This is a genomic window from uncultured Pseudoramibacter sp. (assembly GCF_903789625.1).
GTDB lineage: Bacteria > Bacillota > Clostridia > Eubacteriales > Eubacteriaceae > Pseudoramibacter > Pseudoramibacter fermentans.
This window is the reverse complement of the sequence record NZ_CAIFFF010000004.1, coordinates 57672-173014: the sequence shown is the minus strand read 5'-3', so window position 1 is coordinate 173014 and position 115343 is coordinate 57672. Positions and strand designations below refer to the sequence as shown.

Sequence of the window (115343 nt, the reverse complement as noted above, 5' to 3'; positions counted from 1 at the left end):
AATCAGCACGTCCCATTCGACAATTATTACGCTTTTGTCACCTACGAAGGCTCGTCTATTGCGCCAAAAACCCTGGTTGACAACGTCATCCAGCTGCATCAGGCCATTTACGGAACTGAAAAATCCTACACGCCATCCGACACCGTCAATGAAATCAGCGACGGCATTGTCCGAAGAACTGGCGTCGGTACGCTGACCGGTACCACAAGTGCCGATTCCTCTACGGGTTCTTCATCGACCTCAACTTATTCGTCTGGCTCGTCATCATCGACAAGCAGTCGATCAACCCGCTCATATTCGAGTAATTACAGCACAAAACGTACGACCACCACAACCTCGCCCTCGACAAGCAGCAGCACAAATTCAACGTCCCCGACTACCACACCGAGTGAGAATTCTCCTCAAACTACTCCAAAATCATCTGAAAGCTCGCCTTCAACAGGAACAACAACAGAATAAAATCTTGAAGACACAAAAAAGGGACAGCCCGCAATGGACCGTCCCTTTTAAATTGCCACCGATTATTATTTAATACTCTATCGGATCCTGCACCGCTTCGATAATGACATCCCGGAACGCCTTGACCGCGATGTCGCACTGCGCTTCACGGCCAGTTAAAATCGCGCCGCTCATATTCGATTCGGTCGGACTGCTCCAGAAACGCACGACGTCGACATTTGCCTGCGTCAGCGCTTCATCGATGCCGATCGCCCCCTGCATCGCCGGCGCGATTAAATACGCGATGGACGACCCTTCCGGTAGATTGTAAGCCTTTGAAAAATAACGGCCGATTCTCGGAACGCACTGCGCGTAAATCAGCGTCGAATCATCGTCCGAAATGCTGTAAAGCGTCGACTGCTGTTCGGTAAAGGCCCGCACGTAGCGCAGACCCCGTTCGACGTCCGACACCTTCGGCCCGGAAATGACTCCGAAAACCTGCCCGTCGTTGAATTTGCCGCAGCCGCCGTAGGTGGTGTAAATCTTCGGCACTTCCACGTTCGCCTTTTTCGTCGCGTCGTCTGCCGCGACATACCCCACGCCGTCACACGCCGTTGTGAACAAACCGATATCGATATGGCCTTCCGGCAGTTCGTATTGTTCGAGCATGCAGTCTTCTACATCCGTCAACAGACGGTTAGATACGAATTTGCCTCGTAATAGATCTCCGATCATCAGCTTCTCTCCTATTCTAAAACATATGATTGTAATTTATTTTATCATCATTTTTAATGAGATTCAATGTCATTATTGGCGCCCTTTTGATACAGAATATTCGAAAGCCTGCAAAAATCTTCCCCGTCGATCTGTTCCGCCCGCTTTTTCGGGTCAATCCCGGCCTCATTCAGCGCGTCGAGCAGCACGTCTTTCGGATAAGCCGTATTGTTTGAAAGGCTGTTGATCAGCGTTTTGCGTCTCGTCTGAAAGGCAGCCTTCACCACCTTAAAAAACTGATTTTTATCACAGGGTTCAAAGGCCATCTGCGTTCTTTTCTGAAGGCTGATCACGATGGAGTCAACCTTCGGCCTCGGCATAAAGACCGACGCCGGTACGGTAAACATCACGTTCGGGTCGGCGTAATACTGCACGATCACACTGAAGGCGCCATAGCTTTTGCTGCCAGGCTCGGCACAGATGCGCTCGCCCACTTCCTTTTGAACCAGAAAGGTCATCCGCGACAAGTCAATGCCGTCCGGCCAGGGTGTTTCCAACAGTTTCATGATAATCGGCGTCGTGATGTAGTAAGGCAGATTCGCGACGACCTTCAGCGGTGTCGGCGCCTGAATCAAATCGAGCACGTCCGTTTTCAGAAAATCCTGATTGACAAGCGCAATGTTGTCAAATTCTCCGAGGGTTTCTTCGAGAACTGGAATCAATTTTTTGTCGATTTCAACGGTCACGACTTGATGCGCGCGCGCCGCCATTTCCTGAGTCATCGAGCCAATACCCGGTCCAATTTCGAGCACCGTATCCGCTTCTGTGATTTGTCCGGCATCGACAATTTTTTCGAGAATGTTTTGATCGATCAGAAAATTCTGACCGAATTGCTTGTTGAAATGAAGCTGATGGGCCGCCATCAGCTCAGAAATCACCGACGGTGAGGTTAAATTCATTCTGATTGTTTCCCTTCGTTTTTGTTTTCCTGATCGCGCCAAGCTTTGGCACGTTCGAGCAGCGCCTCGCGCTGGTTCTGTTTGGGCGACTGATAAACCCATCTCAGTAGACGCGCCAGCACATTGCCGATCTGCCTGCCGTGAAAGCCGAGGGCTTTGAGATCCCTGCCGCCAATCGCCAAATCGGATGGCACAATTGGCTCGTGGTCGTTCACAATTTTTAAAAATACCGCACGATTCTGCGCGTTATCGCTTTTTACCTTCTGCAGCGCCAATGCTTTTCCAAAAAGCGGCGCTCCCATCTGGCGCAGGGATGTCTTAAATCCGGCAATATCTCTGCAGTCGACCGTAGAAAAATCCAACAGTGCTGTCACTTCACTGACGATTTGGTTGCTGAAGCGCAGCCCTTTCAAGAAGGCGCGCGCTCGATCAGCTGGCCCATCCTGAAGCAGCCAGGCTAAACGCATCGCAAGATCAGGCGGCACCTCATTGATTTTTTCCGTCACAGGCTCAGGCAGATCTTCAGACGCCGACCGCCGGAGCAGATCAGCCCAAAGCCCGGTGGCTTTCAGCTCGTGCACAGCAAAGGCGGCATCTGGGCCTGTCAGCATTTTCGAAAATTCGATTTGAATGCGCTCCACACTCACCCCATCTGTCGTCGGCGCTTCAATAATGGCCTCGCGGGTGTGATTTTCGATTTGCCCGCCGATCTGAGCGGCAAAACGCACGCACCGCCATTTCCTGAGCCGGTCCTCGTCAAACCGCTCGTCGGCCTGGCCGATACACCGTATTTTTTTCTGTTTTAAATCTGGGAAGCCGCCAACCGCGTCAAAAATTGCGCCGTGACGGTCCATCCACAGCCCATTGACCGTGAAATCCCGGCGGCGCACATCCTCGAAAATCGACGCCTGAAAAGCGACCTCCTCGGGATGCCGCCCATCGGTGTAGCCTTCCTCTTTTCTAAAGGCCGTGATTTCAAAACTCACGTCCTCGTCCGCATCAGACAGGTCGATGCCGATCATTCCAAAGCGCTTACCCTTTAAAATTAAGTTGTGTCCAGGGAAAGCCTCGGCCAAAATAGCCGCAATCTTGTCCGGCTCCGCGCTCGAGGTGAAGTCCCAGTCACCTGGACGTTTGCCGAGGAGCAGATCACGGACTGCCCCGCCCACAAGGTAAACTTCCTCGCCCTGTTGTGCAAAGGCCTCAAATAATACGTCGAAGGGCCAGTCTTCCAAAAAGTTGTGATTCATCGGCATCTGTCAGTTCGTCCGCTGCTGTTTTTTCCGCATCCGTCTGATATAGCGGCGAGCCTTTTCCGGCCCCGCCTCTTGATTGCGGTTGCGGTAAGCCACGATTTGAACGAGGGTCGCCATGTCCGACACCTCGTAGGTCGGGCCGCATTTAGCGAGCGCCTGCTTGGTATTGTAGCCCCAGTCCACCGCCGCTACATCGATACCTGCTTCTTTACACGCCCGAACATCTCGGGTTTCATCCCCTACGTAGAGCATTTGTGTGGGGGAAATGCGCAGCTTTCGGCAAAGTTTCAGAAGTTTTTTCTTTTTCGAGAAAAGCGCGGCTCCTTCTACAAAATCGATATATGGCGTCAGCTGATGCGTCCACAAAAAATTGCGGACTGTGTCTTCAGAATTAGACGTCAGGATGCCGCAATAATCTGTCAACTTCGCGATTACCGCAAAAGCCTCCGGCAGATTTTCCTGAATGGCGACAATATCCTCCTGCTGGTTGCGCATGTGTTTGCGCCCTTCGTACATCAAACGAAAGACCTGATAAAAGGGCAGGTTCATATGACGCAGAATGTCCCGGGCTGACATTTCCTTGACGCGGTCGCGCTGACTGGCATCGATCGGCGCGTAGTGGTATTTTTTCGCGAGCTCATTGAAGATCCGGAAAACCATGCCTTCCGTATCTGCCAGCGTACCGTCGAAATCAAAGCATACACAGCGATATGACACCTTTATCCCTTCTTTCTCATCGTTTTTCTGATACGTTTATTGTCCCCCATTGAAAATAAATTTTCAATGATTAAAATCCAATTTATGATAAAATAAATTTTATTCGAATCACGTCTACCTCAAATTATCGGAATTTGCGGTTGACTTTATTTAAGTGAAGTGCTATGATCTGTCTATACTTTCTTACGTTACAGTATAACAGTAAACTGCAGACTCAGGAGGCAAAATGCTTACAACCTATACCATTGAAGGCTTCGAAAATATCCAATACCAGGGATTTCAAGCTTTATCTCAAATCGAACGCAGCTTAACCGATCTGTACACCGGGTACGGATACCATCAGGTCGCTATTCCGACCTTTGAAACCTACGACAGCTTCATCGGCAACGACGCCATTTCGGCCAATGAATTGTTCAAATTCATCAGCCGGAAAGGGCGGGTGCTGGCGCTGAAGCCAGACGCGACCCTTTCCGTCGCGCGGATGGCCGCCATCAATCACCACGACCCGAACGAAATTATCAAGCTCTTTTATCAGACCAACATCTACCGACACTTTTCGAGTCCCGGCGACGTCCGCAAAGAAATCACGCAGATGGGCGTCGAGTTTTTCGGCGACAATTCCCCAGAATGCGACGGCGAAGTCATCTCGCTGGCCATTCAGTCGCTGAAGGCCAACGGTGTAGACGACGTTCAGATCGACCTCGGTCACGTGGGCTTTATCAACTGTCTGCTCGACGAGCTGACGATCTCCAAGACAGACCGCGCCGAATTATTCGAGCTCATCGAAAATAAAAACATCGGCGACATTCAGGAATTCCTCTCGAGCCGGCATTACGACCCGAAGATTTCGGATATTATCCTCGAGCTGCCGATGCTCTACGGCGATCCCACCGACGTTTTTGCCCGCATGACCAAGCTCTGCATCAACCAAAAGATGCAGGATGTCGTCAAAAATCTGAGCGCGCTGTTTGAACACCTCAGATCTGTCGGGCTCGACCAATACGTCACCTTCGATTTAGGTTTCACCAGCTCGATGAATTACTACACCGACTTGATCTTCAAGGTCTACGCCGGAAACTGGGGCGCACCGATCATCGACGGCGGCCGATACAACAAGCTGAGCCAGCAGTTCGGCATCGACCGGCCGGCCTGCGGTTTCGCGGTTAATCTCCTCAGTCTGATGGATTACCTCGAAGAACACGATTTGATCCACGTCGAATCGCCCAAACACATCGTATTGCTGTACCGGGAAAGCGAAAAAAAAGGCGTCTTTGACATCGCAAACTGCCTGCGTGCTCAGGGCTGCATGACCGAGGTCTTCGTTATCAATTCTCTGCCGACGGCGATGATTGAACGGCTCCAGGTTCAAAGACTTTATCAGGATGCCGATTTCTACGTCTTTGAAAGAGACGGCGTCTTTAAATGGGAAGCGTCCTCGCTGAATCCCGTCACTGCGATCGAATCCGTCGCGGTCGCTTCAGAATCGGAATAGGAGAACATCATGTCTTTACAGAAAAATAAAATTAAAATGGCGCTGGCCAAAGGGCGGGTCGCCAATAAAACCATTGGCCGTCTGAAGGAAATCGGCTACGTTTTTCCCGATTATTCGAAGGAAAGCCGCAAGCTGATCTTCACCGACACCACAGATACCCTCGAATTTTTCCTCGTCAAATCGCCGGATGTCGGCACCTACGTCGAGAAGGGCGCTGCGGATATCGGTATTGTCGGCCGGGACGTCCTTCTGGAACACCCGGCTGACGTCTACGAGCTGCTCAACCTAAAAATCGGCCAGTGCCGCATGTGCGTGGCCGGCTTTAAGGATACGCAGATTCAGTACAACCGCAAGCTGACCGTCGGGACCAAATATCCCCACATCGCTAAAAATTATTTTACGCAGATCGATCAGCCTGTGGATTTGATCACGATCAACGGCTCTGTCGAGCTCGGCCCGATTCTCGGCCTCTGCGACTGCATCGTCGACATCGTCGAAAGCGGCAACACGCTGCGGGAAAACGGGCTGGTCGTCCTGCGCAGCATCCTCGATATCAGCTCGAGACTCATTGTCAATCACGTCAGCTTGAAGACCAAGCGGGAACAGATTGACCCCATCGTCGAAAAATTCAAGGAATTGGCTTTTTAACAGATTACACGCAATTGGAGGCAATATGAAAAAATACACGTACAGCGCTGATGTCAAACAGCAACTTGACATCATCCTCAAGCGCAGCGAATCCGACCATCAGGATGTCCGCGCGACAGTCCTCGATATCATCGACCGCGTCAAATCCGAAGGCGACAGTGCACTGAAAGATTACGAAGCAAAATTTGACCACTGCAAACTCGACAGCCTGAAGGTGACCCCAGAAGAAATCGAACGCGCCTTTGCCGAAACCGATCCGGCACTGATCGAAACGATCAAGCGCTCGGCCGAAAACATCCGGGCTTTCCACGAACACCAGAAGGAAACGACTTGGACGATCCATCCGAAGGCCGGCATCACCTTGGGCCAGCACATCACCCCGATCGACCGGGTCGGCGTCTACGTCCCCGGCGGCAAGGCAGCCTACCCGTCTACCGTGCTGATGGATACGATTCCTGCTGTCGTCGCGGGTGTCGGCACCATCGCGATGGTCACCCCGCCTGACGCCTCGGGCAATATCAACCAGAACATTCTCTGCGCTGCGAAAATCGCCGGCGTCACCGAAATTTACAAGGTCGGCGGCGCTCAGGCTATCGCGGCCCTGGCCTACGGAACTGAAACCATCGCGCCAGTGAATAAAATCGTCGGCCCTGGCAATATTTTCGTCGCCACCGCAAAAAAAGAAGTGTTCGGCAAAGTCGCCATCGACATGATCGCCGGACCCAGCGAAGTCTGCGTCATCGCTGATGCCACAGCGAACCCAGTCTACATCGCGGCTGACCTGCTGTCCCAGGCAGAACACGACGAAATGGCCATGCCGGTGCTCGTGACGACCGATGACGCTTTGGCCGATCAGGTTATCGCCGAAATTGACCGCCAGATCGACACGGATCTGCGCCGCAAGGCCATCGCCAAGGCCTCCGTTACCGATCACGGCTTCGTCTTCGTCTGTGAAACTTTAGATGACGCCTTCGAGCTGACGAACCAGATCGCGCCGGAACACCTCGAACTCGCCATTGACAACGCCGAAAAATATCTGGACTGTGTCCGCAACGCCGGCGCGATTTTCCTCGGCATGTACTCGCCAGAACCCCTCGGCGATTATTTCGCCGGTCCGAACCACACGCTGCCGACCTCTGGCACGGCGAAGTTCTCGTCGCCTCTCGGGGTCTACGATTTCATCAAAAGGTCCAGCATCATTCAGTACGACCGTGACAATTTAAAAGCGGCTGCCGACGACATCACCGCCTTCGCTTATTCGGAAGGCCTCGATGCCCACGCGAAGTCCATTGAAAGGAGATTTTCCAATGACGCCTGATTTCACCCGCCCCTGTGTAAAAGACCTGGAGGCCTACAAAGTCGTTCCGCCCAATTACAACATCATCGTCAACGCCAACGAAAACCCGTTCGATTTTCCAGACGCCCTTAAAAAGGAATTGAACGACGAAATTATGCGCATGCCGCTGAACCGCTACCCGGATCCGTCGGCCACAGCGCTCCGCGAACAGCTTGCCGATTACGTCGGTGTCGACGCGGATCAAATTATCTGCGGCTGCGGCTCCGACGAAATCATGTCCATGCTCAACCAGACCTTCATCAATCCCGGCGATGTCGTCATTTCCCATGCGCCGAGCTTTTCGATGTATCAGATCTGGAGCGTCATCGGCGGTGCCGACTTCATCTGGGTGCCCGACAACGACGACCTCTACCCCGATGTCGAAAACATCATCAACACGGCCAAGCTCAAAAACGCGAAGCTGATTTATCTCTGCTCGCCCAACAATCCGACGGGCTCACTGCTGCCGCGCCACGACGTCATCGACATCCTCGAAGAAACCAACGCGCTGGTCATCCTCGACGAAGCCTACATCGAATTTAAAAAGGAAGGCGACCTCACCGACATCGTCAATGAATACAACAATGTCATCGTGCTGCGCACCCTGTCCAAGGCCTTCGGCCTCGCCGGCATCCGCTGCGGCTACGCGGTCGGTCCCAAACCTTTAATCGACATGATGTACAAGGTCAAATCGCCGTACAACCTGAACAAGCTGACTCAGGCCGCCGCGGTCATCGCTTTAAAACATGGGGATATGCTCTTAAAAAACGTCGAAATTCTCAACAGCGAAAGACAGCGTCTGTACGAATTCCTCAAGGGCTTAAAGGGCGTGACCCGGGTTTATCCGACCGCGTCCAACTTCATTTACTTCGAAGTGCCGGACGGCGCGCCCCTCTACGACGCTTTACTTGACGAAGGCATTTTGGTAAAATATTTAAAACACGATGTATCCGATGACGTCGACCACATCCGTTTAACCGTCGGTTCGCCGGAGGAAAATGACGCCGTCATCAAGGTCTTGAAAAGGAGTTTATCTTGAGCCGAAAAGTAACCCTCGCGCGAAAAACCGCCGAAACGGACGTCAACGTCACCCTCGATCTCGACGGGAGCGGACGCTCAAATATCGATACCTCCGTCGCATTTTTCGATCACATGATGACCCTTTTTGCGGCCCACGGCCATTTCGATTTGACGATCGCCGCAAAGGGCGACGGCGTCGACACCCACCACGTGCTCGAAGACCTCGGCATTGTCCTCGGGCAGGCCTTTGCGAAGGCTCTTGGCGACAAGGCCGGCATCACCCGCTACGCGACGGTCTTTCTGCCGATGGACGAATCCCTCTGCCGAATCAACGTCGACATCAGCGGCCGCCCCTACCTCGTCTGGAACGTCGAGCTGACGCGGGAATACATCGGCGATTTTGAAACAGAAATGCTCCGGGAATTTTTTATCGCCTTCACGTCCCATTCCGGGATGACCATCCATGTGGCAAGCCTTTACGGCGTGAACAACCACCACATCGTGGAAGGCATTTTCAAGGGATTTGGGCGGGCGCTCAAGGCAGCGGTCGCCATCGATCCCTATATTCACGGCATTCCAAGCACGAAAGGAGTGATTGAATGACAGTTGCAATTATCGATTACGACGTCGGCAACCTTAAAAATGTCGAAACAGCTCTGAAGTCCCTCGACATGGACTGCATCATTACGCGGGACTCCAAAACCATCAATAACGCCTCAGCGATCGTCCTGCCAGGGGTCGGCGCCTTTGCTGACGCGATGAACAATCTGGACAAATTCGATTTGTACGACGTCCTCGTCAAAAACGTCAAAGACGGCAAATACCTGCTGGGCATCTGTTTAGGCATGCAGCTCTTATTTGACGAAAGTTCAGAAGACGGACAGTGGAAGGGCCTGGGCTTTGTCCCCGGCAAGGTCGTCCGCTTTGAAGACACGAAGAAGACCGGCCTGAAGGTGCCGCACATGGGCTGGAACAACCTGAACATCCATCAGCCGGACGATCCGATCGCCAAAACCTTGAGCGCCAAGGACTACGTCTACTTTGTCCACTCTTATTACGCCGTACCGGACAATTTCGACCGCGACGTCGTCGCCTACGCCAAATACGGCGTGAAGGTTCCCGCCATTGTCCGCAGGGAAAACGTCATCGGCATGCAGTTTCACCCTGAAAAGAGCGCGGCGGTCGGCAATCAGCTGCTGATCAACTGGAAGGAGCTCATTTCATGATCATTTTACCTGCAATCGACATTAAGGGCGGCCAATGCGTGCGTCTCCGCCAAGGGGAAAAGGACGACGAAACCGTCTATTTCAAAGATCCGGTAAAAGTCGCCAAGCAGTTCGAATCCTGGGGCGCTGAATACCTGCACATCGTCGATTTAGACGGCGCCTTCGACGGCAAGCCAAAAAATTTCGACATCATTAAAAAGATTCTGGCCGCAATCGATATTCCCGTCGAACTCGGCGGCGGCATCCGCAACGCGGAAATCGCCAAGACCTACATCGACGCGGGCATTTCCCGCATCATCATCGGCACCCAGGCCATCAAGGATTTCAACTTCATTGAACACCTGATCTACGATTACGATGACAAAATCTGCGTGTCCATCGACGCCCGGGACGGCATCGTCCGCACCGAAGGATGGACCGAAGACAGCGACGTCGAAGCCTTGGAGCTGGCCACCTCCCTTGAAAAAATCGGCTTATCGACACTGGTCTACACCGATATTTCGAAGGACGGCATGATGTCCGGCCCGAATTTCAATATGCTCGACGTTTTAAATCAAAACCTCAATATCGACATCATCGCCTCCGGCGGTGTCGCCAGCGCGGCACATTTGGACCGTCTGCGCGATATGGGTCTCTACGGTGCGATTACCGGAAAGGCGATTTACGAAGGGGCCATCGATTTGAAACAATATCTGGCTGAACACCGGAATTCCTGAAAGGATCAATCTCATGCTGACAAAAAGAATCATTCCCTGTCTCGATGTGGACCACGGCCGCGTCGTCAAGGGCAAAAAATTTAAAAACATTCAAGATGTCGCCGATCCTGTGGAGCTGGGCCGGTACTATTCGGAACAGGGCGCTGACGAGCTGGTCTTCTACGACATCACGGCCAGCTACGAAAAGCGGGACATTTTCATCAACGTCGTCGAAAAGGTCGCCGAAGCAGTGCGCATTCCGTTCACCATCGGCGGCGGCATCCGCACCACCGACGATTTCAGACAAGTTCTGATGGCCGGAGCCGACAAGGTCTCCGTGAACTCCGCCGCGGTCAACAACCCGCAGCTGATCATGGATGCGGCGCTGCGCTTCGGCAACCAATGCGTCGTGCTTTCCATCGACGCCAAACGCAACGACAAGGGCTCCTGGGATGTGTTCACCGACGGCGGCCGGAACAACACCGGTATTGACGCCATCGAATGGGCGAAAAAAGGAGAATCCCTCGGCGCCGGCGAAATCTGCATCAACTCCATCGACACCGACGGCGTTAAACAGGGCTACGATATCGAGCTCAACAAAAAGTTATCCGAAACCCTGACAATCCCGGTCATCGCTTCTGGCGGCGCCGGGAAAATGGCGGACTTCTCCGAAGTGCTGAAGGCTGGCGCAGACGCCGCGCTCGCCGCCTCTGTTTTCCACTACAAGGAAATCCTGATTCCAGATCTGAAAAAATACCTGTCTGACGAAGGGCTCCCAATGCGCCTCGTCTGACTCTGCATCAACGAAAGGAAATTATGTCTCAAACTCTGCAAGTGATCACAGCGCCCGATGACGCTGCGATTCAATTCAACGATCAGGGGCTCGTCCCAGCTATTCTCCAAGATTATCACACCCGTCAGGTTCTGATGATGGCCTGGATGAACGCCGAATCGATTCAAATCACACTGGACACCGGCAAGGCGACCTTCTACAGCCGCTCGCGGCAGGCCCTTTGGACGAAGGGCGAAACCTCCGGCCATTTCCAGCACGTGGTGACCTTCTACTACGACTGTGACGCCGACACACTGCTGCTCGAAGTGATTCCGGACGGCCCGGCCTGCCACACCGGCCACACTTCCTGCTTCTACAGAGAGCTGGCCGAAAACGCCGAGCTCGACAGGGGCAACAGTTCGATTTTAAAGACCTTGAACGACCAAATTGAAGACCGCAAGGCCCACCCGGTTGAAGGCTCGTACACCAATTATTTGTTCAACGAAGGCCTCGACAAAATCTTAAAGAAGGTCGGAGAAGAATCGACTGAAACGGTCATTGCCGCGAAAAACGGCGATCCCGACGAATTGATTTCGGAAACCTCTGACCTGATCTATCACCTCGCAGTGCTGCTCAATTATCAGGGCGTCTCCTTCGACGACGTCTTCGAAAAGCTGACGGCGCGCCACACCCACAAACGGCGTGACGAATATGGCGCTGAGGGCAAAATCAAAAACAAATAAACGCCATCAAAAAACGGTATCCTTTAACCATCGGTTAAAAGATACCGTTTTGTTATGCACAGAATTTCTGATAAAAACGCGTGCTGCGGATCAGCGCCACCAATTTCTTGTTAAAGCCGTCGGCGTGCCACTGTTCGCCGTACGCAGTGCTCTCGCCGCAGACGTCCATCCCGACAATATCCCGCGTGCGGTCCGCCGCCTTAAGCAGGCGCTCAAAACGGGCGTATCGGAGGGTTCCCTGATCCCAATTGGTACGGACATCCCGAGTTGAAAAAACGTCCTTATCCAGCGAAATATAAAGGGATCCGCCGGGGTGTATCTTCAGAAACGCGCGGAGCTCTTCGTCCGTATCCGCCGTGGCCACCCGGTCTCTGAGGGGCTTAGGCACGTGACTCACATAATCGGGATCAATCCCGAAAATCATCACCCGCTGCACGTTTGGCAGCTCCTGAACCGTCCGCAGCAGCCAAGATCCGCAGCTCATCAGCTCGCCGAAAACCGGCCGCAGCATATCCGAGTGGTGGTCAAAAACCAACAAATCCACCGGCTGTTTCAGCTTCTCAAGCCAAAAGTAGGACAGGTAATGGTAATTGCCATTGTCGATAAAATGGAGCGCTTCGGCGCCGCAGTCTTTAATCCGTCTGCGGATGACTGCGGCAGCCTGGTCATCGCAGTACCCGGTGGTTCCCGGCACGTTTTCCAAATCAATCCATTGATCCCTTTGCGTATAAAACTGTTGATATCGATAAATCCCTGAGAGATTTAATACAATGATAAAAATCGCCTTACTTTGTAATGAGTTTTCCTTTTAATTTTATTTCTTTAAAATACGAAGCCCCTTGGGAAAATGATTCTTGATGGCGCCGCCCGAGGCCTTCCCCCAGCCCAGCGGATAGCCGTGCCAGCACATCAATGTCCAGCCTTTGAACGTGCCGGTATTCGCAATCGGCTCGCCCTTTAAATAGGCGTAGGCTTCGTCGTCATCCTTAAAATCGTACACCGACGCAATCTGATCGCGCGTAAGGGCCATCGCAAGGGTATGAGACGGCTCGAATCGGCCTTTTTTAAAAGTGCCGATTGCCAGCCCCGGACGCACCCATTTACCACGGTCCAATTGATCAAGATACAGCCCTTCAGGCAGCGCGGTCAACGTGTCGCCTGCAATGACAAAATCAGATCGGTTTAAATGCAAGCCGACCGCTTCCGAAAAAGCAGTGAAATCTTTCAAATCCTTTTTGGACGCCCGCCGCCAAGAGCTGCGTTTCTTTTTTTTAGAACGTTTCCCTTGAGGTGAAGCCACCGGCGCCGTGTCTGCTGTTTTTTTAAGCTTCGCGATAAAATGACCCTCGCCTTCGACGCGGTGGGGCATCACGCGAACCGCCTGACTAACCGCCCCGCAGCCGTGCACCGTCCACGCCGGGCGACCGTGATCCGGCAGGCCCGGCAGGCCGATCGGCAGCACCTCGTATTTGCCGCTTTCGACTAAATATTCGACGATCTGCTCGTCTTCCTCCGGCGCGAAGGTGCAGGTCGAATAGACGAGCTCACCGCCGGGTTTGAGCAGGAGATCAACTGTCTCGAGCATTTTCTTCTGACGTCTGGCGCACTGGGCGACATTGTCGAGGCTCCAAGCCGACCTGACCGCCGGATCCTTCCGGAACATGCCCTCGCCCGAGCACGGTGCGTCGACGAGAATTTTATCGAAGCTCTGCGGGCCGAAAATATCGACGAGCTGATCCGGCCTCACGTTGGTAATCGCCGCGTTGGTGATGCCCATGCGCTCCACGTTGGACGCGAGCACCTTCGCCCGAGTTTTGACCACTTCGTTGGCCACCAAAAGGCCCTGGTTTTGAAGGGCGCAGGCGAGCTGAGTCGTCTTGCCGCCCGGCGCCGCGCACATATCTAACACGCGCTCGCCCGGCTTCGGCGCAAGGGCCGAGGCCGGGATCATGGCTGACGGTTCCTGCACGTAATAGAGCCCGGCGTTGTAGGCCAGCTGCTTGCCGGGGCGTTCCTCCGCGTCGATGTAGACACCGGTGTCGCACCACGGGATTGGCTGCGTTTTAAAAGGGATAAGCCCAGTCATCTCCTCCCGTCCGGCCTTGAGGGTGTTCGCCCGCAGGCCCTTTTTCGGCACACGATTGTAGCTTTCTAAAAACGCCGAAAGCTCTTCTTTTCCAAGCAGCGCCGCCATTCTGTCTACGAAATCCCCAGGAAGGGGTCGTTTCATCTCCGCCATCTTAATGATGCTCTGCCTTTCCGAAAATCATCCGCCCCGCGGCGGTCTGCAGCACGCTGGTCACCCGCACGACGATCTGTTGACCGATGAAACGCCGGCCATTTTCGACGACGATCATCGTGCCGTCGTCTAAATAAGCCACGGCCTGACCGGATTCCTTGCCGTTTTTCACCGGATGCACCTGCATGGTTTCCCCAGGCAGCACAACCGGCTTAACGGCGTTGGCCAGCTCGTTGATATTCAGAACCGGAATGCCCCGCACCTTCGCGACCTTGTTTAAATTGTAGTCGTTGGTGATGATTTTCATTTTTTCTTCTTTTCCCATTTCGAGCAGCTTGTCGTCGACGCCGCTCAAATTGGGGTAATCCTTGTCGACAATCTGAATCAGGCTGCCGTACTCCGACTGCATCTTGTTGATGATGTCGAGCCCTCTGCGGCCACGCACCCGCTTCAAATCGTCGCCGTTGTCCGCAAGCAGCTGAAGCTCGCCCAGCACAAAGGACGGCACCACAAGCGGGCCTTCCAGAAAACCAGACTGGATGATGTCGTAGATCCGGCCGTCGATGATGACCGAGGTATCCAGCACCTTCGTGTGTTCCTCGAGAGGATTGCCGCCCTTTCTGCGGTTCAGCCGTTTGACACTGCTGTTTTCCCGCATCACTTGAAGACTGTCCAGAATCTGATCCCGCTTTTTGAGCGGAATGGTCACGCCGAGGTAAGCCATCAACACGTAAACGATCAGGGTAATGGTGCTGGACAGCCAGCTGATCGGGATGCGGCCGACTGGCACGCAGATCAGCATGGCGATTAACAGGCCGATAATCAAGCCGAATATGCCGAGGACAATATCCACCAGACGCACTTCAGCCGTGGCCTTTTCCACCGCTTCTGAAATGGATTTGCCAATGCGCGCCACCAATGGAAAAATAATAAAAAATATGAAACCAAAAATAATAACAAAAATTAGAATGACGATCCATTGGTTCTGACGCAGCAGCTGAACGTGGTTGAGCAGTCCTGGCAGCGCATCCTTCCGGCACACCAGCAGGCCGAGCAGATAGCCGAGCACGATGCCGATGACCGTGCAAATGCCGCGCAATACCTTTTTTAACATCTTTTCTCACCTCCTTTTAATACTTTCTAATATAGGTGTATCCTTAGATAACGCTCCTATTATACCATTTAACCCGAAATTGTTACGAAATGATTAACTTTTTAATTTATTTTTTAGTTTTTCGTGCCAATAAAAAAAGCCCGATTGGGCTTTGGGTTTCGTTCAGGCTTTGACCGCATCTTCAATGGCGTTGCCGGCCGCTTCCTTTTCAGTATGTTCGACGACCATCAACTCAGAAATCAAGAAATTCTTTGCGGTCATCAGCATTTTTTTATCGCCGCTCGAAAGACCTTTCTTGCGGTCCATGATCATCAAATTGCGCGTCACCCGTGCCACATCGAGCAGATCTCCTGTTTTCATTTGATCCATATTGTCTTGATAGCGTTTGGACCAATTGGAAGTCATTCGGTCCTGCGGCTGTCCTAGCACTTCGAACATTTTTTTGATATCTTCGTGATTCGGGATGTCTCTCAACCCTACTTCATCGGCTTTGTCAACTGGAATTAAAATTTCCATGCCCTCGGATGCAATGGTCACTTTATAATAAGTCTGTTTTTTATCAAAGATATCCATTTCCTCGATATCTTCAATAACGCCTGCCCCGTGCATTGGATACACAATTTTGTCACCGACTTTATACATGTTTTGCACCTCTGTCTGTTAATTAATTCTATTATAGCATAAAAGGTCACAGACGTAAAATAAAAAATTATACAAACTATTTCAGGGTTTGTCAAGCCCTTTTTATAAACGCATCGAAAGCGCAATGCGGTTCCGTTCTAAATCGACATCCAGGACCCGAACGGTCACAATATCCCCGACGGATAAAACCTCAGACGGATCCTTGATGTAGCGGTCAGCGATTTCGGAGATATGGACCAGCCCGTCGTGATGCACGCCGATATCCACAAAAGCGCCGAAATCTACCACGTTGCGCACGGTCCCGGTCAACTGCATATCGGGCTTCAAATCTTCGATCGAAAGCACCTCGCGCTTTAAAATAATTGGCGGCGCGCTGTCCCTCGGGTCGCGTCCCGGGCGTTTGAGCTCATCCACAATATCGGTTAACGTCCATTTCCCGACGTGGTACGTCTCGGCGATTTGATCCAAATTGAGGCCGTCGAGGGCGCTGCCCAGTTCCTCCGGCGTTTGACACCTGAGATCATTTTCACTCAGCCCCGCTGCCTTCAGCACGGCCTTCGCGACCGGATAGGATTCGGGGTGCACAGCTGTATTGTCCAAAGGTTCGTTCCCACTGTCGATGCGCAGAAAACCAGCGCATTGTTCGTAAGTCTTCGCACCAAGGCCCTTGACCTTCAAAAGCGATCTGCGGTTGAAAAAAGGGCCGTTTTGATCCCGGCACGCTACGATCGCCCGAGCTGTCTTTTCCGTAATCCCAGAAACGTATTTGAGCAGCACCGCCGACGCGCGGTTGACGTCGACGCCGACGTGGTTGACCGCGTCCTCGACAACATCGGCCAGCGCTTCCCGCAGGGCCTTTTGATCCACATCGTGCTGATACTGCCCGACGCCGATATGCTCCGGCTCGATTTTGACGAGCTCCGACATCGGATCCTGCAGGCGGCCAGCGATGGAAATGGCGCCTCGAAGGGAAACGTCCACGTCGGGGTATTCCTCAGCGGCTAAGGGCGAGGCCGAGTACATCGACGCTCCCGCTTCTGACACAATGGTGTACTGCACTGGGAGGCCTTCCCTGCTAATCAGGTCCGCGATAAATTGTTCACTTTCCCGGGAGGCCGTGCCGTTGCCGATGGCGATGACGTCGATGCGCAGGTTTTCGATCAGCTGTATCATCGTCCGTTCCGCCTCCGGGCTGCGTTTTTTGCCGTAGGGCAGGAAAATCCGGGAGGTTGCCAGCAGTTTGCCTGTTGGGTCAAGCACCGCGATTTTGCAGCCGTTTTTGAATCCCGGATCGAATCCCATCACGGTCTTCCCCTTCAACGGCCGGCCGAGAAGCAGTTTTTTTAAATTGGTGCCGAAACTCGCAATCGCCGATTTTTCGGCCCGTTCGCTGCAGCTGCTGCGAATTTCCCGGGAAATAGCTGGGAAAATCAACCGTTTGTAGCTGTCCGCAACGGCCTGCGCGAAATAATGGTGGGCATCGTCTTCGGGGCACGGTGCCGTTTTCTTCATCAGGTAACGGATCGTTTGTGCCTCAAAGGCGTCGATTTTGACACTGAGCACCTTTTCCCTTTCGCCGCGGTTGATCGCGAGAATGCGGTGATTGGCAATGTGCGCGATGGGTTCCGTGTGGTGGTAATAATCGAGGTAAGCCGTTTTCTGAACGGCAAATTCAGGTTTGACCTCCGTCGAAATTACCGACCGTTTTTCCAAGACCTCGCGGATGTTTTTCCGAAAGACCGCCTGTTCCGAAATTTCTTCGGCCACGATATCCTGCGCGCCTTGAACCGCCTGTTCTGCCGAGGCGACACCCTTGTCAGCATTGACGAAATCTTGCGCCATAGCCAGCAGTCCGTCATCGCTTTCTCCGGCTTTAAGGGCCTTGGCCAAGGGTTCGAGACCGGCTTCCTTTGCCTTCATCGCCCGGGTCCGCCGCTTTTTCTTGAAGGGCAGGTAGAGATCTTCAACCTCCTGCATCGTCGCCGCTCGGCTGAGGGCCTTTTCAAGTGCCGGTGTCCACTTGTCCTGCGCCTTGATGGTCTCGGCCACGTCGGCTTTGCGAGCCTCCAACCGTCTCAAATAGCCGAGCCGATCGTTCAGCTCCCGAAGCACCGTGTCGTTCATATTGCCCGTCTCTTCCTTGCGGTAGCGCGCGATAAACGGAATGGTGTTGCCTGCGTCGATCAGATCAATGGTGCGCGTCAAAACCTTTTCTGAAAGATGAAATTCGCCTTTTAACGTCTCGATTATGGTTGTCAATGTCGTCCTCCTGCAAAAATTATTTCTATTTTATCATGAATGCAAATGAAAACAAAGTTGTCAAAACAAAACGGCCATGATAAAATATTAGGCAATCTTGATTAACATTCCCCAAAGGAGGCGCCGATGGGAATTCAATTTATCACCGACTCAATGTGCGACATTGATGAAAATATACGCAGCCGTTACCCCTTCGAGGTGCTGCCCATTCCGATCACGATTGGAGACAAGACCTATTACGACGGCATCGATATCACTCCAGATATGATTCTCGATTCCGTCAAGCAAAACCCTGACGATTTTCCAAAGACCTCTCAGGTTCAGACCGTCACGTATCAGGAATGCTTTAAAAAATACCTCGACCGCGGCGACGACATCATTTATTTAGCGCTTTCGAGCGGGCTCTCTGGAACCTTCCAGACCGCTTCACTCATTGCTTCTCAGCTTCTCGAGGATTACCCCGAACGGAAGATTTCAATCATCGATTCCAAAACGGCTACGACGGGCATGATGCTCATCCTGCATCAGGGACTGAAGCTGAACAAGCTGGGCCGCTCCTTCGAGGAAATCAGCGACACGATGAACTTTTTGAGCCGCCACATCAATATCTTCTTCCTCGTCGGCAATATCCGCTGGCTCGCCAAGGGCGGCCGAATCGGCAAGAACGCCGCGCTCATCGGCGATATGCTGAAAATCAAACCGATTCTGTATTTTGAAGACGGCAAGATTCTTCCCTACGAAAAGGTCCGTGGACAGAAACGCGCGGAACGACGGCTTCTCGAGCTGGTCGACGAAAAAATGCCTGATAAAAATCAGTGTGTCGGCTTCATTCACAGTAAGGCGCCGTCTCTTCAAGATAAAGTCAAAAAAGCTATCTCAAAGGATATGGGCGTCAAGAATTTCATCATTCCGCAGCATGGCGCTGGCGCCGCCCTCACTGTTCATATCGGCCCCGACTGCATCGGCATCATGTTTTTCGACGAGCTGCCAGACAATTACATCAATGTTGCCCCCTAATTTTCATCACTGTCACCAACCTAGTCCTGTGAATAAAAAAATTCACAGGGCTTTTTTATTTTTCCAAAAGGCCTTGACGGCGCCTTCCTGCTTGATTACAATAATATATATATATTTAGTATGTTTATTAGGAGGGAATCATGCGCATTTCTGCAAAGGGACGGTACGGACTCGCGGCCATGGTCGAACTGACCTGGCTGAGCGCCAACGGGAAACTGATTCCCGTCGCTACCTTATCCGACCATCTCGGCATTTCAAAAATTTATCTTGAACAAATTTTCTCGCTGCTCAAACGCGGCAAACTCGTCACCTCTGTGAAAGGGGCTCAGGGCGGCTACCGCCTGGCGCGGGACGCATCGGAAATCAGCGTCTACGACATTTTATCGGCGCTGGAACAGACCCTTTTTGAACCCACAGAAAGCAGCGTCGAAGAAAAAGCACCAACCATTGAAAGCATTCTGAACGAAAATGTGTACGAAGTTTTAGATCAAGGCGTCAAAGATACCTTGTCCAAAATCAAATTGTCCCATCTGCTCGACGAGTACGTCTCGCAGAAAAACAAAGGGAACTACATGTTTTATATCTAAAAAAAGCTGCGGATCCACCGCAGCTTTTTTAATTGATAAGTGTGATTTATTGTCAAAGACCGAGTTCTTTGACCACTTCTTGAATGACTTCTTTTTCATAATAGGGGCGCACGCCATTCCGGCTGGTTTCGGTCTTTTCGTGGCCCTTGCCGGCAAAGACCACCACATCGCCCTTCTTCGCGAGCTTCAGCGCCGCCGCCGTCGCTTCACGCCGATCGGTCACGCGGATGTATTGGTCGGTAATCGGCTTCACGGCCGCTTCGATGTCGTCGATGATCTTGTCCGGATCTTCTGTCCGAGAGTTATCGGAGGTCAGCACCGTGAAATCCGCTTTTTCTGCGGAAATCCTGCCCATTTTCGGGCGTTTCCCGTGGTCGCGGTCGCCGCCGCAGCCAAAGACCGCGATGATTTTGCCGTCGGTCAATTCGCGGACCGTCGAAAGGATGTTGTCGAGGGCATCCGGCGTGTGGGCGTAATCCACAATGACGTCGAAATCCAAATCCAGCGGGACACGGTCCATCCGACCGTCGACGACTGGCGCGTCGGCCAGCGCTTTCTTGATGATGTCCCAGTCGACGCCCTGTTCGCGCGCCGCAATGATCGTGCCGACCGCGTTAAAGACCATAAACCGGCCAAGCACATCGAGGAACAGCGCTTCTTCTTCATCGCCGTGACGAAGGGTAAACTGGCTGCCTCTCGTCGTACAATCGATCGATTCGATTTTGTAGTCGGCGTCGTCCGACGTGCCGTAGGTAATGACCTTGAGCTCCGGATGGCGCGTGTGGATACGTTCCACCAGCTTCACGCCCCAGGGATCGTCTGTGTTGATGATCGCCGCCTTGCTCGTCTGATCAAACAGCTTGGCCTTCGCTAAGAAATAATTTTCAAATGTTTTGTGATAATCCAGATGGTCCTGGGTCAGATTGGTGAACAGCGCGTAATCAAAATCGACGTCGACGAGCCGGTCCAGATCCAGCGCCTGAGACGACGCTTCCATCACGAGATCCGTGCAGCCGTAGTCGACCGCCTTCGCGATAAACGCCTGGGTATCCCGAGATTCTGAGGTGGTACGACCCTTGTTGTCAAAAATTTCGCCGTCGATTTCGTCGTTGATGGTGCCCATGCGCGCGCATTTTTTGCCAGCTTCGCTTAAAATCCGCGTCAGAAAATAAGTCGAGCTGGTTTTGCCGTTCGTCCCGGTGATGCCCGTGACCGTCAGTTTTGACGACGGATGCCCGAAAAATCGGCTTGCGATGATGCCGAGCATTTTGCGCGTATCGGTGACTTTAATGTAAGTGACGTCGTCGTGATACTGGGGCAGGTCGGCCTGATGCACGATCACGGCCGCGCCCTTTTCGATAGCCGGTTCGATAAATTGGTGGCCATCTGTGGCAAAGCCGAAAATCGCGACAAACAGCGCGTTTTTCTGCACCTGTCTTGAATCGTAAACCACGTCCGAAATGTCCACTGTCAATTCGCCGTTTTTAATTTCAATGATGTCTTCTTCTGTTAATAAATCGTGATAATTCATTGTGCTTTCCTTCGATTCTCCTATTTTAATCCGTAGCCTGTGATTGTCTCTCATTATACAACATTTCGGCCTCACTCGTCCATTGTCAAACAACGATTTAACAATGCGAGGCACTCGTCCTCGCAGCGGCGGAGCGTAAAAGTCTTTTCCTGCTCATCTTTGAGGTAATGAAAATACGTCTCAGACCGCGCCATCGTCACGAGCTCTGCGCGTCTGACGAGTTTATTGAAAAGATCTCCAGCGGTATCAAAGGACGGTCTCGGAAAATAATCCAGATCGATATCTAAAATCAGCGGCGCCCTGCCGATAACCAAGTCATCAAAACCGCAGGCCGCAAACATCTGATCGGACAGATCGCCAAAATGCGGCTCAGGCACCAAATAATGGGTGCCAGCCGCGTAGTGATGGGCCGCCATGCAGTTGATCATGTGATAATCCGACAGGACTCCCAAATCCATCGCGGTGTTGATCTGCTCGTCATTGTTCATTTTGGGCATCTGAACCGCCACGGACTCGAAATCGCGGACATCCATCTGGCCGAGAATTTTTTGCTGGACGCGCTGCTGCTCGGCCTCAACCGCCTTTTCGTCCAATGGATCCACCTTAGCGAGCGCCTTCTGATAGCTGTAGAGCCAAAAGGCCGGATCGGTATCCGGATGAAAATCAATGCTGACCAGCACTGCAGGCGTCTGATGCATTTCAAACCATTTCAGCCAAAACATCAGCGCGTACTGATGGTTGTCGACCACGCAGGCGGATTTGCGCATTTCGCCTCGGCCAATGGCCGCAATTCGGACGTGTTCGTCTTTTACCCACTGATTCATGAAATCGCGATCCCTTCCGCCGCGGCGTAATCCGTCAGGCAGCCCACCATGTCCTGCGCGCGTTGACAGCTGAAAATGCGCTGGCGCAGCCGCGCCGAATCGGGCATGCCCTTGGTGTAGGCCACCAGCTGCTTGCGCATCTCGACCATCGGCCCCACCTGACCGGCGCAGTGATCGACCAGCCTGACATGATCGATCGCAATGTTGAGGATGTCGCCGGCTGACGGCTGTGGCACAGTCCTTCCAGCCAGGCACGCCTTAATCTGCGCAAAAATAAAGGGCCGCCCCACCGCGGCGCGGCCGACCATCAGCCCATCGGCGTGGGTCACGTCGAGGCAGCGCACCGCCGCCTCCGGGGAGTCGATGTCGCCGTTGGCCACCACCGGCATCTCGACCAGCGTCTTCGCGCGGGCGATCGCCTCCCAATCCGCCTTTCCCGAATAAAAAGCCGCCCGGGTCCGCCCGTGAATGACAGCTGCGGCCGCGCCGGCATCCTCGACCCGGCGGATCGCCTCATCGATCACGATGTGGGCGTCGTCCCAGCCCAGCCGAAGCTTGACCCGAACCGGTTTGTTCGAAACCTTGACCATCGCCGACACGACCTGTTCCAAAAGCGGCAGGTCCTTCAGCAGCGCCGAGCCATCGCCGTTTTTGACGATTTTTGGCGCGGGACAACCTGCATTGAAATCGACAAAGTCGAAATCCAGCGGATTGATGTAACGTTCAACCGCCTCTGCGATGATTTTGGGATCACTGCCGAAAATCTGAACGCCGGCAGCTGTCTCCTCCGGCACAGTCGCCATCAGCTTGGCGGTTTTCTTATCCCGGTAGTACAGGCCCTTCGCCGAAACCATCTCCGTCGTGACGCGGTCGGCGCCGTATTTTTCCGCCATTAAACGAAAAGGCAGGTTGGTATAACCTGCCATCGGTGCCAGTTCAACTGGCACAATTTTATGAATTTGTTCGTTCATTCACTTTCGCCTTCGTGATGCAAGATTCTTATCATGAATGATTTTCAGTCCTTTGAGGGTCAGCTTCGGGTCGAAAATGTCAATGCTGTCCACCTCGTCGAGAAACATCCGGCCGTAGCCGCCAGTCGCGACCACTTTGACGCGTTCCCCGATTTTTTCGCACATTTTGTCGATGATATACGACACCTGACCGATATAGCCGTAAACCAGACCAGCCTGCATATTGGTTTCCGTGTCCTTAGCCATGATCGTTTTGGGCTTGCGGATCGCAATGCTCGGCAGCTTCGCCGCGTTGGCAAACAAAGCGTTGGCCGAAATTTGAATGCCCGGCGTCATGACACCGGCCGCCAGCGCGCCGTTTTCATCGACGTAGTCGTAGGTTGTCGCCGTTCCAAAATCCAAAACCAGGACCGGCCCGCCGTAAAGATTGTACGCCGCAACCGCATCGACAATGCGGTCGGCGCCGACTTCTGTCGGGTCGTTCATCAAAATGGGCATACCGGTTTTAATGCCCGGACCGACTGCCATCGGCGTGCGGCCGAAGACCTTTTTCACCCCATTGATCATCGAGTGCATGACATCCGGCACAACGGACGCGACAATGATCGATTCCACCGCCTTGGGGTCCAATTCATCGGTCTGAAAGAACCCTCTAAATGTCACTGCAAATTCATCGGAAGTCCGCGGCGTTTTCGTCATAAAGCGCCATGAAGTGATCAGATCGTCACCTTCAAAGGCGCCGACTTCCGTGTTTGTGTTTCCTACATCTATTACTAAAATCATTTTGAATTGTTCCGAAGAAATCGATCAGTTTTCTTTCTTTTTCGCTACCTTATCCATAAAGCGCTTTTTGTCAACAATAAAGCGGACGTGTTCGCCTTCAGCGATCTTCTGAACCGTATCCCACGCTTCTGTTGAGAAAATTAACTTTCTGCCATCAATTTTTTCCAAACGGACGTTGACCCGCACCTTCAGACCTACCGGTGTCGGCGCGATATGAGCCGTCGTGATGCTGCCGCCGACTGTCGTCTGGTCGTCTTTCAGCCAGAGATCGACCATTTCGTAGGCAACATTTTCAATCCAAGCCGATAAAACCGGTGTCGCCAATACTTCGAGGCCGCCGCTTCCGACAACCCGCGCGGTTTGATCGCGCGAGACCACGTAATCCTTTTTCATTTCCATGCCTGCGCGCAGGCCGCCGTTTTCATTTTGTCCTTCAGTCATGATCCATCCTCCTCCTGTTTCCTTATTGTTCTTCTGTATGGTCATTTTCTGATGCGTTCGTTGGCGCGTCCGTCTCAGATGAGGCTTCAGACGATTCTTCCGTAGCTGCTGATTGATCTTCCGCTTCGGAGACCGTAGCTTCCGCATCGGATGCAGCCTCCGGCGATGCTTCATCGCCTGCCGGTGCACCTTCTGTTTTCATCTCTTCCCCTTCAGCTTCTGTCTTTATTTCTGGTGTATCTGCTTCAGCCTGATCCGCTGGATCATCTTCTTTTTCTTTTGAGTCTTCCTGTTGATCTGCCGAATCGACGCTTTCTGCCTTCTTCGCGCTGCCATTTTCGTAAATATCTGCGAACTCGTCGCCTGTCAGCGTGTTGACCTTCAGCAGCGTTTCCGCGACGTCGACCAAAGTGTCGTATTTTTTCGTTAAGATCGAGCAGGCTTGTTCGTAAGCAGTTTCGACAATGTTGCGGATTTCCCGGTCAATGACCGACGCCACTTCTTCACTGTAGTTGCGGGTCCGGCCCAAATCGCGGCCGAGGAAGACTTCTCCACCTTCGTTGTTGCCAAAGGTCATCGGGCCGAGGTGTTCGCTCATGCCCCATTCGGTGACCATTTTCCGCGCAATATCCGTGGCGCGTTCAATGTCGTTGGAGGCGCCAGTGCAGATATCGTCGAGGGCGACCTTTTCTGCCGCGCGCCCGCCTAAAAGACCGGCAATTTTATCCATCAGCTTGCCCTTAGACATGTGCTGACTGTCGTCAGTCGGCAGCGAGATCGTGTAACCGGCGGCCATCCCTCTCGGGATAATCGAAATTTCGTGCACGTCTTCCCCGTTGTGGAGATAGCGCATGACGATGGCGTGTCCAGCTTCGTGGTACGCGGTGATCTTCTGGTCGCCCTCGTCGATCACACGGCTCTTCTTTTCCGGGCCGGCGATGACGCGCTTGATCGCTTCCTCGAGCTCGGTCATCGTAATGACGCTCATCTGCTTGCGGGCTGCCAAAAGTGCGGCCTCGTTCATCAGGTTTTCGAGGTCAGCACCGGTGAATCCCGGTGTGCCCTTGGCAATGACCTTCAAATCGACTGACGCATCCAATGGTTTGTTACGCCGGTAAATCTTCAAAATAGCTTCGCGGCCCTTCACGTCCGGACGGCCGACCGTAATCTGTCTGTCGAAGCGGCCTGGTCTGAGCAGAGCCGGGTCGAGAATGTCTGGGCGGTTCGTCGCAGCGATGACGATGATGCCTTCATTGGCGCTGAAGCCGTCCATTTCGACCAGCAGCTGGTTAAGCGTTTGTTCCCGTTCGTCGTGCCCGCCGCCGAGACCGGCGCCGCGGTGACGGCCAACTGCGTCAATTTCGTCGATAAAGATGATACACGGCGCATTTTTCTTGGCCGTTTCAAACAAATCGCGCACACGGGACGCCCCGACCCCGACGAACATTTCGACAAAGTCGGAACCTGAAATGATGAAGAACGGCACGCCAGCTTCGCCGGCGACGGCTCTCGCGAGCAATGTCTTCCCAGTTCCCGGAGGGCCCACCAGCAGCACGCCCTTCGGCACTCTCGCGCCCATATCCGTGTAGCGCTTCGGCGATTTCAGGAAATCGACGATTTCCTCTAACTCTTCCTTTTCCTCGTCCGCGCCGGCGACGTCGTCAAAAGTGACCTTCTTGTCGTTTGGCGACTGCATTCTAGCGCGGCTTTTGCCAAAGCTCATAACTTTGCCGCCGCCGCTGGACTGCTGGGACAGCATGATAAAGAACAGCACCATCATCACGACTAAAATGATCGAAGGAATCAGCGAGACGAGCCAGCTTTGATTCTGAGCGATTTCAACCTTCAGCTTCGGATTTTTGATGATCGCGTTGCTGACGATTTGATCAATGGTGTATTCTGGCACGACCGTTTCAAAATGCTTACCGCCGGTCGTTTTGCCCGTCGCTTTTGAGCCGTTGATTCGAATCGAGGCGACCTTGTTCTGATTCAGATTCGTCACGAGATCCGAATAAGTCCAGCGCTTCGTTTCAGCACGCGACGGATTTAAAAAGGTAACTGCTAAAATGATAACCACAAGGACCAGCAGGTAAAAGCCGATCATGCGCATGTATTTTTTCAATCACTTTCTCCTTTCCCTGAAAACATTCAATTATTGATAAACTTCTTCATTTAAGATGCCAACGTATTTCAAATTTCTAAAACGCTGATCGTAATCCAAGCCGTACCCGACGACGAATTCGTCTGGCACGACAAATCCCGAATAATCGACGTCGATGTCGACGACGCGGCGATCGGGCTTGTCGAGCAGCGTCACAATGTGCAGGCTGTTGACACCCTTTTTGAGCAGGGTGGCCTTCAGCGCCGCAAGGGTCCGGCCCGAATCGACGATGTCTTCGACCAGCAGCACGTCCTTGCCTTCAACAGAAAGCATATTTTGATCCGGCAGATTTACCGTGCCGGAGCTTTCCGTGCCGTCGAAATAGCTGGCCGCGTGCATAAACGCCACCTCCAGCGGCAGCTCAATTTCCCGGGTCAAATCCGAGAAGAAAATGTAGCTCCCCCGAAGAATGCAAATCGCGAGCAGATCTTTCCCTTTGAAATCTTCTGTAATCTGTCGGCCCAGCTCCGCGTTTCTGGCTTTGAGCTGTTCTTCCGTTATCAGCACCTTTTTTATCTCATTCATTACCGATTTTCTCCAATCTTATCAATAGCCCCATATCGTTTTGATCCTGTGCTGTTCCAATTTCCGCGTCCCGCCAAATCCCCGGGATCCACAGAATGCGCGGACCGTCTGCCAAAAACAGCATTGACGCCCGCTCATTTTTATCAATCTTGTGATCAATTAAAAACTTCTTGAGCTTTCGGTGCCCGACGCCTTGAATCTTCAAGGTATCGCCAGGTTCCCTCCCTCTCAGCACTAAATCATGTTTTATTCTACCATAATTAACAAGAATTTCATTGATTAAATGACCTTTCTTGTATTTTTTTTGTAAATTTTCGACATTTGTCACGGTAATACGATAGTGTCCGACCACCGTCTGGGGCCTTCCGCCCGGGACAATGCAGAATCGGACCGGATTTGCCAACGTCGTTCGATCGCGCTTTGTCTCAAGGACAGGCTTAAAAATCAGCTTTTGATACCGCCTTGACACTTGGACCCGATGGGGCATATCCAGATCCCAAGTCGTTTTGCCCGTATCCAATAGTCTCGTAATCGCATCGACGTGGCGCTTTTCGACGTCGACCATGGTTTTTCCCGCCGTAATCAGGCAGTCTTGAACGATCAAGTGGCGCATCAGCTCGGAGGCCGTATCGAATGCCGTTAAATTTAAGATCAAACTATCGCCGTCTTGGGTCACCCATCGGTCCGTCAGCTTTGTGCGCCAAAAATCGATTTCTCTTTGGTACGCCGCGGCCATCTGCGCAAAATCCGCCAAATGGTCAACGGCTTTGGGATTGATCGCCGTCATCTGCGGCAATATATCCTGCCGAATGCTGTTGCGCGTGAAGCGAGTGTCAAAATTGGTTAAATCCGTACGGAAAGGGACGTGCAGCGCCTCGCAATACGCGGTAATCCTGTCCTTTTTGACACACAGAAAAGGCCGCACGACTGTCCCTGAGACCGGTTGAATCCCGGCGGCGCCGGCCACGCCCGTTCCGCGGATCAGCCGCATCATCACCGTCTCGGCCTGATCGTTCATATGATGAGCCAAAACCAAACGGCTGCAGTGGTATTCTGCCAGAAGCTTCTCGAAAATACGCTGTCGGGCCTGCCTTCCGGCCAACTCCAAACTGATTTTTTTCTGCGCTGCCTCACTTGGGACATCGACCTTGACGATTCGGCAGACAATGCCCTGACGCTTACAGAAATCGTCGACCATCGCCGCGTCGGCGTCGGCTGCCGCTCCGCGGATGCCGTGATGCACGTGAACCGCGGTAATCGGCCCCGAGTGACGCCGTTTAAGGTAAGTGAGCAGTCCCATCGAATCGGCCCCGCCCGACACGCCGACCAGCAAGCCGTCGGAAGCCTCGAACATGCTGTGGCGTTTCACAAAATCGTCGACGGTTTTTTCAAAGACTTGAACGTTTTGGGAAATACGTTGTGGTTTCATTTTTTCTTCTTTACTTATTTTGCAATTGTATTTGTCAAATTTTTTGTAAAAAAAAACCTGAAGTGAAACACTTCAGGATATTTTTAAGTTGGTGACCCCTGGGAGATTCGAACTCCCGTAGCCGCCGTGAAAGGGCGGTGTCTTAACCGCTTGACCAAGGGGCCATTTTTAAATGGTAGCGGCGAACGGGGTCGAACCGCTGACACTACGGGTATGAACCGTATGCTCTAGCCAACTGAGCTACGCCGCCATAAAAAAATGGTTGCGGGGATAGGATTTGAACCTATGACCTCCGGGTTATGAGCCCGACGAGCTACCAAACTGCTCCACCCCGCGACGAGATGATAAAAATATAAGTGGTGCCGGAGACCGGAATCGAACCGGTACGATCGGTTAGGATCGCAGGATTTTAAGTCCTGTGCGTCTGCCAGTTCCGCCACTCCGGCGTTCACATATAGCACCTGTTTTTCAAGGACAAGAGCTATTATAATCTAAGCCCCTGCCCTTGTCAACTCTTTTTTTATTTAATTTTTATCTTTTTGTTACAGACCAAAGTGTATGATGGCGGCGCCTTCCATATTATCCCGGCCGCACACCGTGATCTGCTCGGCGTCGACGCAGCGCATGACCGCGTTTAAGATCGCCGTGCCGGCCACGATGATATCCGCGCGCCGCGGCTGAAGGCCGGCGATTTTTTTACGTCCTTCGAGATCACGGGCCGCGAGGTCGTTTTGCATGTCGGCCACATCATCGGCCAATAGCGTGCTCATGTGAATCTTCGATTCATCGTACACCGTCATGTGCTGATACATCGCCGAACACGTCGTAATGGTGCCGCCGATGCCAACAAGGGTCGTGTCTTGAGGCAGCATGTGTGCCTCGAGCAGCGTGGCAACCTGTTCCTTCACGTGGGCTTCAAGGCTTTCAATCGACGCTTTACGCGGCGGGTCCTCGCGGATAAATTTCTCCGTATCGCGGACCGCTCCGATGTTCAGACTCTTGTCCCAATCGATACCTGCAGAGCTGCTGCCGCAGATCAGCTCTGTGCTGCCGCCGCCGATATCGGCAATGAGAATATTTCCGGAAAAGCACGAAGAGACGCCGTAAAAACCGTATTTCGCTTCGGTGTCGCCGTCGACAATATCGATCGCTATCCCTATTTTTTCGAGAACCGGCGCTGTCAAAGCCGACGCGTTCCCCGCGTCGCGCATCGCACTGGTGCCAAAGGCGTAAATTTCCTCCACGCCCTCGGCGTCGGCAATGCCCTTGAGTTCCACCAGCGCGTCGATACTGCGCGCCACCGAGGTTCTGGCCAAATTGCCCGAAGCGTCAACGCCGTGTCCGAGGCGCGTCGAGCGCAAATACTTTTTGACATTCGCGAAAGGCTGGGCCTTTCCGTTGTAGTCGAACAACATCATCCGAATGGAGTTGCTGCCGATATCGATCACGCCGTAGCGTTTTTTTGTATGATCCTGTCTCATTGATCCACCCCCGTCGTCGTGGCGCCGTCCTGGGAATCGGACGTGTTTTTCTGTTTTGCTTCCGCCGCCTGTTTTTCAGCCTTCTTCTGCTGCTTTTTCGCTTCCGCCTGGCTGTTGACTTTAATGACAATCTGCTCGTCCGGATAGACCAAGCCTAAATTTTTGTGGGCGATATATTCCACGTAGTGTTTGGATTTGATCGATTTGAGCTCATTATTCAGACGGTTGGACCGTTTCTTTTCGGAGACCAGATTCTGCTGCAGCTCGCGCTTTTGAGCTTCAAGACGGACGATCTGAGAAATCTTCGTGCCGTAAAGGGTGCCGACAATCGCGACAATGCCGATGATAACGAGCAGGCGGATGCCGTTTTTCGACAGCCAATCCGCGAGATTCACGCGCTTCGGCCTCCGCTTTCTCCGTTTACGCTGCCCAGCCATGTTAGGATTCAATCACCGAATACAAATTTTCGGCGTCTTCCTTCCGAACGTGTTCCGGCGTCGCGAGCACCTTGACCTTTTGGGTTGAGCCGCCCATCGACAGCGTGATGATGTCCCCTTCCTTGATCTGGGTGCCAGCCTTGGCGACCTGACCGTTGACGGCGATACGTCCGCTGTCGCAGGCCGCCTTACTCACCGTGCGGCGCTTAATCAGCCGTGAATTTTTCAAAAATTTATCGATCCGCATTTTCCCTCCTAAAAAATAAAAGCCGGAATGCTCCGGCTTTTCCCATGTTCACTTAGTTCAATGCATCTTTAAATGCTTTACCTGCCTTGAAGGCCGGAGCATTTGAAGCCTTAATTTCAATCGGTTCTTTTGTTCTCGGATTGAGACCCTGTCTTGCAGCTCTGTGGCGGACATCAAAAGTACCAAATCCGACTAAAGAAACTTTGTCGCCTTTCTGTAATGCTTCAACGATGCTTTCAGTAAAAGCAGACAGTGCTTTTTCAGATTCCTTTTTGGATAAACCTGACTTTTCTGAAATTGATGCAACTAACTGTGTTTTATTCATTGAGTTCCTCCATGGATTTCTATTCAAATATTTCTTTACTATTATAAGCGCGAACCCTTAGAAAAGACAAGCAATTTCTGTGCTGAAATAAGAAAAATTAATGATTTGCGTCCAATTCCTGTTCATCAATCATGCGGTCGTTGTATTCCTTAAGCAACAGCTCAGGCTGAAAATGGTTTAACCTCGCCAAATCGGCAGCCGCCGCCAGCATTTTCTGAAGGGCCTTGGCCTTTTGTTCCGGTTTGTCCGCTCCCTCGAGCGCGTCGACCGCACCGCGGACTTGCTCGAGATCAAAGGTCTCGTCTGTTTTGCGTCTGCCGCTTTTCGCGAGCTTCTTCTGAATTTTTTCGGAAGCCATCAGCGCCGGAAAGTCCTTCGGGATCCGGTGCAGCTCGTCAGTGAGAGAGGCGCTGTGCTTTTCCGCCGCCTTGAGCTTGTCCCAGTCCACCTCGTCTGGCGTCAGATCGCCGAAAACGTGGGGATGACGATAAATCATCTTTTCATTAATGCCCTGAATGACATCGGCCATCGAAAACGCATCGTCTTCCTCACCGATCTGCGCGTGAAAGACGATTTGAAACAGCAGATCTCCCAGCTCCTCAACCAGATTTTCCGTGTCTTTCTGATCAATCGCCTCGATTACCTCGTAGGTCTCTTCTAATAAATAGCGCTTCAGCGACTCGTGGGTCTGCTTTTTGTCCCACGGGCACCCGCCCTCAGAGCGCAGCGCCGCCATCACGGCGCACAGCGTCGAAAGCTGCCGGGGATCTAAATCGAGACAATCCTTCGGATCTTTCATCGGCTGAATACCTTTCTCCGGAGACCGACGATGCGGTGATAAATCGGCATCAGTCTGCGCTTGCCCGGCATCACGTCCATTTCTTCGTCAGAGAGCACACCGGTGAACACAATCATAAAGCTGTAAACCAAAACCGCCACGATAAAAGCCAGCAGCATCGCGATCACGTTGCCGGTGTGCGGGTACAGACCGTTGTAAACGCCCGCCGTAGCCAGCCCCATGACGGCAGCCGATACAATCGGCTTGAACACCGACTGGCGCCAGTGGATGCGCACGCCGGTGAATTTCTTGACGCAGACGTAATTGGCCACGGTCAAATAAATGAAGGTCAGCATGTAGTCGATGCCCATCCCGTAAATATTGATCGACGGAATGGCCATCGTGATCCACCCGGTCACCGAGAATACGATGATCCCGAGACTCAAGGTCACCAGCGGGACACGGAACTTGTCGATGGATTGGAGAATGCTCTGGAAGGTGTTCGAGAGCATCATGAACATCGTCGCGTAGGCGAAAACCTGCAGCATGCCCGGCCCGTACTTGGAGCCCGGGAAGAGCAGGCGGAAAATCGCGGTCGACAAAACCGACATGCCGACGCAGAAGGGCAGTCCGGCCAGAATGATGATGCGAATCGCCAGGTCAATCTTGTGATTCATGACCTTCTTTTCGCGCAGTGCAAAGGATTCCGATATGGCCGGAATCATCGCCACCGCCAAATTTGAGGAAATGACGAGGGGCACGTTCACCAAGGTATCGACGTTGGTGAAATCACCGAACATTTCCGTCGCGGTATGGGCGGAAATCCCTGCGACGCTGAGCCGGCCGACGTAGATAAAAGAGTTGATCGTCGCAAACAGCGAAACGATGACCGATGTCAGCGTGACCGGAATCGCGATGATGACGAGGCGCTTTAAAATACTCTGCCAGCGTCTCGGATGGCTGCGGGTCGTCTTTCTGAGTTTCTTCCGATAGGTCGACATGAAAATCCAGAACACGTAGACCAAAAAGAGCGCCGCGATGATGCCGCCGGCGGTCGCGCCGAAAACAGCGCCGCCGACACTTTTCCCAACGTCATGTCTGAGCCCATGCATGAAATACCAGCACAGGAAAATTCCGAGGGCCACTCGGACAATCTGTTCGAGGATTTGGGAGACGGCCGTCGGCGTCATAATCTGGAAGCCCTGGAAAAAGCCTCTAAAGGCCGAACACACCGAAATGATAAACGGCGCCGGCGCGATGGCGATGATCGCCGCGTAGCTTTCCTTCGGCCAGTGGGCCAGGCGGATGATGGCGTGGGCGCCAAATCCCAAAATCAAGCTGGAGACCGCGCCTAGAATGAGCAGCGCCGTCGTCGACACCTTGAACACGTCCTTCGCCCCGCGGTAATCGCCAACAGCCGTGCTTTCCGAAACCATTTTAGAGATGGCAACCGGAATCCCGACCGTCGACACCATCAGGAGCATGTTGTAAATGTTCGTCACGTTGCCGTAAATGCCGTTGCCGAAGCTGCCGACAATGCGGTATAAAGGGACCTTGAAAAACAGCCCGAGCAGCCGGGATAAAAATCCGGCTGCCGTCAAAATGGTTGCGCCCTTTAAATAACTACTTGCTTTTTTACTCACGTTAACCCTCTAAACATTTTTCCTTATTTAATGCGTTTTTCGTAGGTCTTGACCTTGAAGGTCTTCTTTAGCTTTTCCGCGTACAGTTCTGAGGCGGACTGAATCGGATCGTTCATGCGCAGGCGGGTAGCCTTGTTGAATTTCTTCGTCAACTTCTGATAGGCTGGCTTGCCCTTTTCTTTCTGAACGGCTTTCTTCAGTGCGGCCTTGTGATTCTTCCAGCTGTCGTTCTTGCCGGAGCTCTTGTCGTAGACGTAAATCACGTGGTAGCCGTAGGAGGTCTGAATCGGTCCCACGACGGAATTTTTATTGGTGCTGAACGCAGCCTTTGAGAAGTTTTCAACCATATCGCTGCTCTTGAACGCGCCCAGATCCTTGGCTTCTTCGACCTTGCTGTTGTCCTTGTATTTGTCCATGATCTTTTTAAAAGCGCTCTTGGTCTTGACGTTTTTGGCTTCCTTGTAAATCTGCTGAGCCAGCTTTTTATCGCTCGTCAGGATGTGGCAGGCAGAAACAGTGCTCGGGCTGTAGGTATCCTTGTGGTCGTTGTAATAGTCTTCCATGGCCTTGTCGGTGACCTTCACGCCGCTGTAAATTTTATCTTTGACCGCTTGTTTAGCTGCGGCAGCCTTCGCGCTTTTCTGCTGTTCTTTTTTGTAGGCGTTAATGTCGAAGCCTTCAAAATTTTCACTAAGGTAGCTTTTAAGCACGCTGTCCGACTGGAGGAACTGCTTGGTGTAGGCCGACAAATTGTCGTTTTGCTTTTTGATCGCCGATTTTGTAATTTTGATGTCGTGTGCCTTGCAGTAGGCAATCCATTTGCGTTCGGTGTTGATCGCTTTGAAGGCCTTGCGCCCCAGCTGCTTCTGGGTATCACTGTCAGACGACGGCGCCTGACCGGAGCTCGCGTAAGCCGACAGCGTCTGCTGAATCATCTGATAGTAGTATTCGCCGTGAGTTACGCTCTTGCCTTCGACAGAACCGACCGAGGTCTTCAAGAAGGCATCTGGATTTTTCGAAAGCTTCTTGTCGTATTTGGCGATAGCCTTCTGCGCGTAGGCCGTGGTCACGGCGTTGTCTTCCATAAATGCCGCAAAAGATTTGTCAGTCGTCAGATAGGTTTTAAGGATGCTGCTGTATTTTTTAGCCGCCTGCTTCTTGATCGCCTTGTAAGCCTTTTGTCCAGACTTGCGCTGGACGTCTTCGTCGACCTTCCGCTTGTCTTTCTTTGCTTTAGCCGCAAAGACTTCAGTCTGTATCAGCTGATCGTAGGTGTCCTGCTTCAGCGTTTTGAGGTCCGACCCTGTGGGCATCGACTGGCCGTTGACCGAATAGGTCAGCGCGATGTAAGCCATCGTGTTGTTAAATTCCGCTTTTTTGATTTTTTGCCCGTTAATCTCGGCAATGACCTGTGCCCGGTCTCTGACGCCGTTGACGTTCACCAGCGCGCACCCCGACGTCCAAACGCCGATCATCCCGACACAGAGGATCAGGGCCGCTGCCTTCAGCCATTTCTTTCCCATTATTCGTTTTTTCAAAACGTTCTCCTTTAGCAAATCAAAATTATGGTGTAATCATATCATATTTAGGCCTGGCCATTCCACATTTTAAGAAATTTGATGACCGTTCGGCACCGCATTCTGGCATTTTGACCCCGAACGCCGATGGACCAGACATTATCCCGACGGGGATCGCCCTTGAATTTAATATCGAATTGGTCAAACAGTTTTTGAATCACCGCGCCGTTCGGCATCTCGATCGTTGCTTTTTCGTCGAAGAAAAACAAGATTTTGTCTCCCTTTTCCCGAATTTCGGTAATTTGATGGGCGCCGGCCAGACTGCTCATCAGCGACAGCGTCAGCAGATTCTGAACGGACTGAGGCATTTTCCCAAAGCGGTCGGTCAATTCGTCCTCGACCATGCGGGCGTCCTCTTCGTCGGAAATGGTTGCGATTTTCTTGTACACGTCGTATTTAACCACTTCGCTTGCGATGTATTTTTCGGGGATAAAGGCGTCGACGTTCATCGCGATCTTTACCGGCACTGCTTCCTTGTGTTCGACCTGGCCGCCCATGTGTTCGGCCACCGTTTCTTCGAGAATTCTGCAGTACATTTCGTAACCGATGTTGAACATGTGGCCCGACTGCGCCGCGCCGAGAATATTGCCGGCACCGCGGATTTCGAGATCCCGCATCGCGATTTTGAACCCCGACCCGAAGGCCGTAAAGTCCTTGATCGCCTTGAGCCGCTTCTGTGCCACCTCGGACAGCACCTGCCTGTCGTACAAAATGTAGCAGTAGGACTGGCGGTTGGAGCGCCCGACCCGTCCTCTGAGCTGATACAGCTGGGACAGACCCATTTTGTCGCCGTCGTCGACGATCATCGTGTTCGCGTTTTTGATGTCGAGCCCGGATTCGACGATCGCCGTCGTGACCAGCACGTCGTATTCCCGATTCAGGAAACGGCTCATGATGGTTTCGATGGTATCCGGCGTCATGCGTCCGTGGGCCACGACGATCCGCGCGTTGGGCGCCATCCGCGCGATCTGCGCTGCCGTTTCCTGAATGTCCTTGATTCGGTTGTGGACGAAGAAAACCTGTCCACCCCGATCCAGCTCCTGCTCGATCGCGTCGCCAAGCACCACCGGATTTTTCCGGAGCACGTAGGTGCGCACCGGCCGTCTGCCTGCAGGCGGCTCGGAGAGGATGCTCATGTCTCGGATGCCGGACATCGACATGTGCAGCGTTCTTGGGATCGGCGTCGCCGACAGCGTCAGCGTATCGACGTTTTCCTTAAAGCTTTTGAGCTTTTCCTTGGATTTGACGCCGAAGCGCTGTTCCTCGTCGACGACGAGGAGGCCCAGATCCTTGAACTGAATGTCCTTGGACAGCAGCCGATGGGTGCCGACAATCAGATCGATCCGCCCCGCGGCCAGATCCTTGACGATCTCCTTCTGCTGCTTTGGCGTTCTGAACCGGCTGAGGACCTCAACCGTAATCGGAAAGCCCTTGAAGCGCTCGATCATCGTCTGGTAATGCTGCTGGGCCAAAATCGTCGTCGGTGCGAGGAAGGCCACCTGCTTGTTGTCCATAATTGCCTTGAACGCGGCTCGAAGCGCCACTTCCGTTTTGCCGTAGCCCACGTCGCCGCAGAGCAGCCGGTCCATCGGCACTGGCTTTTCCATATCGGCCTTGATTTCCTCAATGCAGCGGAGCTGATCGTCCGTCTCCTCGTACGGAAAGCGGTCTTCAAACTCCTTCTGCCAGGGCGTGTCGGCGCTGAAGGCGAAGCCCTTGGCCTGGCGTCTGGCCGCGTACAAGGCGATCAAATCGTCGGCCATTTCCTCGACCGCTTTTTTCGCCTTCGATTTCGTCCGGCTCCAGTCCGGACGGCCAAGGGTGTTGACCTTGGGCTTGCGGTCGCCGCCAGTTCCGATATAAACCTGGATCGCGTCCATCTGTTCCACCGGCAGATAGAGCTTGTCGTCGCCGTGATAAGCGATGACCATCATATCCTTTGTCGTGTCGCCGAAGGTCATCTTCTGGATGCCTTGGTAGATGCCGATCCCGTGAATGTCGTGGACGACGTAGTCGCCGATGGACAAGCTCGTAAAGGAATCGATTTTCCGCGCGTTTTTTAACTGGCGTCGGCGTTTCTTTTTTCGGCCTTCCTTTAAGATTTCCTGCTGTCTCAGAAAGACGAGCCGCGCCCCCGGCAGCTCAAAGCCCTCGGAGATATCACCCTTCAGGAAAAGTACACCTGGCGTCTGTCCGTCGCTGAATTCAGCGATGTCGTAAGACGCGAGCACCTCCCGCATTTGTTTCTCGCCCTTTTTGTCCCGGCAGCAGATGGCAACCCGACTGCCAGCATCAATCTGCCGTTTGGTGTATTCGGCAAAAAGGGGCAGTCTTCCGGCGAAGCTCTCGACACTCTTTGAATCGCAATCGATGCCCTTGTCCTTCGTGCCCTCGGAAAAAAGCCGGGCGTCCGCCGAGGGATGCCCCTCTAAAAAGCTGCAGCAGGACGCAAAATCGAAAAATTTATCCTGTTCCTCTGGGAACATCAGCTTTTCGTCCAAGAGACTTTCAAAATCCTGAAAGGTCTTTTCGAGGAAGGCGTCCGCGCTGTTCCCGCAGTGTTCGCGGTCGTCCCAGAACACCGCCCAATGGGGCCCAAGGTAAGCGCTCAAAGAACCGCCTTCGCTGTCTCCAAAGGCGTTTAACACCTCGAGATAGTCGGCGGGCGCCGCGGCGATCGTGCCGAGCCGTTCCTCGTAGCCCGGGTCCTGCCCGTACCGCTTCACGATTTGATTTAAGCGCGCCTTCTGTTCTGCAGCCGGCATCGCGTTTTCGTCCGCCGGCAGAATCACCGCACGCTTGACCTCCGCCTCACTGCGCTGCGAGCGAATATCAAAGGGCGCAATACTCTCGATCTCGTCGTCGAAAAAATCGATGCGCATCGGCTGCTTCGCGTTCATCGGAAAGCAGTCGACGATTTCGCCGCGCCGGGCAAACTGGCCGCGGGCCTCGACCTGATCCGCATCGACGTAGCCGAGATCGGCCAGCTGCCTTGTGAGGGTCATCGGGTCCATCTGCTGGCCCGCCTTCACCGTCAAGATCTTCTTTTTAAAGTCAGATGCCGCCGGCATTTTCTGCATCAGCGCCTGAATCGATGTGACAACTACATCGTGGCTGCGGCCAAAAAGCAGCCGATCCAGCGCGGCCATGCGTTTTTCCGTGATTTCGCTGCTGTGGGCGTCGGTGAAATAATCGTGCACCGGCTTTGTCGGAAAGTACAGCGTGTGTGCCGCGTCCCAGGTCGCGATTTTCTGTGCCCGCTTTTCCGCTTCGACATCCGTCGGCGCGATGTAGAGCACACGCATCTTGAGCTGATCCGCGATGAACAACGACAAAAAACCTTTCAAACCATCTTTGACGTTTGAAAGGTTGATAGACTGTCCGGATTTCAGGCTTTTGATGATCGCCCGGCTCGCTTTGGTATCAAAAAAATTGTAAATTTCCCGATTCATTTCAGATCACTCTGTTAATGCACGTTCATGCGGTTCATGGCCAGATCGACGCCGTCAGTGACGATCATCTCCGCCGCCTTCGCCGCCTGATCGACCGCCGCCTTGATCGTTTTTTCCGCATCGCCCGACAAATTTTCAAGGACATAATCCGCCAAATCCCACTCCGGCGGCTGAGCGCCGACGCCAATGCGGACGCGCGGGAAATTGCCGCCTCCGAGTGCGGCAACCACCGATTTCATTCCGTTGTGCGTACCGGCGCCGCCCTTTTTCCGAATCCGCAGATGTCCCGGGTCTAGATCGATGTCGTCGTAAATCACCACTAAATGATCCAGATCGATTTTGTAAAACCGAACCAGCTCGCCGACGCAGCGCCCGCTTTCGTTCATGTAGGTCTGGGGCTTGACGAGCATGACCTTTTCGCCGCCGATGCGCGCCGTCCCGGTCAGGCCCTGATGTTCAGATTTACTGACGTCAACCGACCATTTCTCTGCCAAAGTATCAATTGTCATAAAGCCCACGTTATGCCGGGTATTCGCATAACGTGGGCCTGGATTTCCGAGTCCTGCAATGATGTACATATTAGCTGTAGCTTCCTGTGAAGAGGCGGCTCAGCGGACGTCCGAGGTGGATGTAATCGATGGCGCGTGCGAAGACGTCTGCCGTTGACAAAATTTTCAGCTTGTCGATTTTCTTGCTTTCCGGAATTTCGATGGTATCGAGGGTGACGATTTCTTCCAGCGCAGATTTTTCAATGCGTTCCATGGCTGGGCCGGAGAAAACGCCGTGGGTGCAGCCCGCTCTGACTGATGCTGCGCCGAGCTTCATGATGGCATTGGCCCCAGCAGTGATCGTGCCGGCGGTGTCGATCATATCGTCGATCATGATACAGTTTTTGCCTTCAACTTCACCGATGACGCCCATGATTTCCGCTTCGTTTGGTTTCGGTCTTTCCTTGTCGATGATCGCAAAAGGAACGCCCAAGGCTCTGGCCAGCTTACGCGTCCGCTTCACGGAGCCCGCGTCTGGCGCGACAACTGTCAGGTTGTCGAGGTTTTCCGCGGCGAAATACTGGGCGATGATGCTGCCGCCTGCCAGGTGGTCCAGAGGAATGTCAAAGAATCCCTGAATCTGATTGGAGTGCAGGTCCATTGTCAGAATGCGGTCAGCGCCTGCGGTCGTGATCAAATTCGCGACGAGCTTCGCCGTAATCGGATCGTGGGATTTCGCCTTGCGGTCCTGTCTGGCGTAGCCGAAGTAAGGCATGACGGCGGTAATTCTGCCCGCAGATGCGCGTTTCAGCGCGTCGATCAGGATCAAAAGCTCCATCAGGTTGTCATTGCAGGGCGCGCTGGTCGGCTGAATAACGAAAACGTCCGAGCCTCTGACCGATTCGTGAATGTTCAGACCAATTTCGCCGTCGCTGAAATGCAGCACTTCTGCGTTGCAGAGGGGCAGTTCCAAATACGCAGCGATGTCTTGAGCCAGCTTTTTGTTGCCGTTGCCCGTAATGATCTTTGTTCCGCTAAAATTTCCATCCATTTTTGATAAAATCCTCCAGTGTAGAATCCTTTAACTATTACTGCAGTTGTTGATAGGCTTGAACAATTTCGCCGTCGGCGATATCCCGATTTTCAATGACTGACGGGTAGACCACCGCGCCCGCACCGATGTGGACTTTGCCGACAGTAATGACGCCTGGATAAATCACCGCATCCTGGCCGACCGTCGTCTCACAGCTCAAATACGTCTGTTTTGGGTCGACAATCAAAGCGCCGGCATCCATCCATTTTTCGTTGATGCGGTCCCGCATAATGGCCGCCGCCTGCGCGAGCTGGGCCTTGGAGTTCACCGCGACGATATCCCGGTAATCCGGCGTCGGGAAAGTGCCGACGCGTTTTCCTTCCGACCTCAGTATTTCAATGCTGTCGGTCAGGTAGTATTCGTGCTGTGCGTTGTCGTTGGTCATTTTTGACAGCGCATCGCAGAGCGCCGCCGCGTCGAAGCAGTACATCCCAGAATTGATTTCGTGAATCTGCTGTTCCTCCGGCGTGGCGTCCTTCTGTTCCACGATTTTAACGAGCTCGTCGCCATCCTTGACCATTCTGCCGTAGCCGGTTGGATCGTCAAAATTGGCCGTCAGCACCGTCGCCGCGTAGCCGCCCGCCTCGTGCGCCTCGATCAGTTTTTCGAGGGTTTCGCTTCGAATCAGCGGGGCGTCGCCGACGAGAATCAGCACGTTGCCGTCGAATCCCTCAAAAAACGGAAGGGCCTGCATCACCGCGTGGCCAGTACCTAGCTGCTCGGTCTGCTCGAAGCTCATGACGTCCTTCGGCAGCGCCGCGCTTACCGCGTCAGCCTGATAGCCGATGACCGCCGCAATCTCCTGAATGCCGGCTTCTCGGTTGGCGTTGATGACGTGGTCGATCAAAGTCTTTCCACAGATCGGGTGCAGGACTTTAGCCATTCGGGAGCGCATGCGCGTGCCCTTCCCGGCCGCTAAAATAACTGCTTTTGTTTGCTTCATCTTTTCAAATCTTTCCTATCCAATGATTTCAGGTTTAAAACATAAAAGCCCAATTATTTCCTATCATACCTTTTTATCTCAAAAAAGTCCACCGGATAAATTTGATTTTTGCCGATAATCTTTTTCTGGCGCCACGCAAACAAAAAAAGAGAAGGTCCAAGCCTCCTCTTTGTTAACTTCACTCTTCTTCGTAATCTACTTCTAACGTGTGCGATTCATTTTCTTGATCTTGACTGTTTTCCTCTTCCTGCTGCGCTTTCGCGGCTTCGTCGTACGCTGCCAGAACAGCATCCTGCATCATCTTGCGCATTTCCGACTTGATCGGATGGCAGATGTCTTTGAATTCACCTTCAGGCGTCTTTCGACTCGGCATTGCGATAAAGAATCCATTCTGTCCTTCAATTACTTTGATGTCGTGCACAACAAACTCATCGTCAAAAGTGACTGAGACAATGCCGCGCATTTTCCCTGTTGGATAGATTTTTCGGACGCGAATATCTGTAATCGTCATTTTTCGGCCCCCCTTCCGCAGTTTTTCCTAAAAGTCATAGCCACGCTTTTTTTATATGTATATGTTATCATAAAATCGATTTATTTTAAACCATTTTTAATCTTTTTGTCAGATTAATTTTCAAAAGAAAAAATGACAAATTGATAAGTATTTGCGTTCACCATAGTCTATTGATATAATAAATGAAAAATCTTTTTTCATAAATGTAAAAAGGAGATAAGATTGGATATAAAAGGAAATACAATTTCAGTATCATCAAAGCATGATATGAAAAAACATTTGTCTGAAAAATATGGCCACCCTATTGAAACGGTCTATTTCATCGGCATCGGCGGCAGCAGTATGAGCGGTCTGGCGAAAATTGCCCTTGAACAGGGGTTCCATGTCGAAGGCTCTGATCAGGTAAATTCGAAATATACAGAATTGCTCTCCAGCCGCGGCGCTGTGGTCCACATCGGCCAGAAAGCCGAAAATATTCACGACGGCATCGATCTGGTGGTTTATACCGCCGCGATCCATCCGGACAATCCGGAAATGGTCGCCGCCGACGCCCTCGGTATCCCGAAAGTAGAACGGGCCGATTACCTCGGGCTGCTTTCTGAAATTTTCCCGAAAACCATTGGCGTCGCCGGCACTCACGGCAAAACGACGACTTCCTCGATGATTGCGACCATTCTTCACTGTGCGGACCTCGATCCGTCGGTCAGCATCGGCGGCAACATTCCGGTTTTCGGCGGCAACGCTGCCCTCGGACAGAGCGATTACTTTGTCATTGAATCCTGCGAATACGTCGACTCCTTCCTGAAAACCTCCCACAACATCGGGATCATCACCAACATCGAAGAAGACCACCTCGACTATTTCAAGGGCGGTCTCGAACAGATCAAGCATTCCTTCCACAAATTCGGCGAAATCATCCCGCCGGACGGCTTGATGATCGCCTGGGGTGACTCTCAGGACGTGCTCGACGCAGTCAAGGATTTAAAATGCCAGGTCGTCACTTACGGTCTCAGTGACAAAAACGACTGGGTCGCGAAAAACATCGAATACGACAGCAATGGCAACCCGGCTTTTGACGCGTATCACGGCGGCACCTTTGCCGGCCACTATCAGCTGCGCGTGCCGGGGCAGCACAACGTGCTTAACGCGCTGGCCTGCATCGCCTGCGCCGACTATCTCGGCGTCGGTACGGAAGCGATCGAAAAAGCCCTCGACCAGTTCAGCGGTGCCAAACGCCGTTTCGAATTCCGCGGCCAGGTGGACGGCATCAACGTCTACGAAGACTACGCCCATCATCCGACCGAGCTCAAGGTCGTCATCGACGCCTGCCTGCACCACGAACACAACAATCTCTGGGTCGTGTATCAGCCCCATTCCTACTCTCGGATCTACTACCTGTTCGACGAATTTGTCGACTCATTCAATCAGGTGGACAAGCTTGTCATCAGTGAAATTTATTCCAACCGGGAAACCAACGAATGGGACATCTTCCCGGAAGATTTGGCCAAGCGCATCAAGCAGCGCCACCACGTGCCGACGGTTGTGATTTCCGAATTTGAAGATATCACCAAATTCTTAACCGACAATCTCGAAAAGGGCGATCTGGTGCTCGTCGCCGGCGCCGGGGATATCAACAAGGTCGCGTACATGCTCGTCGACGCATTGCGTGAAAAATACCCGAATGCGCCCTACAAGTTACCTGATGCCTAATCATTAAAAAGATAAAATAAAATTAAAAAAACAAGTCAAATCAGTTCAACCAGAATTAAAAAGGAATTGACGAAATCATGAGATACGGATTGCTCTTAAACGGGAACGGCGCTCAGGCGGATTTTCAGCTGGGCGCCTGGCAGGCTTTAAACGAATCGAACCTTCATTTGGATTGGGTGGCCAGTTCGTCAATCGGGGGGATTGCTGCGGCCTTAATCGCCCAAAAAGACCTCCATCAGATTTCTCAATTCCTTTCTGACGCGGTGCTCGAAAAGATCACAGCGCTCAACGACAGCATTGCCGGTCTCTACCTGCAGTACTGGTCGGATCTCAATTTTCACGATTTTCGCCTTCAGTTTTTACAAACCTTCGTGCAGAAGGCCATACCTTTGCGGCGGACCTTGTCCCGCTATCTCGACGAGGCCATCATCCGACGCTCCTCCTGCCGGTTAATACTCACCACCATCGACCCGCAGAGTCTGAGCATCGTCAAACGCACGATCGAGGAGATTCCCAACGGGCAGCTCATTCCGACGCTGCTCCTCGGCGCAGTTTTCCCAGTTTTCCGCACCCAGAGAGATCAGGACGCTACCTACTTCGAAGCCGGCTTTTTGTCCGAGCTTCCCCTTGAAACGGCGGTCCTTCTCCCCTGCAGAAAGCTGATGGCCGTCGGCTACTCCCCTGTGGAGGTGCGCCGAGCGGTGCGCAAAAATCAGCGGGATCTGTCTTTCTTGACGATCCAGAGCTCGGAATATCTCGACCTTTCCGCTCCGGAAAATGCGGCGGCGAACGGCCAGGATCACCAGCGGCACGCCAAGCTCGGCTATCTCGACACCCTCAAGGCGCTGGGCCAGCTGACCGGCCGCAAGCTTTACATCAACCCTTACGGTCCCCATCAGTTTTTCGATCTGGTGGTGGCGCACATCGGCTTTCCGCCGCAGCCGCCGCTGGAACGCCAGATTTTGATGGCGCTGCTGGGCATCGACAAGCCCTACACGTCTCTGGAACAGGTCGACATCTTGGAAAAGATTTTGGCGCTGATGAACCGATCGAGCTGGCGCAAGTCCGACAATACGATTCTCGCGATGCTTGAAATGACGGCCTGGACCATCCAGGTGCCAAAGCTCAAGATTTACATGCCCGATCAGCTGATCTTTGAAATTTTAGACTGGGCCGAACAGACCCTCAAGATCAACGCGCCGTCTGCCAGTGACGTCCAGGAGTCGAATTTTTTCGACTGTGTTCGAGCGATCGCCGTCCATCCCGAATCCCTGTCGGTCGAACAGATCGACGCCTTCAGAGAACAGGCTGCTCCCGAAATGATTTTAAGCCTGATCACCTTCTACTACATTCAGGCCATTGCGCTAAATTTTGCATAATCGTGTAAAATATTAACTTGCAAACCGTTTATATTCATTATATGATAAACAGAAGAGATGTATTATTTAAACAACAAGAGGGATTCCAATGAACGTTAAATATCAATTTATTTCAAAACCGGATGACAACACGATCCGCATCATCCGCGGGAAGATGCGCCCCGACCAGCGCAAGGCTATGGACGAATTCGGCGAAGAAGGCGTCGGCGCTGTGCTCCTCGTTCAAGGTAGCATTCCAGATATGCTGTACTGCGCGGATATCGCCGTCAAGGCCAGCGACGTCGGCGCGTACGAAATCGTCGGCAACTGCCCCCAGTCTTTCATTACGATCGGCATCATGGGCAAGATCCGTTCGGTGCAGACCGCACTCAAGGCGATTCTCAACGAAAAGGATCACCCGGGCCGCGAAAAGGTCATGGCCGGCATCCAATAAGCGCGGCGTTTGTTTGTCACGTCACAAAAATAAGGCTGAAGGTTCACCCTTCAGCCTATTTTTATGCACGTTTCCATCGTCAAAAAGCACAAATAGCTTTCCCACACCGGGTAAGGCGTCAATGCCTCTAACGCCTGCCGGTAGATTTCAATCTGGGTCTTGTACTTTTGGACAGATCTCTGCCTACCGATTTCCCGATCCTGCCAGCGGTCCGTCTTGTAGTCCAGCAGAATCCAACCTTTTTCGCCGCCGCGTTCTTCCAAAAAGCAGCAATCGATCATCCCCTGGAGCAGCACGCTAGGCTCAGCCAGATCCGGCGCAATTTTATCTGACGGCATTTCCAAATCGAAGGGCCATTCCCGTTCGACCCGGCTGGCAGCCGCCATCCGCCGGCCAAGTTTCGAAGTCATAAAGGCCGCTGCGTGGGCGAGGCCGCCGTTTTTAATGGTTGCCTCAAACAGCGCCTCGTCGATTTGACCGCGCCCAGCCATCGCTTCGCCCTCGGCTTTGACCGCGTCCTGCATCTTGTCGTCCGGTATTTCCCGCAATTTTTCCAAATTCAGGTGCCTGAGCACCGTGTGCACGCCGGTTCCCAATTCCGCCGCGGTGAACGCGGGGGACTGATCCTCTGCCTCGCGCAGAAAGTCGGGCACAGGTTTTCGTTCAACGATTTTTTCCTGAGGACGATCCTGCTGTCTCAGGGCCTCGACCTCGGTGACGCTGATCTTCGACGGCAGCCGCCTGCCGCTCTTTTTCGGGTAGCGCCAGGCCATCCGGCGGTCAATTTCCGCGAGGTCTTCTTCAGAGCAGGCTGCCTCTGGCGCCGCAGGACGCACATCCGCCGGCGTTTCTGCCTCTTCCTCGCCGCCGGTGATGATCTTAAAGGCCGCACTGTCCGCGCCGCCCGCGCTGTTTGGGCTGTAGAGCGCGAGCATGATCCAATCCAGCGGGCTGCGGCACGCCTTCAGGCGCGACACGTCGCAGGGGTTATCCCATTTTTTCTCCGCCTTTTCCAAATTGCTGACGCCGCCGGTAATGACAAGCCGTTCCATCGCCCGGGTCATCGCAACGTAGAGCAGGCGCATTTCCTCGGCGAGATTATCCATCTTATTCTTATACGCCGCGATCTGGTGTACCATCGTCTTTCGGCGGATGCGTTTTTCCCCGTCGATGTATTCCGGGCTGATGCCGAGATCCTTGTCCAGAATGATCGAGGCTGTGCTGTCGGTCTGGTTAAACTGGTGAGCCGTATCGGCCAGAAAGACGACCGGAAATTCGAGGCCCTTGCTTTTGTGAATCGTCATGATCCGCACGACGTCGTCGTTTTCGCTGAGGATGCCCGGCGCTTCACTGCCGTCGGTGCGCTTCTGGACCTGCTTGACGTAATCTACGAATCGGAAAATGCCGTGAAGGGTCGACGATTGATAATCCTGCGCCTTGTCGATCAGCGCGTCGAGGTTTTTCTGCCGCTGGGCACCGCCCGGCAGACTGCCGGCCCAGATGTAAAATCCCGTTTCGGTGTAGAGCTGCCACAAAAAGTCGGACACCTCCGCACCGTAGGCCAGGGTGCGCCATTTGGCGAGCTGGTCGAGCCAGCGCCGAACCTTCACGCCGAGGGGCGTCCCCTGAGCGCTGACGGCGTCCACACATTCGTAAAACGTCTTGTCCCCGCCGGCGATGCGGATCTGCGCCATTTCGTCGGCGGAAAAGCCGCCGATCGGCGAGAGCATGACCGTCATCAGCGGCATGTCCTGACGGTAGTTGTCGACGATGCGGATCAAATCCAGCACCCATTCGATTTCTGGCGTGCTGAAATAAGACGCGCCCCCTTCGTAATAGGCTGGGATGCCTTTGTCTGAGAGCATCTGTGCGATCTGCTCCCCTCGGCCGTCTCCCGTGCTGCGCATCAAAATCGCGATGTCCCGGTAGCGCAGATTTCGGGTCTCGCCGGTCTTCGCAATGGTGATCGGGTGCCCCACTGATCTATCGATCTGGTCGGCGATCCACGCGCCCTCTCTTTCGAGGCGATCCCCGCTCGGCGCTTCAAAAATTCGAACGACCGTCGGCGTCGCCGGTCCTGCACTTTCCGCGCCCTGCACCAAGCGGGCCTTGTCGTCGTAGGCGATCTGACCGAATGTGGGACTCATGATCCTTTCGAACAGCGCGTTGACGCTGTCGACGACACCCTTGTCGGAGCGGAAATTTTTACCGAGGGTGATCAATTGGTTGATCCCGCCGCCATCGGTGGCGTAGGCGTTGTATTTATCGATAAAAATCGACGGGTCAGCCTGACGGAAGCGGTAAATGCTCTGCTTCACGTCGCCGACCATGAAATAATTGTCCGGCCGCAGAATCTGCGCGATGATCCCCTCCTGAAGGGCGTTGGTATCCTGATACTCGTCGACAAAAACCGCCTCGTAATTTTCCTGAAAGGTCTTTGCGATGTTCGGCTCCTTTAAGATCCTGTAAGCGTACCGGTCGACGTCGGCGAAATCGAGAAGGCCCCGCTCTCTTTTAAGGGCGGTGAATCGATCCTCGACAGCTTTCGTCAGCGCGATGAGATCTGTCATCACCTCGGCCATGGCCTCAACCTCGGCCTGTTCATCCTCCGGATCCTGGGCGAGATCCGCCTGAAGGCCTTTTTTAACAATGTCCTTGGCGCGGTTCCGATGGGCCTTGACCCGGTCGCTGTCCTCCTTATTCTTGCGGCTGCCCTTGTAACGGTCGTAATCCGCGGCCATCAGCGCTGCCCGGAAGGTCGACCAGTCCTCAGTATCGAGTGTCCTGTGGACACCCTCAATCATCGCCTTTTCTGCTTTCAGCTGGGCTTCGGTCTTCACGAAATCCGCGTCGCCCTCAATGATGCTGAGCCCCTGGTCAAGCTCCGCCTCGGCGGCCGACAAATCCTCTGCACATTTGGACGCGAGCACCTTGTACCATTTGGAGTGCTCAAAATCGCTGCCGCTTTGCTTTAAATCCGCAATGGCGTCCCGGCACCACGCCTCGGGATCGGGCAAGGCGTTTAAAAAATGCCGCAGCCGTTCGACCTGATCCTTGAGCCCCTGATCGCTGCGCGCCGTAGTGTAACAGTCGACCAATCGGCTGAAGGCCGTCCCGCCGTCCTCAGGAATCTGCTGGTAGGCCGCCTCGAACACCTCGTCCTGCGCCTGAGTGTAGAGCATCGTAAGCTCAGTGGCGTCGCCGATGCGATAGTCCGGGTCCACGTCCACCTCCTGAAAATATTCCCGAACGACCCGGGAGCAGAAGGCGTCAAAGGTGTCGATGGACGCGGTCGGCAGAATCTGCATCTGCTCGACCAGCCAGTGCACCCGCTCCCGATCCTGCGGGTCCGTCTGCCGCAGGCTCTCGGTGAACGCCGCGGTCAGCCGCTCCTTCATTTCTCCGGCTGCCGCCCGGGTGAAGGTCAAAATCAGCAGGGAATCGACGGGGATCTGTTCGTCGACGACCATCCGCCGGATGCGCTCGATTAAAAGCGCCGTCTTGCCCGATCCGGCCGCCGCCGAAACCAGCAGATTTTTGTGGCGGGTGGCAATCGCCTTTTCCTGTTCAGTCGTCCATTTCATGCTGCTCCTCCTCTATCCTTTCCAGCAATTCCGCCTGATTCATATCCTCGAGCCGCCTAAAAATGCGCGGATCAATTTCTCTGGCAAAGCCGCAGATTTCTCTGCAGCCGCAATTCTTACAAGCTGTTTCATCCTTTACCATATAAGGGTTCGGCGCGATCTCACCGGACAGAATCGCCCGGGCCGTGTCCCGGTAATTCTGCTGATTCTTCCACAAAATCGCGGCCATCCCCTCGGGCGCGTAACGGTAATCCGACGTTTTCCTGCCGACGGTGAAAATATTCGAGGCGCCGTCAGTTTCGCTGTCCAATGCCGAGATAACGGCCTGATTGTCGAGGAAAATCCCGCTCATCTGGAATTTCTTTTCCACATCCTTCCGGGCCTGCTCTTCGGATTCGCCGGTGACGTTCGTGATCGGGTCGGCCACGTGGAAGTAGAATCCCGCCGCGGCCTCCGCATCCTCGTGCCGGCTGCGGCCGTAGCGCACCGCCGCCTCGAGATAGCCGAGGAGCTGCGGCGACAGGCCGTAATAAATGTCGGCCGGTTTGACGGCGTCGCTGCCGGTTTTGTAGTCGATGACCTTGTAATAGCTCACGCCGTCCCGGGTCATGCGGTCGAGGCGGTCGATGCTGCCTTGAATGACGACGGGCTTGGCCAATCCCTCCGAATCGAGGGTGTACGCAAAGGGGTGTTCGCTGTCCACCACCTCGAAGCGGCCCTTTTGAAGGTGTTCGGCGAGCATGCCCATCGTGCGCCGGCCCATCCGCCTGAGCTTGCGCCCCTGATAGTGGAAGGCCGCGCTGCTGTTGAAGACCGCGCCGTGAATTCGAGACAGGATGTCACTTAAAATGCGGTCGGTCATGCGGTCCCGTTCGTCGGCACTCAGCGCCTCGAGCCGTGTCCCCGACGCGTTCAGTTCTTTAAAGAAGGCATCGATCATCCGGTGCATGACGTTGCCGATATCCGGCAGCGTCACCTCAAAGGGCTCCCGCGGCACCGGCCGCAGCTCCGCGCTTAAGAAGTAGCGCCACGCGCAGGCGCTGTACGTCCGGCAGTCCGTCGCGCTGAGCACCAGCTTCGGGCCGATGAGCTGGTCGGCGATGCCGTCGTCCAGCGCGAAGAACGACGGCGCGAGCGCCGCCACTGCCTTGACGTCCGCCGCCGCGTCAAATCGCTTTGCCACAGCCCGCGCGCGAGGCGCGCTGCCGCTGACCTGAGACCGAGCGATGTTTTCCGTCCCCTCAAAGCCCGTGACCCAGTCCCAAGACTGCTCCGGATCGAAAAACAGCGCTGAGTGGACCTGCATTTTCGGAAAGACATTTAAGATCTGCGTCACTAGCCGCGAGCGCCGCAGCGCCTTGCCGTCCTCCCCTTTCATGCCGTAATAAATGATGAGTTTTTCTGTGACCGACGCGATCTGGAGGTAAAGGGTGTACTGGTTCTGGACCTGGGTGTAGCGCCTGTCGTTGTGCAGATCCAGCCCAGCCGCAGCCATTTCCCGCCGTTCCCGTTCCGAGAGAATCGGAAACTGGCTGGCGTCCGGCGGCAGCAGCCCTTCGTTGGCGCCGATGACGATCATCACCTTTTTGCCAAGATGGCGGCTTCTGAACGGGTCGGTCACATCGACGACGTCCGGGTCCTCGGGCAGAATCCCGATGTCGTAGGTGTCGATGCCGTTTTTAAACACCTGCATGAAGGCCGCAAGGGTACAGGGCTCGTCGGACAGCGCCGCGTCGATCTGCGTGAACACCGTCATCAGGATATTCCAGATCTGATTAGCCGTCGACGCCTTTTCAAAGTCCTGATCGGACACCGCGGCCGCGGCTGCCGCGTCGAGGGTTGTCTGGACGTCAAGGCCTTCTAAAAAGGCGAGGGCCGCCGCAATGCGCTGCCGATAAGTTTTCGCGTCCTTCATCCTTTTCTCGAGGTCGACGAGGGGCGCCGTGATTGTTTCGCGAATGGCGTTGAGCTCCGCGATCGGCCGCGGCATATCCGGCGCGTCCTTTTCAAAGGGCGTGAGCCACCGGCTGTGATCAATCCCGATGACGACAGCGTAATTTTCCAGATCCATCATGTCCGCCGCGTCGACCGGCGAAAAGGGCGACTTGCCGAAGGCCATGACGTCCCGCGTGTCGAAGTGCCGGTCCACCACCTCAAAGGCCGCAATCAGGCAGTCCACCAGTGGCTGTCCGATCAGTGATTTCGGCGCGTCGACAAAGCAAGGAATGTCGTAAAAGCTCAAGACGCGGCGGATCGTGCCGCCCATCGTCTCGGGACTGCCGACGAGAATGCCGATATCCTCGTAATGCAGGCCCTCGTCCCGGGTCAGCGCGACAATTTGCCGTGCCGCCTCCTCGGACTCATGCCACAAATCGCTGCACTCCACGATTTGGATGTGTGCCGGCACCTCACCGGAGGATTCAGGGATCGCGGCGAAGCACTGGTCCTCGAGCAGCGCCAAGTCCTTTGCGGCCGGCTGGACCTTTGGCGCGCCGCCGAACAGCTGCACGGCCAATTCGCCGGCGTCAATCACAGCCACCTCCTGTCCCGCGTCCTTCGCCATCGCAATCATCCGGCGCTTGGTCTGTTCGGCGATTTCGAAAATCGCGCCGTCGCTGCCGTTGTCGACGTCGTCGGTGATCAGCGTCATCGTGACCTCCGGCGCCGTAGCGATGAGCTGGCCGACGATGTTGAAGTCCGCCTCGGAGAAGGTGTGAAAGCCGTCGAGATAAACGCATGTCTCGGCGATCCTTTTCGACTGTCCGACGGCCCCAGCCACCAGCGCCGCCCGGTCTGCCTCGTCGAAGCGCTCGTCTCCGAGCAGTCCCTCGTAGGCGGTTAAAATCGTTTTTATATCGGAGAGCTTTCGGCTCAGCAGCCGGTCGGGATCAACCTTGTCCATCGCCGCGTCGAGATCTGCCGCGCCCAGCTGGCTGTCCTTGAACTCGCCGATAAAGTCCGCTATTTTTTTCTGAAAGCCTGCCTGAGATGCGCTCTTCTGGTAGACGCGTAAATCCTGGCCGCAGCCGAGGACCGCCCGAGTCAGCAGCATCTGTCTACCGTGCTCGTCGACAGCCTGTCCTTTGGGCTGCCCCACCTCTTCGAATACGCGGGCGGCCAGCCGCTTGAGGCTGAGCACGTCGACACCGATCAGCCCTTTCAGCCCGCCTTCGCGGATCAATGCCTGCTCCGCGCCGAGGGTGAACTGCTCCGGCACGATGAGCAGCATGGCGTGTCCGCCTTTCTTTAATCGGTCGGCGATTTCCCGATCGATCAACTGAGTCATCGTCGGGCGCGTTTTGTCGTATCGTCCTGCAATTAATCGCAACATTTTGACTTTTCCTCTTAAATATTTCTTGATTTTTATGTGATAAGTGATAGAATATATTCTACCATTAATTTAGAAATTTGAATGTTCAGAACATTTTTTTATCTTTTATTTCTATTTTTTATCTTTTATTTTATGATGAAAAGGCTTTACATTTTCCTTAAGATATTCTATAATACTGGATGTGAAGGGATTCGCAATGATCTCGCGGCAGGAGATTTGGGAGAATTCTCCTGCCGCTCAGACAATGCAATTCTATTATCATAATTTAATATTTTAAGGGGGATGGACAATGGTTCCTTATTTATCCGAATTTATCGGCACGATCATGCTCGTCGTCTTAGGGGACGGCATCTGCGCTGCCAACACACTTAATCATTCAAACTTCCAGGGCTCAGGTCCTATTTATGTAATCCTCGGCTGGGGTCTTGCAGTTGGCTTGCCGGCTATGGCTTTCGGCGCACAGTCTGGCGCTCACTTCAACCCATCCGTTACCATCGCTTTAGCTGTTATCGGCGGCTTTGACTGGGCAATGGTTCCTGGCTACATCATCTGCCAGATTCTCGGCGGTATCGTCGGTGGTATCCTCGTATACCTCTTCTACAAACCGCAGTTTGATGCATCAACTGACATGAACAACGCAACGTTAAGAGGAATCTTCTGCACTGCTGGCGCAATTGACAACAAGGGCGCAAACGCATTCTCAGAATTCTTCGCAACGATCTTCCTGCTGTTCTTCATCAAGACTATTCCAGCAACAGTCGGTGCAGCTGGCGCTTCCGCATTTGTTGTTGCATTAATCATCATGGTCATCGGTTTTGCACTTGGTGCAACCACAGGGTTCTCTATGAACGCTGCCCGTGACTGGGGCCCGCGTATTGCTTACGCAATCTGCCCAATCAAACCAAACGATCAGAAGGATGCTAACTGGGGCTATATGTGGATCTCCGGTATCATGCCAATCTTAGGCGGTATCGTTGGCGCTCTGCTCGGCAACATGGTTGTTGGCTGGCTCTAAGCTAAAGTTTAGTTCACCTACGAACTGATCACAAACGTTATTTATAATTATCATTTTATTGCGACCTTTCACAAGGCTGTCTCGAAAGAGGCAGCCTTTCTTTTTTGTGAGAATACAATCATTTGAAGCAGATAAAAAAGCCGACTTGCGTCGGCTATAAAATAAGGAAAAGAAATGAAATGTCCGAAGACAAGCTTCGAACAATGACGGAACGAATTATAACAAATTCCTTTTTGAATTGCAACTATTCTCTAGGATTTCTTAACAGTTTTTTTAATCCCTTCTGCACCGCCGCACAAAATTCCTGCGGCGTCCGCGTCTGCCACCAAAACGGCGCAATCACCTCGCAGGAAAGCGTGTGCCAATCCATGCGGTCCAGCGTCTGAAGGATTGAGGAAAGGGGCAGAAAACCTTCCCCCGGGATCCAGTGCCGATCGACGGTCTTGTCGTTGTCCGAAAAGTGCAGCGCTTTGAGCCGATCGGGGTAAGCCGCGATCAAGCGGCCGCTGCCGCAGCCCAGCATGTAATCGTGGGACGTGTCGTAGCAGTAGCCGAAATGGGGCGTCTGGATGCGGTCGAGGAGTTCGTACAGCAGAAACTGCCGCGTAACGTTTTCCACCGCGACGTCGACCCCGTACCGCTCGCCGGCTGCCGCCAGCTCCGAGAAAAAGGCGTACCCGTTCTCAAAGGTGTAATTCCCCAGCTCCATGTCCACCGTGTGTACCACCACAGCCGGCACGTCGAAATCCGCCGCATCTTTTAGAATCCGAACGAGAAAGTCGAGAAGCTCTCGGTTTTCTTCCAAGGACCGCTCCCAGATTTGACTGTAGCCGATGAAGGGCGCGTGGAAATTCGTAATTGAAAGGCCGGCGTCCCGCACCAGCTTTGGGAAATCGTACCGGGATATGAAATGCGGTGCCTCTTCATCTTCCCAAGAGAGCATCACCCCGTCGAAGCCGGCGTCGGCGATGGCCGCGATCCGCTCGGAAAAGGGCATAAAATAACCGAACCACGAGAACATGCTCGTGGTCCAGTTTTGGTTGTGTTGATCTGTAATCATTTTTTAATGCTTGAGGTTCAAGATCCCCGGCGCGAAAGGCGGGAAGATTACGCCTTGTTCGGTGATGATCGCCGAGACATTGTCGTGGGGTGTCACGTCGAAGGCCGGATTTTCAAAGTTAATGCCGTCTGGCGCCGTCTGGACGCCAGCGAAATGGCCGACTTCCGACGGGTCGCGCTGTTCAATCGTGATGTCCTTGCCCGAGAACATCGAAAAATCGATCGTCGAGGTTGGGGCCGCGACGTAGAACGGAATGTGGTGAGCTTTGGCCAGCACCGAAACCGAAAATGTCCCAATTTTGTTGGCCACGTCGCCGTTGCGGGTGATGCGGTCTGCCCCGACAACGACGCAGTCGATCTTGCCTTGATGCATCATCCAGCCGGCCATATTGTCGGTAATCAGCGTAACTGGGATGTTATCCTTGTGCAGTTCGTAGGCCGTGAGCCGTGCGCCCTGGAGCAGCGGCCGGGTTTCGTCGGCGTAGACCTGAATGTCCTTGCCCGCTTCCTGGGCTGCGCGGATGACGCCGAGGGCTGTGCCGTAATCAGCCGTCGCCAGCGCCCCCGCGTTGCAGTGAGTCAGAATCGTGCTGCCCGGCTTAATCAACGCCGCGCCGGCTTTTCCCATCGCTTTGCACATCGCGATATCTTCTTCGCAAATCGCGTCCGCTTCTGCCTTGAGCTTTTCGCTCATCGCCTTCGGGTCGGCGTCCGGTTCGGCCTTGAAGACGCCGGACATCCGATCGATGGCCCAGAACAGATTCACAGCTGTCGGGCGGGTGCCCCGGAGCAGGTCGCAGGCTTCCTGCATCTTTTGCTGATAGGCTTCGGCGTCGAGGCCTTCAAATTCTTTGGACGCCAAATACACCGCGTAGCCGGCAGTGACGCCGATGGCTGGCGCGCCGCGGACGACCATTGTCACGATGGCGTCGGCCACTTCGCGGTAGTCAGTGTAGCCGCGCACAATTTCCTGCGTCGGCAATAATGTCTGGTCGATGAGCTTTAACTCACCGTCTTCGAAATAAACCGGTCTCATGCTTCACTTCCAATCCGTGCAATCAGTCTGAAGATCAAAGTCTTCATTTCTTCGGTGTTTTCGTTGAGCACCTGGACGACCATTTCGTTGGTAACCGGCGGAATGTCCGGCTTATCCTTCAGGCCGGCGTCGTAGTCGGTGACCAACGCGATGTTGACGAGAGGAATATTCTTTTCCTGGCAGAGGTAGGCTTCCGGGTACTGGGTCATGTTGACGAGATCGCCGCCGATCATGCCGAAGTAGCGGCTTTCCGCCTTCGTCGAGAAGCGCGGCCCGTTGATGACGACCGTTGTCCCGCCGTCGTGCATGACGTGGCCCATTTTCTGCCCTTCTTCCAGCGCGAACTGACGCAGCTTTTCGTCGTAGGGATCGGCGGAGCTCAAATGTTCGACAGTCGGACTTTCAAAGAAGGTGTCCTTCCGGCCGGAGGTCATGTTGATGTACTGGTCGGTAACGACAAAATCGCCCGGCGCGTATTCCTTGCGGAGCGAGCCGACGCAGTTCGCTGAAATGATCGATTTGACGCCCAGCTGTGCCATCGCGTCGACGTTGGCGCGGTAATTGACTTCAGCCGGTGAATAGATGTGTTTTTTGCCGTGGCGCGGCATGAACGCGACCTTAACGCCGTTGACGTCGAGCAGGCTGATGGCTTCCGACGGTTTGCCGTAAGGTGTGTCTGCGTCCACGCGGCGGTATTCTTCTCCCAGTTCGTAAAGGCCAGAGCCTCCGAACACGCCAATATCTGCTGAATAATACATTGTTCAATCCTCCTGTATATCGTAATTGCCTTTAAATACAAAAGTGACGGCGCTCACACACCGCCACTCCTTATCAATAATTTTTCTTCTTCCGCCAGTCGCCGTGCTGGAAGCCGTCGCCCGCGTCGGGGTCGCGTTTAAAGCCCAGCCATTTGTAGCGGGTATCGTCGTCCCCCTTCAAATCGTTGGGATCCACTTCCTCTGCTGCCGGCGCACTCTGGGCCTCCGGTTCGGCAGGCGCTTCAGCCGCGTCGGGGCCGGACTGTGGTCTTGGATTGTCCGGATCGCGCTTGAAGCCGAGCCATTTGTAGCGGGTGTCGTCGTCCCCTTTCAGATCGTTGGGATCCATCGGTTCTTCCGGCTCCGGTTCCGGCGCGCTTTGCGTGTAAACCGGTTCCATCGGCTGCTGTTCAAAGGCCGCTTCCACATCCGGGACCATTTCGACGATTTCTTCGTATTCCGGTTCCGGCTCGGAGACGACCGTCTGTGCGATTTTCAGTGCGGCGCCGAGCACATCGTTCACGCTGCCCCGCTTCGGCAGGGTCGCGTCGGCCGAAGGCTGCCGTTTCACCCGGCGCACGACTTTCTTCATCTTCGGGCGCTGCGGGGCCGGCTGTGCCGACTGCGGTCTGGCCGCGCTCTGTCTGAGATTCTGAACCACCTGTTCCGAGATCGAGGCCTTTTCGGGCACCGGTTCCAATTCCGGTTCACGCTCCGGCTCTTGAGGTCTTGCCGCCTGAATCTGGCGGTGGCGCGTTTCGTCGACCTGCTGCTGAGGCACGTGGGCAAAGGTGGTGCCGCCCTTGCTGCCCGGCGCGGTGTGGCTCTTTTTCTGCATCTTCGCCGCCGCGCTTTTGAGGGTTTCCGTGGCTAACATCACCACCTGATCGTCGGTCGCGTCGGGGATTTCCCGGCGGATGGCCTCGGCTAGGCTGCTCCGGAGCATCGCCATCCGGTCGAACTGAAGATTGCCGCCATCGGCGCTTTCCGGCTCAGGTGTGACAGGCGCTGCCGAGCGGGCTGGCGCTTCGGGTTCAGGTTCCGGTTCCTTTTTCGTAAACTTCGGAATCGGCCGTTCGCGCATGATTTCATCTGCTTCTTCGACGGACCGTTTGAAGCCGAGCCATTTGTATTTCGGCTGGCCGTTTTCGTCGAGGTCCTCGCTGTTTTCCGCCTGCGGCTGGTCAGCAGCCGGCGCTTCGTCGGCCGGTTCATCGCGCTGCGTCCAGGGGTGTGCCTGAGCGGCTGCCGCTTCGGCCATCATCTTTTCCTCTTCAGCCGCGGCCCGGGCCATGGCTTCTTCCCGTTCTTCGCGGATCCGCGCTTCCTCGGCCTGGTGTTCCAGCCAGCTGTCGACGCGCTTCGCCTTCGGCGCATCTTCGCCGCCGAGAATCGTCTGCCCGGCCTTGAGGTAGGATTTCTGTGCGTCTGGGAAGTAGCTGCGCAGCTGGACCATCGGGATTTTTTCGTTGGTCATCACGCCCATCAGGCACGCGATTTTTTCCGGCAGGTGGGTGTCGGTCGGCCAGTTGAGCATCATCCCCACCTCGAATTTCGCGATGGAGTCGGTGTCGAGCCCCAGGGCTTCCATCGAAAAGCGCATCAGCTCGGTGTGGCGGCAACGCTTGTGTTCCTGCTTCGCGCAGCCGACGCCGGCTGCGACACAGATGTTGCAGTTGCCGGGGCGCAGGGTCATCACGTTCGGATAATCCTTTTCGATTTCCAACAGATCCCGCCAGCTTTCAGTGTTCATCCGCTCCTTGACTTCTTCGACGTAATTCCGCGTCCGGACCGTGCCGGTGATCCGCTGCTTGTGTTCCTTCGGAACGGCGTATTCCCGGCCAATCACGTAAAGGTACTTGAACTGTCCGAGCAGCAGCTTTTCGTCAAACCCGAATTCGGGGCACGACCAGAACTTGTTGTACTTCGGGCACCTCAGGCACTTCCCTCTAGCCTTTCGGAGAGAAAAATATTCATCGATGATATGATCCATCAAGAGCGGACCTGATGAAAAATTGTGAGTATATTCCATACGTCTCTCCTTTACTTAAATTGATCTCTCTAAGTTTCTGTATTCTCTACATTAAAATACAGTTTATTATACCCCATTGCGTCAAGTCGATTCACCACAAGATTTTGCCTGATTAGAGTAAAGAAACTCCACGATTCGCGGGAGATCGTCCGCATTTTTTGTCCTGTTCCTATTCTAACTCAAATTTATAATAATTGATAAAAAAAGAGTGATTTTTTAACATTTAAAGGCTATAATATAAGCGATGTTTACAGAAAACTGATCAATAAAATATCATTGTACGATAGCTGAAAGGAGTTATGTGAATGGAATATTCTGTAGAAGTCAAAAACATGTGTCCGGTGGCCAGCAACGCCAACCACGGACCTGCACCTATTCCTGAAGAAGGGCAATGGGTCAAGGCAAAAGAAATTAAAGACATTTCCGGTTTGACCCACGGTGTCGGCTGGTGTGCCCCGCAGCAGGGTGCCTGCAAGCTGACTTTAAACGTCAAGGAAGGCATCATTCAGGAAGCTCTGGTCGAAACCATTGGCTGCTCTGGGATGACCCACTCCGCCGCTATGGCGTCTGAAATTCTTCCAGGGAAAACCATTCTTGAAGCGTTGAACACAGACTTGGTCTGCGACGCCATCAACACAGCCATGCGCGAATTATTCCTGCAGATTGTTTACGGCCGTACCCAGACCGCGTTCTCCGAAAACGGGATGCCTGTCGGCGCTGGCCTCGAAGACTTGGGCAAAGGCCTTCGTTCACAGGTCGGGACCATGTACGGCACCCTGCCGAAGGGACCGCGCTACCTCGAAATGGCTGAAGGCTACGTCACCAAGCTGGCACTGAACGACAAAGACGAAATCATCGGCTATGCTTATGTCAATCTCGGCGTCATGATGGAAAACATCAAAAAGGGCGTCGATCCGAAGGAAGCCTTGGAAAAAGCTTCCGGCCAGTACGGGCGTTTCGATGATGCGGCGAAATACATCGACCCGCGTGAAGAATAAGGAGGTTTGACATGGCGTTATTTGAAAATTACGAAAGAAGAATCGATAAAATCAACAAGGTCTTAGCAGAAAACGGCATCGCTTCTCTGGAAGAAGCTAAGCAGATCTGCGACGACAAGGGCGTTGACGTCGCCGGCATCGTCCGCGGCGTTCAGACCATTTGCTTTGAAAACGCATGCTGGGCCTACACCATGGGCGCTGCGCTGGCTTTCAAACGCGGCGTCAAAACCGCTAAAGAGGCCGCTGCCGTCATCGGCGAAGGGCTCCAGGCCTTCACGATTCCGGGCTCTGTCGCTGAACAGCGCAAGGTCGGTCTCGGCCACGGCAACCTCGGCGCAATGCTCCTCGACGAAAAAACCGACTGCTTCGCTTTCTTAGCCGGCCACGAATCCTTCGCTGCCGCTGAAGGCGCTATCGGGATCGCCCGTTCAGCCAACAAGGTCCGCAAAAAACCGCTGCGCGTTATCTTAAATGGTCTCGGCAAGGACGCTGCCTTAATCATTTCCAGAATTAACGGCTTCACCTACGTCAAGACCGATTACGACTACTTCACCGGCGAACTCAAGGAAGTCTCCCGCACTGCCTATTCTGACGGTGAAAGAGCCGCTGTCAACTGCTACGGCGCCAACGACGTCCGCGAAGGCGTCGCGATCATGCACAAGGAAGGCGTCGACGTTTCCATCACCGGAAACTCCACTAACCCGACCCGCTTCCAGCATCCAGTTGCCGGCACCTACAAAAAGGAATGCATCGAACAGGGCAAGAAGTACTTCTCAGTCGCATCTGGCGGCGGCACCGGCCGTACCCTGCACCCAGACAACATGGCTGCCGGTCCGGCTTCCTACGGGATGACCGATACAATGGGCCGTATGCACTCTGACGCTCAGTTCGCAGGTTCTTCCTCCGTTCCGGCTCACGTCGAAATGATGGGCCTGATCGGTATGGGCAACAACCCGATGGTCGGCGCTACAGTTGCTGTCTCGGTTGCGATCGAAGAAGCTCAGAAGAACGCGTAAGCCAAAACATTCACAAAAAAACTACCTGTTTGTTTATCCTTTTTACTCAGAATCCTGAGAATGGGGATTCATCCAGTTATGCATTCATGGATGCCAATTCTGTATATTACAGATGGCGTCCATTTTTTTGTCCATTGCGCTTAATCTGGATCACAATTATAACACCGTAATCATGTAGATAACATAGGCAATAATAGACAGCAGCATCGATAAGGTGCTCGCCGCTGCTGTTACTTTCAAGTCGCAGCCGAGCTCTTCTGCGTAGATCATTGTTGGCGATGCAATCGGCGACAATACTGCGATTGTCATGATTCGCTGATAATCCTGCGGCAGCGGCATAAATTGAATAACGACAATAAAACCAATCGCGATGGCAATGCGTACAGCAAATATGCGCATAACTGGCCGCAATACAGTCGACAGCCCATCAAATTCGATTTGCGTACCGATCATAAACATAATCAAAAAAATATTCGCTGGTGCGATGAGGCTGACGATGTCGTAAATCGGCTTCGGCACGGCCATCTCAACGATAGACAAAATCATCAACACAACGTATACCATAAAGGGAATACTGTGATAGAGCTTACGCAGAATTTCGATAAAATTCAAGCAGCTGCCATCACTGATTTTGGATTCGACGATGGCAAGATCTCCACCGAGGCACATAATGCAGTTGCCGATATCAAACATGCCGAGATAGCTTGTCGCTGCCAGAGGGAAAAAACTCTGACTAAACGGAATTGCAAAGTTGCCGATATTATAACCGGAGCAGCACAACATATTGTTGCCTCGTGCCAATTTCGCAGACTTTCCGGAAACGATGTCTCCTAAAATCAAACCGATCGTCGACATCGTAAAACCAATCACGAGTGCAAAGAGCATCAACATATTAAAATGTACGCCCGAAAAACCGTAAATTAATGAACATGGCAATGTGAAAGTCATAATAACTTTGCCAAATATTTTACCATCTTCTTTAGTCACAATTCCGAATTTTTGGCTGAAATAGCCCAAGGCGATAATCACCACAAATCCAATTGCTTTTATGATCACTGTATACATGATGTGTCTCCTTCCTGCGCGTGATGTTTACTATTTTCGTTTAAGTGCAAAAATAGCCGCCTCCAAAATGGAAGCGGCAGTAAGAGGATGAAATAATGTAATAACGATTGATTGATTTATTTATTTAAACATTGGCTTGCTGATAATGAGACGCTGAATTTCGTTCGTACCTTCATAAATCTGCGTAATTTTCGCATCACGGAACATACGTTCGATGTTTTGCTCTCTCATATACCCGGCGCCACCCATGTTTTGGATACATTCTGTGGTCACTTTCATGGCCAAATTTGTGCAAATGAGTTTTGCCTTGGATGCAGCGACTGAGAAATCTGCCCCATTCTGCTGCAGCCATACGCCTTTATAAAGAAGCAGTCTGGCCATTTCTATTTCACTTTGGAGGTCGGCCATTTTAAAAGCTAAGTATTGATTGGTGTATAAAGGTCGGCCAAACTGCTTTCTTTCCTTCATATAATCTCGGCAGATATCGAATGCGCCTTGAGCAAGTCCAAGACCTTGTGCTGCAACAGAAAGCCTGCCTGCATTGAGCGCTGTCAATGCGTATCTAAATCCATTGAATTCTTCACCGATCATGCGATCTTTTGGAATTCTCGCGTCTTCAAAAATAATTTCTGCAACTTTTGCGCTGCGGATCCCACATTTATTCTCGATATGACCAATGGACACCCCCGGTGTTTCCTTTAAATCGACGAGAAATGCGGAAAGCCCTTTGGAACCGCGAGATAAATCTGTGTTCGCAATAAGCATGCAGTAATCCGCGACCGCGCTATTCGTGATGTAACGTTTCTTGCCATTGACAACATATGTGTCGCCATCGAGTACTGCTGTCGTTTTGGCTGCACCCGCATCCGAACCAGCGTCTGGTTCGGTCAAAGCGAAACACCCCAGCGCATCGCCTTCAAACATTCGCGGCATCACATGCTGTTTCTGTGCTTCACTGCCAAAAAGATTGATCCCCGTTGTAAAAGTCGAAGAAATCGCGTAGGCAATCCCGAACGCGGAATCAACTTTGCATAATTCTTCAACAACGAGAATGAATGAAAGGTAGTCAAGGCCTTGGCCTCCATACGCTTTCGGAAACTGCAGTCCAATGAGGCCTTCATTACCGAGTTTCTTCAAAATATCCATTGGAAAGACTTCCGTCATATCACGTTCTTGAGCGCCCGGCGCAAGTTCTCGTTGTGCGAAAGCCCGTGCTTTTTGTTGAATGGCTTTCTGTTGCTCCGTTAAACTAAAATCCATAATCTTTTCCTTATCTTTTTATGTTAATGCAATCGGTCTCGTAAACATCGCGGTTGCGCCGCGAATTTTTGCCGGTAGACAAATAAAACAAAATTCATACTTTTGATCTTTGGCCAAAGCGTTAAGCGTGACATATTCCATAATGTGAACGCCCTGCTGAATTAACAAATAGTGGTGTACTGGGTTTGGATGATGTGGAACAGACGAATGACCATCTTTGTCGTGACCGTCAATATCGCCATTGTCATCACCGATAACAACCGCACCGCATTCTTCGACAAGATACCGTGCCGCACTGATCCCCACACCAGCAGTGCCACACATGGCGTCTGGCCATTTTGCACCCAAACGCATAAATACAGCGTCTCCAGGTCGAAGTGTAATATTTTCCCAATCTGCACAGCCTTCGCAGTCCTCTGCGCTGATGATATAATCGTCAGGCATCTGCTCTTTTCCTTTGTAGCTTGCGATGTCAAGCAAGATCCCTCGCGTAATAATGGGTGGAATCGTTTCGGCACCGCATCGCATTGATCCAAAATCGTGGCCGTATGCTTTTTCGGGAAAACCATTATAAATATGATTATCCTCACCCGCAGAGAAATGACAGAGCGAATCGATATGTGTGCCAATGTGTAGCGGCGAAATGAGCATTTCCGTGTTGAGTCCCATATTATATTGCGGCGCATTACTATCCGAATCAAAAATGCCGCCTGGTGCGTAAAAACTGTATGCATTGTTTATATTGGCACTCTGCATACGCTGTCTTCCCGATGGCGTCGCGTAAGTCACCATTTCAAAACCACAATGTCCCTGCCACATGTTCATGCCTTTGAATCGCTCTGTTTCAAGGTCGTACACTTGACCTTCTTTGACAAGTGAAAGTGCATGAATTACGGTTTCTGGATTTGTAATTTGATTCAACGCGCCGACTTCATCGTCCAAACCATATTTGCCCCACGCATTTTCCTGAAGCCATGACATATCATGATAATCTTTTTTCATGTTGACCTCTTTTCTTTTCGCAGATACGATCTATTCCCGCATTTTACCAGCAACACCGACGTTTTCACCATCAAGATCGTGAAAGAAGAACACGATTCTTCCTGGGTTGAGATCAGTCGTATTTATAAGCAGATTCGTAATCTCTGAAGTAATCGTGTGCTTCGCCGACTGGTTTCTTTCGGATGTCTTTGACCAGGTAATGGTAAACACTGCCGCATCTTCTCTAACGTTTTCTTTCGGCAGATCCCGAATCAAGACATTTACCACGTCTTTCGGTGCATGAATCGCGCCGCTTACAATATCGGTGACTTTATCAATAAACGAACGTTTCTCTGACGGCGTTTTTTCTACCGTCCAGTCAATTTTAATAATAGGCATTTTTTCAATCCTTTCTAACTATCACCGATACCACTTCTCACCGCTATAGTTTCATAGGCTCAGCCGCCGAAAATCGCATGTAGAACGAATGTAACAACGATGATTGTGAATGCCGGCGGGTCAATATGAGAGCGGACATGATCAAATTGATTGAAGATATTTTCAACAAACAATCCAATGATCGCGCACGCACCACCTGTAATTGTGCCAACAATGATGTTGCCCGAAAGCACTGCTGCCATAGCCGCTGGCAGAAGAATATGGTGACAAACAAAATACGCCGAACCTGTCTGTGCAAAGACAAGACCAACGCCTGCGATTCCAAAACACAGAACCGGATAACTGCTGACGTCTACACCCTGATGCATCAGTGAAATACCAACACCGCTGGTAACAAGCCCATAAGCGCAGCCAAGAAGAATCGTATAACTCGCACTCTTAGCATCTGGCATAATTTTATGTTCACCTTTTTCAAAATCACCAAATAACCCCTGTCGCGCAATAAAAAGACGAACAATAATCGCTGAAGTGATTAAAGACAAAGACGGTGGATCCGACGCAACATAAGCAATCCAGCTTCCATCAAGATGTAAAGTAATTTGGAAAAAATATTTAAGTAAAATCCCGATGACGCCGAAGATACCACCGACAAGTAGTGTCCCCGGATCTTTTAGGCCATTCAACGGAACGGCAACATTCGCGCCATGATCGTGAATGCCTTTACGTGCAGCGTAGGCCGCAGCGGCAACACCACTAGCAAAAATAACGTGAGGTCCTAAAAACGCGCCAAACGTGATGTTACCAATTGAGACATCGGGCAAACCGGCCATCGACAGTACCCCACCTGCGATGGCCAGCACCGACGTGATGACAAAGGCCGGCAGTGCGCCAACCGCTGCGCCAAAAACGCCGCCCCCAAATGCACCAACGACTTGAAACAAATCCATGATATTACCCTCCTGAGAAAATAGTGTCACTTTATAAGTGAAATATGAGGTGTACACTACTCACATGTATAGGATATCATTTGATTGATTGTTTGTATAATACTATTGATTTCATAGTTTCAATAGGGAATGACCTATGTGTTTTCGACTTGATAATACGCCTTCACATATTGTATAAACGCCTCTGTTGCGTTTGACATGGTTCTGCCTTTGAGATAAGCAATCGCCAAATGCATGGGAAGTGCATCAATTCCATCAACCTGCAAATAGGCAAGTTCATCTTTCTGTGGAAAGCTTTTGATCATATATTCCGGTATAAATGCCAAATCTGGATTAATTGTAATTGTATTTAATATGGCGTGCATGCTGGTCATCGAAATGATATTTTCCGGGATAAATTGCTCTCTCATAAAAAATTCATCCGACATCTGCCGCACAATAAACGCCTTACTCAAGAGGCAAAATCGTTCGTCGCGAATATCGTCGCGACTCACTGCAACCGGATGTTCCGGTGAATTCGCCCTTCCTCTAACCAAAGGATGATCTTTGTGACAGATTAGATAAATATTTTCATCTTTCAGCTGAATGTATTCCAGTGTACGGTAGCGTTTTTGATCATTGATATAAATCAGCGCACAATCGATCAAATAATCGATGAGCTGTTTTTCGAGCGTCGGTGATGCATCGTCTTTGATATTAAAATTGATGTGTTTGTTTTCCCGCATAAAGGGTGAAACCAATTTAGGTAATAAGAAAGACTGCATCTGAAGCGGCACTCCCAATTTAATCACGCCGTCAATGTCATTTTTAAGGCTATCGATTGCGCGTTCAAATTGCTTTTCTAATTCCATAGATTTTTGGACATAATCCAAATAAATTTCGCCGGCCTTCGTCAGCGTCAACGGTGACGTCGACCGGTCGAAAAGCCTTGCGCCGATAGATTCTTCCAAACGGTTGATGTATTGGGTCATCGACGGCTGCGAGATGAAATTTTTTTGAGCCGCTTTCGTAATGTTTCCCAGCTCGTAAACTGTCAAAAAATATTCAAATTTTCTGTTATCCATCCCGCTATACCCCACTTTTATTGGTATTCGAATATGCCGCGATTTAATATTATATCGCCATTTTCCGCATTAAGGAAACGGAAATACGCCACATTTTCTGAGATTTTCCAGATCTGAATTTTAACAGCTGTATCTGGATAAAGTACCGCCGTCATTTGTGCTGCCATGCGACGTGCGCGTTCCGGTTCTCCTGGAATAAGCTTCGCAACAAGATGCCGACAACAGAATCCAAACGAACAAAGCCCCTGCATAAACGGCTTTTCAAACCCCATCTTTTTTGCATATTCTGGATCAACGTGTACGAGGTTCGTGTCGCCGGTCAAGCGATACAAAAGATTTTGAACGGGTGAGATAATATCGTTCATTTCAAAATCCGGGGCACGCTCTGGAATCATAACCGAACTTTTCGGCATAGGACGCCCACCGAAGCCACCTGCTTCGTGAAAAAATGTCGTCGAAAAATTGGTGCAGATATCTCGACCGGCCTCATCGCGTACGACACATTTTGTTTTAACAACAGCGCCCTTTCCTTCACCCCGATCATAAACATCCGTTATTTCGTCCTGCCACTGAAATGTTCCTTTAATCGGGTCAATTGGACGATGAAAGATGATTTCATGATCCATATTGAGGAAAGAAATTGTCGGTTTAATCAATTCATCTGCAAACATAGACGCCGGCCTCGGCATCCATTGGCGGGGCCGCACATTCACGGTCCCCCAATATGGAATAGTGCCGAAAGTTGGTAAAGCTTTTAGATTTTTCTCGTAAGTGTACATCAGATCATCCGAGCCTGCACCGACAGCAAGCGCATATAGCGCGACATCGCGCCAATTATATTCAAGTGTGCGCGGCTCCATTTTTAATCCAATCAATTTTTTATCGAGATTTTGAATGATCATCTGCTTTTTTCCTTATTTCTGCGCAAGTTGTTTGTAGTAATCGCGCCGGCGTTTCGCATCCGCTTCGGTTTTATTAAACAATTCTTCAGCCTGATCTGGGAAGACTTTCATCAAAGAAGCGAAACGCACTTCGTTCATGAGAAATGCCCGGAAATCACCTGTCGGTTCTTTGGAATCGAGTGTGAACGGGTTGGCTCCTTGGTCTGCGAGCGCCGGATTGTAGCGATACAATGACCAATATCCGCAATCAACCGCACGTTTTGCTTCTGTCTGGCTCGTTGCCATACCGCCATGTTTTATGCCGTGGTTAATGCACGGGCAGTATGCGATAACAATAGACGGGCCTGGATACGCTTCGGCTTCTTTAAGTGCCTTGATGGCTTGAGATTTGTCTGAGCCAATACAGATTTGCGCGACATAAATGTAGCCATAAGACATGAACATACGACCCAAATCTTTCTTCCGTGTACGCTTGCCGCCTGCCGCGAATTTTGCAACTGCCGCTGTCGGTGTCGACTTCGACGCCTGACCTCCAGTATTCGAATACACTTCTGTGTCGAGCACGAGTGCATTAATATTTTCACCCGCTGCAAGCGCATGATCGAGTCCACCGTAGCCAATATCATATGACCAACCGTCGCCGCCAATGAGCCATTGCGAACGCTTTGTAAAGCAGTCACGATTTTCGTAAAGATCTGTAAGAATCGGATCCTGATCTTTCACAGGTTCAAGTGCAGCAGAAAGTTTTTCAGCACGTTCCCGTGTGCCTTCGGTTTCGTTCTGATGATCCAGCCAATCCTTCAGTGCTTCACGCAAATCATCTAAGATATCAAGATCGAGTGCGCGTTTTGCCTGTGAGGCCATTTCTTTCTGCAGCTGTTTTGTTCCAAGGAACATGCCGAGGCCAAATTCTGCTGTGTCTTCAAACAGCGATGAGTTCCAAGCCGGACCATGGCCTTTTTGGTCAGTCGTATACGGAGCAGACGGAACCGATCCTGAAAAAACATGTGCACAGCCAGCGGAGTTCGCCACCATCATACGGTCGCCGAATAGCTGAGTCAAAAGTTTAATGTACGGCGTTTCGCCGCAGCCCGCGCAGGCACCGGAGAACTCGAACAGCGGTTTTTCAAACTGGCTGCCTTTGACCGTGAATTTATCAAAAGGATTGGCTTTTTCTGGCAGATTCACTGCGTAATCCCAGATCGGCACCTGCGCCGCTTCGTCAGACAGCAGCCGCATGTCGAGCGCTTTTTCCTTTGCCGGGCAAACCGCAACGCAGTTGCCGCAGCCCGTACAATCGAGCGTTGACACGTTAATGCGGTACGAATATTCCTTTGCACCGCGCGCTGGGACAGTTTCGTAACCTTCCGGAGCGGATGCTTCTTCCGCCGCCGTCGTCAATGTCGGACGAATGCAGCCGTGTGGACAGACGAAAGCGCACTGGTTGCACTGGATACATTTTGACGCGTCCCAATGTGGCACCGTGATCGCAACGCCGCGTTTTTCGTAAGCCGAGGAGCCAACCGGATACGTCCCGTCTTCCATCGGAATCATGCGGCTCACCGGGATATCGTCGCCCTTGAGGCCATTGACCGGTTCAAGGAAAGTCTTGATATAATCCGGCACGTCTTTGTCGTCATCCTTTTTCGGCGCATCCGTTGCGTCCTTCCAGGCCACCGGCACGTCGACTTTGTGCAGCTTTTCAATCCCCGCGTCGATCGCGTCGCAGTTCATCGCGACGACGTCGTCGCCCTTTTTGCCGTAGGTCACGGCGACGGAATCTTTCAGATATTTCACCGCGTCGTCGATCGGAATGATGTCCGCCAGTTTGAAGAACGCGGACTGCATGATCATATTCGTGCGGTTGCCGAGTCCGATTTCCTTCGCGATATCCACTGCGTCGATCGTATAGAACTGGATGTCGTTCTTCGCAATATACTGCTTCATCTTTGCTGGAATGTTCGCTTCGAGTTCGTCATCATTCCAAATTGTATTAAGCAAGAAGATAGCGCCAGGTTTAAGGCCTTCAAGCAAATCATATTTATCGACGTAGGACTGCTGCGAACATGAAATATAATCTGCGTTATCAATTAAATACGTAGATCGGATCGGTGTGTCCCCAAAACGCAAATGTGATACCGTAACACCACCAGATTTTTTTGAATCGTAAGCAAAATACGCTTGAGCGAATTTATCTGTGTTGTCGCCAATAATCTTGACCGCACTCTTATTTGCGCCGACTGTTCCGTCAGAGCCAAGCCCCCAGAATTTGCAAGCCGTCGTACCTGGATGTGCAATTTCAAAAGGTGCAGCGGCTGGCAGGCTCGTGCCGTTCATATCATCGATGATACCCACTGTGAAATGATCCTTAGGTTCATCCTGTTTCATATTTTCAAACACATCGAAAATATGCTGCGGGCGGATGTCCTTGCCGCCGATACCGATGCGCCCACCGACGATCTGCGGTTCGTTGTCGCGGCCGTAAAACGCTGTTTTTACGTCCATATAAAGCGGTTCAGATTGTGCGTTAATTTCTTTGACACGATCAAGTACTGTGATTTTTCTAACCGTTCCCGGAATCGCTTTAAAGAAATATTTGAGCGAGAACGGTCGGTACAAGTGGACGACCACGACGCCGACTTTTTCGCCCTTGGCGTTTAACTTGTCAACAACTTCTTCGATGGTCTGGGTCATTGAACCCATTGCAATGATCACACGGTCCGCGTCCGGCGCGCCATAATAATTAAACGGATGATACTCGCGGCCAGTCAATTTCGTAATTTCCGACATGTAATGATCGACGACATCTGGCAATTCGTCCCAATAACGGTTGATCACTTCACGCTGCTGAAAGTGAATGTCCGCATTTTGCACAGTACCACGTACACATGGGTGATCCGGATTAAGTGCATTGCGGCGGAAGCGGTTCACCGCATCCATATCGACAAGATCTTTCAGTTCGTCGTATTCCAACACTTCTATTTTTTGAATTTCATGGGATGTGCGGAAGCCATCAAAGAAATGCATGAAAGGCACGCGTCCTTTGATTGCCGCCAAGTGCGCGACCGCACCAAGATCCATAACTTGCTGAACACTCGCAGAACTAAGTAATGCGAAGCCTGTACTTCTCGTCGCCAGTACGTCAGAATGATCACAGAAAATACCAAGACCATTTGATGCAACCAAACGTGACGCTACGTGGAAAACACCTGGGAGCAATTCTCCTGCAATTTTAAACATGTTTGGAATCATCAACATCAAACCCTGTGACGACGTATAAGTACTTGTCAATGCCCCCGCCTGCAGCGAGCCATGAACAGCGCCCGACGCACCGCCTTCGGACTGCATTTCAATCACTTCCACTTTTTCACCAAAAATGTTTTTCTTCCCGGCGGCAGCCCATTCATCAACGTGCTGTGCCATATCAGATGACGGTGTGATCGGATAGATTGCTGCAACATCCGTGAAAGCATACGACGCATACGCGGCGGCAGTATTGCCATCCATTGACTTTTGTCTGCATTTACTCATAATAATTCCTCCTCATTAACTAAAAAGACAGATAACTTTATCATTGTGAGATCGTCCTTAACTGTTTTCATCATAACACCGCAACTATGCCTTAGCTAATACTAAGCATCCCATGTTTGCTATAGGTCTAGAGCTATGTACTTTTTTTTAAAAAATGGCCGGTTCTAAAAAGGAACACGGCCATTTTGAAGGAACGCATTAATTATTTCGTAGATGTGTTGTTTGGATCCATGTGTTGATTAATGGTTTCCGGATCTTCATTCAACAAATCAGATTCCATATCTGTCGCTTCAAGTTTAAAGATAACTGTACGAAGACCATCATTACAGCCGACAACACACATATCTTTTTGATTGCACCATCCGCCTTTTCCGTAGATATAGCCACCATGCTGGGAAATCGACAGAACATAGTCTTTCATGCAATGCCACGCATTGTCACATAGACCTGACGGTTTCTGCCAGCCATTTGAATAGAATACCTGTCCTGGTTGATGCATAAAGCACGGTCCAATACCTTCGGTACCGTATTCCTTAGCTAAATCTTCATAGAAATTGCGTCTGATCACACTGATCTTTACCTTGTGTAATTTATCGTCACTCATGCTGTTACCTCCTTCATGTTTGTCGTATTGTGCGATTACAAAATGTTTAATAATTAATCTTCAAATTGTTTTGGATCATATTCCCCATATTTGATTCCGCTTCTGATTACTTTGTATGCACTCGGGCGAATATCCTTGATCATATTCAAGGTCCAGAATCCCATATTTCTTGCGTAAGAAATCTTCTTTTTCACGTCGCCAAGTTCAGCCACGCAGATACCTTCTTCGCCTTCAGCTGTATCAGCAAGTACATAACCCTGTGGATCCATGATACGCGCATGGCCAAAGCCGAAGCTTGTCGCCCCTTCTGCCGTAAATGCATTAGAGGTGACAACAAAAACACCATTTTCGCAAGCACGTGCTTTGTTGAAGAAATCGTACATCCGATATGCCAAATCTGTTTCGTGATCCGCTGTTTCAGGATCATAGTAAGGCCACTGAACCCCGCAGCAAATAATTTCTGCTCCCATCAGCGTCATTTCGCGAGCTGGTTCAGGAAAGTCCAGGTCATAGCAGATCATCAAGCCGATTTTCCCAATCGCTGTATCAAAAACACTGTATTCTTCACCTTTGTAGTAGACACCCAATTCGTCATTCGGCTGAACTTTGCGATATCTGCCGATATACCCTTCTGGGCCGACAAGAATCAAAGAGTTGTAAATAATATCATAATAATCTTTGTTCCGTTCCGTAACACCTGTCACAATATAAATATCGTATTCCTTGGCAAGATCGATGACTTTATTGATGTATTCGCCTTTGTTCGGCCCATCACAAACTTCTGCATTGTCGTGAATGCGGTGCAATTCATCGAGATCTGCCATACTGAATGCAGACGGATAACCGTGAAGTGTGCCTTCCGGAATGTTGATTAATTTCGCACCTTGATCTGCCGCTTCTTTAACATATTTTTTTATCAACTCAAAATTTTTTGCCGGATCCTGATAACTTCTTGTTGCGCAGCTTGCTACCTTCATTGAAAATTACCCCCTAGTTTTTAATTGTAAATAGCGAAACATTGTTCTTTCGAAGTTTTTGATTTTTGTGTCAGTTGACCAGACGCTAGGAGGCCTCCCATTCGTGCACGTTATGTTTACCGCCTGATCAAAAAGAAAATGCTCAGGTTTTGAAAACATTTTCTTTTGTTTTTGACAATTTTATTTTATCAGATGAAATTTCATTTGGCCAATATCTTTGAAACCATTGGTTTAATAGGTTTAAATCTATGGTTGTTATAAAATTCATTGACAGTGTCAAAGTAAAAGAATGATTTTATTCCACTTCACAGATACAGGTCACCTGACTGGAATCAACGTCTTTGATACGATACGGCGCGTTGATGAAGCGAATGATCTTCGGATTTTTTGGCAGTTCTGACAAATGCATATCTTCGATGCCGGGAATGAATTTGCCGTCATAGAAGCCGAGAATGTGCTGATGGCAGTCCTGCGGAGATTCATCTGGCGGGCATTTGTCGGACGGTGATCCGATGGCGAGGAAGTCAAAGCCGATCCCCTTGATGTTTGGGAAAGTCTTGAGGTAATCTCCCGCGTTCGGTGCAATCCAAGAGCCGTGATTTTGATACATATCCGGGTCAGTGGAACGGTATTTTTCAATGCCAGTGCGAATCAATACGAAAGAAACTTTTGAGAGTGTATTCGCAAAAGGTTCAAGATCTTCTCGATGAATCCCTTCGTCTAAATCTTTTGGAATTTCAAGTAACGCAACGTCTTTGTGATAAAAATAATCAATGGGTAAGTCGTTAATGCGCTTCCCGTCTTTCACAAAGTGACGTGGCCCATCCATATGTGTGCCAAAATGATTCGGTAAAATCGTTTCGTAAGTGCAGTACGGAAAATCATCGGTGATTTCTGTAACCTGCGAAATGACAGCTCTCGGTTCCCCCGGCCAAGTGCGATCCTGGGGATCCAATAAATGTGACAGAAAATAAAGCATAATATAACCTCCTTATCCTATTCGATTCTAATAACCTCCATGCTATTAATCGTCAATAGGATTTTCTCTGTGTTCAGAATAGCATACTCTTTATAGCATGAAAAATATCATTTGCCCCATGCTATTCATAATTCTTATCCTATGTTTTGTGGTACAATATATATAACAATTGTATTATACAATCTGAAAACAACCGCAACCAGTACGCACTTTGAAGTACGTAGATGACGCGAAAGTAAGTATATAGAGGGGAACAAGATGAAAAAATACGGCGAATTGACAGCGAAAGAGCGCCGCGTCCTCGACTGCGAAGCGCGGGAATGCCTGTCAAAATCGGGCTTTGGTTACACGATGTCGTTGATCGGCGGCAAATACAAAATGGTCATCCTCTACACACTGAAACAATTCGGCACGATCCGCTTCAATGCACTGCAGCGGTATATCGGCGGAATTCCTTACAAAACGCTCAGCGCCAACCTCAAGGAACTCGCTCAGGATGGGCTCATCATGCGCAAAGAATATCCGGAAATTCCACCCCACGTCGAATACGCGCTGACGCCACTCGGCCAGTCGTTGATGCCGATGCTCAGCGATTTGTGCGCTTGGGGCTATGACCATAATCCCAATTCTATCGACGTTAAGATTCTGAAAAAAAAACATAAGGTCAATTAAAAAACGCACCGATGATTTCAATCGATGCGTCTTGAGAGGAAGAGAAATGACCATTATCACGTTTTACTTTAAGAGTGCACGCGAAATGATGAGTTTCTGTATTTCTGATGTACCTTCATAAATTGGAATGATGCGTACATCGCGATACATACGTTCTAGTGGATAATCCCGCATGTAGCCGTACCCGCCGTGGATCTGCAAAGCTTTATCCACCACCGCGACCGCCGTTTCCGACGCGAAGTATTTCGCCATGGCCGCTTCTGTCGTGGCGCGTTCTCCGCGGTCGAGGCTTGCCGCCGCCTGATAGACCAGCGCTTTGGCCGCGGCGGTTTTCGTCGCCATGTCAGCTAAATACCACTGAAGCCCTTGGAGCTTCGCAATCGGTTTGCCAAACTGAACGCGGGTTTTCATGTAATCGGCGGATAAATCAATGGCTTCTTCTGCGAGGCCGATCGCCTGCGCAGCCATGCCAATGCGCCCGGCGTCGAGAGCTTCCATGAAATAATTAAAGCCCTTTCCGGGTTCCCCGACAATTTTGTCTTTACTGACGCGGCAGTCTTCTAGAAAAATTTCGCTGACATCTGCCGCGCGGATGCCCATTTTCTCTTCTCGACGGCCAAGTTTCATCCCAGGATTATCCCGATCGACGACAAACGCGGTCAAGCCTTTCGTTCCTTTTTCCGGTTCAGTCAGCGCAAGCAATGTGACAAATGCTCCTTCGTGCGGTCCAAAATTTGAAATAAAGCATTTGCTGCCATTGATGATATAATCGTCTCCGTCTGCAACAGCTGTCGTTCTGACTGCTGAGGAGTCGGAGCCAGCTTGCGGTTCTGTCAAGGCGAAGGCCGCGACACCACCTTCCGCTGCTATTGGTAAGTAATGTTCTTTGAGTGCATCTGAACCGTGTTTTAAAATCGCGGTGTAAGCCATGTTGTGTACAGAGACGAGCTCAGCAACCGCTGCATCTTTTTTCGCAATTTCTTCAACAACGATCGCTTTTTCTGTAGAACCAAAACCGAGTCCACCGTATTCTTCTGGAATGCCGATACTCATTAACCCTATTTCAGCCATTTCCTGAATCAATTCGGTGTCAATGGCCTCTACTTCATCGCGATCTGCTGCACTGGGCGCAAGCACTTTTCCCGCAAATTCCGCAACAAGTGTGCGGATTTCTTCTTGTTCTTCCGTCAGTCGTACTAGCATGTTCAACCTCCAACTATTCATAATAAGAATGCTATATTTGACAATTCAAATATAGCATTCTTTTTATCTTATGAAAAATACCATTGGCTTAATGCTATTCATAGTTTATGACTTATGGCTAATTAATTGAACTGATTAATCGACCGTTCAATAATATCGTTTTGTAATTCTCGCGGTAATTGTCCAAAACGCGCGGTATAAGCTGCCACGCGCACAATCAGTTCCGGATATTTTTCTGGATGTTTCTGCGCATCGATGAGTTTTTTGGTATCCATCACATTAAATTGCATGTGAAAGCCGTCAAGCTTCGTAAAATACGTATCGAGCAATGTAATAAATGCTGCGCGCGTCTGCGGATTTTGCATTGTCGACGCAGTGAATTTCATATTAAGTAAATTCCCATCATTGGTGATCGCCTGATCGATTTTAGCTACCGATTGAATGACGGCTGTCGGTCCGTTCTGGCAGACCCCCTGTGTCGGCGACATCCCATCAGAAAGTGGTCTGCACGCATTTCTGCCGTCTGGCAGTGCACCGACTTTTTCGCCAAGTCCCACATGCGCCGAAACAGAAGCAATTGACGGGCAGTACGGGGTACCACGCCAGTTGGTGTAACTGCTTTGATCGTCGCAGTACAATTTGACGACCTGCGCCGCAATATTATCAACGTAATCATTATCATTGCCGTATTTGGGCGCGTCGTTGATCAGCATATCCTGAATAGGTGCGTATTCGCCTTTAAAATCAGCTTTCAATGCCGCAATCAGTGTATCCATATCGATACGTTCTTCTTCATAAACGAGTTTTTTAATGGCAGCCAAAGAATCTGCAATCGTTCCCGTGGCGACAAGTTCCACACCCGGACAGTTGTAGATTGCGCCGCCTTCCCACGGGCCTTTGCCCCGTGCGATACAGTCGTCGACGAGCAGGCTGCAGTAAATCTGCGGATTGCATTCACGGTGGGCTTTTTCGATGACATTGGTGATAATGATGCTGATTTTGTCAAGGTATTTCATCTGCGCTTCAAACGCATGATATAATTCATCGTAGGTCTTGAAGGTGCGCGGATCGCCAGTTTTGAGGCCAACCTGTTTACCTGTATTGGGATCGACGCCATTGTTAAGTGTCAATTCAAGTACCTTGCCACCGTTGAAGAAACCGCCCATGTTGTTATTACCCCAGAATTTTCCTGTGGGGCCGGTTGCAATACAGCCGACGTCGACAATCGTCGGCCAATCTGCAGGGTTGGTAATGCCGCGGTTGATGGCCTGCTTCTTGATCGCTTCGTAACCGAAAAATTTCGGTTTCATCGTTACGGGCAGATCGTCGCAAGCCAATTCCATGACTTCTGGATCGATATTTTCGTGATACATAATCGCAACGTCCGGCTGCGGAATTGCAAGGTCCTTATCAATTTTGAGCATCATCTTCGTCAGTTCGTTTGACGCGTCGGTTACGCCGTCGGCGAGCACGCCACCGATAGTCGGCTGCTGAGAAATCGGATGCCCTGCCCAAACTTTAACTGAGCTGCTGGTCAAAAAATACAGCATTTCATTGAAATTGAACCATAAACATTCCAGATAATGACGTACTTCTTCTGATTCTGCTGTATTATAATATGGCATGAACAATTGATCGAGCCGCCCTGCAGAAATTCCTGCGCCGCCGGCTACATCGTAATACACTAAAACGTGTGCAAACCAGAACGCTTGAATCGCTTCGTAGATATTTTCCACCGGATAACGCAAAGCACGGCTGCAAGTTTTAGCAATTTTTTCGAGTTCTTTTTTTCGAATTGGATCGTTTTCCGTTTCGGCCATTTCAGCTGCTTTGTCTGCATAGCGTTGTGCAAAAGCCATCGCGCCGTCACAGCAGATCAGTGCCGCTTCGTAATAATCACGTTTATCAAGATTTTTCGGAATCGATAAATCAAGTGCATTTTTTCGCGCCTGAATGTCTTCCTTGATTGCAAGCATACCACGGTCGAGGATACGCGAATAATCTGGCGGAAAGTTGCCGCTGCCCGTTGTGATGTAGCCGGAGCTGACGACACCCGCGTCAATCACATCTTTTGCTTCCTTCGGCAGATTATTCATAACGACATCCTGCACGGATTTGCCGTCCCACCAAGGCAGAATTTCACGCAGCGTCTTTTTATCTTCATCACTGATGATATACTTATCGCCTTCGCGCGTACCAAAATCGTCAAGTTCGTCTATAATCGTCCGCCAGCACATGTCCGGCAGCGGATTGATTGCGAAAGGCTCTGCTGAAAAATTTCCCACGACGAGCTGCCAGTCTTCAATAACGACTGGCATTTGCGTCGCCAAGGCGTAAAATCCATGGGCGCGCCGAATACACATCGGTTCGTTTTCGTGTGCCTTCATCGCTTCCGTGAGAATCACTGCCCGATCAATACAAAGCTTTGTGTTGCCGAGTTTCTTAAAAAATGTTTCCCGATCCAATCGATCAACTGGTCTTTGTGCCATCATAATATAATTCCCCTTCCTTTTTATGTTGATTTTTTACCATAAGTTTTCACCCGAATGCCGCGGTCCGAAAAAAACATGGCGACTTCTGCCACGCGTTCAGACGATGGTACTTTGACATTTGACAAGCGATATTCGCGATCCAACTGCCTGTATTTTGACATACCGTATCGGTGGTACGGCAAAATGTACAACGCCGTATATTGCGGCAAATCTTTAATCATCCGCGCCATCGCATCCATGTTTTCTACGCTGTTATTAATCCCTGGAATCATTGGATAGCGAATTGCCACTGGGACATTCATTGAACTGATGAGACGCAAATTCGATAAAATCTGAAAGTTATCCACACCTGTTATTTTTTTGTGGGTCTCCGAATCCATGTGTTTCACATCAAAATATACCTCGTCGAACAGCGGAACAACTTGATTTACGACCGTCTCTGATGCATATCCCGACGTATCGAGAATTAAATGGACGCCTTGTGTTTTCAGCTGTGCTGCCGCTTCAGCAATGATCTCCGCATACATAAGCGGCTCGCCGCCTGAAAACGTTACACCGCCTCCATTACGATAGAATACTGCGTCCTTCATCGCCTCTCTGACGATTTCGTCCACTGTCATTTTCGTGCCGACTTTCTCCCACTTTTCACCCCCAGCGAGCTGAGCAATTTTCATCTTTTCCATTGTCGTCTTCTGGCTTTCTGGATTTGAACACCACCAACAGCGCAGCGGGCAGCCCTTAAAAAAAACGGTCGTTCGAATGCCTGGGCCATCCTGTAGACTAAATCGCTGTATGCGGACGATATTGGCTATTTTCGCCTGATCTGTGCCCATGACCGCTACCTCCTCCAACATCTTATTATTGTTTTTAAACTATCATGTTCAGCGAAATGTGTAAAATATTTTCTTTTCTATAAGGTGCATAGGATATACGTTATGATAATCTACTGATTTAAGATCCAAAGGAAATATAATTTATTCTCTTTTATGCACAGCAAAATAAGTATCGATCTTCCGAAGGGACTTTAATTATGGAAACCAATTATATAGAGAAATCGATAAGAAAATTTTAGGCAAAGCAATACAAAAATGGATGCCGCCTGTACAATGCAGACTGACATCCATAGGTTAATAACTAATTTAATATATGTATCCATGATTCTGGAGACGTATCAACCACAGCAGTTTTTTTATTGCAGTTATTTTTATTTACCACCCCAGCACATCCTGAATGTCCGTGATAGTCGGCATCGACGGAATCCCACCGTGTTTTTCAACGCAGAGGCCCGCCACGATGTTCGCGAATCTCAAAATCCGTTTGCCGTTGTCGTTGTTGATTTTCTCAATCCCCTGGTTGGCCAGCTGGAACAAAATCGCGCCGCAGAAAGCGTCGCCCGCGCCAGTGGTGTCCACCGCGTAGACGTTCATCCCCGGCTGAAACACTGAGACGTCCTTGGTGCGCAGCATTGAGCCGTCGCCGCCCAGCGTGATGAACACGCATTTGACACCCTGAGCCAGCAGCGCTTCAGCCGCCGCTTCCGGCTTCGCTTCCCCTGTCAGAAGCACGCATTCCTCTTCGGAGAGTTTCATGATGTCCACCTTCGGCACGACCGAACGCATCTGTTCAATGGCCGTCGCCTCATCCGGCCACAATGGCGCGCGGTAGTTCGGGTCGTAGGACACGAGCACGCCGGCCTTTTTCGCTTCTTCAATGGCGTACAGCGTCGCGCTGCGGGCCGGTTCGTCCGTCAGTGAGAGAGAGCCAAAATGGAAAATACTGGCGTTTTGGATCAGCTCGACGTTAACTTCTTCCTTGGTCAGCTGAGTATCGGCGCCGGGCTTTCTCGCGAAGGAAAAGCTGCGGTCACCGTTTTCGTCCAAATCGACAAAGGCCATCGTCGTCGTGTAGTTCGGGTCGAGAATCAGGCCGCTGGTGTCGATGGCCAGGTTGTTCATCACGTCGCGGATGTAGCGGCCCTGAATGTCGTCGCCGACCTTGCCGATAAAGGCCGTCGAACCGCAGAGGCGGTCGATGGCGGTCAGCACGTTCGCCGGCGCCCCGCCGGGATTCTGCGCGAATATCGTCGCGCCGTATTCGCTTTTCCCGACAGGCAGAAAATCTATCAGCGCTTCTCCCAGCGCTGTCACATCATACTTCAATGTCATTCTCCTCTTCATCGTAAATTTGGTTGGCCGGCATCGGGCGCATTTCCCAGGCGTAAATGTCGGCGCCCTCACAGCCAAAGGTCACGTCGAGGCTGTGGTCCGCCTCGAAGTCTTCGTAATACCGCGTCGTGAACACCGTTTCTCCGTCGTTCAGGTAAATTTCCAGAATCGACCGATCCACCAGTATTTTCGCGTTGCGCACGCCGTCGACCCGCGCGAGCCGTTCGCCGCGGCCACAGCCGGTCTGCGCGTCAAGGGTCAGGCGGACGATGCAGCCGTTGTAGCTCACACACACGCCCGAACCGATCTGAATCTGCCAGCCCGTGTCCGGATCAGCAAAGGCGATTTCGATATCCCCGGAGGCGTCCGGCAGGGTCAGTGTGCCTTCGGCGTCCGGCCGGCTCGGGTGCGTCCGCAGGCGTTTAAGCCCGGAAATCGGCTTCTGCACGATTTTATCGCCCTTTTTAAACAAAACCCTCGGCACGGTCAGGCAGTTTTCCCAGCCGCGCTGATCGGTGGGATTGCCGTAGGGCTTGTCCGGCAAACCGGCCCAGCCGATCATGATCCGACGGCCGCGGTCGTCGACAAAGCTCTGGGGCGCGTAGAAATCAAAGCCCATGTCCCATTCGTGGAAGGATCTAAAGACCTGCTTGCCTCTAAGCTCGCCGCCAAGCAGGCAGTAGCCCGACTGGTGGTTGTTCTGGAAGCGGAAATCCTCCGCCTCGAGCCCCTGGGGGCAGAAGGACAGCACGGGCTGCCCGTCCAATTCAAAATAATCAGGACATTCCCACATGTAGCCAAAAGGCTCACCGGTCTTTTCGATTTTAAGCAGCCGCCAGCTGACGCCGTCGAGGCTTTCGTAAAAGAGCACCGCGCCGCTGTCGTCGTTCATCCGCGCGCCGAGCACCATGTAGTATTGGTCGTCTTCCTTCCAAACCTTCGGGTCTCTGACGTGGCGGGTGCAGTCTTTCGGATAGTCCTTGGTGCCGAACAGCAGGTGCTTATCGCTGTAGGTGTCCCCGTTGGCGTCGGTTTTGACTAAAATCGTGTTGCTCAGGCGGCCGTCGTGAATGTAATCGTAATCTCCCGGCTCCTTGATATTGCCGGTGTAATACAAATCGATAGTCCCGTCGTCCTCGACAAAGGCACTGCCCGAATAGCAGCCGTCCCGGTCCAGCGTTTCCGGCCAAAACGGCACGCCCTTAAAGGACAGATTAATCAGATCCGGTCCGGCGTAATGCCCCCAGGTCCGGGCCATGCGCCCGTCGGGCGCCGGCGTATTGGGCGCGTATTGAAAATAGACGTGATAGATGCCGTCTGCCTCGCAGAGACCGTTGGGGTCGTTGAGCCATCCGTCCGGCGGCATCAGATGATACGCCAGACGCCAATTATCCTTTTTCATTTGCTGTCCCCCTTTTCCGAGACGCTTGCGCCGGCACCTATTCGATTTCGATGACCGGTTCGCCCGGTTCCACCGGACCGGTCTTAACCGCTTTGACGCTCTTGAACTGGTCGCCGTTGGTGACGATTACCGGCGTATCCATGTGATATCCCGCCTTTTCGATGGCCGGAATGTCAAATTCCAAGAGTTCCTGTCCGCGGGTGATGGTGTCGCCCGATTCGGCCAGCGCCTTGAAGTGTTCGCCCTTCAAATTGACCGTGTCGATGCCGACGTGAATCAGCACTTCGACGCCGTCTTCGGACACGAGACCCAGCGCGTGTTTGGTATCGAACATCATCGTCAGGGTGCCGTCAAAAGGCGCGTAAATTTTGCCTTCTTCCGGAATGATGGCCATGCCCGGTCCGAGGAGCTCAGCCGCAAAGGTTTCGTCGTGAATTTCCGACGACGGCACAGCCGTCCCTTTCACCGGCGCGTAGACGACTTTCAGCTTGCCGTCTTCTTCGACGTCCCCTTCCTTGTCGAGGATTTCAGCTTCCATTTCTTTCGCTGAGCCGGCCAGTTCCGGTTCAGGATCGCGGTAAATCACAAAGGAAATGCCAAAAGCCACCGCGAAGGCCACCGCCATCATAATCCCGTACTGAATCCAGAAGCCCGGTACAATCAAGAAGCCAAACAGGCCGGTGACGCCGTAGGCCGTCGCGCCGATGCCCATCCAGGAGGCGAGCATCCCGCCGACTGCCCCGCCGATACACCCGGCGATAAAGGGCTTGCGGTAACGGACGTTGACCCCGAAGATCGCCGGTTCGGTGATGCCGAGGAAGGCGGAAAGAGATGCCGGGAAGGCCATTGCTTCCGTTTTCTTGTTCTTGGTCTTAAAGGCCACAGCCATAGCCGCGGCACCCTGAGCAACGTTGGCCGCCGTCGCGACTGGCATCCAGATATTCAAATGGGCGACGCTGCCGAGCATTTGGGCTTCGATCATGTTGTACATGTGGTGGAAGCCCGCGACCACCGTGAATGCGTAGACGAAGCCGATGATGAGCCCGCCGATACCGAGGGGCATCCGAATCAGCGCGGTGGCGCCGGTGAGGATCCAGCCTTCTACTGTCGAGAAGATCGGTCCGATGACGATGAAGGTCAAAAGTCCGGTGACCAATACCGTCACCAGCGGCGTGACAAAGAGGTCGATCATTTCCGGCACGACCTTGTGGAGCCGTTTTTCCAAGAAACACATAAACCAGATCGCGATGATGACCGGAATGACGTGGCCCTGATAGCCGACGTTTTTCACGGTGTAGCTGCCGATTTTAAGCAGCGCGTGAATTTCCGGGTTGGCGACCATTTTGCCGCCTTTGAGCACCGTCTGAGACCAGGCGTTGACCAGGCTCGGGTGAATCATCACGAAGCCGATAACAGCCGCGAGGAATTGGTTGCCGCCGAATTTCTTCGCCGCGGAAATCGCGATCAAAATCGGCAGCATGGTCAGCGCGGCACCGGCCATCATGTTGATGATCGTGTACCAGCCGCTGTCCGCCAGTGCCGGGTTGATCTGGGTGAGCCCGCCGAGGAGCCCGTTTAAAAGCCCGGAGGCGACGATGGCCGGAATGATCGGGACGAAAATATCCCCTAACGTTTTAATCGCCCGCATGAACCAGTTCTGCTTGTCGGCGGCCGCCGCCTTGACGTCGTCCTTCGTGCCTTCCGAAGCCCCGGAGAGCGCGATGAACTCGTCGTAAACCTTGTTGACGGCACCGGTCCCGATAATAATCTGAATCTGACCGGAGGCCTCGAACGCCCCTTTAACGCCATCTACATTTTCAACGCCCGCTTTGTCAAGCTTGCTGTTGTCCGCAATGACCAGTCTGAGCCGTGTCGCGCAGTGCGCTGCGGACACGATGTTGTCCGGACCGCCGATGTGGTCCAGAACCCCTTGTGCAGTTGCCTTGTAATCCATAATATCCTCTCTTTACATGAACACAATATTCACTTGATATTATTTATTATAATAATTCTTCTTTTTTATGTAAATGTTTAAAATCATGATTTTGAAATAAGTTTCTGATTCCGCTGTCTTGATTTTTTTTTGTGATACAATTGCTTTATTCTTAAAAAAATATTATTTCATTGGAGTTTATATGCAAATTATTATTGTCGGCTGCGGCAAAGTCGGCTTTGCCTTGGCCGCAAAACTTTCAAATGAAGATCACAATATCACGGTGATCGACACAAACGCTGAGCGCTTAGAGCACCTGACGGACCTTTACGACGTCATGGGGATTTGTGGAAACGGCACGGATTATCAGATCCTCGAAAGGGCGGATATCCAAAACGCAGATATTCTGATCGCAGTCACCTACAGCGACGAAGTCAACCTGCTGTGCTGTGTACTGGCTAAACGCGCGTCGTCCTGCCGGACCATCGCGCGGGTGCGCAACCCCATTTATTCTACCGGCCGGGACTACATCCGAAGAGAACTGGGCCTGGCCATGACGATCAATCCGGAACACGCGGCGGCGCGCGAAATCATCCGGCTGCTGCGCTTCCCGACGGCCATCGGCATCAACAGCTTCTCCAAGGGACACATCGAGATGTTTCGCTTCCGGGTGCCGGACCATTCCCCGCTGATCGGTCAAGCCATTAAAGACGCCAAGATTTTGCAGACCGACGGGCTGATCTGCATCGCTGAACACGGCGACGACATCATCATCCCCGACGGGAATTACGTCGTCTCGAAAAACGACAAGCTCTCCGTGATTTTGAGCCCGAAAAACGCGTTGAAATTCATCAGCGACGTTGGCTTAAAAACCGACACCGTCCGCAACACGATGATCATCGGCTGCGGCGAAATGGGCTATTACCTCGCAAAGATGCTGCTCAACATGGGCATCAAGGTCAAAATCATCGAACGCAGCCGCGAACGGTGCGAAATGCTGGCCGAACATCTGCACAAGGCGCAGATCATCTGCGGCGACGGCTCTGACGAAGACCTGCTGCGCGAGGAAGGCCTCGAGGAAATGGATTCCCTCGTCGCCTGCACCGGCATCGACGAAGAAAACATCATCCTGTCTCTCTACGCGAAGGACAAAGTCCGCCAGAAGGTCGTCACCAAAATCAGCCGTCTGGAATTCAACGACGTCGTCCGCAGCCTCGACCTGGATTCGGTGATCAACCCGAAGACGATCACGACCGAAACCATCCTGCAGTACGTCCGGGCCATGGCCAACTCCTACGACAGCAACGTGGAAACCCTGTACAAAATCATGGACGACCGCGTCGAAGCGCTGGAATTCACCATTCGCCGCAATTCGCCGATCACGCATGTGCCTTTTGAGGATCTCCACTTCAAGAAAAACACATTGGTCGCCGGGATCTACCGAAAGAATCAGCTCATCATCCCCGACGGGCAGTCCTACTTTATACCGGGGGATTCAGTCATCGTCGTCACCACGAATACCGGCTTTGACGAAATCGGCGACATTCTGGAAACGCGGGTGCGCCCATGAACCGCTCGATGATTCGCTACGTCACCAGCTGGATCCTCCGAATTGAGGGGTTGCTGCTCTGCTCCTCAATCGTCATCGGTCTGATCTACCGCGAATTTGCTGTGCTGCCGGCGTATTTGATCGTCATCGCCGGCTGCGAGGGGATCGGCTTTTTGCTTTCCAAGCAGCCCGGCGACAACCGCATTTATCAAAAGAGCGGCTACATCACCGTCGCACTGGCGTGGATCGTCATGTCGGCCGTCGGCGCGCTGCCCTTCGTCCTGACCGGCGAGATTCCCAATTATATCGACGCCCTCTTTGAAATCGTCAGCGGTTTCACGACGACGGGGTCGTCGATTCTCACAAACGTCGAGGCCATGAGCCACGCGAATCTGTTCTGGCGCAGCTTCTCCCACTGGATTGGCGGGATGGGCGTCCTCGTCTTCATCCTGATGTTCATCCCGATGAAGGGCGGCTCCCAGATGAATTTGATGCGGGCGGAAAGTCCGGGCCCGGATGTGTCCAAATTCGTGCCCCGGGTGCACAACACCGCCTCGATCCTCTACAAGATCTACATCGGCATGACCATTGGCCAGATCGTCTGTCTGTTGATCGCGCGGATGCCCTGGTTCGACACCCTGTGCATCACCTTCGGCTCCGCCGGGACCGGGGGCTTCGGCATTTTGAACTCCAGCTGCGCCAGCTACACGCCGGTTCAGCAGTGGATCATCACGATCGCGATGATCGCCTTCGGCGTGAACTTCAGCTTCTATTTCCTGCTGCTGTACCGCCACCCGAAGGAAGCCTTCAAAATGGAAGAAGTCCGGGCTTACATCCTCATCATCCTCGCGTCCATCGCGCTGATTACGGTCCAGATCTTCACCCGCACCGATCTCTACCACCATCTCAGCGACGCCGTGCGCGACGCGGCATTCCAGGTCGGCTCGATCATCACGACGACCGGGTTCTCGACGACGGATTTCAACCGCTGGCCGTCGTTCTCCAAATGGATTCTGGTGCTTTTGATGATCTGCGGCGCCTGCGCCGGCAGTACCGGCGGCGGCATGAAGGTCTCGCGCATCCTGGTTCTGCTCAAAACTTTGAAGAAAGAGCTGCTCCAGATCGTCCATCCCCGGTCGGTCCGGAAGGTCATGCTCGACGGCGAAACCGTCGAACACACGGTGCTGCGCTCGATCAACGTCTTCACGGCCGTGTATTTTCTGATTTTCGGCCTAAGCGTCTTGATCATCAGTCTGGACGGCTTCTCGATGGAGACCAACTTCACAGCGGTGGCCGCGACACTGAACAACATCGGCCCGGGATTGGCCGGTGTCGGGCCGGCGTCAAATTTCTCGGCCTACAGCCCAATTAGCAAATTGATTCTCACTTTTGATATGCTGGCCGGCCGTCTGGAAATCTTCCCGATGCTGCTGCTCTTTGTCCCGAGCATTTGGCAGAAATCCTAAAACAAAATTATAAAAGCCATTGATCTGAAATATCTTTCAAATCAATGGCTTTTGTGATGCTTTATTTCTTTTTCTTTTGTTTGCAGATGCGTTCTCTGACGCGGTCAAATACCTCTGACGCCGAGTATCGAACATCTGATCTAGCGGCTGCTGCGTCCGCTTCGTCGAGCTTGATTTCAATACATTTCGAATCATTTTCTATTGTTTTCATTGAACGTTTTCCTTTTTATTTCTATTATATCCTAACTATCCTTCTTTTATGACATCTTAATCAAAATTCTCGAAATTTGCATTACAAGAATTCTAATCTCGTCTATCAGCTTGAATTTTCAGCCAATTGTCTAAGAACCGCATCTGTTCTTCAGTGTGGAACCAATGCTCACCACCTGGCATGACCGTGAGCTCTGCACAGTGACGTTCAGCAAATGCGGATACGGTTTCCCAATCGGTCATATTGTCATGTTCGCTATATAGTATTTTAGTTGGAACACGCCACAGAATTAGATGCGCTCTCACATAACAAAGATACTTCCAAGACAGCCTCTCTCCGAATTCTGTGGCAACCTCCTGTTTTTCCGCAAGCTCCCGTTCCGTTACATTTGCGCATCGCATCATATTGCCGATCATATTTTCCATATCCACAAAAGGTGCATGAGACATTGTCGACCGTGGTCTTAACCGTGTACGCTTTTGTGAGTCGATCTACAATTAATGCCATGTCAGCTCCTCCGTCATGATTAATAATGAAAAACGACGAATCGGCAGGCTTCGCAGCAATGAGCCTCAATATGGACCCTGTGTCCGAGCCTTAACTGTGTGATTTCGACAAAGCCGTCTGATCTATCTGCTTTTTCAAATACACCTGGAACTTCATTTGCAAAACTGAAAGCGCCATCTTTACTGGCAAATAAATAACCGGAACGCATTTCTTTTCCGCATTTTGGACATTTCATCGCGATGACCTCCTATTACATTCCAATCATTACCCTCGAAATTTCCATCACGGCAATTTTCATCACAATCTCGCAGGACATCACGTTAAACCAAATGCGGCGCATGTGCTGTGTTTTAGCAATCGGCGTCGCGATGGCCGCGATAAGAATCAGAGCCGCGCCGACACAGCCGACGACAGTCGGGAAGCTGAGCAGGGGAAACACACCCGGCGCGCAGCTGCCGTCGACCGCATGCTGAATCGTCTTGTCGAGGCCATCCCGCGCCGCTGCAAAACAGCAAACGACCAGTCCGTAAATCAGAAGAAAAAGACTTCTTCGTCCCCAATATTGAATATTCGTTCGGTTGTAAACGGAATAACTAATAAATCCAAGTAACACTAAAATCATCACCATCGTCACGGTCGTGACGACATTTCCAATATAAAGCTTCATATTCCCCCTCCTATTGCTGCGCGATGGCCCAATCGAGCACTTTGTTTAAATTTTCAGCCTTCACGCGCTCGCCGTCGCGCATCATCATTTCCAGCATGTCGTCCTCCTCAGGGGTCCGCTCGGCCTTCTTCGCGAGCGCCTTCCCTACGGTTTTAACCATCATCTGCATCATTACTTTGTACGCGCCGTGAAGCTTTTTGATGTCAAAATTACCCTGAAGGGTAAACAACGGCGCTTGCGCCGGAATTTTATTTTTTGCTCTGACTTCCCGAACCTGCGTGCCGGTCTGCCCCATCCCAACGGCGCACACCGCCGATACGTCGTAATTTCTGGCCGCCTCCGCGTAACCCATAATTTTCCCGGCTCTGATCCATCCGAGATAAAGGACCGCCGTTCCCGGTTTAACGGCCGCTCTCGCTTTCTTCAAGCTGTACGCGGGCACAGCCAAACGCGCCGACAGCATTTCCGCATATTTTTGTGTGCTTCCCGTATTGGACGTGTAAACAATGGCTTTCATTTTAAATTCTCCTCAATTTGACAAATAAAAAAACGCAATACGAATCATTTTACAATTCGCACTGCGTCTTGGCGTCTGGCATTTCAACAATTTGAACGACCTGAAAATTCTTGGCGTCGATCAAGCTCTCTTTTTTGCATTTGGGACAGAACAGCGGAAAATGCTTAAGCACCGTGTCCTCTCGCAGCTGTACCCGGGTTTTCTGTCCGCAGTGTGGGCAATACACCCACTTTTTCCGAATGTGTTTATCTGGCATCACACGCCTTCTCCTTCAGTTTCGCCTGAAGCTTCACCGAAAACCGTTCGACATGCCGCTCGACCCTCGTTACAATGTCGTCTTTGTCCGCGGCTCCGTCGTAAAGGCTGTACATCAGGAAAATCGGCCCGTAAAATTCCAGCGCAAGCTGTTCAGCTTCTGCCGCATCGTTCGTGAATCCCTTGAAGATCTCCGCCATATACGCGACGGGCTCACTGGCCAAATAGTGCTGATAAAGCTTTGCCATTTTCGGGTCCCGGTATTGTTCCAACGTCAGCATTTTCCGAAAACGGCTCGGAAAAGCCTCCTCAGTCCAATGCCGAAACTGCGCTTTCGTGAACGCCGCGATTTTGCTGAGCTCTGCCGTCTGATAGCCTTTAACCACATCTGTCATGCTGCCTTCCGGCATCGCGTATTGCTTCACCCTCTGCTGATCCATCTGATTCATTTTTTTGACAATACAATCGAGAATTTCCTGTTTTCCTGCGTAATGTTTGTACAGTGCGGCTTTGGTCACGCCAAGCCGTGCAGCGATGTCGTTCATCGACGTGCCCAGATACCCTTTCTTCGCAAACAACACGAGCGCCTCCTCTAAAATCCTGTCCTTCGTACTTTTCTCTTGGCACTTCATTCTATCCTCCTGTTGTTCTTAAATACCGCCGAATAAAAAAGCAGCACTTAAAATCAATTCGTGAAATTAAGCACTGCGTCTTCGCGTCTGTCTCGTACGAGTTACCTTTTGGTTACCTCTATTATAGTGACCGGACGGTTACGTGTCAAGGGATATTTTGAGCGCAAAAAAACCGAGACCTTGCATAGCAAGATCCCGGTGAGGGTTATCAAAGAGAAAGGGAACGTGACCCGATCTTAAAGCATGGAGAGGTAACGGTCGCCGGTATCCGGCAGCAGGGCGACGATGGTCTTGCCCTTGTTTTCTGGGCGTTTCGCCAGCTGGATCGCGGTCCAGACTGCAGCACCAGAGGAAATCCCAGTCAGGATGCCTTCTTTTTTAGCGACGGCACGGGTGGTGTCGAAAGCGTCTTCGTTGGTGACGGTGACGATTTCGTCGTAAATGTCCGTGTTCAGGGTATCCGGTACAAATCCGGCGCCAATGCCCTGGATTTTGTGCGGACCGCCGTGGCCTTCAGACAACACAGGCGAGCCGGCCGGTTCAACCGCGACGATTTTGACGTCCGGTTTCTGGGATTTCAGGTATTCACCTACGCCGGTCAGGGTGCCGCCGGTGCCGATGCCTGCGACGAAAATATCAACTTCGCCGTCGGTATCCTTCCAGATTTCTGGACCGGTGGTTTCACGGTGTGCCTTCGGGTTAGCCGGGTTGACAAACTGTCCCGGTACAAAGCTGCCCGGTGTCTGTTCGTGCAGTTCGTTGGCCTTTTCGATAGCGCCCTTCATCCCTTTTGCGCCGTCAGTCAAGACGACTTCCGCGCCGTAGAGCTTTAACAGGTTGCGGCGTTCGACGGACATGGTTTCCGGCATTGTCAGGATGACTTTGTAGCCCTTGGATGCGCCGACTGCGGCCAGACCGATCCCGGTATTGCCGGAAGTCGGTTCGATGATGGTCGCGCCCGGTTTGAGCTGACCTTTTTCTTCCGCGTCGTTAATCATCGCCAGCGCGATCCGGTCTTTGACCGAACCTGCTGGATTGAAGTATTCCAATTTCACGACGACTTTAGCGTCGAGGTTTTCTGCTTCTTCTACGTGAGTTAATTCGAAAAGCGGCGTGTTGCCGACTAAATCTGATAAATTCTGATAAATCTTTGCCATTTTATGCTTACCTCCGAAATATGAATCCAATGCGTTTATTATTGAATCGCCTTAAATGCGGTATCTAATGCGTCGATCAAATCGTCGACATTTTCAATCCCGATGGAGAGACGGATGGTGTTCGGCTTGATGCCCTGATCCAACAGTTCTGCTTCGTTGAGCTGTGAGTGGGTTGTGGATGCCGGATGGATGACCAGGGATTTGACGTCAGCGACGTTAGCCAGCAGTGAGAAAATCGGCAGGTTGTCGATGAAGTCCATTGCGGTCTGCGCGTCCCCTTTGATTTCAAAGGTGAAGATTGAACCGCCGCCGTTCGGGAAGTATTTGTTGTAGAGCTTGTGGCTCGGTTCGCTTTCGAGAGACGGATGGTGCACCGCTTCGACCTGCGGATGGTTGTTCAGGTATTCGACGACCTTCAGCGCGTTCTGAACGTGGCGTTCGACACGCAGTGACAGGGTTTCAAGTCCCTGCAGGAAGAGGAAAGCGTGGAACGGTGAGAGCGTAGCGCCCTGATCTCTCAACAGAATCGCGCGGATATAAGTCGCGAAGGCTGCCGGGCCGGCTGCGTCAGCAAAGCTGATGCCGTGGTAGGACGGGTCTGGTTCAGAAATCCACGGATAACGTCCGCTGGCTTTCCAGTCAAAGGTACCGCCGTCAACCAGGACGCCGCCGATTGCGGTGCCGTGGCCGCCGATGAATTTTGTGGCAGAGTGGACGACAATGTCTGCGCCGTATTCAATCGGTCTGACCAGATACGGGGTCGCAAAGGTGTTGTCGATGACCAATGGCAGACCGTGCTTGTGTGCGATTTCCGCCCATTTTTCGATGTCGACGATGTTAGAGTTCGGGTTGCCGAGGGTTTCAGCGTAGAGCGCCTGGGTGTTTTCGTCGATTGCCGCTTCGATGGCGTCGAAATCATCAGGTTCGACCCATTTGCCGGTCACGCCGAAATGCGGCAGGGTGTGTTCGAGCAGGTTGTAGGTCCCGCCGTAAACTGTCTTCGCTGAGACGATGTTCTGTCCCTGATGGGCCAGGGCTTCGATGACGTAAGTGATGGCTGCTGAACCGGAAGCGGTGGCCAATGCCGCCGAGCCGCCTTCGAGGGCTGCGACACGTTTTTCAAAAACGTCGACGGTGGAGTTAGTCAGTCTGCCGTAGATGTTGCCGGCATCTCTTAAGCCGAAGCGGTCAGCCGCGTGCTTGGAGTTGTGGAAAACGTAAGAAGTCGTCGCGTAAATTGGAACCGCTCTAGAATCGGTAACCGGATCCGCCTGTTCCTGTCCAACGTGTAACTGCAGTGTTTCAAATTTATAAGCCATTTTAATTTCTCACTTTCTTTTATTCTATTACTAAATTTACTTGTTTACTATTTATTTTATTGCCGTCTGACTATCTTATTTTATTTGGAAATTGATTAGCGGCAACACATTCGCCCGCCTGTGTTTTGCTTGAGTACGTGTCGAATCCAGTCACTCTGACACGTACAGGCCGTTCCGTAAACTCTGTTCAATTCGGCACCTCCTGAATTATTATTAAACATAGGGTTTAAATATGTTATGGGTATATATTAAACCTATTTGATTACTATGTCAAGGCCAAAATAAAAAAATCAACTCTTTTTTTAAAGAGCTGATTTTTTGAATTTTATTTCTATCTGCCGCCGGCTTTGCCGGGAACGGCCGTCCGGGTAAAAACATAAGTCGTTTCATCTGACCGCTCGGGATCGTAGCGGTAGCCGCTGACCTCAAAAGCCTTCAGCGCCTCAGGCGATTCCGCTCGGGTTTCGGCGAGGAAGCGCACCATTTCTCCCCGCGCCATTTTGACGTAAACCCCTTTTTGCACCACGCGGCCGCCCTGCAATTCGCCAAAGACACAGGTGATCATGCGGTCCCCCGGCTGAAGGTAGGGCGCGACGCTTTTGCTGTATTCCTTGGAGGCCAGGTTGATCAGCACGCGGCTGTCGTCCATCACGTCCTGATAGAGCCGGCTGCCCCAAAAATCGTACAGATTCCGGCTGCCGTCCACCGCGGCCTTGGCCTGCATCTCGAGCCGGTAGGGCGTCACACCGTCCATCGGCTTCAGCACGCCGTAAAAACCGGACAGAATCCGAAGGTGGGCCTGGACGTAATCGTATTGGCTGCTTTCAAAAACCGTCGGCGCCATGTACTGGTATTGAATGCCGTCGAAGGCCAAAAGCGCCGGTGTCAGATTGCATCGCAGATCCATCGTCTCCAGACGGCGGTGGTTCTGCTCGGCGATGGCGTCGCTGCAGGCCCAGAGCTTTTGCTGTGCCTCGAAGCTTAAGCCCTGCATCCACTTCATCAGAATTTCGGTTCGATCGAGAAAAACCGGCAGCGCCGCGGCGGGCGGCGCGTCGGGATCGCGAATCATCTGCTTCGCGGGTGAAATGATGATGCGCATAAGAACTTACGCCTGATTGAGCAGCGCGTCGTAGAGCCGCAAGTCTTCGTCCTTAAAGACGTTGAAGACGACTTTTTTGACGCTGGTCTGCGGGTGGGCGTCCAGCCAATCTTTTACAGTCGAAACCGCAATTTCCGCGGCCTTGTCCTGCGGGAATCGGAACACCCCCGTCGAGATGCAGCAGAAGGCGATCGAATCGAGATCGGCGTCGTCCACCGCCTCAAGGCAGCTGCGGTAGCAGCTTGCGAGGGCATCGACATCTCCTTGGGTCAGTTCGTCCTCGACGATCGGGCCGACGGTATGGATCACGCACTGGCACGGCAGGTTGTAGGCCGGGGTGACCTTAGCCTGGCCGGTGGGCTCAGGCCCGTCTTGGCCCGCCATCAGAGCGGCGCAGGCGTTACGCAGCTGCATGCCCGCCGCCGAGTGGATGGCGTTGTCGATACAGCTGTGGCCCGGCACAAAGCAGCCGAGCATCTGAGAATTGGCCGCGTTCACAATGGCGCCAACCTTGAGCCGAGTGATGTCCCCCTGCCAGAGGGCGAGGCGGCTGTCTGTCCGGCTGACCGGCAGCGCCGCCCCGTCCACGACGCCCTTGTCTTCAAGGAAGGATTTCAAAATAGCGTCCTGGAGATTTTCGACAATCACCGAAAGCGGCCGAGGCGGGCGGACGTTCATCAGTGCCCGCATCAACGCCCGCTGACCGGCTTCGTCGCTGCTGTAGGCCGACGGGTCGACCGGCGGCGTCGGCGTTTCACCGAGCAGCATCTGGTTCAGCATTTTGATCTGGGCTAAACGGTTCATATCGGTTTCTCTCGATCAGACCTTGAGTTCGACGGTTTCAGTGTCGATGTGGTCACGGTTGGCGTCGAGCACCGGCTGTACTTCTCCTTCGAGGAATTCGCTGACCTGCTGCGGCGCGCGGCCGATGTACAATTCCGGATTCAAAATCGCCGGCACGTCTTCGGCCTTGATGCCGAAGGAGCCGTCGGCGACGATGCGGTCCATCAAATCGTTGGGCTTACCTTCTTCCTTCACCTGAGCGCCGGCCTGCATTGAGAGCTGACGGATCTTTTCGTGGAGGTCCTGACGGTCGCCGCCGTGCTTGACCCCTTCCATGATGATGTTTTCCGTCGCCATGAAGGGCAGTTCGTTCATAATGTGCTGGTGTATGACCTTCGGGTAGACCACGAGGCCGCTGCAGACGTTGTTGGCGATGCCGATGATCGCGTCGACGGCGAGGAAGGCTTCCGGAATGGAGATGCGCTTGTTCGCCGAGTCGTCGAGGGTGCGTTCAAACCACTGGGTCGCCTGGGTGATCGCCGGGTTCAAGCTGTCGACCATCACGTAACGGGCCAGCGAGCAGATGCGTTCACAGCGCATCGGGTTTCGTTTGTAAGCCATCGCCGACGAACCGATCTGCGATTTTTCGAAGGGTTCTTCCACTTCCTTCAGGTGCTGCAGCAGGCGGATGTCCGTCGCGAATTTGGACAAACTCTGCGCGATGCCGGAGAGTACCGCGAGAATGCGGGCGTCGAGCTTGCGCGGGTAGGTCTGGCCGGTTACAGCGAAGGTCTTGTCAAAGCCCATTTTTTCAGCGACTCTTTCGTCGAGGGCTTTGACCTTGTCGCTGTCATTTTCGAACAAATCCATGAAGCTGGCCTGGGTGCCGGTCGTGCCCTTGGCGCCGCGCAGGCGGATCGTCGAAAGCAGGTATTCCAAGTCAGCGTAATCCATCAGCAGATCCTGAATCCAGAGGGTGGCGCGCTTGCCGACGGTGGTCAGTTGGGCCGGCTGGAAGTGGGTGAAGCCGAGGGTCGGCAGCGATTTGTACGCATCGGCGAATTTTGCCATCTTCGCGATCAGGTTGACGAGGATGCGCTTGGTGTGGCGCAGCCCTTCAGTGTACTGAATGATGTCGGTGTTGTCGCCGACGTAAGCCGAGGTCGCACCCAAATGGATGATGCCCTTGGCCTTCGGGCACTGATCGCCGTAGGTGTGCACGTGGGCCATGACGTCGTGGCGCAGCTTCTTTTCGTATTTGGCCGCCAAATCGTAGTCGATGTCGTAAATCTTCGACTTCAGCTCGTCGATTTGTTCGTCGGTGATGTCGAGGCCGAGTTCCTGTTCGGTTTCGGCCAGCGCGACCCACAATTTTCGCCAAGTGGAGAATTTAAAGTCTGCCGAAAAAATCTTGCAGATTTCCGGCGAGGCGTAGCGCTCAATCAATGGATTTTCGTAAACTTCTTTGCTCATGATACACTCCTTTATTTTGCTTCGGTGCCGAAAATACGGTCGCCCGCGTCTCCAAGCCCCGGAATAATGTATTTATCCTTGTCAAGATGATCGTCGATCGCACAGCAGAAAATCGGAATGTCCGGGTAGGCGCTGCTGATGCGGGCGATGCCCTCCGGCGCTGTGATGATCGCCGCAATCACAATATCCTTGCAGCCCTTTTCCTTCAGCTTTTCAACCGTGTATTCGATCGAGCCGCCCGTCGCCAGCATCGGGTCGATAATGATGCATTTCTGGGCGCGGATATCGTTGGGGAAATTTTCGTAATAGGAAATTGGCGCGTGGGTCGTTTCGTCCCGTTTCACCCCAATGTTGAGAATCTGCACGTCGGGGTACACTTTGGTAAAGCCCGGGATCATCCCGACGCCGGCTCTGAGAATCGGCACAATGGCCATTTTCTTCGAGGTATCGATGCGCTTCTGAACGGTTTTGCGCATCGGCGTCTGAATCTCGACGTCCTTCATCGGCAGCGTCCGGCCGATTTCGTAGGCCAGAAACCCACTGATTTCCTTCACGATTTCCCGGAATTTCCGGGTATTGGTCTTCTTCATCCGAAGGACCGTCAGCCGATCGGTCACCAATGGGTTATCAATCAAATGGACATTAGCTGGAATTTCAAATGACATGGCTTCCTCCCTTGCTTAAGCAATTTTTAAACGCAGCTTTCCCTACATTATAAACCCTGAAGGCTTTAGTTTTCATCGAAAATTTCGTAAACCCGCTCGATATGCCGGGCGCGCCCCGTTCCCTCGTCGACGTCGATCAGCACGCCGTTGAGCTGCCAGGGCATCTGGCGCTCAATTTCGTAGCGCACCGGCATCTTCGTCGTCAGCTGTTCGATAATGATCTCGGCCTTGACACCGAGAATGCCGTTGAGGGGCCCAGTCATCCCCAGATCGGTGATGAAGGCCGTTCCCTTCGGCAGCACCCGGGCGTCCGCAGTCTGGACGTGCGTGTGGGTGCCAACCACGGCCGAAGCCTTACCGTCGAGGTAAAAACCCATCGCGATTTTTTCGCTCGTCGTCTCGGCGTGGAAATCGACGAGCAGGACGTCGCTGTTCGCCACAAGCTCCGGCACCACCCGTTCCGCCGCCGTAAAGGGCGAATCCAGGTTGTCCATAAAGGACTGTCCGGACATGTTCAGCACAGCAATGCGCACGCCGTCGTGGTCGTAAATGTGCGATCCCTGCCCCGGCGTCTTCGGCGGGTAATTAATCGGCCGAACGATGCGGTCATACTGGTCGATATAGTCGCGGGTTTCCCGCTGCTTCCACACGTGGTTGCCCATGGTCAGCACGTCAATCGGCGCGGCGAGCAGCTGCTTCGCGTTCTTTTCCGTTAGGCCGTTGCCGCCCGAGGCGTTTTCACCGTTGGCGACGACAAAATCGGCGCCGAGCTTCTTTCTAATCGATGGCAGATATTCCCGAACAATCTGGCGCCCTGGCCGTCCGACAATATCGCCGAGCATTAATATTTTCATGTCATTGACCTCAATGTCTTCTAAAATTCATAAAAAAAGGAAGGTGAGTAACCTTCCTTTCTGATTATTTTGCGTAATCAACAGCCCTGGTTTCTCGGATCAAATTGACTTTAACGTTTCCGGGATATTCCATTTCCGTTTCGATTTTCTTGGCAATGTCTCTAGCGAGCAGCGGCAGGCCCTTGTCGTCGACATCTTCCGGCGCGACCATCACGCGGACCTCACGGCCAGCCTGAATCGCGTAGGATTTTTCGACACCGTCGAAGGAGTTGGCGATCTTTTCCAGATCTTCGAGGCGCTGGACGTAGGAACCGAGGGTTTCTCGTCTTGCGCCGGGACGGGCCGCAGAAATCGCGTCAGCCGCCTGGATCAGCACTGCTTCGATGGTCTGCGGTTCGACGTCGTTGTGGTGGGCTTCAACCGCGTGAATCACGGCCTTGTTTTCTTTGTGCTTCTTCAGCACGTTCACGCCGATTTCGACGTGGTTGCCTTCCACTTCGTGGTCGATGGCCTTGCCGATGTCGTGGAGCAGCCCCGCGCGCTTCGCGATTTTTACGTTGGCGCCGAGCTCAGCTGCCATCATCCCGGCCAGATAAGAGACCTCAATGGAGTGCTTGAGCACGTTCTGTCCGTAGCTCGTGCGGTATTTCAAGCGTCCAAGGAGCTTGATGATTTCAGGGTGCACGTTGTGAATGCCCGTGTCAAAACAGGCCTGTTCACCCGTTTCCTTGATTTCGTTGTCCAGTTCCTTGCGGCACTTGTTGACGACTTCTTCGATGCGCGCCGGGTGGATGCGCCCGTCGACGATCAGTCGTTCCAGCGCCATCCGCGCGACTTCACGGCGGACCGGATCAAATCCGGAGAGGACAACCGCTTCCGGCGTGTCGTCGATGATCAGGTCGATTCCCGTCATCTTTTCGAGGGCGCGGATGTTCCGGCCTTCGCGGCCGATGATGCGCCCCTTCATTTCGTCGTTGGGCAGGTTAACGACCGAAATCGTCGATTCCGCGACGTGGTCAGCAGCGTAGCGCTGAATGGACTGCGCCACGATTTCGCTGGCGCGTTTGTCGGCGTTTTCCTTCGCCTCGTCCTCAATTTTCTTGTAGAGCACAGCGGCGTCGGCCCGAGCTTCCCGGCCGACCTCGTCCATCAGGGTTTCCTTGGCTTCTTCCTTGGTCATTCCCGAAACCTTTTCGAGCTCGGCAATCTTTTCATCCATCATGCCCGCCAGCTTTTTCTGCTTCTGGTCGAGTTCCCGGCTGCGGCGGTCCAGTTTTTCCCGCGTTTTGTCGAGGTTGGATGTTTTGCGGTCGAGATTTTCTTCTTTGTTCATCAGGCGCGTTTCCATTTTCTGGAGCTCGCTCCGACGATCGCGGTTTTCTTTTTCGATCGCGTCTTTAATCGACATCGCTTCTTCTTTTGCGTTGAAGAGCATTTCTTTTTTCTGATGTTCAGCGTCTTTTTTCGCGTCGTCGATGATCGCGGCAGCGCGGTCCTTGGCGGCCCCGATCTGACGGTCTGACACTGTTTTGTTTATCAGATATCCGGCAAAAAATGCAACGATGATGCAAATTGCCAGTATAATTGTCAGCATCTTTTTCACCTCCTGTTATGAATTTTTTGTAAAGATTTTTAGACATTTATCTTTTTTATTTTACCCTTAATAGACACGAACGTCAACAAATTGAGAGCCGATTCTTCATGAGATTTAAACCATTACAGATGACCTTAATTTTTATTTTTGTTAGGGAACACTTCATTGACGCTTAACCGTATTGTAATTTTCTGTTAATCTGATACAATATGAAAACAGATTTTGAAAAAACATAATTTTGAAAGAAGATGTAAATTTTGAAAACACTATTTGCAAAATACTGCCACAACGATCATGCTCTGGGCATCTTTTTCATCGTTTGTTCTGCTTTCTGTTTTTCGCTGATGAGCCTGTTCATCAAACAGGCCGGCCATCTTCCGACCTTCGAGAAGGCGCTGTTTAGAAATCTCGTCGCCCTCATCGTCGCGACGATCATGCTGGCCAGAACCGAGGAAGGCTTTCGGGTGAAAAAAGGCAGCGGTTTCGGCCTGCTCATGCGCGCGCTCTGCGGCACGCTTGGGCTGCTCTGCAATTTCTACGCCATCGACCGTCTCGGTCTGGCGGACGCCAACATCCTGAACAAAATGGCGCCTTTTTTCGCGATGATCGTCTCGGCCTTCATCATCGGGGAAAAGCCCAACCACATCGAAGTGCTCTGTGTCATCCTCGCCTTCGTCGGCGCCGTCTTCGTCATCAAGCCCTCCGCCGGCTTTGCGGCGAGCTTCCCAGCCTTCATGGGCCTGCTCGGCGGTCTCGGCGCCGGCACCGCTTACGCCTTTGTGCGCAAGCTCGGCCTTCAGGGGGAACGTGGCCCGGTGATCGTCTTCGCCTTCTCGCTGTTTTCAGTGCTGCTCTGTCTGCCCTTCACGATTCTCCATTTCAAACCGATGACGGCTCGTCAGTTTCTCTGCCTGATCGTCGGCGGAACGGCGGCAGCCGGCGGCCAGCTCACGGTCACCGCAGCGTACACCCACGCACCGGCGATGGAAATTTCTGTCTTTGACTACACCCAGGTGCTGTTCGCGACGATGTGGGGGCTGTTCTTCTTTGGCGAAATCCCCGACGTCTGGAGCTTCGTCGGCTACGCCTTCATCATCGGCACGGCGCTGTTCAAATGGTATTACAACCTGCATTTAAAAAAGGCTTAACGTCATGAACCAACTGATCGCCTTTTATCACCTGACCGCCGCCTCCGGGCCGTGGTGGCAGGCGGCGCTGATCAACACGCTGCTGGTGCCGCTCTTTATCGCGGTGCTCGGGCTCGGGATCCGGCTCATCTGCCAGACGCTGATCTGGCTTTTGAGCTTGATCGTTCGTCCCACCGCCGCGTTGATTTTTGCCAATTACCTGACTTATCCCGGCGTCGTCCACCACGAATTGGCCCACGCGCTTTTGGCATGGCTGCTCGGCGCCAAGGTCCAGCGCATCACGCTGAAGCCCACGCCGGGCGCCCTCGGCTCCGTCAATTTCCTGCCCCGGGGCGGACGCGTCCGCCAGTCCCTGCAGCTGACGCTGTCTTCCATCGCGCCGGTGCTCCTCGGCATCGTCACCCTCTACTTGATCGGCCGCTACCTCTGGCCGGTCTGCACCATGATCGGGCTCCGCGTCCTCGTCGGCTACCTGGCCCTCAGCATTTTCCTGCACATGGACTTAAGCGGACAGGACATCCGAGTGGCGCTCAACGGCCTGCCTGTGTGCTTAATGATTTTGTTTATTATTTTTGCTTTTTGGCGCGTCGATTTAATTGACGGCCTGCACTTCGTATTGATTCACGCCTGGCAGTAATGCCCGGCGTTTTTTTGTACGCAATGATTTACTTTACGCGTCCAGCGCGTGGGTCTCGACGGTAAATTTGCGGACGAACAATTTGTCGCCGCCGAACTCCCGTTCGTCGTCGGGCTCATCCGCCGGGATGCCAGCCCGTTCCTTGGCCTTGGCCACGGCCTGTTCCGCCGATGCAAAGCTCCCGTCTGGCATGACAAAGCTGGTCCTGAGTCCCTTTTCGACTACGACGCCTTCTTTTTTCGGATCGATTTCAGAGAGCGCCCACACGTCCTCGACGTCCATCACAATGTCGACTTTCGCCGTGATCTGATTGAGCTCTTCCGTTTCGATCTGCAGAAACCGCGGATCTTCGGACGCCGCCGCGATCGCCGTTTTCACAATTTCCCGGGAAATATCCAGCGCTGTCGGCCGAAAGCCACCGGCCCAGCCCCGAACCTCACCGCTCTTGTAAAGCGTGACGAAGACGCCTGACGCCTCGACCGAATCGGTCATCCGCGCCACGTCGTCGGGATAATCTGCTTTGTACTTTTCGAGGAAAAGTTCCGAATCGAGCTGAGCGTTTTCCCGAACCCATTTTTCGACAGCGGCCATCGCAAGCCCGACGTAGGGATCTGCGCCGCTGAGTACCTTTCGGTGCGCCGCCGTGCGTTTCCGATCGATCTGTGCGAGCAGACTTTCGTAGGTCGGGTCGTCCCGGTCTAAATCGTAATCGAGGCGGCCGACACCGGTCAGCCCTTCTTTTCCCAAATCGTGCCACCTCGTGTAAATGCCGTCGGTCGCGCCAGCGGCCATGATATCCGCAGCCAAATCACCGCTTTCCGCCGGCTTTTCCAAAAGGGCCATCAGACCAGCTGTATCTTGACCTTCGAGCGCCTCTAAAAATCCGCCGGCCTGCCGCTGGTCAGCCGCCACAGCGATCATCACATCCCGGTCGCCCGACTCGATGGCCTGGCGCAGAATCCGCCCGGCTCGGTACAGCGTCGTATGGTCGACGCCGCCGACATTGACCACCACGCTTTCGTGATCGGGATAGACCCGGTCAATTGCCGTCACCGCCGCGTTGAGAGGCTGGGGAATCACCGGCGTGATGGCGTAGCGTTCGGCCTCGGTGTCGTTGATGAACACCGCGTCGACGCCCGACTCGTTGAGCCGGTCGTGAAAATCGTTCATCAGATTGAGGTCACCCGTCATCTGAAGCCAGCGGTCGCCGCACTTGCCCATCAGCCCCGGCTGGTAGAGCACCGCCAGCGCGTCAGTAAAGCTCGGTTCACCCTGGCTGAGGTAGACGATCGTCTTCGGCGCCGTCTTGGCAACGCTCAGCGCCAAATCGCGGACCGCCCGATCCCACTCTGGATGGGTGTCTGCCAATTCTGCAATGTCCGAATTTTTAAACCGTGGAAAAAATGCAATGCCTTTTAAATACATGTTGTTCCGCCTTTTCTGATTTTTATATTTTTCAAAGTATTCTATGGTAGTATATTATTTAAATAATTGCAATATCCAATTTTTGAGAAAGGAACCTCAAAATGTCTGAAAAATTAACCCATTATTACTGCGCGCAGCATCTCGCGCACGAGCTCGATGCCCAGTCGCCCCTCGGGATCGCAGTCGATTCCCATCCCGACGCCTTTTACCTCGGCGCGGAAGGGCCGGATTTCTTCTTTTTTGATTTGATCCCCTCGCCGGGGCACCCTTCCCATATGAAATACGGCAGTCTGATTCACAGCCACGACATCGACGCCTTTTTCCATCAGGGTTTATTTTACACCCTGAAGCTTCAGGATCCCTTTGAACGGGACACCTGCCTCGCTTATTTGATGGGCTTCTCGGTTCATCACGAGCTCGACGGCAAAACCCACCCGTTTATCTATTACCACACCGGCCAGTACCAGCACGACAAGGCCACGCGGGTCTTCGCCTACATCCACACCTACTACGAGGTGCTTCTGGATACGGCCTATCTGCAGTACGAACGGGGTGAGCTTGCGACAGACTTCAACTTCAAACGGCTGTTCCGCATTTCCAACGAGGAAGCCAAAATTATTGGCCGCTTAATGGAAAATATCTTCACTGTCGTGTTCGACAAGCCCCTCGACGTCTTCGATTTCATGCGGGCGGTCAAGGCGGCCCACGCCGTCGCCGGCATGACCAGCGACCCGACAAACCGCAAGCGCAACGTCCTGCGTCACATCGAAAAGCTGGCGCATCAGGAACTGCTCGTCAGCCGGGAATTCTACCCGCCCTACACCAACGAGCCCGTCGTCTTGAACATGGACCACCACGCCTGGCAGCATCCGGTCACCGGCGAAACCTCGACGGCGTCCTACACCGACCTCTTTAACGAAGCGGTCGAACGGTCGAAGGCCGACGCGGATTTCATCGCCGCCGCCCTCGACGATCCTGACACCCTGACGCGGGAAGGCGTCCACGCTGTCTACGGCAACCGGTCTTACCTGACCGACCTCGATTTAGACCGCGACCAGACGATGACCCATTTCGACATCATCTTCCTCAAACACCCGTCCCTTTTAAAAGGTTTTTAAGTGAAGGCCTTGTAAGAAAAAATCACAAAAAGAAAAGCGTCTCATTTGATTTTAACCAAACCAAATGGGACGTTTTTTTATTGATCATTTTCAAAGGCTTCGTCGTCGGCCAGGAGCACGAGCATATCGTCTTCTGTCAGCTTGATGTGGCGCAGCGCCGCGCGGCCCGCCCGTTCGGAGTCGTGATTTTCGATGCCCGCGATGATTTCGTTGTGCTGGCCCGGCAGCGGCTTTTTCATCGCGATCCGTCTGACGTATTCGACGCGGAAACGGAGCATCTGCTCGCGAAGGGTGTGAATCATATTTTGAAGGCGCGTGTTGCCTGAGGACTGATAAAAGGCCTCGTGGAACAAAATATCGTTGTCAATAATGCCAGGACCGTCATTTTTTTCAACGCAGTCCTCGAATTTCTGGTTGCTGCGCTTCATTTTGTCGAGATCCGCTTCGGTAGCCCGCTGCGCGGCGAGCTCAGCCACGAGCGCTTCGAGGGCGCCGCGGATTTCCATCATCTCCCGCAGGTCCGTAATCGACATCGGCGTGACGTAGGCGCCCTTGCGCGGGACCATCTTGACCAGTCCTTCGAGCTCCAGCTTCCGAATCGATTCCCGCACCGGCGTCCGGGAGACGCCGAGCTCATTGGCGAGCTTGACTTCCATCAGCCGTTCCCCGGGTTTTAAATCACCGTGAACGATCGCGCTGCGGATCGTTTCGAAGACCACTTCCCGCAGTGGTTTGCAGGAATTTGTATCCATTTTAAGTGTCGTATGTTTTTTTGATGTTGCTTCCATATCTGCCTTATTTTCTTCTCTTTAACATTCAAATTCCAGCGGTAAATACAATATTCTGACCGGTTTCAAAAGCGGGGGCGGCCTGACGGGCAGCCTCGGCAGTTTTAAAGTAGCCGATCATCGTCGATCCACTGCCGCTCATTCTGGCCATCCAGGCGCCGGCGCTCCGCATCTTTTCCCCGATGGCCACCACCTCTGGGTATTTTTTGAAAACGACCTTTTCGAAATTGTTGGCGCACTCATCCGCCATAGCCCCAAAATCACCGGACGCAATCGCCGCGAGCAGCGCGCGGTCGTCAAAGGGCACGTGCTGCTGGGCGCGGTCCATCGCCGCAAAGGCCGCAGGCGTCGCCACAGGAATCGGCGGCTTGACGCCGAGGACGCCAAAGGACGGAAACGAAGCGATCGGCGCGATCTGTTCGCCGATGCCCGTGACCACGGCCGGTGTGTTGAACAGACAATAGGGCACGTCCGCGCCGATTTTGACGGCGATCTGGATCATCTCGTCCAGACTCAAGGACAAATGCCACAATTGGTTGAGCCCGCGGATGACCGCCGCGGCGTCGGCCGAGCCGCCGGCCAGCCCCGCCTGCATCGGAATATGTTTAGACAGCTGAATCGCCGCGCCAGCGCCCACGCCGCAGGTGCGCTGCATCAATTCCGCTGTCTTGACGATCAAATTGTCGGGCCCTGTGGGCACGTTCGGATTGCCGCAGACAAGGGTTGTCGCCGGCGCCGCCTCAAAGGTCAATGTGTCGGCCAGCGTCTTCGCTGAGACGTTGACCATATGCATCAAATGGTAGCCGTCCTCTCGGCGGCCTGTGATGTGCAGGGACATATTGATTTTTGCTGGCGCTTGTTCTCGAATCATACGCTTTTCAACCTTTTCTGAATAATACTGTATACAATTATAGCATTTTAAAAAAAGATTACAAGAATTCTTTTGAGGGCGTTCACACACCCTTTACACTTTCTTTTCAGCCCCGTATCCTTTATAATAAGATTAAGTTATATCATTTATTAACCTAAGGAGATTATCGTGAGTATTTTCTTCCAAAACGATTGGGAAAAGCCGCTGAAGCACGAATTTGCGCAGGATTATTACCAAAATCTGCGCCAGTTTCTGATTCACGAATACAAAACTCGGCGGATTTATCCCAACCCCTACGACATTTTTAACGCCTTCCACTACACGGCGTTTGCGGACACCAAGGTGTGCATCATCGGGCAGGACCCGTACCACGGGCCGCACCAGGCCCACGGGCTCTGTTTTTCCGTTCAGCCCGACGTAGCCATTCCGCCGTCGCTGAGAAACATCTACAAGGAGCTTCACGACGATTTGGGCTGCCCGATTCCCAATCACGGCTGTCTCGTGAATTGGACGAAGGAAGGTGTACTGCTGCTCAACTCGGTGCTGACGGTTCGGGCCGGTCAGCCGGCTTCCCACCGCGGCAAGGGCTGGGAAATTTTCACCGACCACGTCATCGAGATGCTTAACGCCCGGGAAAAGCCAGTGGTCTTCATCCTCTGGGGCGCTTTTGCCCAGTCGAAGATCCCGATGATCACCAACCCCCAGCACATGATTATCAAATCTTCCCACCCGAGCCCGCTCTCTGCAAACCGCGGCTTTTTCGGCAGCCGCCCTTTCTCCAGGACCAACGCCTTTCTAACTCAGGTAGGGCTCGAGCCGGTCAATTGGGAAATTCCGCCGATTGAGGACACCAAGGCCGCCGCAGAATACCTGCGCGCTCACCACCCCGGCCTTTTCGGGAAAAAAGCAGAGGCACAGTCGTCATGACCGCGGTCGAACTCAACATCCTCTGGGCCATCCACCGCGCGCTGTCCTGCCCCGCCCTCGATACCTTTTTTAAGGGGCTCACCCTGCTCGCCAACGGCGGGCGCGTCTGGATCGCCCTCTGTGTGGTGCTGATCCTCTACCCGAAAACGCGAAGAGCCGGCGTCCAAATCGCATTGGCGCTGGCCCTCACGTCCCTTGTCGTCAACCTCGGCATCAAACCCCTGGTCGGACGGACCCGGCCCTACACTGCGGCTCACTTCACGACGATCGTCCCCCACCCCAGCGGGACGTCTTTCCCCTCAGGGCACACCGCCGCGGCATTTGCAACCGCGTGGGCGTTCTTCCTCTGCTTCAAGAAGGCTCACCCCGGATGGTGTGCGTGGGTACTGGTCCTCGCGGGGCTGGTCGGCTTCTCCCGGCTCTATCTATTCGTCCACTACCCGACAGACGTGCTCGCCGGCGCAGGCATCGGCATCGTGATCGCGGCGATTATCTACCGCCTTTTCGTCCGCTCGAACGCCCAGCCGGATACAGGCCGCAAAATTGATCTGCACTGACTGCACTATTTAAATCTATAACCGATTCACCTTTTTGGAGGCCGTTATGAAAATTGAAAAGCGACAAAAACTGGCCGGGCTGATCAGCGTGCTGCTGATGCTGATCAACCTGATCCGCCATTTTCTCTTTCTGGGCCACGCCATTTCGTACCGCGCCCTCTGGGGAACCATGGTCACCAATCTGCCGTCCACCACCGTCGGCGAATGGATTTACGTCGTCTTTTGGGTGATCGCCATCGCCATGACAGTCCAGATGGCCAGGCGGCCTTTCTTGAAACGGCACCGGCGCCGCCTGACCCTCTCCCCGCCGTCGACAGGGCTGTGGATCGGCAATATTCTCGCCGCCGTTCTGGTTTTTCTAAGCGCTGTCGCCTGCTCACGCAGCGACGTCCTGTCCGTCCGCATCGGCTGCGGCCTCATGATGTGGTTCAATTTTCTCGTCGAGGTTTATTTCCTCTACATCAGCGTGCTCAGAAAAAAGAAAGGAGAAAAAATCCTTCGAAAACGCCGACAGCATCGTTGAAACGCGTTTCACTCCCTTGAAATCTGCGGGCCTTGCGCTATAATTAATGACGATAAGATTTAAATACAGAATGGAATGAATTGGAGGAATATGATGTCTACAGGTATACTTATTGTTTCGCACAGCGAAAAGCTCGCACAGGGCCTTGTCGATTTGGTCAGCGAAATGGGAAATGAAAATGTCATCATCCGTCAAGCCGGCGGTACATCGGACGGACGTCTCGGCACCGACGCGGTTCGCATTCAAGAAGCCCTCGAAAGCAGTGATTTTGAAAACTGTAAATCGATTTTGATTTACTGCGATCTCGGCAGCTCAATCATCAGCTCCGAAATGGCGATCGATATGATCGACGACGACGCCCTGACGGAAAAAATTCACCTGGTGGACTGTCCTCTCGTCGAAGGTGCCTTCACCGGTGTGGTTCAGGCTTCAGTGACCGACGATGTCGACGAAATCATCGACGTCTCCAAAAAGGCACGGGACATGCATAAAGGCGACGAAGCGTAATTCCCAACAACAAAAAAGGATCAGGATCTCAGCCTGGAGCTGAGAGCTGATCCTTTTTTATTTTTGCAAAAAGCAATTGCCGACAATAAAAAAGCGATCGGCCTATCCGATCGCGTTCATCTCATTTGAATTGCAAATGGCGGAGAGGGAGGGATTCGAACCCTCGATACGTTTATATACGTATACACGCTTTCCAGGCGTGCTCCTTCAACCAGCTCAGACACCTCTCCATCTGTACTGCTCTACGAGCGATTTATTATTCATTTTTGAGACGAATAATATTATATCTAAAGATTTTTATTTTGTCAAGAAAAATTTAACATAAAATCAATCTCTTTGTGTTATGCTTGTACAAATTTCAAGGAAAGGAGCGTCAAAGATGTGGTCTGTTTTTAACACCCTGTCGAGTCTTAAGACCTTTCTGTGCGGATTTGGTGTCTGGACGCCTTTGGCTTTCCTGATCCTGCAGATCGTTCAAGTCGTGGTCGCGCCCATCCCTGGCGGCCCGCTGACCATGCTCGGCGGCATGCTTTTCGGCTGGTGGCAGGGCTTTCTTTTGAGCGCTTTTGGAGAGATTTTCGGCTCGTGCATGGGCTTTTTGATTACACGAAGGGTCGGAGAAGCTTTTGTGAAACGGTTCGACAAAAAAGACTGGTCGAAAAAGCTTTTAAATCTCAACGAAGACAAGCTCGGCACGATCCTCTTCATCGTCTTTATTCTGCCAGGCTTTCCCGACGATATCGCCTGCCTCGCGGCGGGCCTGACACCGATGCCCTTCCCGAAACTTTTGAAGCTCTGCCTGCTCGGACGGCTGCCCGGCTTCCTGCTCAATTCGCTGATCGGCGCCGGCATCATGCTGGACAATCACCTCTTGACCCTCGTCATCCTCGCGGCTTACCTCGCCATCGTGCTCCTCGCCTACCTGCTCTTTCACGGCCGCGCCAAACGGCTCATCGTGCGCCATCAACAAAAGCCTAACAAATGAGGATTTTTCTGTTATACTATAAAGGCAAATTCAAACAGAAAGAGATGACGCCATGAACCATAAAATCGCCCGGTGGTTCTTTTATTTCCTCGGGCTGTTAATCCTGTCCCTCGGCATCGTGCTCAACACAAAATCCCAATTTGGCGTGACGCCGATCATATCTCTAGCCTATTGCTATTCGACGATTAAACACCTGAATTTCGGCAATACGTCCTTCGTGCTCTACTGCATCCTCGCCGTGATCGAATACGTTGTCAAGGGCCGAAATTTCAAGCTCTACGACCTGCTGCAGATTCCGCTGTCGATCATCCTGACCCGGTTCTTTAACCTGTTCGGTGCGGTGCTGCCGGATGTGACCTCGATTCCGGCGCGGATCATCTGCTTGATTCTCGGCATCGCTCTGACTGGCGTCGGCGCGGCGATGAACGTCAACACCCGGCTGGTCCCCAACCCCGGAGACGGCATTGTCCAGGCCTTTGCCGACCGGCTGCACCAGCGCCTCGGCAACGTCAAAAACGTGTTCGATCTCGTCTGCGTCGCCCTGACCTGCCTCATGTCCTACCTAATGACCGGCGGCATCGTCGGCATCGGCGTCGGCACCGTCGCCGCGATGATCGGCGTCGGCCGGTTCATGTGGCTGTACAATCAGTTTTTCAAGGCCCCTCAACTCGCCGCCACGGGCCTCTCAGAATAAGATAATATAAAACAGAAAGGAGCGCCATTTAAGCCAATGAAAATCATTGTCGACTACGACACGACGCCGCGGGACCAGCGCAAAATCTGTGAAACCCTCTCGAAGGAATGTCAGATCCCGACGGAGGGCATCAGCGGTCTCTCGTCGGACGACGACCACTACAAGGAAGACCGCAGGGCGCAGATCGCCGAAATTTTAACCCTGGAGGATATTGTCGTCACCGACGACCTTGAGCTCGCCCAAGATCTGATCGAAAACGCTTTGGCCGTCGTCAGTCCCGAAGGCATCGTCATCACCCAAGCCAACATCAACAACCTGCTCTACGAACGCTACCTCAGAGAAAAGAACCCGCCGAAGGCACTGAGCCGCGAAGCCGCCGCCAGACGCCATCACGACGAAATCGACCGCTTCACGACGATTCTGCTCGATCTGATCGCGCCCCTGGACACCACCTATTACGAATGACAAATCAGCCAAACAAAAAAGTCTGAGCCAATATAACAGCTCAGACTTTTTTAGTGCTTAATTATAACGCGGGGACGTTTAATCCTCGAGTTCTTTGCCGGTTAAAATCCGCGGATCGTTTTCGTGCTTGAAATATTCCCGGGTTTCGGCGACCACGACGCCAGACAGCGCGATCAGCGCAACCAGGTTCGGGAAGGCCATCAGCGCGTTGAAAATATCGGCGATGGTCCAAACCGCTTCGACAGTCATATACGGACCGAAGAAAATGCACAGCACGTAGAGCAGGCGATAAGTCATGACGGCCTTTTTGTTCCGGTTCGACAGGTATTCGAGGCAGCGTTCGCCGTAATAATCCCATCCTAAAATGGTTGTAAAGGCGAAGAAAACCAGACAGAGCATCAGCAGGAAGCTGGAAGCCTGTGCCGGAATCGGCAGCCCCTTTTGGAACGCGCGGATCGTGACGTTGACCCCTTCAAGCCCGACATTCCAAGAGCCAGTCGACACAATCGAAAGCCCCGTCATCGTACAGATGACGATGGTGTCGATGAAGGTCCCGGTCATCGAGACCAGACCCTGCCGCACACAGGACTGGGTCTGCGCAGCAGCCGCCGCAATTGGCGCCGACCCGAGGCCGGATTCGTTAGAGAAAATTCCCCGCGCGATCCCCTTCTGCATTGCGACGATCATTGTGCCGACAGCACCGCCGGCAATAGCGCGGATGCCAAAGGCCGATTCAAAAATTTCAGCTAAAGCCCCTGGCAGCGCGTGGCGATTGATGATCAAAATCGCAAGGGTGCAGGCCACGTACGCGATGGCCATAAAGGGCACCACCACCTGAGAAACACCGGCGATGCGCTTCAAGCCGCCGATGATGACGAGGCCCGCAAATAAGGTGATCAGCAGGCCTGCGATGACCACTGAAAGGGAGTACTGATTGCCGAACAGCGATACGGTGTTGACGTTTTTCGGATCGAAGAAGGTGTTGACCGCCGAGGTAATCCCGTTGATCTGCGTGAACGTCCCGATGCCAAAGAGGCCGACGCCCATGCCGAAGAAAGCAAAAATTTTCGCGAGCCAGCGCCATTTCTGCCCCATCCCGTTTTCGATGTAATAGAACGGGCCGCCCAAAACGTGACCGTCCTTATCGATGGTCCGGTATTTGATGGCCAAGAGCCCTTCGGCGTATTTCGTCGCCATCCCGAAAAACGCGGCGATCCACATCCAGAACAGCGCGCCAGGACCGCCCGAAACGATAGCCGTCGCGACCCCGACGATGTTGCCGGTCCCGATCGTAGCGGAAAGCGCGACGCTCAGCGCACCGAAGCTCGTGACTTCGCCCTCGCCGTCCTCTTCGTTGCGCACCATGAATTTAAGTGCCTTTGGAAGATGAACAAACTGCAGAACGTGTAGCCGAATTGTCAGCATGATGCCGACAAATAGAATCAAAATGATTAACGGCAGTCCCCAGACGATACCGTCAAACCACGTAAGAAATTGATTGAATAAATGAAACATGTGTCCTCCTCTACATGTAAAAATGTGAGAGTCAAGACGAAGTAAAAAAAATTACCTCTGTCCTTTTGCCTGAGAGATCACATCGCATGGATGCTTACACCTTCGGCGTCCTTTTAGGAACTCTCCAGAGTTGCAATCAACATTGCTTTTAAAGCTTAACATAAGCTTAAAGTAATTTCAAGACCGTTTACACATAAAAAAAAGGACCGTCTCCGGTCCCCTTTTGATTGCCATTAATGTTTTTCAGCTGGCACAAAACGCACTGCCGCGAGATTGTGCGGACTTGTCGTTTTGATCTGCAGCGCGTTTTTCAATTCGCCCCCGTCGACACTGCGTTCTTCGATGAGCACACTGCCGTTTTTGCCGACGCAGAGCACGCCGTTGTCCGTATTCATCAAATTGGCTCCGACCGCGTTGTCGATGTTTTTCGTCCGAATCGACGCGACGGCCTTGTTCCTTTCGTCGAGCTTCAGTATCGTGATTTTCCCCGGCTGCGTGATCGTCATCGTGCCGTCTTCCGACACCTGGACGTCGGTCTGGCCCGAGAATTTCTGGCTGCTCTTCAAGCCGAATTCATCGGAATTTCCGCCTAAGGTCCACATCAGCTTGCCCGTTTCGCTGTTGATTTTAACGAGACAATTCGCGTTTTTAAAGGAAAGGATCAAGTTGCCGTCCGTCGGGTCGACGACCATCGCAGACGGATTCAAATAATCCTGAATGTCGTCGCTCGTATAATCGTTGCCGGCGACCGAGTCGCTGTACAGCCGCGCCACATTCGTGCTGTTCCATTCCCAGTTCACGCTCGAGCGTCCGGCGTTCTGCACGATCACCGCGGCGACCGTCGTGTTATCCTTGGCGTCAAGACCCTCTGGCATATTGGCCGCGCGGGTCGGCTTGCGGCGCACCGTAAAGGTGTTGTGGCGCGAGAGCATTTCAAAGGCATTGCCGTCGACCGCTGTTCCCGCCTGTTTCCAGTCGATGCTTTCGCCCTTTTTGTAGGCAGTAATGCCGGCGTCTTCTGTCACAGTCTTGAATTCGTCGTCCATGACAATCCGCTTGCCTGGACGATAGTCCGAAATGCCGAAATTGTCGGCGTCCGGATTGATGACCTGATAGGAGTAATAGGTGCCGCTGTCGGTCTGGTGGCATTTAAAATCGGAAAAGCGCGTCTTGGATTTAGACGACAGCGCCTTGTACCAGATGACATCGCCTTCGTCGTCCAGCGCGTACATGACCGGCCGGTCCGCTTCGGTGACCAGGTACTGCCCGTCCTTGACGCCGCTGCCGATGACGCGCAGCTTGGGCAGGCGCGTCGAGTAGGTTCTAAGCTGGACCGTCCGGCTGTCCTTCACGTTGCTGACTGTAATTTCAATCTGGTTTTCCGATGAAATCGCGTCAACGTCAATGGTTGTGGTGCTGCCAACTTTGACGGTCTTGCCGTTGACCTTGACAGTACCGCCTGGATAGCCCAGCACTTCAAATTCATTGTCGCCCACAGCCAGGGACGGGGCGTTGATCGTCGCGTTGTTTTTCTTCAGTGACACGTCGATGTCGCAGCCGTTTACTTTCAGCTGGAGTGTGTGTTGGCTCAACGGCGTCTCATCCCTCCCGGACATCGCCAGCAGAATGCCGACCACGATAATCATCGCGACCGCCACCACACAGGCTGCGATCAATATTTTTTTATTTCGGTCCATTCCGTCATCCTCTCTTCATTAATGTTTTTATTTTATCAAAAAGTGTATCTGAGTACAAGAATCTTATAACCTGTCCACAACTTGTTGAAAAAGCCTTTCAGAATTGTGCATAAGTGTGGATAAAGCCGCCGTGTCCAGTGTTATCCGTAAAATGACTGTGGATAATTTTGTAAATAAGTGGATAACAATTTGTGCACAAAAAAAGCGGACCCCTGTGGATCCGCTTTTAAAAGCAAAGCTCAAAATCTTTTATGTCTTCTATTTGACTTCTATTTAACTTAAATGGAGAGCACTTGAATCATATCGTACATGGCCTCGTCGAACACCTTCGGCGTATCAATCGCCTGATTGAGAGGAATCACCTGAAATTGCCCGTTTTTCGTCACGACCATCGAGTTGACGTTGCCCTTCATGATCGCCCGCACCGCGTGGAAGCCCATGTAGCTGGCGAGCCGTCTATCGAAATGGCTCGGTGCGCCGCCGCGCTGAATGTAACCCAGGTTCGTGCCCTTGGTTTCGACACCGGTCAGCTCTTGAATCTTCGGGACGTAATCCCGGTAGCTGCCGCAGCCTTCGGCCAACATGATAATGCTGTGCATTTTGCCTCTTTCGTGGCCTTCGATCAGCTTCGCGCAGATATCTTCAAGGGGCACTTCCTTTTCCGGGATGATCAGCGCCTTGGCCCCGCAGGCCAGCCCCGCGTACATCGCGATGTCGCCGCAGTGCCGCCCCATCACCTGGACGATGTTCATCCGGTTGTGGGAGAAAGACGTGTCTCTGATCTTGCTGATCGCGTCGATTGCGGTCGACACCGCCGTGTCGAAGCCGATGGTGTAATCCGTCGCGCCGATATCGTTGTCGATGGTGCCCGGAATCACGACGACGTTGACGCCGAGGTCGCTCAGTGCCTTCGCACCCTTCATCGATCCTTCGCCGCCGATGACAATCAGCGCGTCGAGACCGTAGGCCTTGACTTTTTCGGCCCCGTGTTTGACGCCGGCCGGAGTCTTGAAAAATGCAGAACGGGAGGTCTGCAGCATCGTGCCGCCCCGGTCGATGATGTTGGCCACGCTGCGGCCATTGAGAGGTCTGAATTTTTCTTCGTTCAGCCCGTGAAAACCTTCCTCGATGCCATACACCTGTATGTCGTAGCAGACTGCGGTTCGAACAATGGCACGAATCGCAGCATTCATCCCCGGCGCATCACCGCCGCTGGTCAGAACGCCTATTCTATTCACCGTCATTTTATTTTCTCCTTATTTTCTTTGGCATCCGGCACCGTCAACTTGATGCCACCGATGATGCCTGCCCGATTACCTAAAGTCGCTTTCTTGAAAGCCGTATCTCTCGATGAAGGAAAGGCGTAGCGCTTGTAGGCCCTTTGTAAGGGTGGCATCAGCACATCCGACGCGAGGGAAACGCCGCCGCCGATCACGTAAACCTCTGGATCGATGACGCACGAGATCATCGAGAGGGCCTTACCCAGCTGGTCCATCGCCGCCTCAATGGCCGATACGGCCAGTTCATCGCCGTCCCGCGCACTGTCACAGACCATCTTCGCGTCAAGGGGCGTCATCCTCCTGAGGATGGAATGGGCTTCAGGATGGGCATCTAAGAGGCGTGTTGCCGTGCGGACGATGCCTGTGGCCGAAGCGTACTGCTCCAGACATCCGAAATTGCTGCAGCCACAGGGTTCACTCTCGTGGTCCGACACGTGCAGATGACCGATTTCTCCGGCTGAACCGTACTGTCCGCAGACGATGTGCTTGTTAATAATCACGCCGCCGCCGACACCAGTGCCGAGGGTCACCATTACAAGATTGGCGTACCCTTTGCCGCCGCCCTGCCACATTTCGCCGAGGGCAGCGACGTTGGCGTCATTGCCAACCTGAACCGGGATACCCAGCGCGCGCTCCATAATGCCCTTCACGTCGACATCGCCCCAGCCGAGGTTGGCACAGCCGTGAACCACGCCCTTCTCATCGACCGGGCCGGGAACGCCGACTCCGATGCCTTCAAAATCGGCCGGACGCAGACCCCGCGCGTGAATGCGCTGTTTGATCGCTTCCGAAATGTTGAGTAGAAAGGATTCTGCCGAAAGATCGATTGGGGTTCCGATTTTCCGGGTTTCGAAAAGCCAGCCCGATGTCTTTGCCAGTCCGATTTTAATCGATGTCCCCCCGATATCCACACCGAAAGCGTAAGGTTTCATCTCATTCTCCCTTTTCCCGCCCGGATCCGGGCGTTTTCCTTTATTGTTTACTTAAACTTATTCAGATAATCTCTTCTTCAGAATTTCAGCCTGTTCTTCAAAGCCCGGTTTTCCGAGAAGGGCAAACATATTCTTTTTATACGCTTCGACGCCTGGCTGGTTGAACGGATTAACGCCCAGCAGGTAGCCGCTGACGCCGACTGCGAATTCAAAGAAGTAGAACAGCTGGCCGAGGGAATTTTCATCGCGGGCCGGAATCTTGATCATCAGGTTCGGCACCTGGCCGTCCGTGTGCGCCAGCATCGTGCCCATCATCGCGTTCTTGTTGACAAAGTCCATGTTCTTGTCCGCCAGGAAGTTCAGGCCATCCAGATTTTCCGGATCTGCCTGAATCGTCACGTCGGACATCGGTTTTTCGACGTTGAGCACAGTTTCAAAGATGATGTTGTTGCCATCCTGGACAAATTGTCCGAGAGAGTGCAGGTCGGTCGACAGGTCGTAGGACGCCGGATAGAGGCCCTTGCCGTCTTTGCCTTCCGATTCGCCATACAGCTGTTTCCACCATTCGGAAATGTTGTGCAGCGCCGGTTCGTAGTTCGCGAGGAGTTCAATCTTTCTGCCCTTGTTTCTGAAGATGTTGCGCATCGCGGCGTACTGCATCGCCGGGTTGTCTTCAAAAGGCGTCGTCTTGACCATGTCGCGCATTTCCGCGGCCCCAGCCATTAAAGCGTCGAGATCTGCGCCGGATACGGCGATCGGCAGCAGGCCGACAGCGGTGAGCACGGAGAAGCGGCCGCCAATGTTGTCAGGAATGACAAAGCTTTCGTAGCCTTCTTCGTTGGCTTCGGTTTTCAGCGCGCCGCGGGCCTTGTCCGTCGTCGCGTAGATGCGCTTTGCAGCTTCTTCCTTGCCGTATTTGGCTTCCAGCTTCGCCTTGAAGACGCGGAAGGCGATGGACGGTTCCGTGGTCGTCCCGGACTTGGAGATGATATTGACCGAGAAATCGCGGTCGCCGATTAACGCGATCAAATCGTTAAGGTACGCCCCGCTGATGCTGTTGCCGGCAAAATAAATTTCCGGCGCGTCAACGAGGTCGCGGGGCTGCTGATTGTAGAAATTCGGTTTCAAAAATTCGATGGCCGCTCTGGCGCCAAGGTAGGACCCCCCGATCCCAATGACGACCAGCACGTCGGAATCCTTGCGGATTTTTTCAGCCGCCGCTTTAATGCGGGCGTATTCTTCTTTATCGTAATCCACCGGCAGATCGATCCAGCCGAGGAAGTCGTTGCCGGCTCCGGTGCCTTCGATTAAAGTTTTACGAGCCGTTTCAGCCTGCGCTTTAATTTGTTCCAATTCGTGATCGCGGACAAAATCCTTTACGCGGCTGGCATCAAATTGAATATGTTCCATAATATTTCTCTCCTTGTCTATCTGAAAAATTGATTGATTAAGCATACACTTGTTGATATAAATATTCTAGCAAAATGGCCTTATGGCGTCAATGACCTCAGCACAATTTAGATGAAAAGGTTTTAAAGTTTGCGTAAAAAAAGACACTCTCCCGCTTTGAGGAGCGTGTCAATTGATCTCATGTTTAAAGCGCGTTCTTCACTCTGTCCCAGAAAGAGGAGCCTTTCTGATTGTTTTTGGCCGTCAGGGATTCTCCGAACTTCTTCATCAATTCTTTCTGTCTGCGCGTCAGCTTCTGTGGCGTTTCAACGCGGATGGTGACGTATTGGTCGCCCTTGCCGTAGCCGTTGACGTTCTTGACGCCCTTGCCGCGCATTCTAAATTCCTTGCCGGTCTGGGTGCCTTCCGGAATCTTCATCTTGACCTTGCCGTCGATCGTCGGCACCTCGATGCTGTCGCCCAGAGCCGCCTGCATAAAGGAAATCGGCAATTCGACGTATATATCGTCGCCTCTGCGCTTGAAGATCGGGTCTTTCTGCACGTTGATATAAACCAGAATGTCGCCGCTGGCACCACCGTTGGCGCCGGCATTGCCCTGACCTCTCAGCGGCAGGACGGAATCGTTGTCGACCCCGGCCGGAATCGTGATCTTGATCGTGCGTTCCTTTTCTT

106 protein-coding genes, 5 tRNA genes, 1 pseudogene and 1 riboswitch (2 of these 113 cut by a window edge) are annotated in these 115343 nt (G+C 52.6%); of the genes and pseudogenes, 31 read left to right on the top strand and 81 right to left on the bottom strand.

Going from position 1 to position 115343, the window contains the following annotated elements; genetic code table 11:
• Positions 1–459, top strand: the 3' end of a protein-coding gene (locus tag QZX60_RS04130; protein ID WP_295361697.1) for an LCP family protein. The gene continues 831 nt to the left of window position 1, outside the view; the window shows 459 of its 1290 coding nt (coding positions 832–1290); the start codon falls outside the window, past its left edge; the stop codon is at positions 457–459.
• A 69-nt stretch (positions 460–528) separates the two neighbouring features.
• On the opposite strand, the gene QZX60_RS04125 is transcribed toward QZX60_RS04130, so the two are convergent.
• Genes QZX60_RS04125 through QZX60_RS04110 form a run of 4 tightly spaced genes read right to left on the bottom strand, consistent with a single transcriptional unit; the run spans position 529 to position 4084 of the window.
• Positions 529–1173, bottom strand: coding sequence for a BMC domain-containing protein (locus QZX60_RS04125; RefSeq protein WP_295361695.1), 645 nt, complete (start codon positions 1171–1173; stop codon positions 529–531).
• A gap of 53 nt (positions 1174–1226) precedes the next feature.
• A complete protein-coding gene (rsmA, locus tag QZX60_RS04120; RefSeq protein ID WP_295361693.1) occupies positions 1227–2111 on the bottom strand; it encodes a 16S rRNA (adenine(1518)-N(6)/adenine(1519)-N(6))-dimethyltransferase RsmA in 885 nt (294 codons plus the stop codon).
• The gene (locus QZX60_RS04115) at positions 2108–3361 is read right to left on the bottom strand and encodes a CCA tRNA nucleotidyltransferase (RefSeq protein ID WP_295361691.1); all 1254 of its coding nucleotides are present in this window, start codon (positions 3359–3361) and stop codon (positions 2108–2110) included. Before QZX60_RS04115 ends, rsmA begins: the two co-directional genes overlap by 4 nt.
• A gap of 9 nt (positions 3362–3370) precedes the next feature.
• Positions 3371–4084 carry an HAD hydrolase-like protein gene (locus QZX60_RS04110; RefSeq protein WP_295361675.1) on the bottom strand — a complete coding sequence of 238 codons (714 nt, stop codon included), beginning with the start codon at positions 4082–4084 and terminating at the stop codon, positions 3371–3373.
• Positions 4085–4310: 226 nt separating this feature from the next.
• Here QZX60_RS04110 and hisZ point away from each other — a divergent pair, with 226 nt between their 5' ends.
• The 9 genes from hisZ to hisIE are packed head-to-tail and all read left to right on the top strand — an operon-like array spanning position 4311 to position 12016.
• Positions 4311–5576: an ATP phosphoribosyltransferase regulatory subunit gene (gene hisZ / locus QZX60_RS04105; protein ID WP_295361674.1), complete on the top strand. Its 1266-nt coding sequence runs from the start codon at positions 4311–4313 to the stop codon at positions 5574–5576.
• A 9-nt stretch (positions 5577–5585) separates the two neighbouring features.
• A complete protein-coding gene (hisG, locus tag QZX60_RS04100) occupies positions 5586–6224 on the top strand; it encodes an ATP phosphoribosyltransferase (RefSeq protein WP_295361672.1) in 639 nt (212 codons plus the stop codon).
• A gap of 25 nt (positions 6225–6249) precedes the next feature.
• Complete coding sequence (hisD, locus tag QZX60_RS04095; protein WP_295361670.1) at positions 6250–7542, top strand: histidinol dehydrogenase; 1293 nt, start codon at positions 6250–6252, stop codon at positions 7540–7542.
• Complete coding sequence (hisC, locus tag QZX60_RS04090; RefSeq protein ID WP_295361668.1) at positions 7532–8599, top strand: histidinol-phosphate transaminase; 1068 nt, start codon at positions 7532–7534, stop codon at positions 8597–8599. Before hisD ends, hisC begins: the two co-directional genes overlap by 11 nt.
• Entirely contained in the window at positions 8596–9183 is a 588-nt protein-coding gene (hisB, locus tag QZX60_RS04085) for an imidazoleglycerol-phosphate dehydratase HisB (RefSeq protein ID WP_295361667.1), read from the top strand. The genes hisC and hisB overlap by 4 nt, the downstream gene beginning before the upstream one ends.
• A complete protein-coding gene (gene hisH / locus QZX60_RS04080) occupies positions 9180–9806 on the top strand; it encodes an imidazole glycerol phosphate synthase subunit HisH (protein ID WP_295361665.1) in 627 nt (208 codons plus the stop codon). The genes hisB and hisH overlap by 4 nt, the downstream gene beginning before the upstream one ends.
• Positions 9803–10522 carry a 1-(5-phosphoribosyl)-5-[(5-phosphoribosylamino)methylideneamino]imidazole-4-carboxamide isomerase gene (gene hisA, locus QZX60_RS04075; RefSeq protein WP_295361663.1) on the top strand — a complete coding sequence of 240 codons (720 nt, stop codon included), beginning with the start codon at positions 9803–9805 and terminating at the stop codon, positions 10520–10522. Before hisH ends, hisA begins: the two co-directional genes overlap by 4 nt.
• A gap of 13 nt (positions 10523–10535) precedes the next feature.
• Positions 10536–11294: an imidazole glycerol phosphate synthase subunit HisF gene (gene hisF / locus QZX60_RS04070; protein ID WP_295361661.1), complete on the top strand. Its 759-nt coding sequence runs from the start codon at positions 10536–10538 to the stop codon at positions 11292–11294.
• Between the two features lie 23 nt (positions 11295–11317).
• Positions 11318–12016 carry a bifunctional phosphoribosyl-AMP cyclohydrolase/phosphoribosyl-ATP diphosphatase HisIE gene (hisIE, locus tag QZX60_RS04065; RefSeq protein WP_295361660.1) on the top strand — a complete coding sequence of 233 codons (699 nt, stop codon included), beginning with the start codon at positions 11318–11320 and terminating at the stop codon, positions 12014–12016.
• Positions 12017–12068: 52 nt separating this feature from the next.
• Here hisIE and QZX60_RS04060 read toward each other — a convergent pair whose 3' ends face one another.
• The 5 genes from QZX60_RS04060 to QZX60_RS04040 all read right to left on the bottom strand — a co-directional run bounded on the left by QZX60_RS04060 (position 12069) and on the right by QZX60_RS04040 (position 18270).
• Positions 12069–12710, bottom strand: coding sequence for an arginase family protein (locus QZX60_RS04060; RefSeq protein WP_295361701.1), 642 nt, complete (start codon positions 12708–12710; stop codon positions 12069–12071).
• 120 nt (positions 12711–12830) lie between these two features.
• Positions 12831–14246 (bottom strand): RsmB/NOP family class I SAM-dependent RNA methyltransferase, encoded by a 1416-nt coding sequence (locus tag QZX60_RS04055; protein ID WP_295361659.1) that lies wholly within the window; start codon positions 14244–14246, stop codon positions 12831–12833.
• Between the two features lie 10 nt (positions 14247–14256).
• Positions 14257–15369 (bottom strand): PIN/TRAM domain-containing protein, encoded by a 1113-nt coding sequence (locus QZX60_RS04050; protein WP_295361657.1) that lies wholly within the window; start codon positions 15367–15369, stop codon positions 14257–14259.
• Positions 15370–15531: 162 nt separating this feature from the next.
• Positions 15532–16011, bottom strand: coding sequence for a CarD family transcriptional regulator (locus QZX60_RS04045; protein ID WP_295361655.1), 480 nt, complete (start codon positions 16009–16011; stop codon positions 15532–15534).
• Positions 16012–16113: 102 nt separating this feature from the next.
• Positions 16114–18270 carry a Tex family protein gene (locus QZX60_RS04040; RefSeq protein ID WP_295361653.1) on the bottom strand — a complete coding sequence of 719 codons (2157 nt, stop codon included), beginning with the start codon at positions 18268–18270 and terminating at the stop codon, positions 16114–16116.
• A gap of 126 nt (positions 18271–18396) precedes the next feature.
• Here QZX60_RS04040 and QZX60_RS04035 point away from each other — a divergent pair, with 126 nt between their 5' ends.
• Together QZX60_RS04035 and QZX60_RS04030 are read left to right on the top strand one after the other, a co-directional pair.
• Complete coding sequence (locus tag QZX60_RS04035) at positions 18397–19287, top strand: DegV family protein (RefSeq protein ID WP_295361651.1); 891 nt, start codon at positions 18397–18399, stop codon at positions 19285–19287.
• A gap of 140 nt (positions 19288–19427) precedes the next feature.
• Positions 19428–19874, top strand: coding sequence for an Rrf2 family transcriptional regulator (locus QZX60_RS04030; protein ID WP_295361650.1), 447 nt, complete (start codon positions 19428–19430; stop codon positions 19872–19874).
• Positions 19875–19926: 52 nt separating this feature from the next.
• Here the strand turns inward: QZX60_RS04030 and QZX60_RS04025 are convergent, their stop codons facing one another.
• The 24 genes and pseudogenes from QZX60_RS04025 to spoVG form a co-directional block, all read right to left on the bottom strand.
• Complete coding sequence (locus QZX60_RS04025) at positions 19927–21405, bottom strand: UDP-N-acetylmuramoyl-L-alanyl-D-glutamate--2,6-diaminopimelate ligase (RefSeq protein ID WP_295361648.1); 1479 nt, start codon at positions 21403–21405, stop codon at positions 19927–19929.
• A 71-nt stretch (positions 21406–21476) separates the two neighbouring features.
• Positions 21477–22229, bottom strand: a complete 753-nt coding sequence (locus QZX60_RS04020) for a UPF0489 family protein (RefSeq protein WP_295361646.1) — start codon at positions 22227–22229, stop codon at positions 21477–21479.
• A complete protein-coding gene (dusB, locus tag QZX60_RS04015; RefSeq protein WP_295361645.1) occupies positions 22226–23200 on the bottom strand; it encodes a tRNA dihydrouridine synthase DusB in 975 nt (324 codons plus the stop codon). Before dusB ends, QZX60_RS04020 begins: the two co-directional genes overlap by 4 nt.
• On the bottom strand, positions 23201–23983 hold the full coding sequence (locus QZX60_RS04010) for a type III pantothenate kinase (protein ID WP_295361644.1): 783 nt from the start codon (positions 23981–23983) through the stop codon (positions 23201–23203).
• A 24-nt stretch (positions 23984–24007) separates the two neighbouring features.
• Positions 24008–24424 carry a thioesterase family protein gene (locus tag QZX60_RS04005; RefSeq protein WP_295361642.1) on the bottom strand — a complete coding sequence of 139 codons (417 nt, stop codon included), beginning with the start codon at positions 24422–24424 and terminating at the stop codon, positions 24008–24010.
• A 334-nt stretch (positions 24425–24758) separates the two neighbouring features.
• Positions 24759–26546: pseudogene (ftsH, locus tag QZX60_RS04000) on the bottom strand (ATP-dependent zinc metalloprotease FtsH); the annotation flags it as partial.
• A 30-nt stretch (positions 26547–26576) separates the two neighbouring features.
• Positions 26577–27110: a hypoxanthine phosphoribosyltransferase gene (gene hpt / locus QZX60_RS03995; protein ID WP_295361639.1), complete on the bottom strand. Its 534-nt coding sequence runs from the start codon at positions 27108–27110 to the stop codon at positions 26577–26579.
• Positions 27103–28539 (bottom strand): tRNA lysidine(34) synthetase TilS, encoded by a 1437-nt coding sequence (tilS, locus tag QZX60_RS03990; protein ID WP_295361637.1) that lies wholly within the window; start codon positions 28537–28539, stop codon positions 27103–27105. Before tilS ends, hpt begins: the two co-directional genes overlap by 8 nt.
• 89 nt (positions 28540–28628) lie before the next feature.
• A tRNA-Glu gene (locus tag QZX60_RS03985) sits at positions 28629–28703 on the bottom strand.
• A gap of 9 nt (positions 28704–28712) precedes the next feature.
• Positions 28713–28789 (bottom strand) — tRNA-Met (locus QZX60_RS03980).
• Positions 28790–28798: 9 nt separating this feature from the next.
• A tRNA-Met gene (locus tag QZX60_RS03975) sits at positions 28799–28875 on the bottom strand.
• A gap of 21 nt (positions 28876–28896) precedes the next feature.
• Positions 28897–28985 (bottom strand) — tRNA-Leu (locus QZX60_RS03970).
• A gap of 96 nt (positions 28986–29081) precedes the next feature.
• On the bottom strand, positions 29082–30020 hold the full coding sequence (locus QZX60_RS03965) for a Ppx/GppA phosphatase family protein (protein WP_295361635.1): 939 nt from the start codon (positions 30018–30020) through the stop codon (positions 29082–29084).
• Positions 30017–30415: a septum formation initiator family protein gene (locus QZX60_RS03960; protein ID WP_295361633.1), complete on the bottom strand. Its 399-nt coding sequence runs from the start codon at positions 30413–30415 to the stop codon at positions 30017–30019. The genes QZX60_RS03965 and QZX60_RS03960 overlap by 4 nt, the downstream gene beginning before the upstream one ends.
• A 43-nt stretch (positions 30416–30458) precedes the next feature.
• The gene (locus tag QZX60_RS03955; RefSeq protein WP_154576954.1) at positions 30459–30704 is read right to left on the bottom strand and encodes an RNA-binding S4 domain-containing protein; all 246 of its coding nucleotides are present in this window, start codon (positions 30702–30704) and stop codon (positions 30459–30461) included.
• A gap of 52 nt (positions 30705–30756) precedes the next feature.
• Positions 30757–31056, bottom strand: coding sequence for an HU family DNA-binding protein (locus QZX60_RS03950; RefSeq protein WP_268892599.1), 300 nt, complete (start codon positions 31054–31056; stop codon positions 30757–30759).
• Positions 31057–31126: 70 nt separating this feature from the next.
• Positions 31127–31828 (bottom strand): MazG family protein, encoded by a 702-nt coding sequence (locus QZX60_RS03945; RefSeq protein ID WP_295361630.1) that lies wholly within the window; start codon positions 31826–31828, stop codon positions 31127–31129.
• The gene (locus QZX60_RS03940; protein ID WP_295361628.1) at positions 31825–33450 is read right to left on the bottom strand and encodes a polysaccharide biosynthesis protein; all 1626 of its coding nucleotides are present in this window, start codon (positions 33448–33450) and stop codon (positions 31825–31827) included. The genes QZX60_RS03945 and QZX60_RS03940 overlap by 4 nt, the downstream gene beginning before the upstream one ends.
• Positions 33451–33473: 23 nt before the next feature.
• Complete coding sequence (locus tag QZX60_RS03935; RefSeq protein ID WP_295361627.1) at positions 33474–34988, bottom strand: peptidyl-prolyl cis-trans isomerase; 1515 nt, start codon at positions 34986–34988, stop codon at positions 33474–33476.
• Positions 34989–35035: 47 nt separating this feature from the next.
• The gene (gene mfd / locus QZX60_RS03930) at positions 35036–38479 is read right to left on the bottom strand and encodes a transcription-repair coupling factor (protein WP_295361625.1); all 3444 of its coding nucleotides are present in this window, start codon (positions 38477–38479) and stop codon (positions 35036–35038) included.
• Positions 38480–38493: 14 nt separating this feature from the next.
• Complete coding sequence (gene pth / locus QZX60_RS03925) at positions 38494–39057, bottom strand: aminoacyl-tRNA hydrolase (protein ID WP_295361624.1); 564 nt, start codon at positions 39055–39057, stop codon at positions 38494–38496.
• Position 39058: 1 nt separating this feature from the next.
• Positions 39059–40018 carry a ribose-phosphate pyrophosphokinase gene (locus tag QZX60_RS03920; protein ID WP_295361623.1) on the bottom strand — a complete coding sequence of 320 codons (960 nt, stop codon included), beginning with the start codon at positions 40016–40018 and terminating at the stop codon, positions 39059–39061.
• Positions 40019–40055: 37 nt separating this feature from the next.
• Positions 40056–41003: a bifunctional N-acetylglucosamine-1-phosphate uridyltransferase/glucosamine-1-phosphate acetyltransferase gene (locus QZX60_RS03915; RefSeq protein WP_295361621.1), complete on the bottom strand. Its 948-nt coding sequence runs from the start codon at positions 41001–41003 to the stop codon at positions 40056–40058.
• Positions 41004–41181: 178 nt separating this feature from the next.
• A complete protein-coding gene (gene spoVG / locus QZX60_RS03910; protein WP_295361619.1) occupies positions 41182–41514 on the bottom strand; it encodes a septation regulator SpoVG in 333 nt (110 codons plus the stop codon).
• Between the two features lie 267 nt (positions 41515–41781).
• On the opposite strand from spoVG, the gene murC reads away from it, so the two are divergent.
• The 3 genes from murC to QZX60_RS03895 all read left to right on the top strand — a co-directional run bounded on the left by murC (position 41782) and on the right by QZX60_RS03895 (position 45036).
• Positions 41782–43224 (top strand): UDP-N-acetylmuramate--L-alanine ligase, encoded by a 1443-nt coding sequence (gene murC, locus QZX60_RS03905; RefSeq protein WP_295361617.1) that lies wholly within the window; start codon positions 41782–41784, stop codon positions 43222–43224.
• Positions 43225–43301: 77 nt separating this feature from the next.
• Entirely contained in the window at positions 43302–44603 is a 1302-nt protein-coding gene (locus QZX60_RS03900) for a patatin-like phospholipase family protein (RefSeq protein ID WP_295361616.1), read from the top strand.
• Positions 44604–44691: 88 nt separating this feature from the next.
• Positions 44692–45036, top strand: a complete 345-nt coding sequence (locus tag QZX60_RS03895; RefSeq protein WP_295361615.1) for a BMC domain-containing protein — start codon at positions 44692–44694, stop codon at positions 45034–45036.
• A gap of 50 nt (positions 45037–45086) precedes the next feature.
• On the opposite strand, the gene addA is transcribed toward QZX60_RS03895, so the two are convergent.
• Both addA and QZX60_RS03885 read right to left on the bottom strand, forming a co-directional pair.
• A complete protein-coding gene (addA, locus tag QZX60_RS03890; RefSeq protein ID WP_295361613.1) occupies positions 45087–48620 on the bottom strand; it encodes a helicase-exonuclease AddAB subunit AddA in 3534 nt (1177 codons plus the stop codon).
• Positions 48604–51951 carry a PD-(D/E)XK nuclease family protein gene (locus tag QZX60_RS03885; protein WP_295361612.1) on the bottom strand — a complete coding sequence of 1116 codons (3348 nt, stop codon included), beginning with the start codon at positions 51949–51951 and terminating at the stop codon, positions 48604–48606. The genes addA and QZX60_RS03885 overlap by 17 nt, the downstream gene beginning before the upstream one ends.
• 289 nt (positions 51952–52240) lie before the next feature.
• On the opposite strand from QZX60_RS03885, the gene QZX60_RS03880 reads away from it, so the two are divergent.
• Entirely contained in the window at positions 52241–52966 is a 726-nt protein-coding gene (locus QZX60_RS03880; protein WP_295361610.1) for an MIP/aquaporin family protein, read from the top strand.
• A 244-nt stretch (positions 52967–53210) separates the two neighbouring features.
• On the opposite strand, the gene QZX60_RS03875 is transcribed toward QZX60_RS03880, so the two are convergent.
• The 4 genes from QZX60_RS03875 to QZX60_RS03860 form a co-directional block, all read right to left on the bottom strand.
• Complete coding sequence (locus QZX60_RS03875) at positions 53211–54026, bottom strand: sugar phosphate isomerase/epimerase (RefSeq protein ID WP_295361608.1); 816 nt, start codon at positions 54024–54026, stop codon at positions 53211–53213.
• Between the two features lie 3 nt (positions 54027–54029).
• Complete coding sequence (gene mtnA / locus QZX60_RS03870) at positions 54030–55061, bottom strand: S-methyl-5-thioribose-1-phosphate isomerase (RefSeq protein ID WP_295361606.1); 1032 nt, start codon at positions 55059–55061, stop codon at positions 54030–54032.
• Entirely contained in the window at positions 55058–55819 is a 762-nt protein-coding gene (locus QZX60_RS03865; protein WP_295361604.1) for an MTAP family purine nucleoside phosphorylase, read from the bottom strand. The genes mtnA and QZX60_RS03865 overlap by 4 nt, the downstream gene beginning before the upstream one ends.
• Before the next feature lie 73 nt (positions 55820–55892).
• Positions 55893–57851: a DUF2284 domain-containing protein gene (locus tag QZX60_RS03860; RefSeq protein ID WP_295361602.1), complete on the bottom strand. Its 1959-nt coding sequence runs from the start codon at positions 57849–57851 to the stop codon at positions 55893–55895.
• A gap of 305 nt (positions 57852–58156) precedes the next feature.
• On the opposite strand from QZX60_RS03860, the gene QZX60_RS03855 reads away from it, so the two are divergent.
• Together QZX60_RS03855 and QZX60_RS03850 are read left to right on the top strand one after the other, a co-directional pair.
• Positions 58157–58849, top strand: a complete 693-nt coding sequence (locus QZX60_RS03855; RefSeq protein WP_295361600.1) for an iron-sulfur cluster assembly scaffold protein — start codon at positions 58157–58159, stop codon at positions 58847–58849.
• A gap of 11 nt (positions 58850–58860) precedes the next feature.
• Positions 58861–59865, top strand: a complete 1005-nt coding sequence (locus QZX60_RS03850) for a GGGtGRT protein (protein WP_295361598.1) — start codon at positions 58861–58863, stop codon at positions 59863–59865.
• 156 nt (positions 59866–60021) lie between these two features.
• Here the strand turns inward: QZX60_RS03850 and QZX60_RS03845 are convergent, their stop codons facing one another.
• The 11 genes from QZX60_RS03845 to QZX60_RS03795 all read right to left on the bottom strand — a co-directional run bounded on the left by QZX60_RS03845 (position 60022) and on the right by QZX60_RS03795 (position 72574).
• The gene (locus QZX60_RS03845) at positions 60022–60930 is read right to left on the bottom strand and encodes an AEC family transporter (protein WP_295361596.1); all 909 of its coding nucleotides are present in this window, start codon (positions 60928–60930) and stop codon (positions 60022–60024) included.
• Positions 60931–61050: 120 nt separating this feature from the next.
• Positions 61051–62190, bottom strand: a complete 1140-nt coding sequence (locus QZX60_RS03840; RefSeq protein WP_295361594.1) for an acyl-CoA dehydrogenase family protein — start codon at positions 62188–62190, stop codon at positions 61051–61053.
• Positions 62191–62208: 18 nt separating this feature from the next.
• Positions 62209–63192: a cyclase family protein gene (locus QZX60_RS03835; RefSeq protein ID WP_295361592.1), complete on the bottom strand. Its 984-nt coding sequence runs from the start codon at positions 63190–63192 to the stop codon at positions 62209–62211.
• Positions 63193–63222: 30 nt separating this feature from the next.
• On the bottom strand, positions 63223–63570 hold the full coding sequence (locus QZX60_RS03830) for a tautomerase family protein (protein ID WP_295361591.1): 348 nt from the start codon (positions 63568–63570) through the stop codon (positions 63223–63225).
• Between the two features lie 59 nt (positions 63571–63629).
• Positions 63630–64517, bottom strand: coding sequence for a hypothetical protein (locus QZX60_RS03825; protein ID WP_295361589.1), 888 nt, complete (start codon positions 64515–64517; stop codon positions 63630–63632).
• A gap of 134 nt (positions 64518–64651) precedes the next feature.
• Positions 64652–65581, bottom strand: a complete 930-nt coding sequence (locus QZX60_RS03820) for a LysR family transcriptional regulator (protein ID WP_295361588.1) — start codon at positions 65579–65581, stop codon at positions 64652–64654.
• Positions 65582–65598: 17 nt separating this feature from the next.
• Positions 65599–66483 (bottom strand): MaoC/PaaZ C-terminal domain-containing protein, encoded by an 885-nt coding sequence (locus QZX60_RS03815; RefSeq protein ID WP_295361587.1) that lies wholly within the window; start codon positions 66481–66483, stop codon positions 65599–65601.
• A 12-nt stretch (positions 66484–66495) separates the two neighbouring features.
• On the bottom strand, positions 66496–70014 hold the full coding sequence (nifJ, locus tag QZX60_RS03810; RefSeq protein WP_295361585.1) for a pyruvate:ferredoxin (flavodoxin) oxidoreductase: 3519 nt from the start codon (positions 70012–70014) through the stop codon (positions 66496–66498).
• A gap of 202 nt (positions 70015–70216) precedes the next feature.
• On the bottom strand, positions 70217–70618 hold the full coding sequence (locus tag QZX60_RS03805) for a TIGR04076 family protein (protein WP_295361583.1): 402 nt from the start codon (positions 70616–70618) through the stop codon (positions 70217–70219).
• A gap of 53 nt (positions 70619–70671) precedes the next feature.
• The gene (locus tag QZX60_RS03800) at positions 70672–71595 is read right to left on the bottom strand and encodes a carbon-nitrogen hydrolase family protein (protein ID WP_295361581.1); all 924 of its coding nucleotides are present in this window, start codon (positions 71593–71595) and stop codon (positions 70672–70674) included.
• Positions 71596–71890: 295 nt separating this feature from the next.
• Positions 71891–72574, bottom strand: a complete 684-nt coding sequence (locus QZX60_RS03795) for a cyclase family protein (protein WP_295361580.1) — start codon at positions 72572–72574, stop codon at positions 71891–71893.
• A 258-nt stretch (positions 72575–72832) separates the two neighbouring features.
• Between QZX60_RS03795 and QZX60_RS03790 the strand changes: the two genes are divergently transcribed.
• On the top strand, positions 72833–73246 hold the full coding sequence (locus QZX60_RS03790; protein WP_295361578.1) for a helix-turn-helix domain-containing protein: 414 nt from the start codon (positions 72833–72835) through the stop codon (positions 73244–73246).
• A gap of 63 nt (positions 73247–73309) precedes the next feature.
• Here QZX60_RS03790 and QZX60_RS03785 read toward each other — a convergent pair whose 3' ends face one another.
• From QZX60_RS03785 to QZX60_RS03760, 6 genes are all read right to left on the bottom strand, one after another.
• A complete protein-coding gene (locus tag QZX60_RS03785) occupies positions 73310–74449 on the bottom strand; it encodes an acyl-CoA dehydrogenase family protein (protein ID WP_295361576.1) in 1140 nt (379 codons plus the stop codon).
• Between the two features lie 122 nt (positions 74450–74571).
• Positions 74572–76941 carry a pyruvate formate lyase family protein gene (locus QZX60_RS03780; RefSeq protein WP_295361574.1) on the bottom strand — a complete coding sequence of 790 codons (2370 nt, stop codon included), beginning with the start codon at positions 76939–76941 and terminating at the stop codon, positions 74572–74574.
• Between the two features lie 20 nt (positions 76942–76961).
• Positions 76962–77774, bottom strand: coding sequence for a glycyl-radical enzyme activating protein (locus QZX60_RS03775; protein ID WP_295361572.1), 813 nt, complete (start codon positions 77772–77774; stop codon positions 76962–76964).
• A gap of 375 nt (positions 77775–78149) precedes the next feature.
• Entirely contained in the window at positions 78150–79106 is a 957-nt protein-coding gene (locus tag QZX60_RS03770) for a carbohydrate kinase (RefSeq protein ID WP_295361570.1), read from the bottom strand.
• The gene (locus tag QZX60_RS03765; RefSeq protein WP_295361569.1) at positions 79090–80508 is read right to left on the bottom strand and encodes a glycoside hydrolase family 32 protein; all 1419 of its coding nucleotides are present in this window, start codon (positions 80506–80508) and stop codon (positions 79090–79092) included. The genes QZX60_RS03770 and QZX60_RS03765 overlap by 17 nt, the downstream gene beginning before the upstream one ends.
• Positions 80509–80545: 37 nt before the next feature.
• A complete protein-coding gene (locus tag QZX60_RS03760; protein ID WP_295361567.1) occupies positions 80546–82462 on the bottom strand; it encodes a PTS beta-glucoside transporter subunit IIBCA in 1917 nt (638 codons plus the stop codon).
• Between the two features lie 181 nt (positions 82463–82643).
• Between QZX60_RS03760 and trkA the strand changes: the two genes are divergently transcribed.
• Positions 82644–84011: a Trk system potassium transporter TrkA gene (gene trkA / locus QZX60_RS03755; protein WP_295361565.1), complete on the top strand. Its 1368-nt coding sequence runs from the start codon at positions 82644–82646 to the stop codon at positions 84009–84011.
• A complete protein-coding gene (locus QZX60_RS03750) occupies positions 84008–85456 on the top strand; it encodes a TrkH family potassium uptake protein (protein ID WP_295361563.1) in 1449 nt (482 codons plus the stop codon). The genes trkA and QZX60_RS03750 overlap by 4 nt, the downstream gene beginning before the upstream one ends.
• 61 nt (positions 85457–85517) lie before the next feature.
• Here the strand turns inward: QZX60_RS03750 and QZX60_RS03745 are convergent, their stop codons facing one another.
• From QZX60_RS03745 to rny, 15 genes are all read right to left on the bottom strand, one after another.
• Positions 85518–85667: a hypothetical protein gene (locus tag QZX60_RS03745; RefSeq protein WP_295361561.1), complete on the bottom strand. Its 150-nt coding sequence runs from the start codon at positions 85665–85667 to the stop codon at positions 85518–85520.
• Between the two features lie 92 nt (positions 85668–85759).
• The gene (locus tag QZX60_RS03740) at positions 85760–86116 is read right to left on the bottom strand and encodes an alpha/beta fold hydrolase (protein WP_295361560.1); all 357 of its coding nucleotides are present in this window, start codon (positions 86114–86116) and stop codon (positions 85760–85762) included.
• A gap of 77 nt (positions 86117–86193) precedes the next feature.
• Positions 86194–86409 carry a PF20097 family protein gene (locus QZX60_RS03735; protein WP_154576926.1) on the bottom strand — a complete coding sequence of 72 codons (216 nt, stop codon included), beginning with the start codon at positions 86407–86409 and terminating at the stop codon, positions 86194–86196.
• Between the two features lie 15 nt (positions 86410–86424).
• Positions 86425–86841: a hypothetical protein gene (locus QZX60_RS03730; protein WP_295361557.1), complete on the bottom strand. Its 417-nt coding sequence runs from the start codon at positions 86839–86841 to the stop codon at positions 86425–86427.
• A 10-nt stretch (positions 86842–86851) separates the two neighbouring features.
• Positions 86852–87358, bottom strand: coding sequence for a flavodoxin domain-containing protein (locus QZX60_RS03725; protein ID WP_154576924.1), 507 nt, complete (start codon positions 87356–87358; stop codon positions 86852–86854).
• A 49-nt stretch (positions 87359–87407) separates the two neighbouring features.
• On the bottom strand, positions 87408–87614 hold the full coding sequence (locus tag QZX60_RS03720; RefSeq protein ID WP_295361554.1) for a cysteine-rich KTR domain-containing protein: 207 nt from the start codon (positions 87612–87614) through the stop codon (positions 87408–87410).
• Entirely contained in the window at positions 87604–88245 is a 642-nt protein-coding gene (locus QZX60_RS03715; RefSeq protein WP_295361552.1) for a TetR/AcrR family transcriptional regulator, read from the bottom strand. The genes QZX60_RS03720 and QZX60_RS03715 overlap by 11 nt, the downstream gene beginning before the upstream one ends.
• Positions 88246–88481: 236 nt before the next feature.
• Positions 88482–89402 (bottom strand): cysteine synthase A, encoded by a 921-nt coding sequence (gene cysK / locus QZX60_RS03710; protein ID WP_295361550.1) that lies wholly within the window; start codon positions 89400–89402, stop codon positions 88482–88484.
• A 38-nt stretch (positions 89403–89440) separates the two neighbouring features.
• Positions 89441–90721 (bottom strand): O-acetylhomoserine aminocarboxypropyltransferase/cysteine synthase family protein, encoded by a 1281-nt coding sequence (locus QZX60_RS03705; protein ID WP_295361548.1) that lies wholly within the window; start codon positions 90719–90721, stop codon positions 89441–89443.
• A 331-nt stretch (positions 90722–91052) separates the two neighbouring features.
• Positions 91053–91823: a peroxide stress protein YaaA gene (yaaA, locus tag QZX60_RS03700; RefSeq protein ID WP_295361547.1), complete on the bottom strand. Its 771-nt coding sequence runs from the start codon at positions 91821–91823 to the stop codon at positions 91053–91055.
• A 6-nt stretch (positions 91824–91829) separates the two neighbouring features.
• Positions 91830–92627 carry a protein-ADP-ribose hydrolase gene (locus QZX60_RS03695; RefSeq protein WP_295361546.1) on the bottom strand — a complete coding sequence of 266 codons (798 nt, stop codon included), beginning with the start codon at positions 92625–92627 and terminating at the stop codon, positions 91830–91832.
• A gap of 15 nt (positions 92628–92642) precedes the next feature.
• Positions 92643–94079, bottom strand: coding sequence for an adenylosuccinate lyase (gene purB, locus QZX60_RS03690; protein WP_295361545.1), 1437 nt, complete (start codon positions 94077–94079; stop codon positions 92643–92645).
• An 11-nt stretch (positions 94080–94090) separates the two neighbouring features.
• Positions 94091–94744 carry a uracil phosphoribosyltransferase gene (upp, locus tag QZX60_RS03685; protein WP_295361543.1) on the bottom strand — a complete coding sequence of 218 codons (654 nt, stop codon included), beginning with the start codon at positions 94742–94744 and terminating at the stop codon, positions 94091–94093.
• 65 nt (positions 94745–94809) lie between these two features.
• On the bottom strand, positions 94810–95598 hold the full coding sequence (locus QZX60_RS03680) for a TIGR00282 family metallophosphoesterase (protein ID WP_295361541.1): 789 nt from the start codon (positions 95596–95598) through the stop codon (positions 94810–94812).
• 64 nt (positions 95599–95662) lie between these two features.
• Complete coding sequence (gene rny / locus QZX60_RS03675) at positions 95663–97192, bottom strand: ribonuclease Y (RefSeq protein ID WP_295361539.1); 1530 nt, start codon at positions 97190–97192, stop codon at positions 95663–95665.
• A 257-nt stretch (positions 97193–97449) separates the two neighbouring features.
• Between rny and QZX60_RS03670 the strand changes: the two genes are divergently transcribed.
• Both QZX60_RS03670 and QZX60_RS03665 read left to right on the top strand, forming a co-directional pair.
• On the top strand, positions 97450–98340 hold the full coding sequence (locus QZX60_RS03670; RefSeq protein ID WP_295361537.1) for a DMT family transporter: 891 nt from the start codon (positions 97450–97452) through the stop codon (positions 98338–98340).
• Positions 98341–98344: 4 nt separating this feature from the next.
• Positions 98345–98977 (top strand): hypothetical protein, encoded by a 633-nt coding sequence (locus QZX60_RS03665; protein ID WP_295361535.1) that lies wholly within the window; start codon positions 98345–98347, stop codon positions 98975–98977.
• A 33-nt stretch (positions 98978–99010) separates the two neighbouring features.
• On the opposite strand, the gene QZX60_RS03660 is transcribed toward QZX60_RS03665, so the two are convergent.
• Positions 99011–100402 carry an AMMECR1 domain-containing protein gene (locus QZX60_RS03660; protein WP_295361533.1) on the bottom strand — a complete coding sequence of 464 codons (1392 nt, stop codon included), beginning with the start codon at positions 100400–100402 and terminating at the stop codon, positions 99011–99013.
• A gap of 101 nt (positions 100403–100503) precedes the next feature.
• On the opposite strand from QZX60_RS03660, the gene QZX60_RS03655 reads away from it, so the two are divergent.
• Entirely contained in the window at positions 100504–101520 is a 1017-nt protein-coding gene (locus QZX60_RS03655; protein ID WP_295361531.1) for a zinc dependent phospholipase C family protein, read from the top strand.
• 77 nt (positions 101521–101597) lie between these two features.
• Here the strand turns inward: QZX60_RS03655 and QZX60_RS03650 are convergent, their stop codons facing one another.
• The gene (locus tag QZX60_RS03650; protein WP_295361529.1) at positions 101598–102308 is read right to left on the bottom strand and encodes a GntR family transcriptional regulator; all 711 of its coding nucleotides are present in this window, start codon (positions 102306–102308) and stop codon (positions 101598–101600) included.
• A gap of 28 nt (positions 102309–102336) precedes the next feature.
• Positions 102337–103269 carry a 4-(cytidine 5'-diphospho)-2-C-methyl-D-erythritol kinase gene (locus tag QZX60_RS03645; protein WP_295361527.1) on the bottom strand — a complete coding sequence of 311 codons (933 nt, stop codon included), beginning with the start codon at positions 103267–103269 and terminating at the stop codon, positions 102337–102339.
• 78 nt (positions 103270–103347) lie between these two features.
• On the opposite strand from QZX60_RS03645, the gene QZX60_RS03640 reads away from it, so the two are divergent.
• The 4 genes from QZX60_RS03640 to dhaM all read left to right on the top strand — a co-directional run bounded on the left by QZX60_RS03640 (position 103348) and on the right by dhaM (position 105693).
• Positions 103348–104106, top strand: a complete 759-nt coding sequence (locus QZX60_RS03640; RefSeq protein WP_295361526.1) for a uracil-DNA glycosylase — start codon at positions 103348–103350, stop codon at positions 104104–104106.
• The gene (locus tag QZX60_RS03635; RefSeq protein WP_295361524.1) at positions 104103–104663 is read left to right on the top strand and encodes a phosphatase PAP2 family protein; all 561 of its coding nucleotides are present in this window, start codon (positions 104103–104105) and stop codon (positions 104661–104663) included. The genes QZX60_RS03640 and QZX60_RS03635 overlap by 4 nt, the downstream gene beginning before the upstream one ends.
• Positions 104664–104709: 46 nt before the next feature.
• Positions 104710–105186: a hypothetical protein gene (locus QZX60_RS03630; RefSeq protein WP_295361523.1), complete on the top strand. Its 477-nt coding sequence runs from the start codon at positions 104710–104712 to the stop codon at positions 105184–105186.
• A 93-nt stretch (positions 105187–105279) separates the two neighbouring features.
• Entirely contained in the window at positions 105280–105693 is a 414-nt protein-coding gene (dhaM, locus tag QZX60_RS03625) for a dihydroxyacetone kinase phosphoryl donor subunit DhaM (protein ID WP_295361521.1), read from the top strand.
• Positions 105694–105830: 137 nt separating this feature from the next.
• On the opposite strand, the gene QZX60_RS03620 is transcribed toward dhaM, so the two are convergent.
• Positions 105831–105923: transfer RNA gene (locus QZX60_RS03620), tRNA-Ser, on the bottom strand.
• A 149-nt stretch (positions 105924–106072) separates the two neighbouring features.
• Between QZX60_RS03620 and QZX60_RS03615 the strand changes: the two genes are divergently transcribed.
• Genes QZX60_RS03615 through QZX60_RS03605 form a run of 3 tightly spaced genes read left to right on the top strand, consistent with a single transcriptional unit; the run spans position 106073 to position 107837 of the window.
• The gene (locus QZX60_RS03615; RefSeq protein WP_295361520.1) at positions 106073–106678 is read left to right on the top strand and encodes a TVP38/TMEM64 family protein; all 606 of its coding nucleotides are present in this window, start codon (positions 106073–106075) and stop codon (positions 106676–106678) included.
• A gap of 52 nt (positions 106679–106730) precedes the next feature.
• Positions 106731–107372, top strand: a complete 642-nt coding sequence (locus tag QZX60_RS03610; RefSeq protein ID WP_295361518.1) for a DUF6198 family protein — start codon at positions 106731–106733, stop codon at positions 107370–107372.
• A gap of 36 nt (positions 107373–107408) precedes the next feature.
• Positions 107409–107837: a DUF188 domain-containing protein gene (locus QZX60_RS03605; RefSeq protein WP_295361516.1), complete on the top strand. Its 429-nt coding sequence runs from the start codon at positions 107409–107411 to the stop codon at positions 107835–107837.
• A 78-nt stretch (positions 107838–107915) separates the two neighbouring features.
• On the opposite strand, the gene QZX60_RS03600 is transcribed toward QZX60_RS03605, so the two are convergent.
• The 6 genes from QZX60_RS03600 to dnaJ form a co-directional block, all read right to left on the bottom strand.
• The gene (locus QZX60_RS03600) at positions 107916–109352 is read right to left on the bottom strand and encodes a sodium:alanine symporter family protein (RefSeq protein ID WP_295361514.1); all 1437 of its coding nucleotides are present in this window, start codon (positions 109350–109352) and stop codon (positions 107916–107918) included.
• A gap of 47 nt (positions 109353–109399) precedes the next feature.
• A riboswitch (glycine riboswitch) is annotated at positions 109400–109490 on the bottom strand.
• 95 nt (positions 109491–109585) lie between these two features.
• Positions 109586–111049 (bottom strand): aryl-sulfate sulfotransferase, encoded by a 1464-nt coding sequence (locus tag QZX60_RS03595; protein WP_295361512.1) that lies wholly within the window; start codon positions 111047–111049, stop codon positions 109586–109588.
• A gap of 278 nt (positions 111050–111327) precedes the next feature.
• The gene (gene pfkA, locus QZX60_RS03590; protein WP_363174766.1) at positions 111328–112293 is read right to left on the bottom strand and encodes a 6-phosphofructokinase; all 966 of its coding nucleotides are present in this window, start codon (positions 112291–112293) and stop codon (positions 111328–111330) included.
• A complete protein-coding gene (locus QZX60_RS03585) occupies positions 112290–113261 on the bottom strand; it encodes an ROK family glucokinase (RefSeq protein WP_295361510.1) in 972 nt (323 codons plus the stop codon). The genes pfkA and QZX60_RS03585 overlap by 4 nt, the downstream gene beginning before the upstream one ends.
• Before the next feature lie 57 nt (positions 113262–113318).
• Entirely contained in the window at positions 113319–114674 is a 1356-nt protein-coding gene (locus tag QZX60_RS03580; protein WP_363174768.1) for a glucose-6-phosphate isomerase, read from the bottom strand.
• Positions 114675–114855: 181 nt separating this feature from the next.
• Positions 114856–115343, bottom strand: the end of a protein-coding gene (dnaJ, locus tag QZX60_RS03575) for a molecular chaperone DnaJ (RefSeq protein WP_295361507.1). 667 nt of this gene lie beyond the right edge of the window; 488 of the gene's 1155 nt are visible here — the last part of the coding sequence; the start codon falls outside the window, past its right edge; the stop codon is at positions 114856–114858.

Bases quoted from the DNA above. Each gene is read 5' to 3' on its own strand.
- QZX60_RS03965 (WP_295361635.1), bottom strand. From the start codon at position 30,020: ATGAGACAGGATCATACAAAAAAACGCTACGGCGTGATCGATATCGGC.
- QZX60_RS03900 (WP_295361616.1), top strand. From the start codon at position 43,302: ATGAGATACGGATTGCTCTTAAACGGGAACGGCGCTCAGGCGGATTTT.
- QZX60_RS03585 (WP_295361510.1), bottom strand. From the start codon at position 113,261: ATGAAACCTTACGCTTTCGGTGTGGATATCGGGGGGACATCGATTAAA.
- QZX60_RS04005 (WP_295361642.1), bottom strand. From the start codon at position 24,424: ATGACTGAAGGACAAAATGAAAACGGCGGCCTGCGCGCAGGCATGGAA.
- QZX60_RS03665 (WP_295361535.1), top strand. From the start codon at position 98,345: ATGAACCAACTGATCGCCTTTTATCACCTGACCGCCGCCTCCGGGCCG.
- upp (WP_295361543.1), bottom strand. From the start codon at position 94,744: ATGTCATTTGAAATTCCAGCTAATGTCCATTTGATTGATAACCCATTG.
- QZX60_RS03730 (WP_295361557.1), bottom strand. From the start codon at position 86,841: ATGAAGCTTTATATTGGAAATGTCGTCACGACCGTGACGATGGTGATG.
- QZX60_RS03720 (WP_295361554.1), bottom strand. From the start codon at position 87,614: ATGCCAGATAAACACATTCGGAAAAAGTGGGTGTATTGCCCACACTGC.
- murC (WP_295361617.1), top strand. From the start codon at position 41,782: ATGAAAAAACATTTGTCTGAAAAATATGGCCACCCTATTGAAACGGTC.
- QZX60_RS03655 (WP_295361531.1), top strand. From the start codon at position 100,504: ATGTCTGAAAAATTAACCCATTATTACTGCGCGCAGCATCTCGCGCAC.
- QZX60_RS03785 (WP_295361576.1), bottom strand. From the start codon at position 74,449: ATGCTAGTACGACTGACGGAAGAACAAGAAGAAATCCGCACACTTGTT.
- QZX60_RS03915 (WP_295361621.1), bottom strand. From the start codon at position 41,003: ATGAAGCAAACAAAAGCAGTTATTTTAGCGGCCGGGAAGGGCACGCGC.
- QZX60_RS03820 (WP_295361588.1), bottom strand. From the start codon at position 65,581: ATGGATAACAGAAAATTTGAATATTTTTTGACAGTTTACGAGCTGGGA.
- spoVG (WP_295361619.1), bottom strand. From the start codon at position 41,514: ATGACGATTACAGATATTCGCGTCCGAAAAATCTATCCAACAGGGAAA.
- QZX60_RS03680 (WP_295361541.1), bottom strand. From the start codon at position 95,598: ATGAAAATATTAATGCTCGGCGATATTGTCGGACGGCCAGGGCGCCAG.
- QZX60_RS03775 (WP_295361572.1), bottom strand. From the start codon at position 77,774: ATGGGCACAGATCAGGCGAAAATAGCCAATATCGTCCGCATACAGCGA.
- QZX60_RS03635 (WP_295361524.1), top strand. From the start codon at position 104,103: ATGACCGCGGTCGAACTCAACATCCTCTGGGCCATCCACCGCGCGCTG.
- hisA (WP_295361663.1), top strand. From the start codon at position 9,803: ATGATCATTTTACCTGCAATCGACATTAAGGGCGGCCAATGCGTGCGT.
- purB (WP_295361545.1), bottom strand. From the start codon at position 94,079: ATGAGCAAAGAAGTTTACGAAAATCCATTGATTGAGCGCTACGCCTCG.
- mtnA (WP_295361606.1), bottom strand. From the start codon at position 55,061: ATGAGACCGGTTTATTTCGAAGACGGTGAGTTAAAGCTCATCGACCAG.
- QZX60_RS03745 (WP_295361561.1), bottom strand. From the start codon at position 85,667: ATGAAAACAATAGAAAATGATTCGAAATGTATTGAAATCAAGCTCGAC.
- QZX60_RS03750 (WP_295361563.1), top strand. From the start codon at position 84,008: ATGAACCGCTCGATGATTCGCTACGTCACCAGCTGGATCCTCCGAATT.
- QZX60_RS03605 (WP_295361516.1), top strand. From the start codon at position 107,409: ATGAAAATCATTGTCGACTACGACACGACGCCGCGGGACCAGCGCAAA.
- yaaA (WP_295361547.1), bottom strand. From the start codon at position 91,823: ATGCGCATCATCATTTCACCCGCGAAGCAGATGATTCGCGATCCCGAC.
- QZX60_RS03945 (WP_295361630.1), bottom strand. From the start codon at position 31,828: ATGAAAGATCCGAAGGATTGTCTCGATTTAGATCCCCGGCAGCTTTCG.
- QZX60_RS03600 (WP_295361514.1), bottom strand. From the start codon at position 109,352: ATGTTTCATTTATTCAATCAATTTCTTACGTGGTTTGACGGTATCGTC.
- hisZ (WP_295361674.1), top strand. From the start codon at position 4,311: ATGCTTACAACCTATACCATTGAAGGCTTCGAAAATATCCAATACCAG.
- hisH (WP_295361665.1), top strand. From the start codon at position 9,180: ATGACAGTTGCAATTATCGATTACGACGTCGGCAACCTTAAAAATGTC.
- QZX60_RS03660 (WP_295361533.1), bottom strand. From the start codon at position 100,402: ATGTATTTAAAAGGCATTGCATTTTTTCCACGGTTTAAAAATTCGGAC.
- QZX60_RS03845 (WP_295361596.1), bottom strand. From the start codon at position 60,930: ATGTATACAGTGATCATAAAAGCAATTGGATTTGTGGTGATTATCGCC.
- QZX60_RS03955 (WP_154576954.1), bottom strand. From the start codon at position 30,704: ATGCGGATCGATAAATTTTTGAAAAATTCACGGCTGATTAAGCGCCGC.
- QZX60_RS03715 (WP_295361552.1), bottom strand. From the start codon at position 88,245: ATGAAGTGCCAAGAGAAAAGTACGAAGGACAGGATTTTAGAGGAGGCG.
- rny (WP_295361539.1), bottom strand. From the start codon at position 97,192: ATGCTGACAATTATACTGGCAATTTGCATCATCGTTGCATTTTTTGCC.
- QZX60_RS04020 (WP_295361646.1), bottom strand. From the start codon at position 22,229: ATGAATCAGTGGGTAAAAGACGAACACGTCCGAATTGCGGCCATTGGC.
- hisD (WP_295361670.1), top strand. From the start codon at position 6,250: ATGAAAAAATACACGTACAGCGCTGATGTCAAACAGCAACTTGACATC.
- QZX60_RS03840 (WP_295361594.1), bottom strand. From the start codon at position 62,190: ATGGATTTTAGTTTAACGGAGCAACAGAAAGCCATTCAACAAAAAGCA.
- QZX60_RS03835 (WP_295361592.1), bottom strand. From the start codon at position 63,192: ATGAAAAAAGATTATCATGATATGTCATGGCTTCAGGAAAATGCGTGG.
- QZX60_RS03790 (WP_295361578.1), top strand. From the start codon at position 72,833: ATGAAAAAATACGGCGAATTGACAGCGAAAGAGCGCCGCGTCCTCGAC.
- QZX60_RS03885 (WP_295361612.1), bottom strand. From the start codon at position 51,951: ATGTTGCGATTAATTGCAGGACGATACGACAAAACGCGCCCGACGATG.
- QZX60_RS03615 (WP_295361520.1), top strand. From the start codon at position 106,073: ATGTGGTCTGTTTTTAACACCCTGTCGAGTCTTAAGACCTTTCTGTGC.
- trkA (WP_295361565.1), top strand. From the start codon at position 82,644: ATGCAAATTATTATTGTCGGCTGCGGCAAAGTCGGCTTTGCCTTGGCC.
- QZX60_RS03830 (WP_295361591.1), bottom strand. From the start codon at position 63,570: ATGCCTATTATTAAAATTGACTGGACGGTAGAAAAAACGCCGTCAGAG.
- QZX60_RS04045 (WP_295361655.1), bottom strand. From the start codon at position 16,011: ATGTATAAAGTCGGTGACAAAATTGTGTATCCAATGCACGGGGCAGGC.
- nifJ (WP_295361585.1), bottom strand. From the start codon at position 70,014: ATGAGTAAATGCAGACAAAAGTCAATGGATGGCAATACTGCCGCCGCG.
- hpt (WP_295361639.1), bottom strand. From the start codon at position 27,110: ATGAATGAGATAAAAAAGGTGCTGATAACGGAAGAACAGCTCAAAGCC.
- pth (WP_295361624.1), bottom strand. From the start codon at position 39,057: ATGTACATCATTGCAGGACTCGGAAATCCAGGCCCACGTTATGCGAAT.
- QZX60_RS03875 (WP_295361608.1), bottom strand. From the start codon at position 54,026: ATGATTACAGATCAACACAACCAAAACTGGACCACGAGCATGTTCTCG.
- QZX60_RS03630 (WP_295361523.1), top strand. From the start codon at position 104,710: ATGAAAATTGAAAAGCGACAAAAACTGGCCGGGCTGATCAGCGTGCTG.
- QZX60_RS03740 (WP_295361560.1), bottom strand. From the start codon at position 86,116: ATGTCTCATGCACCTTTTGTGGATATGGAAAATATGATCGGCAATATG.
- QZX60_RS03855 (WP_295361600.1), top strand. From the start codon at position 58,157: ATGGAATATTCTGTAGAAGTCAAAAACATGTGTCCGGTGGCCAGCAAC.
- QZX60_RS04125 (WP_295361695.1), bottom strand. From the start codon at position 1,173: ATGATCGGAGATCTATTACGAGGCAAATTCGTATCTAACCGTCTGTTG.
- QZX60_RS04035 (WP_295361651.1), top strand. From the start codon at position 18,397: ATGGGAATTCAATTTATCACCGACTCAATGTGCGACATTGATGAAAAT.
- QZX60_RS03880 (WP_295361610.1), top strand. From the start codon at position 52,241: ATGGTTCCTTATTTATCCGAATTTATCGGCACGATCATGCTCGTCGTC.
- QZX60_RS03705 (WP_295361548.1), bottom strand. From the start codon at position 90,721: ATGGCTTATAAATTTGAAACACTGCAGTTACACGTTGGACAGGAACAG.
- hisC (WP_295361668.1), top strand. From the start codon at position 7,532: ATGACGCCTGATTTCACCCGCCCCTGTGTAAAAGACCTGGAGGCCTAC.
- QZX60_RS03850 (WP_295361598.1), top strand. From the start codon at position 58,861: ATGGCGTTATTTGAAAATTACGAAAGAAGAATCGATAAAATCAACAAG.
- QZX60_RS04010 (WP_295361644.1), bottom strand. From the start codon at position 23,983: ATGATTTTAGTAATAGATGTAGGAAACACAAACACGGAAGTCGGCGCC.
- pfkA (WP_363174766.1), bottom strand. From the start codon at position 112,293: ATGACGGTGAATAGAATAGGCGTTCTGACCAGCGGCGGTGATGCGCCG.
- mfd (WP_295361625.1), bottom strand. From the start codon at position 38,479: ATGAATCGGGAAATTTACAATTTTTTTGATACCAAAGCGAGCCGGGCG.
- QZX60_RS03765 (WP_295361569.1), bottom strand. From the start codon at position 80,508: ATGAAAAAGGATAATTGGCGTCTGGCGTATCATCTGATGCCGCCGGAC.
- cysK (WP_295361550.1), bottom strand. From the start codon at position 89,402: ATGGCAAAGATTTATCAGAATTTATCAGATTTAGTCGGCAACACGCCG.
- QZX60_RS04030 (WP_295361650.1), top strand. From the start codon at position 19,428: ATGCGCATTTCTGCAAAGGGACGGTACGGACTCGCGGCCATGGTCGAA.
- QZX60_RS03595 (WP_295361512.1), bottom strand. From the start codon at position 111,049: ATGGACCGAAATAAAAAAATATTGATCGCAGCCTGTGTGGTGGCGGTC.
- QZX60_RS03860 (WP_295361602.1), bottom strand. From the start codon at position 57,851: ATGGAATATACTCACAATTTTTCATCAGGTCCGCTCTTGATGGATCAT.
- QZX60_RS04050 (WP_295361657.1), bottom strand. From the start codon at position 15,369: ATGTTAAAAAAGGTATTGCGCGGCATTTGCACGGTCATCGGCATCGTG.
- hisIE (WP_295361660.1), top strand. From the start codon at position 11,318: ATGTCTCAAACTCTGCAAGTGATCACAGCGCCCGATGACGCTGCGATT.
- hisG (WP_295361672.1), top strand. From the start codon at position 5,586: ATGTCTTTACAGAAAAATAAAATTAAAATGGCGCTGGCCAAAGGGCGG.
- QZX60_RS03805 (WP_295361583.1), bottom strand. From the start codon at position 70,618: ATGAGTGACGATAAATTACACAAGGTAAAGATCAGTGTGATCAGACGC.
- QZX60_RS03865 (WP_295361604.1), bottom strand. From the start codon at position 55,819: ATGTATTATTCAGCAGATATTGGCGTGTTCGGAGGCTCTGGCCTTTAC.
- QZX60_RS03795 (WP_295361580.1), bottom strand. From the start codon at position 72,574: ATGCTTTATTTTCTGTCACATTTATTGGATCCCCAGGATCGCACTTGG.
- QZX60_RS03770 (WP_295361570.1), bottom strand. From the start codon at position 79,106: ATGACATTGAAGTATGATGTGACAGCGCTGGGAGAAGCGCTGATAGAT.
- QZX60_RS03650 (WP_295361529.1), bottom strand. From the start codon at position 102,308: ATGGAAGCAACATCAAAAAAACATACGACACTTAAAATGGATACAAAT.
- dusB (WP_295361645.1), bottom strand. From the start codon at position 23,200: ATGAACGAACAAATTCATAAAATTGTGCCAGTTGAACTGGCACCGATG.
- rsmA (WP_295361693.1), bottom strand. From the start codon at position 2,111: ATGAATTTAACCTCACCGTCGGTGATTTCTGAGCTGATGGCGGCCCAT.
- QZX60_RS03725 (WP_154576924.1), bottom strand. From the start codon at position 87,358: ATGAAAGCCATTGTTTACACGTCCAATACGGGAAGCACACAAAAATAT.
- QZX60_RS04055 (WP_295361659.1), bottom strand. From the start codon at position 14,246: ATGAAACGACCCCTTCCTGGGGATTTCGTAGACAGAATGGCGGCGCTG.
- QZX60_RS04115 (WP_295361691.1), bottom strand. From the start codon at position 3,361: ATGAATCACAACTTTTTGGAAGACTGGCCCTTCGACGTATTATTTGAG.
- QZX60_RS03780 (WP_295361574.1), bottom strand. From the start codon at position 76,941: ATGATGGCACAAAGACCAGTTGATCGATTGGATCGGGAAACATTTTTT.
- tilS (WP_295361637.1), bottom strand. From the start codon at position 28,539: ATGAAACCACAACGTATTTCCCAAAACGTTCAAGTCTTTGAAAAAACC.
- QZX60_RS03610 (WP_295361518.1), top strand. From the start codon at position 106,731: ATGAACCATAAAATCGCCCGGTGGTTCTTTTATTTCCTCGGGCTGTTA.
- dhaM (WP_295361521.1), top strand. From the start codon at position 105,280: ATGTCTACAGGTATACTTATTGTTTCGCACAGCGAAAAGCTCGCACAG.
- QZX60_RS03920 (WP_295361623.1), bottom strand. From the start codon at position 40,018: ATGGATGGAAATTTTAGCGGAACAAAGATCATTACGGGCAACGGCAAC.
- addA (WP_295361613.1), bottom strand. From the start codon at position 48,620: ATGAAATGGACGACTGAACAGGAAAAGGCGATTGCCACCCGCCACAAA.
- QZX60_RS03815 (WP_295361587.1), bottom strand. From the start codon at position 66,483: ATGATCATTCAAAATCTCGATAAAAAATTGATTGGATTAAAAATGGAG.
- hisF (WP_295361661.1), top strand. From the start codon at position 10,536: ATGCTGACAAAAAGAATCATTCCCTGTCTCGATGTGGACCACGGCCGC.
- QZX60_RS03735 (WP_154576926.1), bottom strand. From the start codon at position 86,409: ATGAAATGTCCAAAATGCGGAAAAGAAATGCGTTCCGGTTATTTATTT.
- QZX60_RS03695 (WP_295361546.1), bottom strand. From the start codon at position 92,627: ATGAACCGTTTAGCCCAGATCAAAATGCTGAACCAGATGCTGCTCGGT.
- QZX60_RS03825 (WP_295361589.1), bottom strand. From the start codon at position 64,517: ATGGATTTGTTTCAAGTCGTTGGTGCATTTGGGGGCGGCGTTTTTGGC.
- QZX60_RS03895 (WP_295361615.1), top strand. From the start codon at position 44,692: ATGAACGTTAAATATCAATTTATTTCAAAACCGGATGACAACACGATC.
- QZX60_RS03800 (WP_295361581.1), bottom strand. From the start codon at position 71,595: ATGAAGGTAGCAAGCTGCGCAACAAGAAGTTATCAGGATCCGGCAAAA.
- QZX60_RS04025 (WP_295361648.1), bottom strand. From the start codon at position 21,405: ATGAATTATCACGATTTATTAACAGAAGAAGACATCATTGAAATTAAA.
- QZX60_RS03760 (WP_295361567.1), bottom strand. From the start codon at position 82,462: ATGGATTACAAGGCAACTGCACAAGGGGTTCTGGACCACATCGGCGGT.